99 protein-coding genes and 2 pseudogenes (1 of these 101 cut by a window edge) are annotated in these 113,034 nt (G+C 63.0%); 49 read left to right on the plus strand and 52 right to left on the minus strand.

Annotated elements, in window-relative coordinates; all coding sequences use genetic code 11:
- Both AC0L2B_RS31170 and AC0L2B_RS31175 read left to right on the plus strand, forming a co-directional pair.
- A partial coding sequence (locus AC0L2B_RS31170; RefSeq protein ID WP_473748088.1) for a molybdopterin dinucleotide binding domain-containing protein occupies positions 1-1,171 on the plus strand: 1,171 nt, incomplete at its 5' end.
- A gap of 91 nt (positions 1,172-1,262) precedes the next feature.
- Complete coding sequence (locus AC0L2B_RS31175) at positions 1,263-1,748, plus strand: hypothetical protein (protein WP_473748089.1); 486 nt, start codon at positions 1,263-1,265, stop codon at positions 1,746-1,748.
- Positions 1,749-1,777: 29 nt separating this feature from the next.
- Here the strand turns inward: AC0L2B_RS31175 and AC0L2B_RS31180 are convergent, their stop codons facing one another.
- The gene (locus tag AC0L2B_RS31180; RefSeq protein WP_473748090.1) at positions 1,778-2,809 is read right to left on the minus strand and encodes a hydroxyacid dehydrogenase; all 1,032 of its coding nucleotides are present in this window, start codon (positions 2,807-2,809) and stop codon (positions 1,778-1,780) included.
- Positions 2,810-3,071: 262 nt separating this feature from the next.
- Here AC0L2B_RS31180 and AC0L2B_RS31185 point away from each other — a divergent pair, with 262 nt between their 5' ends.
- Positions 3,072-4,508, plus strand: a complete 1,437-nt coding sequence (locus AC0L2B_RS31185) for an aldehyde dehydrogenase family protein (RefSeq protein WP_473748272.1) — start codon at positions 3,072-3,074, stop codon at positions 4,506-4,508.
- A gap of 193 nt (positions 4,509-4,701) precedes the next feature.
- On the opposite strand, the gene AC0L2B_RS31190 is transcribed toward AC0L2B_RS31185, so the two are convergent.
- The 3 genes from AC0L2B_RS31190 to AC0L2B_RS31200 all read right to left on the minus strand — a co-directional run bounded on the left by AC0L2B_RS31190 (position 4,702) and on the right by AC0L2B_RS31200 (position 7,987).
- Complete coding sequence (locus tag AC0L2B_RS31190) at positions 4,702-6,042, minus strand: glucoamylase family protein (protein WP_473748091.1); 1,341 nt, start codon at positions 6,040-6,042, stop codon at positions 4,702-4,704.
- 51 nt (positions 6,043-6,093) lie between these two features.
- On the minus strand, positions 6,094-6,846 hold the full coding sequence (locus AC0L2B_RS31195) for an SDR family NAD(P)-dependent oxidoreductase (RefSeq protein ID WP_236392132.1): 753 nt from the start codon (positions 6,844-6,846) through the stop codon (positions 6,094-6,096).
- A gap of 256 nt (positions 6,847-7,102) precedes the next feature.
- Complete coding sequence (locus AC0L2B_RS31200) at positions 7,103-7,987, minus strand: TIR domain-containing protein (RefSeq protein WP_473748092.1); 885 nt, start codon at positions 7,985-7,987, stop codon at positions 7,103-7,105.
- A gap of 457 nt (positions 7,988-8,444) precedes the next feature.
- Between AC0L2B_RS31200 and AC0L2B_RS31205 the strand changes: the two genes are divergently transcribed.
- Positions 8,445-9,707, plus strand: a complete 1,263-nt coding sequence (locus AC0L2B_RS31205; RefSeq protein ID WP_091593000.1) for an O-antigen ligase family protein — start codon at positions 8,445-8,447, stop codon at positions 9,705-9,707.
- Between the two features lie 133 nt (positions 9,708-9,840).
- Here the strand turns inward: AC0L2B_RS31205 and AC0L2B_RS31210 are convergent, their stop codons facing one another.
- From AC0L2B_RS31210 to AC0L2B_RS31220, 3 genes are all read right to left on the minus strand, one after another.
- Positions 9,841-10,629 (minus strand): class I SAM-dependent methyltransferase, encoded by a 789-nt coding sequence (locus tag AC0L2B_RS31210; protein ID WP_473586901.1) that lies wholly within the window; start codon positions 10,627-10,629, stop codon positions 9,841-9,843.
- Between the two features lie 174 nt (positions 10,630-10,803).
- Positions 10,804-12,012, minus strand: a complete 1,209-nt coding sequence (locus AC0L2B_RS31215) for a polysaccharide biosynthesis/export family protein (RefSeq protein WP_091593002.1) — start codon at positions 12,010-12,012, stop codon at positions 10,804-10,806.
- A 169-nt stretch (positions 12,013-12,181) separates the two neighbouring features.
- A complete protein-coding gene (locus AC0L2B_RS31220; protein ID WP_091592795.1) occupies positions 12,182-12,856 on the minus strand; it encodes a sugar transferase in 675 nt (224 codons plus the stop codon).
- Positions 12,857-13,311: 455 nt separating this feature from the next.
- On the opposite strand from AC0L2B_RS31220, the gene AC0L2B_RS31225 reads away from it, so the two are divergent.
- From AC0L2B_RS31225 to AC0L2B_RS31260, 8 genes are all read left to right on the plus strand, one after another.
- Positions 13,312-13,731 carry a hypothetical protein gene (locus tag AC0L2B_RS31225; protein ID WP_473748093.1) on the plus strand — a complete coding sequence of 140 codons (420 nt, stop codon included), beginning with the start codon at positions 13,312-13,314 and terminating at the stop codon, positions 13,729-13,731.
- 411 nt (positions 13,732-14,142) lie between these two features.
- Complete coding sequence (locus tag AC0L2B_RS31230; protein WP_473748094.1) at positions 14,143-15,156, plus strand: glycosyltransferase family 2 protein; 1,014 nt, start codon at positions 14,143-14,145, stop codon at positions 15,154-15,156.
- 265 nt (positions 15,157-15,421) lie between these two features.
- A complete protein-coding gene (locus tag AC0L2B_RS31235; RefSeq protein ID WP_473748095.1) occupies positions 15,422-15,820 on the plus strand; it encodes a hypothetical protein in 399 nt (132 codons plus the stop codon).
- Between the two features lie 144 nt (positions 15,821-15,964).
- Positions 15,965-16,834, plus strand: a complete 870-nt coding sequence (gene exoK / locus AC0L2B_RS31240) for an endo-1,3-1,4-beta-glycanase ExoK (protein WP_473748096.1) — start codon at positions 15,965-15,967, stop codon at positions 16,832-16,834.
- 61 nt (positions 16,835-16,895) lie between these two features.
- Positions 16,896-18,227, plus strand: a complete 1,332-nt coding sequence (locus tag AC0L2B_RS31245; RefSeq protein WP_027151552.1) for a UDP-glucose dehydrogenase family protein — start codon at positions 16,896-16,898, stop codon at positions 18,225-18,227.
- Between the two features lie 90 nt (positions 18,228-18,317).
- Positions 18,318-19,778 (plus strand): GMC oxidoreductase, encoded by a 1,461-nt coding sequence (locus tag AC0L2B_RS31250; RefSeq protein WP_473748097.1) that lies wholly within the window; start codon positions 18,318-18,320, stop codon positions 19,776-19,778.
- Complete coding sequence (locus AC0L2B_RS31255; RefSeq protein WP_473748098.1) at positions 19,775-20,224, plus strand: hypothetical protein; 450 nt, start codon at positions 19,775-19,777, stop codon at positions 20,222-20,224. The genes AC0L2B_RS31250 and AC0L2B_RS31255 overlap by 4 nt, the downstream gene beginning before the upstream one ends.
- An 80-nt stretch (positions 20,225-20,304) precedes the next feature.
- A complete protein-coding gene (locus tag AC0L2B_RS31260; protein WP_473748099.1) occupies positions 20,305-21,384 on the plus strand; it encodes a glycosyltransferase in 1,080 nt (359 codons plus the stop codon).
- A 141-nt stretch (positions 21,385-21,525) separates the two neighbouring features.
- Here the strand turns inward: AC0L2B_RS31260 and AC0L2B_RS31265 are convergent, their stop codons facing one another.
- Both AC0L2B_RS31265 and AC0L2B_RS31270 read right to left on the minus strand, forming a co-directional pair.
- Entirely contained in the window at positions 21,526-22,548 is a 1,023-nt protein-coding gene (locus tag AC0L2B_RS31265; RefSeq protein WP_473609272.1) for a phosphoribosyltransferase, read from the minus strand.
- Positions 22,549-22,586: 38 nt separating this feature from the next.
- Entirely contained in the window at positions 22,587-24,083 is a 1,497-nt protein-coding gene (locus tag AC0L2B_RS31270) for a lipopolysaccharide biosynthesis protein (RefSeq protein ID WP_091592810.1), read from the minus strand.
- Positions 24,084-24,274: 191 nt separating this feature from the next.
- Here AC0L2B_RS31270 and AC0L2B_RS31275 point away from each other — a divergent pair, with 191 nt between their 5' ends.
- The 6 genes from AC0L2B_RS31275 to AC0L2B_RS31300 all read left to right on the plus strand — a co-directional run bounded on the left by AC0L2B_RS31275 (position 24,275) and on the right by AC0L2B_RS31300 (position 31,965).
- A complete protein-coding gene (locus AC0L2B_RS31275) occupies positions 24,275-25,444 on the plus strand; it encodes a glycosyltransferase family protein (RefSeq protein WP_473748100.1) in 1,170 nt (389 codons plus the stop codon).
- A 28-nt stretch (positions 25,445-25,472) separates the two neighbouring features.
- Positions 25,473-26,465, plus strand: a complete 993-nt coding sequence (locus AC0L2B_RS31280) for a glycosyltransferase family 2 protein (protein WP_473748273.1) — start codon at positions 25,473-25,475, stop codon at positions 26,463-26,465.
- On the plus strand, positions 26,465-27,415 hold the full coding sequence (locus AC0L2B_RS31285) for a glycosyltransferase family 2 protein (protein WP_473748101.1): 951 nt from the start codon (positions 26,465-26,467) through the stop codon (positions 27,413-27,415). The genes AC0L2B_RS31280 and AC0L2B_RS31285 overlap by 1 nt, the downstream gene beginning before the upstream one ends.
- Positions 27,405-28,373: a glycosyltransferase family 2 protein gene (locus AC0L2B_RS31290; RefSeq protein WP_473748102.1), complete on the plus strand. Its 969-nt coding sequence runs from the start codon at positions 27,405-27,407 to the stop codon at positions 28,371-28,373. Before AC0L2B_RS31285 ends, AC0L2B_RS31290 begins: the two co-directional genes overlap by 11 nt.
- A 58-nt stretch (positions 28,374-28,431) precedes the next feature.
- Positions 28,432-29,328, plus strand: coding sequence for a UTP--glucose-1-phosphate uridylyltransferase (locus AC0L2B_RS31295; protein WP_023796734.1), 897 nt, complete (start codon positions 28,432-28,434; stop codon positions 29,326-29,328).
- Positions 29,329-29,583: 255 nt separating this feature from the next.
- On the plus strand, positions 29,584-31,965 hold the full coding sequence (locus tag AC0L2B_RS31300) for a polysaccharide biosynthesis tyrosine autokinase (protein ID WP_473748103.1): 2,382 nt from the start codon (positions 29,584-29,586) through the stop codon (positions 31,963-31,965).
- Positions 31,966-32,256: 291 nt separating this feature from the next.
- Here AC0L2B_RS31300 and AC0L2B_RS31305 read toward each other — a convergent pair whose 3' ends face one another.
- The 14 genes from AC0L2B_RS31305 to AC0L2B_RS31370 all read right to left on the minus strand — a co-directional run bounded on the left by AC0L2B_RS31305 (position 32,257) and on the right by AC0L2B_RS31370 (position 45,689).
- Entirely contained in the window at positions 32,257-33,339 is a 1,083-nt protein-coding gene (locus AC0L2B_RS31305; protein WP_287290275.1) for an acyltransferase family protein, read from the minus strand.
- 134 nt (positions 33,340-33,473) lie between these two features.
- Entirely contained in the window at positions 33,474-35,381 is a 1,908-nt protein-coding gene (locus tag AC0L2B_RS31310; protein ID WP_473748104.1) for a propionyl-CoA synthetase, read from the minus strand.
- A gap of 197 nt (positions 35,382-35,578) precedes the next feature.
- The gene (gene dhaK / locus AC0L2B_RS31315; protein WP_473748105.1) at positions 35,579-36,565 is read right to left on the minus strand and encodes a dihydroxyacetone kinase subunit DhaK; all 987 of its coding nucleotides are present in this window, start codon (positions 36,563-36,565) and stop codon (positions 35,579-35,581) included.
- Between the two features lie 35 nt (positions 36,566-36,600).
- Positions 36,601-37,032: a hypothetical protein gene (locus AC0L2B_RS31320; protein WP_023796729.1), complete on the minus strand. Its 432-nt coding sequence runs from the start codon at positions 37,030-37,032 to the stop codon at positions 36,601-36,603.
- An 8-nt stretch (positions 37,033-37,040) separates the two neighbouring features.
- Positions 37,041-38,627 (minus strand): phosphoenolpyruvate--protein phosphotransferase, encoded by a 1,587-nt coding sequence (gene ptsP, locus AC0L2B_RS31325; RefSeq protein ID WP_473748106.1) that lies wholly within the window; start codon positions 38,625-38,627, stop codon positions 37,041-37,043.
- Positions 38,611-38,913: an HPr family phosphocarrier protein gene (locus AC0L2B_RS31330; protein WP_473748107.1), complete on the minus strand. Its 303-nt coding sequence runs from the start codon at positions 38,911-38,913 to the stop codon at positions 38,611-38,613. Before AC0L2B_RS31330 ends, ptsP begins: the two co-directional genes overlap by 17 nt.
- Before the next feature lie 20 nt (positions 38,914-38,933).
- Positions 38,934-39,323, minus strand: coding sequence for a dihydroxyacetone kinase phosphoryl donor subunit DhaM (gene dhaM, locus AC0L2B_RS31335; protein ID WP_473748108.1), 390 nt, complete (start codon positions 39,321-39,323; stop codon positions 38,934-38,936).
- The gene (gene dhaL, locus AC0L2B_RS31340; RefSeq protein ID WP_473748274.1) at positions 39,320-39,922 is read right to left on the minus strand and encodes a dihydroxyacetone kinase subunit DhaL; all 603 of its coding nucleotides are present in this window, start codon (positions 39,920-39,922) and stop codon (positions 39,320-39,322) included. Before dhaL ends, dhaM begins: the two co-directional genes overlap by 4 nt.
- Positions 39,923-40,005: 83 nt before the next feature.
- On the minus strand, positions 40,006-41,025 hold the full coding sequence (locus AC0L2B_RS31345) for an ABC transporter ATP-binding protein (protein WP_473748109.1): 1,020 nt from the start codon (positions 41,023-41,025) through the stop codon (positions 40,006-40,008).
- Positions 41,018-42,130: an ABC transporter ATP-binding protein gene (locus AC0L2B_RS31350; protein WP_473748110.1), complete on the minus strand. Its 1,113-nt coding sequence runs from the start codon at positions 42,128-42,130 to the stop codon at positions 41,018-41,020. The genes AC0L2B_RS31345 and AC0L2B_RS31350 overlap by 8 nt, the downstream gene beginning before the upstream one ends.
- Before the next feature lie 3 nt (positions 42,131-42,133).
- Entirely contained in the window at positions 42,134-42,340 is a 207-nt protein-coding gene (locus AC0L2B_RS31355) for a hypothetical protein (protein ID WP_091592832.1), read from the minus strand.
- Positions 42,337-43,287 (minus strand): carbohydrate ABC transporter permease, encoded by a 951-nt coding sequence (locus AC0L2B_RS31360; RefSeq protein WP_128183364.1) that lies wholly within the window; start codon positions 43,285-43,287, stop codon positions 42,337-42,339. The genes AC0L2B_RS31355 and AC0L2B_RS31360 overlap by 4 nt, the downstream gene beginning before the upstream one ends.
- Positions 43,284-44,231, minus strand: coding sequence for a carbohydrate ABC transporter permease (locus tag AC0L2B_RS31365; protein WP_077377482.1), 948 nt, complete (start codon positions 44,229-44,231; stop codon positions 43,284-43,286). Before AC0L2B_RS31365 ends, AC0L2B_RS31360 begins: the two co-directional genes overlap by 4 nt.
- Before the next feature lie 126 nt (positions 44,232-44,357).
- On the minus strand, positions 44,358-45,689 hold the full coding sequence (locus AC0L2B_RS31370) for an ABC transporter substrate-binding protein (RefSeq protein ID WP_473748111.1): 1,332 nt from the start codon (positions 45,687-45,689) through the stop codon (positions 44,358-44,360).
- Positions 45,690-46,092: 403 nt separating this feature from the next.
- Between AC0L2B_RS31370 and hrpB the strand changes: the two genes are divergently transcribed.
- From hrpB to nhaA, 4 genes are all read left to right on the plus strand, one after another.
- A complete protein-coding gene (gene hrpB / locus AC0L2B_RS31375; protein ID WP_473748112.1) occupies positions 46,093-48,708 on the plus strand; it encodes an ATP-dependent helicase HrpB in 2,616 nt (871 codons plus the stop codon).
- 32 nt (positions 48,709-48,740) lie between these two features.
- The gene (locus tag AC0L2B_RS31380) at positions 48,741-50,066 is read left to right on the plus strand and encodes an ActS/PrrB/RegB family redox-sensitive histidine kinase (protein WP_023796718.1); all 1,326 of its coding nucleotides are present in this window, start codon (positions 48,741-48,743) and stop codon (positions 50,064-50,066) included.
- Between the two features lie 63 nt (positions 50,067-50,129).
- A complete protein-coding gene (locus tag AC0L2B_RS31385) occupies positions 50,130-50,693 on the plus strand; it encodes an ActR/PrrA/RegA family redox response regulator transcription factor (protein ID WP_023796717.1) in 564 nt (187 codons plus the stop codon).
- 130 nt (positions 50,694-50,823) lie between these two features.
- Positions 50,824-52,020, plus strand: coding sequence for a Na+/H+ antiporter NhaA (gene nhaA / locus AC0L2B_RS31390; protein ID WP_473748113.1), 1,197 nt, complete (start codon positions 50,824-50,826; stop codon positions 52,018-52,020).
- Between the two features lie 225 nt (positions 52,021-52,245).
- Here the strand turns inward: nhaA and AC0L2B_RS31395 are convergent, their stop codons facing one another.
- Positions 52,246-52,746, minus strand: a complete 501-nt coding sequence (locus AC0L2B_RS31395; protein ID WP_287235089.1) for an MmcB family DNA repair protein — start codon at positions 52,744-52,746, stop codon at positions 52,246-52,248.
- A gap of 226 nt (positions 52,747-52,972) precedes the next feature.
- Entirely contained in the window at positions 52,973-53,269 is a 297-nt protein-coding gene (locus AC0L2B_RS31400) for a hypothetical protein (protein WP_473748114.1), read from the minus strand.
- Positions 53,270-53,806: 537 nt separating this feature from the next.
- Here AC0L2B_RS31400 and AC0L2B_RS31405 point away from each other — a divergent pair.
- Positions 53,807-53,989, plus strand: coding sequence for a hypothetical protein (locus AC0L2B_RS31405; RefSeq protein WP_306454924.1), 183 nt, complete (start codon positions 53,807-53,809; stop codon positions 53,987-53,989).
- Between the two features lie 39 nt (positions 53,990-54,028).
- On the opposite strand, the gene cueR is transcribed toward AC0L2B_RS31405, so the two are convergent.
- The gene (gene cueR, locus AC0L2B_RS31410) at positions 54,029-54,451 is read right to left on the minus strand and encodes a Cu(I)-responsive transcriptional regulator (RefSeq protein ID WP_128168327.1); all 423 of its coding nucleotides are present in this window, start codon (positions 54,449-54,451) and stop codon (positions 54,029-54,031) included.
- A 226-nt stretch (positions 54,452-54,677) separates the two neighbouring features.
- On the opposite strand from cueR, the gene AC0L2B_RS31415 reads away from it, so the two are divergent.
- Positions 54,678-55,295, plus strand: a complete 618-nt coding sequence (locus AC0L2B_RS31415) for a L,D-transpeptidase (protein WP_473748275.1) — start codon at positions 54,678-54,680, stop codon at positions 55,293-55,295.
- Positions 55,296-55,405: 110 nt separating this feature from the next.
- Here AC0L2B_RS31415 and AC0L2B_RS31420 read toward each other — a convergent pair whose 3' ends face one another.
- The 3 genes from AC0L2B_RS31420 to trpS all read right to left on the minus strand — a co-directional run bounded on the left by AC0L2B_RS31420 (position 55,406) and on the right by trpS (position 57,772).
- Complete coding sequence (locus AC0L2B_RS31420; protein ID WP_023796710.1) at positions 55,406-55,975, minus strand: NifU family protein; 570 nt, start codon at positions 55,973-55,975, stop codon at positions 55,406-55,408.
- 134 nt (positions 55,976-56,109) lie between these two features.
- Positions 56,110-56,601: a universal stress protein gene (locus AC0L2B_RS31425; RefSeq protein WP_023796709.1), complete on the minus strand. Its 492-nt coding sequence runs from the start codon at positions 56,599-56,601 to the stop codon at positions 56,110-56,112.
- Positions 56,602-56,689: 88 nt separating this feature from the next.
- Positions 56,690-57,772, minus strand: coding sequence for a tryptophan--tRNA ligase (trpS, locus tag AC0L2B_RS31430; RefSeq protein ID WP_128168326.1), 1,083 nt, complete (start codon positions 57,770-57,772; stop codon positions 56,690-56,692).
- Between the two features lie 237 nt (positions 57,773-58,009).
- Between trpS and AC0L2B_RS31435 the strand changes: the two genes are divergently transcribed.
- Positions 58,010-58,171 carry a hypothetical protein gene (locus tag AC0L2B_RS31435; RefSeq protein ID WP_473748115.1) on the plus strand — a complete coding sequence of 54 codons (162 nt, stop codon included), beginning with the start codon at positions 58,010-58,012 and terminating at the stop codon, positions 58,169-58,171.
- A 45-nt stretch (positions 58,172-58,216) separates the two neighbouring features.
- On the opposite strand, the gene murJ is transcribed toward AC0L2B_RS31435, so the two are convergent.
- Complete coding sequence (gene murJ, locus AC0L2B_RS31440) at positions 58,217-59,800, minus strand: murein biosynthesis integral membrane protein MurJ (RefSeq protein WP_473748116.1); 1,584 nt, start codon at positions 59,798-59,800, stop codon at positions 58,217-58,219.
- Between the two features lie 46 nt (positions 59,801-59,846).
- On the minus strand, positions 59,847-62,648 hold the full coding sequence (locus tag AC0L2B_RS31445; protein ID WP_473748117.1) for a [protein-PII] uridylyltransferase: 2,802 nt from the start codon (positions 62,646-62,648) through the stop codon (positions 59,847-59,849).
- A 114-nt stretch (positions 62,649-62,762) separates the two neighbouring features.
- Here AC0L2B_RS31445 and AC0L2B_RS31450 point away from each other — a divergent pair.
- The 3 genes and pseudogenes from AC0L2B_RS31450 to AC0L2B_RS31460 form a co-directional block, all read left to right on the plus strand.
- A pseudogene (locus AC0L2B_RS31450) lies at positions 62,763-64,156 on the plus strand (HAD-IC family P-type ATPase); the annotation flags it as partial.
- Positions 64,157-64,199: 43 nt separating this feature from the next.
- Positions 64,200-64,601, plus strand: coding sequence for a CopM family metallochaperone (gene copM, locus AC0L2B_RS31455; RefSeq protein ID WP_128174105.1), 402 nt, complete (start codon positions 64,200-64,202; stop codon positions 64,599-64,601).
- 32 nt (positions 64,602-64,633) lie between these two features.
- A complete protein-coding gene (locus AC0L2B_RS31460; protein ID WP_473513980.1) occupies positions 64,634-65,479 on the plus strand; it encodes an aldo/keto reductase in 846 nt (281 codons plus the stop codon).
- A gap of 24 nt (positions 65,480-65,503) precedes the next feature.
- Here AC0L2B_RS31460 and mutS read toward each other — a convergent pair whose 3' ends face one another.
- Positions 65,504-68,191, minus strand: coding sequence for a DNA mismatch repair protein MutS (gene mutS, locus AC0L2B_RS31465; RefSeq protein WP_473748276.1), 2,688 nt, complete (start codon positions 68,189-68,191; stop codon positions 65,504-65,506).
- A 205-nt stretch (positions 68,192-68,396) separates the two neighbouring features.
- On the opposite strand from mutS, the gene AC0L2B_RS31470 reads away from it, so the two are divergent.
- On the plus strand, positions 68,397-70,676 hold the full coding sequence (locus AC0L2B_RS31470; RefSeq protein WP_473748118.1) for an NADP-dependent malic enzyme: 2,280 nt from the start codon (positions 68,397-68,399) through the stop codon (positions 70,674-70,676).
- Positions 70,677-70,693: 17 nt separating this feature from the next.
- Here AC0L2B_RS31470 and AC0L2B_RS31475 read toward each other — a convergent pair whose 3' ends face one another.
- Positions 70,694-71,686, minus strand: coding sequence for an adenosine kinase (locus AC0L2B_RS31475; RefSeq protein ID WP_473748119.1), 993 nt, complete (start codon positions 71,684-71,686; stop codon positions 70,694-70,696).
- A 201-nt stretch (positions 71,687-71,887) separates the two neighbouring features.
- Between AC0L2B_RS31475 and AC0L2B_RS31480 the strand changes: the two are divergent.
- A pseudogene (locus tag AC0L2B_RS31480) lies at positions 71,888-72,773 on the plus strand (DMT family transporter).
- A 97-nt stretch (positions 72,774-72,870) separates the two neighbouring features.
- Positions 72,871-73,566, plus strand: coding sequence for a sulfate transporter family protein (locus tag AC0L2B_RS31485; RefSeq protein ID WP_473748120.1), 696 nt, complete (start codon positions 72,871-72,873; stop codon positions 73,564-73,566).
- Between the two features lie 85 nt (positions 73,567-73,651).
- Here the strand turns inward: AC0L2B_RS31485 and AC0L2B_RS31490 are convergent, their stop codons facing one another.
- The 6 genes from AC0L2B_RS31490 to AC0L2B_RS31515 form a co-directional block, all read right to left on the minus strand.
- Positions 73,652-74,647: a proline racemase family protein gene (locus AC0L2B_RS31490; protein WP_473748121.1), complete on the minus strand. Its 996-nt coding sequence runs from the start codon at positions 74,645-74,647 to the stop codon at positions 73,652-73,654.
- Positions 74,648-74,660: 13 nt separating this feature from the next.
- Entirely contained in the window at positions 74,661-75,464 is an 804-nt protein-coding gene (locus AC0L2B_RS31495) for an isocitrate lyase/PEP mutase family protein (RefSeq protein ID WP_473748122.1), read from the minus strand.
- Positions 75,465-75,533: 69 nt separating this feature from the next.
- Positions 75,534-76,382 carry a hypothetical protein gene (locus tag AC0L2B_RS31500; RefSeq protein WP_473748123.1) on the minus strand — a complete coding sequence of 283 codons (849 nt, stop codon included), beginning with the start codon at positions 76,380-76,382 and terminating at the stop codon, positions 75,534-75,536.
- 85 nt (positions 76,383-76,467) lie between these two features.
- A complete protein-coding gene (locus AC0L2B_RS31505) occupies positions 76,468-77,136 on the minus strand; it encodes an HAD family hydrolase (RefSeq protein ID WP_473748124.1) in 669 nt (222 codons plus the stop codon).
- A gap of 150 nt (positions 77,137-77,286) precedes the next feature.
- Positions 77,287-77,772 (minus strand): dUTP diphosphatase, encoded by a 486-nt coding sequence (gene dut / locus AC0L2B_RS31510; protein ID WP_473510350.1) that lies wholly within the window; start codon positions 77,770-77,772, stop codon positions 77,287-77,289.
- 84 nt (positions 77,773-77,856) lie between these two features.
- Positions 77,857-78,327 carry an Lrp/AsnC family transcriptional regulator gene (locus tag AC0L2B_RS31515; protein WP_473748125.1) on the minus strand — a complete coding sequence of 157 codons (471 nt, stop codon included), beginning with the start codon at positions 78,325-78,327 and terminating at the stop codon, positions 77,857-77,859.
- Positions 78,328-78,442: 115 nt separating this feature from the next.
- On the opposite strand from AC0L2B_RS31515, the gene AC0L2B_RS31520 reads away from it, so the two are divergent.
- The 3 genes from AC0L2B_RS31520 to AC0L2B_RS31530 all read left to right on the plus strand — a co-directional run bounded on the left by AC0L2B_RS31520 (position 78,443) and on the right by AC0L2B_RS31530 (position 81,054).
- Positions 78,443-78,697 (plus strand): DUF6356 family protein, encoded by a 255-nt coding sequence (locus AC0L2B_RS31520; RefSeq protein WP_473510346.1) that lies wholly within the window; start codon positions 78,443-78,445, stop codon positions 78,695-78,697.
- Between the two features lie 14 nt (positions 78,698-78,711).
- Positions 78,712-79,512, plus strand: a complete 801-nt coding sequence (locus AC0L2B_RS31525; protein ID WP_473748126.1) for a class II glutamine amidotransferase — start codon at positions 78,712-78,714, stop codon at positions 79,510-79,512.
- 168 nt (positions 79,513-79,680) lie between these two features.
- Positions 79,681-81,054 (plus strand): amidase, encoded by a 1,374-nt coding sequence (locus tag AC0L2B_RS31530; protein WP_473748127.1) that lies wholly within the window; start codon positions 79,681-79,683, stop codon positions 81,052-81,054.
- Here AC0L2B_RS31530 and AC0L2B_RS31535 read toward each other — a convergent pair.
- Complete coding sequence (locus tag AC0L2B_RS31535) at positions 81,048-82,124, minus strand: NAD(P)/FAD-dependent oxidoreductase (RefSeq protein ID WP_473748128.1); 1,077 nt, start codon at positions 82,122-82,124, stop codon at positions 81,048-81,050. The two genes, AC0L2B_RS31530 and AC0L2B_RS31535, sit on opposite strands and share 7 nt — an antisense overlap.
- A gap of 121 nt (positions 82,125-82,245) precedes the next feature.
- Here AC0L2B_RS31535 and AC0L2B_RS31540 point away from each other — a divergent pair, with 121 nt between their 5' ends.
- Positions 82,246-83,853, plus strand: coding sequence for a peptide chain release factor 3 (locus tag AC0L2B_RS31540; RefSeq protein ID WP_023803735.1), 1,608 nt, complete (start codon positions 82,246-82,248; stop codon positions 83,851-83,853).
- 276 nt (positions 83,854-84,129) lie between these two features.
- Here the strand turns inward: AC0L2B_RS31540 and AC0L2B_RS31545 are convergent, their stop codons facing one another.
- Positions 84,130-84,603 (minus strand): VOC family protein, encoded by a 474-nt coding sequence (locus AC0L2B_RS31545; RefSeq protein ID WP_473748129.1) that lies wholly within the window; start codon positions 84,601-84,603, stop codon positions 84,130-84,132.
- A 276-nt stretch (positions 84,604-84,879) separates the two neighbouring features.
- On the opposite strand from AC0L2B_RS31545, the gene ilvD reads away from it, so the two are divergent.
- The 4 genes from ilvD to AC0L2B_RS31565 all read left to right on the plus strand — a co-directional run bounded on the left by ilvD (position 84,880) and on the right by AC0L2B_RS31565 (position 89,425).
- Positions 84,880-86,724 (plus strand): dihydroxy-acid dehydratase, encoded by a 1,845-nt coding sequence (ilvD, locus tag AC0L2B_RS31550; RefSeq protein ID WP_473748130.1) that lies wholly within the window; start codon positions 84,880-84,882, stop codon positions 86,722-86,724.
- Between the two features lie 28 nt (positions 86,725-86,752).
- A complete protein-coding gene (locus AC0L2B_RS31555; protein WP_473748131.1) occupies positions 86,753-88,063 on the plus strand; it encodes an amidohydrolase family protein in 1,311 nt (436 codons plus the stop codon).
- A gap of 46 nt (positions 88,064-88,109) precedes the next feature.
- Complete coding sequence (locus tag AC0L2B_RS31560) at positions 88,110-88,364, plus strand: hypothetical protein (protein WP_287296860.1); 255 nt, start codon at positions 88,110-88,112, stop codon at positions 88,362-88,364.
- Positions 88,365-88,504: 140 nt separating this feature from the next.
- Positions 88,505-89,425: a DMT family transporter gene (locus tag AC0L2B_RS31565; protein WP_287066928.1), complete on the plus strand. Its 921-nt coding sequence runs from the start codon at positions 88,505-88,507 to the stop codon at positions 89,423-89,425.
- Positions 89,426-89,465: 40 nt separating this feature from the next.
- Here the strand turns inward: AC0L2B_RS31565 and AC0L2B_RS31570 are convergent, their stop codons facing one another.
- On the minus strand, positions 89,466-90,368 hold the full coding sequence (locus AC0L2B_RS31570) for a phosphotransferase (protein ID WP_473748132.1): 903 nt from the start codon (positions 90,366-90,368) through the stop codon (positions 89,466-89,468).
- A gap of 158 nt (positions 90,369-90,526) precedes the next feature.
- Between AC0L2B_RS31570 and AC0L2B_RS31575 the strand changes: the two genes are divergently transcribed.
- Positions 90,527-91,159 carry a class I SAM-dependent DNA methyltransferase gene (locus tag AC0L2B_RS31575; RefSeq protein WP_473748133.1) on the plus strand — a complete coding sequence of 211 codons (633 nt, stop codon included), beginning with the start codon at positions 90,527-90,529 and terminating at the stop codon, positions 91,157-91,159.
- Positions 91,160-91,274: 115 nt separating this feature from the next.
- On the opposite strand, the gene AC0L2B_RS31580 is transcribed toward AC0L2B_RS31575, so the two are convergent.
- Complete coding sequence (locus AC0L2B_RS31580) at positions 91,275-93,728, minus strand: GcvT family protein (protein WP_473748134.1); 2,454 nt, start codon at positions 93,726-93,728, stop codon at positions 91,275-91,277.
- Positions 93,725-94,609: a phosphotransferase family protein gene (locus AC0L2B_RS31585; RefSeq protein WP_287174356.1), complete on the minus strand. Its 885-nt coding sequence runs from the start codon at positions 94,607-94,609 to the stop codon at positions 93,725-93,727. Before AC0L2B_RS31585 ends, AC0L2B_RS31580 begins: the two co-directional genes overlap by 4 nt.
- Before the next feature lie 426 nt (positions 94,610-95,035).
- Between AC0L2B_RS31585 and AC0L2B_RS31590 the strand changes: the two genes are divergently transcribed.
- From AC0L2B_RS31590 to AC0L2B_RS31620, 7 genes are all read left to right on the plus strand, one after another.
- Complete coding sequence (locus AC0L2B_RS31590; protein ID WP_473748135.1) at positions 95,036-95,809, plus strand: DeoR/GlpR family DNA-binding transcription regulator; 774 nt, start codon at positions 95,036-95,038, stop codon at positions 95,807-95,809.
- A gap of 76 nt (positions 95,810-95,885) precedes the next feature.
- Entirely contained in the window at positions 95,886-96,812 is a 927-nt protein-coding gene (locus AC0L2B_RS31595) for a LysR family transcriptional regulator (protein WP_473748136.1), read from the plus strand.
- A gap of 125 nt (positions 96,813-96,937) precedes the next feature.
- Positions 96,938-98,089 (plus strand): ABC transporter substrate-binding protein, encoded by a 1,152-nt coding sequence (locus tag AC0L2B_RS31600; RefSeq protein WP_473748137.1) that lies wholly within the window; start codon positions 96,938-96,940, stop codon positions 98,087-98,089.
- Between the two features lie 193 nt (positions 98,090-98,282).
- Entirely contained in the window at positions 98,283-99,281 is a 999-nt protein-coding gene (locus tag AC0L2B_RS31605; protein ID WP_473523271.1) for an ABC transporter ATP-binding protein, read from the plus strand.
- A gap of 100 nt (positions 99,282-99,381) precedes the next feature.
- On the plus strand, positions 99,382-100,347 hold the full coding sequence (locus AC0L2B_RS31610; protein ID WP_287174104.1) for an ABC transporter permease: 966 nt from the start codon (positions 99,382-99,384) through the stop codon (positions 100,345-100,347).
- On the plus strand, positions 100,337-101,152 hold the full coding sequence (locus tag AC0L2B_RS31615; protein ID WP_128168297.1) for an ABC transporter permease: 816 nt from the start codon (positions 100,337-100,339) through the stop codon (positions 101,150-101,152). The genes AC0L2B_RS31610 and AC0L2B_RS31615 overlap by 11 nt, the downstream gene beginning before the upstream one ends.
- Positions 101,153-101,181: 29 nt before the next feature.
- A complete protein-coding gene (locus AC0L2B_RS31620; RefSeq protein WP_473748138.1) occupies positions 101,182-102,609 on the plus strand; it encodes a gamma-aminobutyraldehyde dehydrogenase in 1,428 nt (475 codons plus the stop codon).
- A 69-nt stretch (positions 102,610-102,678) separates the two neighbouring features.
- On the opposite strand, the gene AC0L2B_RS31625 is transcribed toward AC0L2B_RS31620, so the two are convergent.
- The 7 genes from AC0L2B_RS31625 to AC0L2B_RS31655 all read right to left on the minus strand — a co-directional run bounded on the left by AC0L2B_RS31625 (position 102,679) and on the right by AC0L2B_RS31655 (position 110,563).
- Complete coding sequence (locus AC0L2B_RS31625) at positions 102,679-103,026, minus strand: formate dehydrogenase subunit delta (protein ID WP_287239181.1); 348 nt, start codon at positions 103,024-103,026, stop codon at positions 102,679-102,681.
- Positions 103,016-103,843: a formate dehydrogenase accessory sulfurtransferase FdhD gene (gene fdhD, locus AC0L2B_RS31630; protein ID WP_473748277.1), complete on the minus strand. Its 828-nt coding sequence runs from the start codon at positions 103,841-103,843 to the stop codon at positions 103,016-103,018. Before fdhD ends, AC0L2B_RS31625 begins: the two co-directional genes overlap by 11 nt.
- Positions 103,844-104,120: 277 nt before the next feature.
- Positions 104,121-106,997 (minus strand): formate dehydrogenase subunit alpha, encoded by a 2,877-nt coding sequence (gene fdhF / locus AC0L2B_RS31635; protein ID WP_473748139.1) that lies wholly within the window; start codon positions 106,995-106,997, stop codon positions 104,121-104,123.
- A 10-nt stretch (positions 106,998-107,007) separates the two neighbouring features.
- Entirely contained in the window at positions 107,008-108,564 is a 1,557-nt protein-coding gene (locus AC0L2B_RS31640) for a formate dehydrogenase beta subunit (protein WP_473748140.1), read from the minus strand.
- Positions 108,561-109,040, minus strand: coding sequence for a formate dehydrogenase subunit gamma (locus AC0L2B_RS31645; protein WP_091592910.1), 480 nt, complete (start codon positions 109,038-109,040; stop codon positions 108,561-108,563). The genes AC0L2B_RS31640 and AC0L2B_RS31645 overlap by 4 nt, the downstream gene beginning before the upstream one ends.
- 131 nt (positions 109,041-109,171) lie before the next feature.
- Positions 109,172-110,071 carry a LysR family transcriptional regulator gene (locus tag AC0L2B_RS31650; protein WP_473515072.1) on the minus strand — a complete coding sequence of 300 codons (900 nt, stop codon included), beginning with the start codon at positions 110,069-110,071 and terminating at the stop codon, positions 109,172-109,174.
- A gap of 114 nt (positions 110,072-110,185) precedes the next feature.
- Positions 110,186-110,563 (minus strand): VOC family protein, encoded by a 378-nt coding sequence (locus AC0L2B_RS31655; protein WP_473748141.1) that lies wholly within the window; start codon positions 110,561-110,563, stop codon positions 110,186-110,188.
- 236 nt (positions 110,564-110,799) lie between these two features.
- Between AC0L2B_RS31655 and AC0L2B_RS31660 the strand changes: the two genes are divergently transcribed.
- A complete protein-coding gene (locus AC0L2B_RS31660; protein ID WP_473748142.1) occupies positions 110,800-111,993 on the plus strand; it encodes an Mrp/NBP35 family ATP-binding protein in 1,194 nt (397 codons plus the stop codon).
- A gap of 141 nt (positions 111,994-112,134) precedes the next feature.
- On the opposite strand, the gene AC0L2B_RS31665 is transcribed toward AC0L2B_RS31660, so the two are convergent.
- The gene (locus AC0L2B_RS31665) at positions 112,135-112,596 is read right to left on the minus strand and encodes an SRPBCC family protein (protein ID WP_091592917.1); all 462 of its coding nucleotides are present in this window, start codon (positions 112,594-112,596) and stop codon (positions 112,135-112,137) included.
- 157 nt (positions 112,597-112,753) lie between these two features.
- On the opposite strand from AC0L2B_RS31665, the gene AC0L2B_RS31670 reads away from it, so the two are divergent.
- Positions 112,754-113,034, plus strand: partial view of an IlvD/Edd family dehydratase gene (locus tag AC0L2B_RS31670; protein WP_473748143.1) — the start only. 1,525 nt of this gene lie beyond the right edge of the window; only the first 281 of its 1,806 coding nucleotides appear in the window; the start codon lies at positions 112,754-112,756; its stop codon lies beyond the right edge, outside the window.

Genomic DNA, 113,034 nt, shown 5'->3' on the forward strand with positions numbered 1-113,034 from the left:
CCACTTGGGGGTTTTGGCGGGGTTGTTTCCTCACACATTTGTGTTGTGGCCCCCATCCAATGGCCGGGCCCCCCCCCCGCCCCCCCGCCCGGGCCCCGCGCCCCCCCCCCCCCCCCCCGAGGGGGGTGTTCAAGCTGGACATAGCTCAGCCAGCACCCGCTTCTTCGCCAACGGCAACTTCTACACACCCGACGGCAAGGCGCGCTTCATCCCGATCCGTCCAGTTCCGCAAACCCGCACGAACGAAAAATTCCCGCTGGTGCTCAACACCGGGCGGGTTCGCGACCACTGGCACACCATGACGCGGACGGGAAAAAGCCAGCGGCTGTCGCAGCACCTGGCCGAGCCGTTCGCCGAAATCCACCCGGCGGACGCGCAGCACTTCGGCATCGGCGATGCCGACATCGTCCGCGTCTCAACCGAGCATGGCGAGGTGCTGCTTCGTGCGCTGGTGACGGCGCGGCAGCGGCCAGGCTCGGTCTTCGTGCCGATGCATTGGACGGACCAGTTTTCCGCGCGGGCTCGTGTCGATGCGCTGGTGGCGCCCATCACCGATCCGATTTCAGGACAGCCGGCCTCGAAGAATGTTGCCGCCCGGGTGGAACGCTTCGCTGCCGTCGCGTTCGGCTTCGCGGTGCTTGCCGAACGGCCAGCCTCGATCGACGCCGACTATTGGAGCCTCGCCCGCTGCGCCGCCGGCTGGCGTCTCGAGCTTGCGCTGGAAGCCGACCGGGACTGGCCGGGTTTCGCGCTCTCGCTTTTCGGGGCGGACGCGCCAGGCGAGACGCTCGCCTATCATGATGTCGCCGGCGGGCACTATCGCTTCGCCGGCTTTGCCGGCAGCCGGCTGACTGGCGCGCTCTATCTTGCGCCCAGGCCGGTCGCGGTGTCGCGCGGCTGGGCGGTCGAGCAGTTGAGCGCGGACCATGCCGATCGGCGCGGGCGACTCGCGATCGTGGCGGGGCGGCCGGGCGGCAACAGCGTCGATCGCGGCGCCATCGTCTGCTCCTGTTTCGGGGTCGGCGCCAATCAGATCGCCGAAGCGGTGCGCGGAGGCTGCGTAAGCGTCGAAGCGATCGGCGCCAGCTTGCATGCCGGCACCAATTGCGGCTCCTGCCGCGCCGAGATCAGGACCATCATCGAGGCGCGGCGCCTTCACGCGGCGGAGTGAGGGCGTCCAAAGCGCGCCGCGACGCTTACCAGCAATTTACAAACCGTGGGCTACCAACGTCCTTATCCGATTCGTTCCGAGCAGGACCATTATGAGCAAAGCCCTCACTTCATTCGCATTGGTGGCCATATTGACGGCTTTGCTGATGGCTCTCAGCCTGGCAGTGGCCAGGCATGGCTATCCCTTTGGTGCGATCGGCGCAGAACGCCTGGACGACGTCGCCGATGCCGGGACGTTTATCCCGCTCGCGGCCGTGTACTTCTTCAGCGCGCTGCTGATGATGATCCTGCCGATCAGGGTCGCCGGCATCGTCCTGACACATGCTGCGGATGCGATCTTCTGGACAGTCATCGTGTTGTTCGCGGCCATCATTGGCGGCCTCGCCGCCAGATGGGCTTTCGATCGAAGCAATGTCTTGCCGGCACTGCTGAATTGGCGGTTCCTGTTTGTCGTGGCCGTCGTCGGCTGCCATCTCTTCATGAACGAGCTGCGCCGCAATATCCTGCTGAGAAGCCTGTTCTTTGTCGCCTTCGCCGCAGCGACTCTCGCCTGCCTGTTCTGGTCGTTCACCATCTGAGAAACCTCGCAGCCGCTGGGCCTGACGGCTCAGTTCTTGTCGACCGGCTTCGAGCGCATGCGCGAAACGGTCTCGCGTTCGGCCCGCTTCGAACGCATTGGCGGCAGGCCGCGGTCGATCAGGTCCATGTCTTCCAGCACCATGTCGCCCATGCGCTTGAAAGCGATGTCGAGCGCGCCGGCCCGGTGGGCGGAGCGCAGGAAGCCGGGCAGCGTGCGGACAGGATGGTCCTGCGCCAGCGGCTCTTGCGGAAACACATCGCTGGCGGCGACGATGTGGCCGCTGCGAACTGCATCCATCAGCGCCGGAAAATCGACCACGCCGGCACGGCTGAGCAGGATGAAGGCGGCTCTTTTGCGCATCCTGGCAAAGGCCTCAGTGCCGAGAAAACCCTGGTTTTCGCTGGTCACCGAAGCGACGACGAAAACGAAATCGCTACTCGACAAAACCGTGTCGAGGGAAGCCGGCTCGACGCCGTTCTCGATCAGGATCGAGGGCGGCAGCCACGGATCGAAGACCTTGGTCCGCGTGCGAAAGCCCGACAGCAGCCGGTTGAGCGCACGGCCGAGATCGCCGAAGCCGATGATACCGACATCCGCGCCGGAGAGAAGCCGCGCCGCCCGGTTGCCCTCGCCGCCCCACAGCTCCTTGCCCTGACGAAACGCAAGATCGGCGTCGACGATGTCGCGGGCAAGGTTGAGCGCCATGGCAAGACCGAACTCGGCCACCGGCTCGGCAAACACCATGCCGGTGGTGACGACATGGATGCCGCGCGAAAACAGCGTTTCATACGGCATGTTGTTGATGAGGTTGCTCTCGACATTGAAGACACAACGCAGCGCTGTCATCCTTTCCAGCGTCTCCGGCGCGATCGGCGGCTGGCCGACGATGTAGCGCGCCTCGGCGAGCACATCGTGTGGCAGGGCCGCGACGCCTTCTGGCGACGTTTCGACGATACGGTATCTGGCGCGGAATCTCGCCAGTGCCTCGGGCGTGAAAATCAGGTCGAGCGTGCGTGGCTCGGGCGCGCTGATCACCAGCGGCAACGCGCTGTCGGACATGGCAGCCTCCTCCTGGCGCGATCCGCGTCGCGCCGCACTAGAATCATGGTTTACCACCTCGACACCCAAGCAGGCTTGCCGGGCTTCGCCTGCCGGGTTTGTGTTTGTCGCAGGTTTTTATCGGAAAACCATCGAACACTTTTCCGAAATCTGCTTAGCACATGCCTGTCGAGGAGCAGAACTTTGCCGCTGGCGGCCTTGCGGTGTGGCGGCTGGTGGTCCAGATAGACGGCAATCGAAGGACAAGGAAGACAGCGACATGATCCCGTTTCGAAAGAACCTCATCGATGGCGAGTGGGTGGGCGATGCCGGCTCCCGCAACATCAACCCTTCCAATCTCGACGACGTGGTCGGCGAATATGCGTCGGGCGACGCCGAGCAGGCGCGGCAGGCCATCGCGGCGGCGAAAGCGGCATTTCCTGCGTGGTCCCGATCGGGCTTGCTGGCACGCCATGCGGTGCTGAGGAAGGCGTCGGACGAGATCACCGCGCGGAAAGATGAAATCGGCCGGGCGTTGGCGCGCGAGGAGGGCAAGACGCTGGTCGAGGGAATTGGCGAAACCGTGCGGGCCGCCCAGATATTCGATTTCTTTGCTGGTGAGACGCTGCGCCTGTCGGGCCAGCTGGTTCCAAGCGTGCGGCCCGGCGTCGGTGTCGAGATCACACGCGAAGCGGTCGGCGTCGTCGGCATCATCACACCGTGGAATTTCCCGATCGCCATCCCGGCGTGGAAGATCGCTCCTGCCCTGGCCTACGGCAACACCATCGTCTTCAAGCCGGCCGAGCTGGTTCCGGAGAGCGCCTGGACCATTGTCGACATATTGCACCGCGCCGGCCTGCCTAAGGGTGTGCTCAATCTCGTCATGGGCAAGGGTTCGGTAGTCGGCCAGGCCATGCTCGACAGCCCTGACCTCAATGCCATCACCTTCACCGGCTCGGTCGGCACCGGCAAGCGCGTGGCTGCCGCCAGCGTCGAGCACATGCGCAAGTACCAGCTCGAAATGGGCGGCAAGAACCCGCTCGTCGTGCTCGACGATGCAGACCTAACCGTCGCCGTCGACTGCGCGATCAATGGCGCATATTTCTCGACCGGCCAGCGCTGCACGGCGTCGTCCCGCCTGGTCGTGACGGACGGCATCCATGACCGCTTCGTCGATGCGATGAAAGATCGCCTCGCCAAGCTGGTCGTCGGCGACGCCCTCGATGCGAAAACCCAGATCGGACCCGTCGTCGACCAGAGCCAGTTGAAACAGGACGAAGACTATATCGCCATCGGCCGCCAGGAAGGCGCCGATCTCGCCTTCGGCGGCGAGCGGCTCGATCGCGAAACCCGCGGCTTCTACTTGCAACCGGCGCTGTTCACGCAAGCCACCAACGCCATGCGCATTTCACGCGAGGAGATTTTTGGTCCGGTCGCCAACGTCATCCACGTCAAGGACTATGACGAGGCGCTGGCGGTGGCCAACGACACGCCGTTCGGGCTGACGTCGGGCATCTGCACGTCAAGCCTCAAGCACGCCACGCATTTCAAGCGCAACTCGGAGGCCGGCATGGTGATGGTCAATCTGCCGACGGCGGGCGTCGACTTCCATGTGCCTTTCGGCGGACGCAAGGGATCGAGCTACGGCCCGCGCGAGCAAGGCCGCTACGCAGCGGAATTCTACACTACGGTAAAGACCGCCTACACGTTCGCCGGCTAAGTAAATCAAGCCAGACGAAATCGAACGGCCTTCCCAGCGGGCGCGAGTTGCCGGGAAGGCGAACGTCTTCGTGGCCGAAACGACAGCGACCACCACTGGGCGCTAATGCATGTCGCGCACATGCATGAAACAGCAACCTAAAGCGCGTCGCAGGAGGCCGGTCAAACGCGGCGCGTTTTAGCCGTCATTCAGCTCAGCAGGGGTCCTTGCGAGGAGGGCTCGCCGGCTGCGACAGCCAGCCGCCGGAGAACCCGGCCTTGCACAGGCCGCGACGGATATGCGGGCTCGACCGCATCAGCTCCCAGATCAGCCGCGAGCGGTGGTTTTCAATCATCAGCACGACGATGCCTTGGTCCAGTCCATAGTGCGCATCCGATATCCAGCCGCTCGGCCCGAACTTCCGCCGGTTCGCCAGCGTCGGGTTGAAGCCGCTCGGCATCCTGAAACCGTCGACCACCTCAGGGTGGCGTTCTCTGAGGTGGCGCAGCGCAGGCAGGCAGATTTCCGGCGCGAAGGGCAGCGATGCGAGATACGACCACGGCGCAATCGTTCCGTCATCGGGGCCGAACGGTGCGCCACGCGCTGCATAGCCGGAAAATTTGCGCGGCCGCCGCTCGATCCGCGCGCGGAATTTGCCGGGTCCGTCACCCGCCGAAAGGCCCCAAAGTGCTTCGCCGTAGCCGTCATAGCCAGAGGGGTTGTGCCGCGCATAGTCCCGGTGAAGGTAGGTCGCGCGGCGGCTGTTTTCGAAATAGTCCGAGTTCTTGTCCCGCATGAACGCGTCCCGGATGCCATCGAAGTCAATCCAGGCATGCGAGAATTGGTGCATGAACAGCGGGCCGCCATAGAGCACGTCGTAGCCGTAGATGTTTTCCCACTGATATGTCGCCGTCCAGCCGGCATAGCTGTCGTCCGAGGCGGGTTTGTCGGGGGCGGCCATTGCCAGGACGTAAAGGATCGTCGCTTCGTTGTAGCCTTCCCAGCCATAACGGAGAAAACCGCTCTTCGGCTTCCAGCCCTGTCGCAAGATCGGTCTGCTGCCTTGAATCCATCGCCAGTCGACGCGTCGGTAGAGCATTTCCGCCAGCCCGCGGATTTCGGTTTCGTCGTCAGTGTCGCCTGTGAAATAGGCGCCAGCCGTGAGCACGCCGGCCATCAGCAGCGCCGTGTCAACCACCGACAACTCGCATCGCCAGGCGCGCAGGCCGGTCCGCATGTCGAGGAAATGGTAGTAAAAGCCTTTGTGGCCGGTGACGTCGTCGCCATCGCCTTGCCGGCTGTTCCAGAAAAAGCGCAGTGCGGAAAGCGTCAGCTTCGCGGCTGTGTCTCGCGTCATCCAGCCGCGCTCGATCCCGACCGGATAGCAGGACAGGGCGAAGCCGACGACTGCGATGCTTGCCGGCCAATTTGGCCGCGACGTGTCGGCAACCAGTCCGTTTTCCGCATTCACGGTTTCCAGAAAATAGCCGAAGGCGGCGCGCTGGAAGCGGTCGAGCAATTCTTCGTCGGACAGTGGAGGTTCGACCCTAAGCAAACGACGTAAACTCCAGTCCGGCGTCCCAGGTTGCAAATCGTTCCAGTTGCTTCAATAGGTCGCCCGGCCGCCGGAAACGTCGAAAACGGCAGCCGTCGTGAAGGAGCATTCCTCGGAAGCGATCCACGAGATCAGCGCCGCCACCTCCTCGACCTCGCCAAACCGCGCCATTGGTATTTTCGACAGCATGAAATCGATGTGCTGCTGGCTCATCTGCTGGAAGATTGCGGTGCGCACCGCTGCCGGCGTGACGCAGTTCACCGTCACCTTGGTCTTCGCCAGTTCCTTGCCCAGCGACTTGGTCAGGCCGATCACCGCCGCCTTCGAGGTGCTGTAGGCAGAGGCATTCGGGTTTCCCTCCTTGCCGGCGATCGAAGCGATGTTGACGATCCTGCCGTAATTGCGCTCGAGCATGTGCGGAACCAGCGCCTTGTTGCAGTAGAAGACGCCGTTGATGTTGATGTCGATGACCCGGTGCCAATCCTCCACCGAATAGTCCCAGGTCGTCATGTTCGGTCCGGTGATGGCCGCGCTGGTGACCAGGATATCGACCGCGCCAAGGGCTTCGATCGTCTGCCGGGCGGCCTGTGCGACCGCTACGGGATCGGCGACGTCGACGGTCACGCCGTGCAAGTCGGCGATGACAGCCTTGGCCTGCTCGATCTGGGTGGAGTCGCGATCCCAGACGCAAACGCGCCCGCCCTCTTCAACGATTCGTTGCGCGACGGCCAGGCCGATGCCTGAGGCGCCACCGGTGACCACGGCCGATCGTCCGGCAAACCGTCCCGCAAAACTCATTGGCATATGGTCTCCCTCATTTGCCCGCCCCGACGGGCGCTGGCGACACCGCCGGCGGCGAATGTGAAGTCAACAGCGGAGAAGTTCAAGCCGGGACTGGAGCCTCGAACAGGTTCATGGCGGGCCAGGAGCAGGCGGTTGAGAGCCGCTCTTGGCTACGACCTGACCATTCGATGCTGGGGCTGCCGTCTCTGCAAGGCGACTTCCACGCGGACAGTTCAAACGTTCTTGATCGACTTCCAATGGCTCAGCCGCTCCGCGATCAACTCCACTCGTCGCTGGTTGTCGCGCCCGTCCAGGTGCTCAAGTCCTCCGGTTCGGCGCGCAAGTAGACGCCTGAGGTACGCGCGTTCAGTTTTGGCTGCGTGTCGGCGCGTGTGGTAAAGTACCCGGACGCGCGATCGGCGGACTCCAGCCGGATCTCCCCCGTCCCGTACAACTGCGACGCGTTAGCATCCAAGGGCCGTTCTCCATTCCAAAAGTAAAAGATGCCGGCAGGCTCCTTTCTCTCCTTTACCGCCTCGCTCCAGTATCTGGCTGACAGACTGCCATTCTCTTGCCATGAGCGGCCGGCCAACTCCAACGCGCCATCGCGGTCTCGCGCGATACGCAGGAGGCTCACGGCGGACGGTTCCTTTGCGGTCCGCTCCGACAGGGAAAACTGCCACCAAAGGCCCTCTATTCGGGCGACGCGGCCTTCATTTTCAACAGCTTTTCGCAGCTTTTGGTTGACCGCTCTCATCTCCGCGGCGGTCGTCGCTTCGCCATACCTCACGGACGTCAGGCCCAGGAGATCGCTTGGAAGCTTGGAACCGTTGGCATGAAGGATAAACGTTCGGCGCATTCCAAGGACTCCGCCGAAAAGGCCGGCTTCGAAGACGACATTGTCTCGCGGAGAAGCCTGAGCGGATACAGGAGCAGATGATGCTGGCAGGCTTACACTGGTCCAGTCGTCCTGGGCGAAGACGAAAGCGGCGAAGTCGACTTCACGCGTAAGCTCGAGCAGGCGCCCCAGGGTGGTTGTCCCCGGATTGAAGGACGTCGTCCAGGGTTCCACATGCGCGATGTCTTCAAGACCGCGTGTCAGCGCCTGCAGCAGTTTTTTCTGCTTCCCCGACGAGCCCAGGAAGATTCGAGGTTTGTCCATCCGTTTGCTCCAACCCAACAGATCGGGGACGACCAGCGTCTGCCAATTGTTGGTGTGGCCATCGTCTGGTTGTCCCCGAGATAGCGTACGCGGAGGGCCTCATTCATTGCAACGGATGCAACGAATGCCGGCTGCTATTTTTCGGTCCGGTGCTGAAAGCAACTGCAAAAACAGTTCCGCGCGGCGGTCATGCCGACCCTCTCGTTAGATGCGGCGGCGATGGCTTTTGACGGCGCCGATAACGATGCCCCAGCCCTGCGCCGGGAATGCTCGGGTTCTTGCCGCACGGCCTGTCGTGGCCTTTTACCGCCGCACGGGGCGCCTTATGGCTGTTTTTGCCTCATTTGGGTGACAGGCTGTGGGGGATGGGTTATATTGCACTGCACAATGAGAGCGTTCGCGCATGGCGCGGCGGCGAATCGGCATTGAACTGCATGGACGGGAATTCGCTACCGAGATGAAGATTCCAAAATCTCTGTTGGTCGACCCGGAGAAGAGCACCGTCTACGGCGCATTTGCTGTTGCCATCTCCATTTGGGCGTTCTCCTACTCCTCGGTTTTCGGGCCGATCCTGATCCTGGCCTATTATGCGGTCTGGCTTCCCCTGATTCTGGTAGACTACCGGCGGCTGTTGCGGCATGCCTCCAGCGCGTGGCTGCCGCTGGCGTTTGCATTCTATGTCTGCCTCTCGGTGTTCTGGTCGGATGCCCCCGGCATCACGTTGAGGACGTCAATCCAGTATTGCTCCCATATCGCCTGCGCCTACATCGCCGCGCGCACCGTCAGCGTCCGGACGTTGACGATAGGCTCGCTGATCGGGATTTTTGTCGTCCTGCTCTATTCGCTCAAGGTCGGGGGTTATTCCTACGATATGCTCGACGGGACGTACAATTTCGTCGGCGCATTCAGCTCCAAGAACCAGATCGGCTTTGTCGCCTCCCTTGGCATCTATTTTTGCATTGTCTTCCTGGTTTTTCTCAGGCGCGGCCGGATAAGCTTCATCCTGACGGCGCCCATCCTCGTCCTATCGGCCTATCTTCTGATCATGGCGCATTCCGCCACCTCGACGGCTTCGATACCGGCAGTTCTCGCTCTGGTGGCTCTGCTTGCCATGGCCAAAAAGCTTCCACTCCGCTACCGACGGGTGATTTTCGTGGTCGGCGCATGCGGGCTGGTCGTGGTCACCGCGGTTGCCTTTGCAGGACTTCTGGATTTCGTCCTTGGCGCCTTCGGAAAGGATTCCACGCTCACCGGACGGACCTATCTTTGGGAGCAGGGCTGGGAAGCGGCGCAGCAGGCGCCAGTCCTCGGCGTCGGCTACGCGGCCTATTGGGTGCAGGGGTTCGCCGAGGCCGAGCGGCTCTGGAACGAATTCTACATCACAACCCGAAGCGGCTTCCACTTCCACAACACCTATATCGAAGCCCTCGTCGAGCTCGGTTATGTCGGGGCGACGCTGATTTCGCTGATCATCCTGCGCACGCTATGGGGCCATATATCGGCCCTGATATTCAGGGCATGGCAAGCCGAGTCGGTGATTCTTGCCGGCGTGATGGTGCTTTTGTTCATTCGGTCCTTCGTTGAGATCGACACCTTCAACCCCTACATCACGGGCTCCTTCCTCCTGTATTACAGCTACTTCAAGCTGGTCAGGGTGCATGTCGCCCGTCCCCGATGGACCGCAGCGGACCTCGCGGAACCAGAAACCGCAGGGCGCTAAGCAAGGGCTAAAATATTACCTTGATTTTGGTGGTGCGCACAAAAACGCCGCCTGACAGCGCCAAGGCCAAGCAATCATCTCATCTCACAGGCAGCAGGCGAGCCTCGCCCGAGTTGGGTTTGCTGCCTGTTGATCAGGCCCTGAGGGTCAGGAGCGCGTACCATGCAAACCGCTTCACAAAGGGAAGCGTCAAAACCACTGAATCGACAGCTTTGCCAACCGTGTAGACGGTCTCCGAGATGGTTCGCGGCATCAGCGCGCTTCCTACGGAGCACAGGCCGAAATAGTCCACCTGGACATCGCTGAAATAGCGGCGGGCCAAAGCGAAGTCCGAAATCAGCAAGGGATGTTCATCAGCGGTGCGGATGAGGGGTGTCCGCTTTCTGTAGGCATTCAGGAGCGGATTGTGTCCCATCGGCTCGTAGAAGGACGCCACGCCGTTCGGCTTCAGGACACGGACCACATCGGAAAAACACCGGTCCAGGTCCAGGTGATGGATGATCCCGCGTCCATACACCAGGTCGAACTTGTTGTCCTCGAACGACATGGCTTCCGCATTCATGGCCAGGAATGTAGCGTTCGTGCTTCCAAGCGCGCTCGCCCGTTCGTTCGCCTTGTTTACTGCTACATCCGAAATATCGATCCCCGTCAGAGATCGGCAAAGATCGGGCAGGTGCAGGGAATGCAGGGACCACCCGCCATTGGAGCAACCGTACTCGAGCACGTCTGCGTTTTTCGAAAGCCGCTTTATCTGCTCGTCTTGACGTTCTGCGCCATGTCGAATCGTTCGATACCACTTGTCCAGGCTTCCTCTTGGATCCTCCTCCTGACTAAACCTGAGATTGTGAAATTCTCTTTCTCGACTGACGATTTCGTCCCTTGCACTGTGCATGACGAAGTCCTCCTCGGATTTGAGTTGCAACTAAAGCACAACATCTCCTTGCGCTGTAATTACTCACGTCCCGAGTTGGCGGCAGGCTGGCTTGTCGGGCAGCGAGCACAGTGTCGACGAGTTCATGGTCGAACTCGTCCGGGTCGAACTCTTTGCCGATCGAATCTTGTTCGGCTTGATCGGATCGGCCGATCGCTCGAAGGCTTACTGGCTTGCCATTGGCACCAGCTTCACCTTGATCACGTCCCCAGGCAGCACGGGTGTATCTTCGCTGGCGGCGATTTCGCTGGTCTTGCCGTCGACCATCCGGACCAGGCCAAACGACATCGTCGGTTCTTCGCCGTCGCGATAGCCTTGCAGTGCTGGGTTCCCCGACATGGCTTCGGCCATCAGGCCGGTGTGCATGTTCATCTTGAGCATTGTTTCGGCGAGATCGGCTTCTGCCTGTTGCCGGCCAGTGGCGAGGTCGGCATTCTGGGTGTTCTCCAGGTCGATGGCGTCCTGGTTGGCCTTGCTGATCGACTGCCTGGCTGTGAGGATAGCCGTTTCGTAATCCAGGATCTGTCCTTCCAGGTCGGCGATCGTTTGCTGCGAACCCAGAACCCGAGTGTTGACCACAAGGCCCTTTTGCGCCAGCGAACCGATGCCGCTGAGCTGTTCCTTTGCCAGGTCGACCTGCCGCTGCTGGTTGACGATCTTTTTCTGCAGCGAATCGATCTCGCTCTGCAGCAGCTTCTTCAAATCGTCGAGCGCCTGAAGGCGCAGTTTGAGATTCTTTTGATCGGCCGTCAGGATCGCCATCTCGTCGGCAACGATGCTTGCCAGCTTCGGATCCTCGGCCAACTCTTTCGGCACGTCAAATGTCGGCTTGTCGGCGATCTGTGCTTCGATGCGCGCGCGCCGAACGATCAGTCGGACCCGTTGGTCCTGGAGAACGTCAAACTCGCCCTTGGCGTTGATCATGTCGCGGTCGTACCGCTGTCCTTCGGGGGCCCGCCGGACACCGCCGGCGATGCTCATCGCCCTCAGGACGGTCAGGTCGGGCACGTAGGGATACTGGCCCGGCGTCTGCACCTCCCCGGAAATGTAGAACGGCCTGTACTGCGCCATTTCGACGGAGGCTTCCGGCCGGTCCGCCAGAGCGAGCTTGCGCTGGAGCGCCTGGCTGATCGCCGCCGCGATCTCGGATGTGGTCTTGCCGGATGCCGGCATTTCGCCGACGAACGGCACCGACAATGTTCCAGACGGGCCGACCGTGTATTCTCCGTTGACGGCTGTCCAGTCGCGGAACGTGCCTTCAACGGTCTGCCATTCGGCCACGCGGATGGTCAGCTTGTCCTGGGATCCAAGCCGGTACTCGTCGGCCGCGGCGAGTTGCGGAACGGCGAGCGCCAGCGCGAGGCAGGTGGTCATAAGCCGCATCGGTCGCATGCGATTGCTAACCGTGCCGGCCCAGGAGATTTCGAAGATGTCTGTTTTCAACTGTATGTTTTCCGATTCGCTTTGGGCCGGTCCGATGAAGCTTGCTGCAGAATGCCTGGCGTCTGGACAGTCACTCCGCGCACAACCGGCTGCCGGCCGGTCAATAGCAGCCCCGCGACATCCAGACGGCAGGCACGGTCTTGATGATGATGCGAATGTCCTCGAACAGCGACCAGTTTTCGACATAGTGGCGATCGAACGCGACACGGCTGTCATAGGAAACGTCATTGCGGCCGCTGACCTGCCAGAGCCCGGTCAGGCCAGGGCGCGATTTCAGGTAATAGACGGCCGAACTGCCGTAGATTTCGAGCTCGTCGCGCACCACCGGGCGAGGACCGACAAGGCTCATGTCACCCTGAAGGATGTTGATGATCTGCGGCAGTTCATCGAGGCTGAGCTTCCTCAGCACGGCCCCGACACGCGTGACGCGCGGATCGTTCTTTAGCTTGCGGGTAGCTATCCATTCGGCCTTGGCGTCCGGGTTGGCGGCAAGGTATGCCGCCAGCACCTGTTCGCCATTCTGCACCATAGTGCGAAACTTGAGGCACGGGAAAATCCGTCCGCCCCGCCCGATCCGCCTGTGACCGTAGAAAATCGGCCCGCCGTCGGAAAACTTGACAAGCAGCGCGACCATCACAAACAGCGGACTGAGAGCAACCAGCCCAATCAGTGAACCGGCGATATCGAAGCTGCGTTTGAGCAGGCCGCCGATTGGTGGAAAGTCGATACCGGCCTGTGGAAAATCCGCGTCGGCCGGCTTGGCTACGTCCCTCATGCATAAACTCCATACGTTGAACGGATGGTTTGCCGCACGATATCAAAAAAATGCTGCATCGCAACACACAATTCCTTGAGCGCCTGAAATAATCGCGTCATGCATTGATTAAATAATAAACCGATCCTGCGCAAATTTTGGCCTTTTATGGCGCGTTCGTGACAAATTATGGGCAACCTTGAAAAAGTTAGTGCCTTTTTGAGGCTGATTTTGGGCGTATCGCTCTTTGTGTCGCGTGGTTGAGAATTATCGTGCTGTAGCTTTTTAAAATATAAAGCGCTCCTAAAGTAAAATACTAATTAATATTTCGGCTCTTACTGACGTGAGTCCATACCGGGTGATTGGTTGTGATGCTGGGGTGTGCGTCGCAACATGGCAGAGTCGATCCCCAAACTTATGCAAAATAATTTGCGGCTGGCCTTGCCCGCTATTGCACACCTTAATAGAGTTGCAAATTGTTTCTGTCAGAGTATGGACAGCGTGGGAAGGCCGGAAGCAACCGGCCAAAAAAAGCGGGTGGCCTCAACAAGCTCGCATGGCGAAGGGGGCTCGGGGTGGTCAATCATCGATTTTTGCCCGAGCAGGTTGACGGGCTATCGGGTATGTCGCTACCAAAATTCATTATCGGCATGATTTTCGCGCTGGCGATCGTGGTCGCCTGGTCTTATCTCAACGGCGCTTCGCTAGGCACAACGCTTCTTCGCGCCATAGCCTGCGCCATTGTCATTCAACTGGGCTACTTTCTGCTCGTTTTCGCCATGGTTGCCAGAAATACCCCGACGTCGGCTGATAAGATTCGCGACGTCGAACGAAAGCTGAGTTCGACCGAAGCGGCCGATGGCGAGAAGTTCAGTGCCAGGAGAAGCCTCCACTGACCTGACGGCAGGTAGCGTCGGCCGGGTCCCTGGCGGACTGCTCGCCCGACAGCATCCTGGGCAACCGACTTGCGGACTTCCCCTTCAGCCTAAGATCCTCTGACTCAGCCACCATGCCTAAGCTCTGTCGATCGACTTGGTGATCAGCCACTCGAGTGCGCCGACGCCCCATCCAGAATGGGCAGGGACGGTGTGCGAAGCGGCCCGCCTATCCCTGGCATTTCACCGCCCGTCGATTTGCGCCATGACGACCCCGAAAGGAAAGACTGGACGGAGCGAGTGATTTTAACGATGCTTCGCACTCGCAGCATAAGTGCCGGCTGATGTTTCGTACAGCCGGGCAGTCAGTGAGAACGAGAGCTGCATTGGGGCAGAAATTCGGAGCTACCTGTGCAGTCGAGAGGCGAATTGATGACAGAACCGGAAGTCTGCGTGATCATTGCCGCTCGCAACGCGGCGCGGACAATTGCGGTTGCCATCGCATCGGCCTTGCGCGAGCCGGAGGTGGCCGAAGTCGTCGTCGTCGATGACGCCTCCACTGACGATACCGCGAAAGTCGTTCGAGCGGCCGACGATGGCAGCGGCAGGCTTTCCGTCATCCGGCTCGACGTCAACGGCGGTCCTTCCTTGGCCCGCAACGCCGCGATAGCCAGCTCCAAATCGCCGTTCATCAGCATTCTGGACGCCGACGATTTTTTTCTCGAGGGCAGATTTCGCGAGTTGTTCGCCAGCGCCGATTGGGATTTCGCTGCCGACAACATCATGATGATCAGGGACGATGCGGCGACCGACGTTTCGAAAATCACCGCTCCGCGGTTTGCGGCCGATCCGGAATTTCTCGATTTCGAGCGCTTCATCGAAGGCAACATCTCCAGTCGTCGTGTGCAGAGAGGTGAGTTGGGTTTCCTCAAGCCGGTGATCAGCCGCGCTTTTCTGGACCGGCATGGGCTGCGCTATGACGAAAACCTGCGGCTGGGCGAAGACTATGAACTCTACGCGCGCGCGGTTGCTTGCGGGGCGCGCTTCAAGGTCATCAGGTCCTGCGGCTACGGAGCGATCGTTCGCGCGGATTCGCTGAGCGGCCAGCACAAGACGCAGGATCTCAAGCGTCTGGCCGACGCGGATCTGGCGCTGCTGGCGATCGACAGTTTGCCGGAAGGCTACAAGGCCGTGCTCAGAAAGCACGAACGGCAGGTGCGCGACAAATATCGGTTGCGAAACTTCCTCGACGTGAAGAACGAGAGAGGGCTGACAGCGGCTGCGGCCTACGCCCTGGCCAGCCATTCCAATCTCATCCCCATCGTTCGCGGCGTGGCCGCCGACAAGCTGGATGCGCTGTTTCGCCGCGCCGGCTTTGGCTCGAAACAGCCTGTGCCGTCGCGGCGCTTTCTCATGGCCGCAACCAGCCCGGTCGGCGAGGCTTGAGCTGGTCCGCCGGCGCGCCACACCGATCATGTCAACAGGTCCTTACCCTGCCTCAAAGCGATGCGAATTTCCGATTCGCCGCACTAGGCGGTTGCCTACTCGCTTTGGGAATGGCATGTATGTTGCGGTGCAGCAATTCTGATTGGCTGTTTGAATCGGCCGAAAATGTCCGCCTGTCAGAGGAGCTGGACGATGCGACAAGAACTTTTTGGCCCGGCCGGGCACAAGGGACAGCTTAGGCCGGCTATGACAGGAAACTGAGCGCATGGCCTCGATATTTGGCTTCAGATCAAGGGATCCGGCTCGAGACAGGCAGACCGATATCTCGCGCCTTGACCGCCTGGCAAAGCTGCTTGACCAGATCGCAGCCGAGATCGAGGCGGAGAAAAACGGGCTTGAGAATCGCTACCGGACAAAGGTCACCAACGCCGCCTTCCTGGTCGAGGCGATGGAAAATGGCGCGGCCTCCTCCAGCAGATCCTCCGAGGTCAGCGAACTGACGAAGTCGATCCTGAATTACGAGCGGCGCATCGCGGCGCTCGCCCGCCAGAACGAATTGATGAAGGGTCTCCGGCATTCGCTGGATGCTATCTTCGACGAAAGCGCCCAACCTGGCTCGGCCACCAAGGCCGATTTCGCCAACCCGGCCGCCGGCGCGGGGTGAAATTTCAAAGAGCCTGGGTGGCGCCACTGGGCAAGAAGCAGGCAACCGGGGACGCTACCGGCAGAAGGTCAAGATCAGCTCGTTTCGTCATGGTTTTGAACATCGACTTGGGTTGGGGAGCGCACAGCACAAGGTGAGTTTGGTATGAACGCGGATTCGAAAAGCACGTCCACCCCAGCAACCGGCGACCGGCCGTTCACGCACATGATGAGGCAAGGGAAACTGAGGCAGCTATGTTCGGGCGGAGCGTTTCTGCTGGTCGCACTCGGCAGCCTGGTTGCGGGCCCGACCCCTTCCCGTTCGCAGGACATCCCGACTGCGCCATCGTTCGTCGATGATTTCACCAGCTTCGACCGGGCGCGTTGGTACATTGCCGACGGCTGGGCGAACGGCAAGTATCAGAACTGCATCTGGTCCAAAAGACAGGTCAAGCTTTCCAATGGCATGCTGACGCTCGGTTTCGAAAAGCAGAAGGTGAAGGATCGCGACTTTGCCTGCGGCGAGGTCCAATCCAAGCAGCGCTTCGGCTATGGCACCTATGAGGCGCGGATGAAAACCGATTCGGGCTCTGGCATCAACGCCTCCTTCTTCACCTACATCGGCCCAACCGACAAGCAGCCGTGGGATGAAATCGACTTCGAGGTGCTGACCAAGGACACCTCCAAAGTGCAGGTCAACGCCTACATCGCCGGCAAGGGCAATAACGAGAAAGTGGTCGATGTAGCTGGCGGCACCGACAAGGCTTTTAATGATTACGCCTTCGTCTGGGAGAAGGACCGGCTGCGCTGGTACGTCAATGGCGAGCTGGTGAACACGATCACCGATCCGGCAAAGCTGCCCAGCCATGCGCAAAAGATATTTTTTAGCCTCTGGGGCAGCGACACGATGAAGGAATGGCTGGGGCCGTTTTCGGATCCGGGTCGCAAGCTTACCTTGCAAGTGGATCGCATCGCATTCACGGCGCTCGGCCAGCCATGCCAGTTTCCGGAATCGCTGGCATGCAGCATTAAGTAAAGACCAATCTGAACCGGCCGGGCCGAAAGCGCTCCGAAGTCTTGAACAGGAATGAAATCAAATGAATTTGACGGTCTTTGGAATCGGCTATGTCGGTCTGGTGCAGGCGGCGGTGCTTGCCGAAGTCGGCCATCAGGTACTATGCGTCGACATCGACGTGAAAAAGGTGGAGCGGCTCAATCAGGGCCTCATTCCGATTTTCGAGCCCGGGCTCGAAAACCTCGTCAAGGAGAACCATGCGGCCGGCCGCATCAAGTTCACCACCGACGCCGCGGCCGCCGTCAAGCATGGCCAGATCCAGATGATCGCTGTCGGCACGCCTCCGGGCGAGGATGGTTCGGCCGACCTCAAATATGTGCTGGCCGTTGCCGAGGCCATCGGCCGGGAGATGGATGCGCCCAAGATCGTCGTCGGCAAGTCGACCGTGCCGGTCGGAACCTGCGAAAAGATTAAGGCCAGGATCGCCGTGACGCTGAAGGCGCGGGGCCGCGAGGATCTTACTTTCGACGTCGCCTCCAATCCGGAATTCCTCAAGGAAGGCTCCGCGGTGGCCGACTGCATGAAGCCCGACCGCATTATCGTCGGCACCGGCAGCGAGGACACCGAGGCGGTGATGCGTGAGCTTTACGCTCCATTCAACCGCAACCACGAGAAGATGATCGTGATGGATGTGCGCAGCGCCGAGTTCACCAAATACGCGGCCAATTGCATGCTGGCGACCAAGATCAGCTTCATGAACGAAATGGCCAATCTGGCCGAGGAACTCGGCGCCGACATCGAGGAGGTCCGCAAGGGCATCGGCAGCGATCCGCGCATTGGCTACCACTTCATCTATCCGGGCCTCGGTTATGGCGGCTCGTGCTTCCCCAAGGATGTGCGCGCCCTGATCAAGACCGCCGAAGGCGTCAAATTCGATGCCAAGCTGCTGCGCGCCGTCGAGGAACGCAACAACGAACAGAAATCGGTCCTGTTCGATAAGGTGAACCGCTCTTTCAACGGCAATCTGAAGGGCAAGACTTTTGCGCTGTGGGGCCTGGCGTTCAAGCCCAATACCGACGACATGCGTGAGGCGCCGGCTCGGGTCTTGATGGAAGCGCTCTGGAAGGCCGGCGCCAAAGTGCAGGCTTACGATCCCGAGGCGATGCAGGAATGCCAGGCCGTCTACGGACTGCGCGAGGATCTGCTCTTGTGCGGGACCAAGGAGGCAGCGCTGCGTGGCGCCGATGCGCTCATGATCGCCACCGAGTGGAAGAATTTTAAGGCACCCTCGTTCGACGCGATCAAGGATGCGCTGTCCACGCCGATCATCTTCGACGGTCGAAACCTCTACGACCCCAAGGTCATCGCTCGCTACGGCATCGAATATCACTCGATCGGCAGGATGGCGGCGTGAGATCAGGCGGGACAGGCCGGTGGCTAGGACATCAAGGACGATCGCGAAGGCTTCGATGAACGCGCTAGTGTCAACAAGGGGTCTTCTCTGATGGTGCTGGGCATCAGGCCGGAACAGATCGCCAACGAGCATTTCGATCTTGTCGCAGTCGGTTCCGGTTTCGGTTCGGCCTTCTTCCTGCATGCGTTCGCCAAGCAGCGAAAGGCACGCATTCTGGTTCTGGAATGGGGCGGGCACAACACGCATGAATGGCAGCTCGATCAGAACGTCAACACCGACATCGAAGACAAGACCACCTACAAGACCAACTCTGACAAGCCGTGGAATTACACCATCGGATTGGGTGGCGGAACGAATTGCTGGTTCGCCCAGACGCCGCGCTTTCACCCGAACGACTTCAGGCTGAAAAGCCTCTATGGCGTCGGTAACGACTGGCCGATCAGCTATGACGAGCTCGAGCCGTTTTACTGCGATGCAGAGGACGTCATGTCGATTTCAGGCGACCCCGACATGGCGGCGATGATGCCGCGTTCCAGGCCATTTCCCCAGCCACCGCATCACATGTCGACGCCGGACCGGATGATGAAAGCGGCGCAGCCGGACCAGCATTTTGTCATGCCGACAGCCCGCGCGCGCGTGCCGACCGCGCAACGGTCTTCTTGCTGCGCCAACTTGCGGTGCGGATTATGCCCGGTCGATGCCAAATTCACCGCCAACAATGGCCTGATGCACGTCTTCGAGCATCCCGACGTTTCGGTCTGCCTTGGCGCTGAAGTGCGCCGGCTCGACCATATCGGCGGTTCGGTCCGTTCGGTCTCATTCGTGCATGAGGGCAAGGAATATTCGGTCAGCGGCGATCTTTTCATACTGGGCGCCAATGCCATCCAGAGCCCGGCGATCATGTTGCGGTCCGGCCTGTCGGGCGAATTCGTCGGGCGCGGCCTGCACGAATCCTACGGATGGAATTTCGAAGCCTATCTCGACGGTGTCGATAATTTCGACGGAAGCACCATCACCACCGGCTTGAATTTCGGCCTTTATGACGGCGCTCACAGATCGGACCATGCGGCGGCGCTGGTCTATTTCGAAAACCGCTGGCAGCACGGGATGCGCCCTGAAAAGGGACGTGTCCGTCAGACGCTTCCCATCATCATTGTTACCGAAGACCTGCTCGACCCGGAAAATCTCGTGGTTCTCGACGAGGATGAAAACGCCTTCGTCAGTTTCGCGGAAGCATCCGACTATGCGGTCAAGGGCATGGCGCGGGCAAAGGAGAAATTGGCGGCGCTTCTGGCGCCGCTGCCGGTCGAAGAGATCTTCGATCGCGGCATCCGGCGCACCGAGTCGCATGTCCAGGGCACGTTGCGGATGGGCTCGAGCCCGGCGGATTCGGTGGTCGATCGGGACATGATCCACCATCAGCTCAGGAACCTGGTTGTCGTCGGCTCGAGCACATATCCAAGCTGTTCCTGCGCCAACCCGAGCCTGACGGCGGCAGCCCTCTCCCTGCGGGCGGCGAGCCGGATAGCAGGAAAGGAAATGGCCGGATGACCAAGGTTTCGCGACGCGCGGCACTGGCCATCATGGCTGGCGGAGTTGCTTCGACCGGCATCGCCTACACCACCGTTTCCTCGCTTTCGGACGAAGACCTGGTGCGCGTCACGCTCGAAAGATATTTCGGCAGGCTGAACATGCGCATCGAACATTTGCAGCAGTTCGTCCTGGAATTCCAGAAGCGGAACCCCTGGATATTTCCAAACACAAAGCTGGGCGATGCTGTCACTGTGCTTGAGGCGCTGAAATTGGGCGCCGCACGCCGGTTTCTGCCCGAACAGAAAAAACAGGACCTGAGGCATTTCGACCGCTGGGTCATTGCCGAGTTCCATATGCTGACCGACTACGCCCGGCGCAGTTCGCCAGCCGACCCGGTCCGGTTCACCGGATGGCAGCCGTGTACCAATCCGTTCGCCAATTTGGAGACGCAGCAGGATGCTTGAAGCGGGTCGCAAGCCAGCATCCGTAAATAAGCCGTGCGTCATTGCCCGTAAACTTGAGAATGCGACAAGGAGCCGAAACCATGAAAGTGCTTTTTGCAGGCGGTAACGGTTACACGCCCCAGTTCAGCGGCGGTGTCCAGTCCAGCACCCATCACCTTGCCGAACAGTTGCGCGAGCACGGGCATGAGGCTTCGGTGCTCGCCGCCCTGTTCGGCCAGGGCGTCTTCGGCTACAAGGCGCGCGCCAAGATGAAGCTTTTGAGGCAGCGCGCTGTCATCGACAGCTTTCCAGGCTATCCGGTCGTGCGCGCCTGGTTTCCCTGGGAGGCGGCGGGTTTCGCCGTCGAAAAGCTGAGGCCGGATGTCGCCGTGGTCCAGTGCCACAAGTCGGTTCCGATCGGCAAGGCGCTGCAGGCCGAAGGCGTGCCGCTGGTCGTCTATCTCAGGAATGTCGAGTTCCACGAATTGGGCGGCGATCTGCGCGAGCTGCATTCGGCGCTCTACATAGCCAATTCCGAGTTCACGGCGCGCACCTACAAGGCAAAATTCGATATCGATTCGACGGTTATACCGCCGACCATCAATCCCGCGCTCTACCGCACGCCGACGACGGGCGAGTTTGTCACGCTGATCAACCCCTATGAGGAAAAAGGTTTCGAGCTTGCGGTGCGCATCGCCGCCGCCTGCTCTGAAATCCCGTTCCTGTTCGTCGAAAGCTGGAAGCTTGACGATGATCATCGGGCCCGGATCGAGCAGACGATCGCGCCGCTCGGCAACGTCACCCTGGGGAGCCGGACCAACGACATGAAGACGGTCTACGGCCGCACGAAAATCCTGCTGGCTCCCAGCAAATGGGAAGAGGCCTGGGGTCGGGTGGCGTCGGAAGCCCATTGCAGCGGCATTCCAGTCGTCGGCTCGCGTCGTGGCGGCCTGCCCGAAGCGATCGGCTCCGGTGGCGTGGTGCTGGATTACGATGCCCCACTCGCCGACTGGGTGGCAGTGGTCAGGCGTCTGTGGACCGACAGCCTGGAATATGGGCGGCTTTCAGCGGCGGCGCGTGCATTCTCCGAGCGCCCGGAACTCGATCCGGCGGGTCAATTCGCGACCTTCTTCTCGATGCTGGAGAGGGCGACACAACAGCCTTCGCGGCAAGCCGCCTAACCCATGTCGCGCAAAAGCATTCCCTCGGGCCTGACCCTGGGCGGCCTGACCCGAGGGTGCGTAGCGGTTTTGCGATAACGACTGCATAAAACAAAACAAAAGCGCGCGTCGCGTGACGCGCTTTAAGTCCCGAAACCAGGTTCAAGCCGGTCGTTTGACCCGGCTTTTGAGCGTCTCGTAACCGCGTTCGCCAAGCAGCGTGCGCGCGACGGTCTTGATTGCCGTCTTGCGCCCGTCAGGCGAACTGATCTGCCTTAACCTGCCCGGAAGGTTGCGCGCCGCCTGTCCAAGTGCCGGAAGTGACAGCGTGTCAGGATAAATTACCAGATGCGTTTCAACGCACAGCACCGGCTTGCCGGAAAGCTCGGCGATCTTGAGGGCCTGCTGGTGCTCGCTTTCGATGAACAGGATGGCATCGGATTTGCGGTAGAAATCGGCTTTGAAACTGCCATGCACGCCAAGCCGTTGCCGTTCAGCCTTGCTCGGCAGGTCAAGCATGATCAGCTTGTCGTATTCTATGCCGTGCTTTGCCAGCCATGCTTCGGTAAGCGTGCGGTATTTCTCGAGCCGGCTGGTGACGAGCCAGCCGATCTTGCGGGTCGGGCCAAACAGAGGCAGCGCTTCGCCCAGGAATTTCTCATAGGCGGGGCCGTCGTCATTCTCTGCTTCGGTCGGGTCCAGGCAAAGCACACCGTCAATGTCGACGCAGCTTTGCGCGAGGAATTTGTGGTGCATGAAGTTCCATTGGAACATCCTTGGATGCGGCACGACCTCGAGGACGATGTCGGTTTCCTCGTGTTGGGGCAGCAGGCCGAACACCGCGGCAAAGGTGAAGTCCGCCTTGATGCCGGCGGCCTCTACCCGACTGCGCGCCTCTCTCATGGCAGCGCCGCCGCTGACGCTGTCGTCGATCACCAGGACCTTGCGCATATCGGTCGCCTGGCGGTCGAGCGCGGCGCGCCGTTTGGTGACGCCCGAAGTATAGATCTTACCGGCCAGGAAACTATCCAGGTCGGTCATCGGAATGTTCGCCGTCAGGCTGAGCAGGGTGGCGGCGAGAATCCCGCTTCGCGGGACCCCCACCACCAGGTCGATGTCGCGCGGCAACCGGTGAAGGTTTCTGACAATCGCATCATTCATGTCGGAGATCGATCGGTAGTGCATGGGATCAGACCTGGTCCTCGTATGGATGTCCGTGCAAGTTACTTCGCCTCGCTTGGTGCGGCCTTAGGCGCCCGCGCCGGCAGCAGTTTTAAGGCCTCCCGCAACGCCTCGCGGCCGGAAGCAAACGCCAGCGCGGTCATGACCGTGATCATGTAGGACAGCGCCACCGCGCTCGCCATCGCGAAGATGTGCTGTTGCGGCAGCAACGGCTTGGCGAACCAGATCGCGGCAAGCGCCAGATGCGCGCCAAGCACGAAGGGCGTTGCCGCGCGAAGCATATGGCTTGCCCGCAGCGGCCCGGTCTTTCCGATATACAGCCACAGAAAAGGCGTTCTGAGATACTCGCTGACCGCATAGGCGATCGCCACGCCCAGCGCGCCATAGGGCAGGCCGATCAGGAAGGCCAGCACCGACGTCAAGGCTGTTATGATGCCCCAGCGCATGAAATCGCCCGAGCGGCCCTGGCTGATGAAAAGCCATCCCGCCGGGTTGTTGAGCGGCTGCAGCAGACCGGCAAAACCGAGCGCCAGGAAGATGCTGGAACTCTGCCGCCACTGCTCGCCGAGCACGAACGGTATCAGCACGTCGGCCATGGCGATGGCGAAGGCGACACCCGGAAGTGCGACCAGCAATATCAGCGGCATGACGCGAAGATAAGCGCTGCGGTAGCGATCCGGCTCGTCCTTCAGCCTGGAAAGAGCCGGCACCATGACCTTCGACAGCGGATTGGTGATCTGGCTCAACGGAAACAGAAGCAGCTTGTAGGCGCGGTCATAGAGTCCAAGCTGCGCTTCGCCCCAGTATTTTCCGATCAGCACATTGTCGAGATTTCGGGCAAAGAAGTTGGCGAAGTTGAACCCGGTGATGCCGGCGCCGAAATTGATCAGCTCGCTAATGCCGTTGACCTTGCGCGGCAGGCTGGGGCGCCATCGCGAGTTTGCCCAGTAGCAAAGCGTGGGCAGTACGGCTGCTGTCAGGGTGCCGGCAAAAAGCGCCCAGTAGGAACGGTCGATGAAAGTCCAGGCGATCGATACGGCTAGGCCGGCAATGGCACTTGCGACGTCGATGATGGCCAAGCGGGCGAACTGCATTCGGCGTGTCAGCAGCGCCAGATGCTGGGCGCCCAGCCCATAGGCTATGATCTGCAGCCCGAGTGCTGCCACCAGACCAGACACCCGCGGTTCGCCATAGAAGGCGGCGACCAGAGGCGCCGCGCCGGCAAGCACGCAGGCGAGCAATGCGCTAACCGCGACATTGACCCAGAACAGGTAATTGACCTCTTCATGCTTGATTCCGCTTTTCTGAACCGTCGCCTGGGTCAGGCCGAAATCCTGGAACAGCGCGATGAACGCCAGCACAGGCGCGCACATCGCCACGACGCCGAAGTCCTGGGGCGAGAGCAGGCGCGACAGCACGATGACGGAGACGATCTGCGTCGCAACCCGCACCGATTGCGCCAAAGCCGTAATGATAGCGCCGCGTCCGACCGATCTGCGGAGAGAGCCCTCTGGCGGGTCGAATGCATTGGCTTGCAAATTCAGGGTCCCTGATTTTCGTGCCGGTCCCGGAGTCCCGGCCGATGCCCGATGCCACCATCAAACTACGGCAATAATATTGCAGCGCAACAAAAAACATTGATTTTTGCTACGCTGCACCAAAAATGTTGCGATGCAGCACGAGCTGTACTAGGATTCTTTCGGGCGGGCCAACAGCGGTCGAGTTTTTCATGCTGCATGTCTTGTACTTGGTGCACGACGTCTCCGATCCGGCAGTGCGCCGGCGGATCATAATGCTCAAGGCAGGCGGTGCCCAGGTCACACTGGCAGGCTTTCGCCGGTCAGCAAGCCCGATCGCCGAGGTCGAGGGCTTGCATCCGATCGATCTTGGCGCAACGCGCGATGGGCGATTCGCCCAGCGGCTGGCAGCGGTCACCAAGGCGGCGGTTTCGATCGGGTCGACACTCGGTTCGATGCCCAGACCCGACCTCATCATCGCGCGCAATCTGGAAATGCTGGCGCTTGCCCGGCGTGCCAAATCGGCATTCCAGGCAACCGTGCCGATCGTCTATGAGTGTCTCGACATCCATCGCCTGATGCTTCGCGACGATTTTCTGGGCAAGGCGATGCGCGGCGCGGAGCGCTATCTGGCCAGGGATGTAAAGCTGCTGGTCACCAGTTCGCCGGCCTTCATCGCAAACTATTTCAAGCCGTTCGGGCAGATTGCCGCGCCGGTCGAACTGCTCGAAAACAAATATTTCGAGCCTGCCGCCGTTTCGCTGAATGATCGCACGGCGGCGGAGCCCGTCGCTCCGCCTTGGCGGATCGGCTGGTTCGGCGCGCTCCGATGCCGCCGCTCCCTGGAACTGCTGGCCGAATTTTCCCGGCGACACGAGGGCCGCTTCGAAATCATCCTCAGGGGCCGTCCGGCGCTTTCCGAATTTCCGGATTTCCACGGTTTCGTCGAATCTGAGCCCTGGCTCTCGTTTGGCGGACCCTATCGGAATCCCGAAGATATGGCGACGATCTACCGTGAGGTTCATTTTTCCTGGGCCATCGATTTTTTCGAGCAGGGGCTGAATTCTGAATGGCTGCTGCCCAACCGCCTCTACGAGGGCTGCCGCTTCGGCGCCGTGCCGATCTCGATGGGCCACACCGAAACCGGCCGGTTCCTCGACCAGCAGGGAATCGGTGTTCTCTTGCCTCAAGCCACTCCCGAGGCACTCGAGGCTGCCTTGGGCGAGTTGGAGGAGCATCGTTTCGGGAAATTGCGGGCGCGTGTTCTTGCCCGCAATCCGCGAATCTGGAGCCACGATCGCAGCGATTGCCGGGCGCTCGTCGAGAAGCTTCGCGGGTTGACGGTCGCGCCCGGTTCATATGCTGCCGAGGCACTGGCTTAGGATGGCTAGGGAAGGACATGGGCCGATGATGCAGACCGAAATGCCGTCCAACCTGATCGTGATTCCGTGCCTGAACGAAGCGGCTCACATCGGTGCGCTTGTTCACGAGCTTCGACCGGCCGCCGAAAGGCTCGGCGCCCGGATCATCGTTGCCGATGGCGGTAGCACGGACGGCACCAGGGCGATCGTCGAGGAGATCGCCAGGAAGGATCCTAGGATCATCCTTCTTGACAATGAAAAGCGCCTCCAGAGCGCGGCGATCAATCTCGCCATCGCCAGGTACGGCGATGGGGCTGAATATTTCATTCGCATCGACGCGCATGGCGGCTACCCTCCGGATTATTGCGATCGGCTGATCGAAGAGGCGCTGGCCACCGGCGCCGATTCGGTCGTCGTCTCGATGCTGACCAGCGGCAGCGGCACAGTGCAGAACGCGGTTGCGGCTGCACAGAATTCCAAGCTCGGCACGGGCGGCTCCAAGCACCGGCATCTCTCGGCGGGAGAGTGGGTCGACCACGGTCACCATGCGCTGATGCGGATTTCGGCGTTCAAGGCGGTGGGCGGCTATGACGAGACGTTCAGCCACAACGAGGATGCGGAGTTCGACTACCGGCTGCGCAAGGCCGGCTACCGGATCTGGATGAGCGGCAAGACGCAAATGATCTATTACCCGCGCTCGTCGCTCGCCGGCCTCTATTTCCAGTATCTCGGCTATGGCCGCGGCCGGGCAAAGAACGTTCTCAAGCACCGCATGATACCGAAGGTCCGGCAGATGGTGCCGCTCCTGGTGTTCCCTGTCGTCCTTCTCTCTGCCTTTTTCTTCGTGCATTGGCTGGCAGTCATGCCGATTCTGGTGTGGGCGTCGGTTTGTCTCGGCTATGGCGTGTGGATTGCGATCAGCCAGCGCAATCCGGACAGCGCCCTTGCCGGGATTTCGGCGATGGTCATGCATTTCGGCTGGTCCGTCGGTTTCTGGCTGCAACTGCTTGGACCGCGATTGCAACGTAGAAGGGTGGCGTGATGGGTGTGGCCGAAAAAAACCGCAGCGTCGACGTCTGCGTCTGCACGTTTAGGCGGCCGGAGCTTGCCGACACGCTTCGCTCGGTAGCCGCCCTGGACGTGCCTTCGGGATTCGACATCCGCGTCATCGTCGCCGACAATGATGACGGGCCAACGGCCGAACTGCTGGTGGCGACGCTGGCGGAGACGCTGAAGCTGCCGATCAGCTATCGTCATTGCCCGGCACGCAACATCTCGATCGCCCGCAATGCCTGCCTCGACGCCAGCACGGCGGATTTCGTCGCCTTCCTCGACGATGACGAAACGGCATCGTCCAGATGGCTCGCCGAACTGGTTGCGACGGCGGACTTGAGTGGCGCTGCCGCCGTGCTCGGGCCAGTGCGGGCGCGCTATCGGCCGGATGCGCCCAACTGGATGCGCCGCGGCGATTTTCACTCCACCTTGCCCGTCTGGGTGGGCGGCGAGATCCGCACCGGCTACACCTGCAACGTCCTGCTCAGGATGGGCGCCGACAGCCTCCGCGGCCGGCGATTCAGCCTGGCGCGTGGTCAGACCGGTGGCGAGGACACCGAATTCTTCGACCATATGGTCAAGGCCGGCGGTCGCATCGCCTTTTCGCCGCAGGCCTGGGTCGATGAAGTGGTGCCGCGCGCCAGGGCGGCTTTCGACTGGCTCCGTCGCCGCCGGTTCCGCGTCGGGCAGACGCATGGGCACCTGCTGGGGCGCGACGCGCATGGCCTCGCGTTGGTCAGGCAAGTCGGCCTCGCCTCGGCAAAGGCGGTTTTTTGTTTCGCATCGGCAATCCCGGTCGCCATCAGTCCCGTGCGCAGGAACCGCAGCGTGCTTCGCGGCATCATGCATGTCGGCGTCGTGAGCGGTCTTGTCGGCGTGCGTGAAATCCGCCAATACGGCCTGCCCTCGCCGCAGGAAGGGGGCAAGCGTGCAGCCTGACGTCACCTTTGTCATTGCCGCCTACAATTCGGAGCTGACCATCGAGCGGGCGATCGCCAGCGCCATCGCCCAGCGCGATGTGAGCGTGGAGGTGATCGTCGTCGACGACCAGTCGCGCGACCGGACGCTCGATCTGGCGCGATCCTACCCCGAAGGCATCGTCCGCGTCGTCGCACTTGAGCAAAACCGCGGTCCAGGCGGCGCCAGGAATGTCGGCCTTGAGCTTGCCCGCGGCAGGTGGGTGGCGGTCCTCGATTCCGACGACGCGGTCTATCCCGGGCGGATCTGCACCATGATTGACCGCGCCGAGAAAGCGGGCGCCGCGATCGCAGTCGACAATCTCCAGGTGGTTCGCGAGGACGGTGTTGCCGAAGAGACGATGTTCCCGGCCGACTATCTCGAGGGTTTGAGTGAAATCTCGCTGGCGGACTATATTGCCGGCAATGTGGTCTTCGAATCCAGGTTCAATCTCGGTTATCTCAAACCGATCTTCCAGCGCCGGTTTCTGAACGAAAACGGGCTTCGCTATGACGAAAGCCTGATCATCGGCGAGGACTACATCCTGCTGGCCAGTGCTCTGGCCAAGGGCGGCAAGTGCGTGGTCGAGCCGACGACCGGCTATGTCTACCATATCCGGACCGGCTCCATTTCCCGCGTGCTCGAACTTCATCACGTCGAGTCGATGCGTAAGGCCGACCTCGTTTTCGCCAGAGCCCATTCGATGGACGCAAAGGCCGCAGCCGCTTTCGCAAGGCGCACGCGCAGCCTGCGCAAGGCGGCGTCTTTCCTTTCTCTGGTCCAGCACATCAAGGCGCGATCCCCACTCAAGGCGGTGTGGACGGCGCTCAGCGATCCGGCGGCGGTTTGGCATATGGGCATGCCGATCGCCGTTCGGCTGCGAAGGTTGGCGGCGCAATTTGCCGTGGGTGCGGGGGAGGTGAAGGGTGCAGGCAGCTGAAAAATAGTTTTCGCGGCCTGCGACAGGTTGAAGTCGATCTCCTCAGAAGGAATATGCAATGAAGAAAGTCAGGAAGGCAGTCATACCGGTAGCGGGGCTTGGAACGCGATTCCTGCCGGCGACCAAGTCGATGCCGAAGGAAATGCTGCCGGTCGTCGACAGGCCTGTCGTGCAATATGCGGTGGACGAGGCGTTCGAAGCCGGCATCGAGCACATTGTCTTCGTGACGGGCCGAAACAAGGCGGTCATCGAGGATTATTTCGACCTCCATCCAGAATTGATCGGAACTTTGGAGCAGACCGGCAAGACGGCGCAGCTTCAGGCGCTGGAAAGCCTGCTTCCCGTGGCTGGTGCGACGAGCTTCATCCGGCAGCAGTCACCGCAAGGTCTCGGCCATGCGGTATGGTGCGCCCGGGAAGTCATCGGCGATGAGCCCTTCGCATTGCTGTTACCGGACATGGTGTCCTTCGGCGGTCGCGGATGTCTCGCTGAAATTGCGGACCTCTATGCGCAGACCGGGGGAAACGTCATCGCCGTCGAGCGCTGCGACCCGACCGAGACGAGCAAATACGGCATCGTCGGCTGCGGCGCCGATGTCGGCTCGGGCTTCGAGGTCACCGCCATGGTCGAAAAGCCGGCTCCGGCGAATGCGCCGTCGAACTACTACATCAACGGCCGCTATATCCTGCAGCCTGAAATATTCGGGCTGCTCGGCAATCAGCAGCGCGGCGCCGGCAATGAGATCCAACTGACCGACGCCATGGTCCGCCTTGCGCAAAGCCAGGCTTTCTTCGCGCAGCCCTTCAACGGCCGGATGTTCGATTGTGGCTCGAAGGAAGGGTTCATCCAGGCCAATGTCGCCTTCGCGCTGGCGCGCGACGACATGAAGGGACCGATCTTCGAGATGCTTCAGGAGTTCGTCCGGTTGCATGAGCGCCGGGTGGAAGCCGCATAAAGCCCATTTTTGGGAGCAAGCATATGAATGGTGACGCAAGACATGCCGATAGGTTTGATTGCCCAGGTCCCGCGGTGGCTGGCATGAAGCTTGCGTTGGGCATATGCTGATGCTCCCGCTCTAGCGCCTGCAAACGAGAGCAGCGGACCCGAGTGGAGACAGGCTTTGGGATCCGCGGCTCAAACAAAAATAGAGCGGCGGCGCGTTCGACTTGAGAGACCGCCGCTCTAGATGCAAACTTGAATTGGACCGAAGATGAATTATGCCAATTTTCCTCTCGACAAGAGGAAACCATTGCCGAGTTCGGACCCAGTCAGCGCCGACGATTTCATCGATGTCGAGCGCCTGCTCGGCATGGCAGCAAGGCAGGCAAAGGTGGTTGCGGCATGCGCTGCCATCGGACTTTTTCTGGGCGTGCTCTATTTGCAGACCACGCCTCCCACCTACATGGCGACGAGCCGTGTGCTGATCGACGAAGGATTGAACAAGGTCGTTGACGAGGTCTCGGCGGCGTCGGTCAGCATGCAGACCGACTCCGCCATTCTGAGCCAGATCGAAATACTCCACTCGGCGAGACTGGCGGCGGTGGTCGTCGACAAGCAGAAGCTCGATCAGAACGACGCTTTCATGAACCCTCCGACGTCGGCCGTGTCGAAGGCTGCCGGTTTTGTGCGCGGCGTGGTCCGGTATTTCCGTCCCAATCCCGCCGTGGGTACGGCCGACGTTACTCAGCTTGACCCGGCGACGCGTGACGCGATGATTGCCTCGTCGCGGCGCGATTACGCAATCCTCAAACTGCAGGACGAGGTGCAAGCCGAGCGCATCGGTCGCAGCTATGTGATCTCCATCGCCTACCAGGCCACGGACCCCGCACTTGCGACCGCGGTTACTAAAGGCTATGCCGACGCCTATCTCGCCGATCAGCTCGATGCGAGCTTTGATGCGACCGAGCGGGCGGCGGTCTGGCTGCAAGGTCGGCTGACGGAGCTTCGCGAAAGCTCCCAGGCAGCGGCGCTCGCCGTCGAGAAGTTCAGGGCCGAACATGGGCTGGCCGTCGATGACGGCCAGTTGATCAGTGACAAGCAACTGTCGGACCTCAATGGCCAGCTCATTGAGGCGCAGGCCGACACCGCCCGCGCCAGCGCCCGCTACCAGCAATACAAGTCGATCGTCGAAAGCGGTTCGGACAACGCATTCAGGGACGCCGCGATATCCGCCGACCAGCCGAGCAACTCGATCATTTCAACGCTCAAGACCCGCTATCTCACTGTCGCCAAGCGGCAGCAGGATATCGAAGCCAATTTCGGGGCTGAGCATCCCCAGGCGGTCGCACTTGCCAAGGAAAGGGCCGACATATCGGCGCAGATATTCGGCGAGCTGAAGCAATTGACCGAAAGCTACCGCAACGAATACGAAGTCGCTCTCGCGCGCGAGACGGCGCTCCGTGCAAATGTCGCGTTAGCGGCTGGCAAGAGTTCCATCGATAACCAGTCGCAGGTCAAGCTGCGCGAACTGGAGCAGAAGGCAACGGCGCTCTCGACGCTCTATCAAACGTTCCTTGGCCGCTACGAGGAAGCCTCCCAGCAGCAGTCCTTCCCGGTCGGCAAGATCCGCGTCATCTCGGACGCGACGCTGCCGAAGTCCGCGGCAACCCCGCGCACGTCCATAGTGCTGGGACTTTCGCTCGTGCTTGGCGTGATGTTGGGAGCCGGGGTTGGTGGCCTGAATGAGTTCAGGGAGCGGTTCTTCAGGACCGGCGAAGACGTTCGCGATCGCGTCGGCCTCAAATTCCTTGGCTACCTGCCGATCATTGGCAGCAAGGTCGCCAAGGACGACAAGCGCGATGACGGTCAGGCGGATATCAAATCCGCCCAATCACCATCGGCGGCTGAAAGACGCGCGCGCATGCGGGTGAGCATCGACGCCCCGGCATCGATGTTTTCCGAGACGCTGCGCAGCGCCAAGATTGCCTTCGACGTGGTGATGGAAGGGCAAGGCAGCCGGGTCATCGGCGTGATCTCGGTCCTTCCCGGCGAGGGCAAGTCGACCGTGGCGGCGAATCTGGCTGGATTGCTTGCCGCCAACGGGTCGAAAACGCTGCTGGTGGACGGCGACCTGCGTAACCCCGGCCTCAGCCGCAGCCTTGGCATGGAAGCCGAGCAAGGCCTGATGGAAGCGGTGGTGAGCGGGCAGACCTGGCAGTCCGTCGGCAAGATCGACCGGCAGACCAAGCTGGCGATCGTCCCCGCCGTACCGCGCGGTCATTTCTCGCACACAAGCGAGCTTCTGTCGTCGGCCGGGATGCGGCGTTTCATCGACAATGCCAAGGAGACCTTCCAGTACATCGTCGTCGATCTGCCGCCGCTCGGCCCCGTGGTCGATGCCAAGGCCTTTGCTCCGCTTGCCGACGGCTTCGTGCTCGTGACCGAGTGGGGGCGTACGCCGCGTGCGATGGTGCAATCCATATTGAGTTCGGAATCCTATATCGCCAACAAGATCGTCGGCGTGGTCCTCAACAAGGTCGATTTGAAGAAGCTGGCGAAGTATGGATCGATCGGCGGCTCGGAAAAATTCTTCGACAGATATTCGTCATACTATCTGGAGAAGTCGGAAGCTCGGACGAAGGTGAACAGCTGAGGCCGGTCTGTAGGACCGGCAGATCGTCGTCTTCCGCCGTCAGGCCGACACCGGGCTGAGGCCGTCGTGAGCGAAGACGAATGCCCCTCGAACAGACCACGACCGGCAGCCTGTACACGAGCCGGTAGGGTCGGTGGCGAATGACGTTCCTTAGGGTGCCGGTCGATTTCCTCGCTTGATCAGGTCGCCGAGCCGCGACGGGTCGCGCAAAAGCGTCCGCACCCTGCTTTGTGCCGGACATTCCACCGTAGGACGTTTGCAGCCAGGAACCGGCGTGACAACGCTGGCGCGTTACGCCGCCTTTAGACGGTAGCGGAAGATGGTGTGGTCGAGCAGAAGCCGGATGCGCGGTTCGGCCTCGATCGCAATCAGCCAGCTCGCGGCGATCATGGTCGCCCCGACGATGACCACCGAAAGCAGGTATGGCACTCCCGCACGCATCAAGGCGCCGAGAATGGCTGCGCCGACGACATTATGGATCAGATAGAGAGGGTAGGTCATCAGGCCGATCCGGCGCCAGCCGCGCCAGGACAGGTCGAGCCGTAACGACCACGCCATCAGCGCCATGGCAGCGAGGAACAGGACGATCGGCGGCCCGTAGGGCATCGCGGCTTCGACCTTGATGCTGCGGACGTCGACAGCACTTATGATCTGCAGCACGCCGCCGGCCAGGAACAAGGCGCAGAAGACAAGGCGGGCGGGGGTCACTGCCTTGAAACGCATCAGCCAGAACAGCACACCTGTCGCGAAAAAACATCCGTGATGCACCAGGAGCAGGTCGAGCCAGCGCGCCTCGGCAAGGTCCGTCCAGTCGAATGGATAGTACAGGCACCAGAAAAGCGTGCTGATCGCGCCGAGCGCAACTGCCACCGCTTCCATCAGGTCGAAGCGGCCGAGCCGCAGCAGGATCCAGACGATGGCATAAAAGGCGATCTCGATGCCGAGCGTCCAGTAGACGCTGTCGACCCAGGGGTTGAACGGAACGAACAGGGCGGTGCGTATGAGCGTGGTGACAGCGTCCGTCGGCCAACTGAGATCGACCAGAAGCAGCACCATCGCGGTGACTGGTGCGCAGATCCAGACGGCCGGCGCCAATCGTTTCACCCTTGCCTCGAAAAACCGCAGCGGTGTCGAATGCTCGGCGCTGAAGGCGATGACGAAGCCGCTGATGACGAAGAATATCTGGACGCCGACCCATCCGAATTGGACCAGTCCGCCTATTTCCGGATGCGGCGGGATGCCGCCCGTCGCACGCGCCGAAACGCCCTCGGGGAACGCCCACACCCAGAAGCCGTAGTGGTAGAACATCACGAGGACAGCGGCGACAAAACGCAGGATGTCGACGCCGCCGAATGTTGTTTTTTGCTGAGCCATGCCGTGCCTTCGGAATGGCCCCCCACGCAAAGGTTTAAGGGCTATTGCTGCATTGCACAACAGACGATTGCAGTGCAGGATGAATTCGTGAATTCGTCCGAAGCCGCGATCCGCCTGCCGCGCGCCGAAAACAGCTAAAGCCCGATTCCGCGTCCCTTCAGCGCCGCGGTGATTTCGTCGAGAATGACCGGATCGTCGATGGTCGCCGGCATTGTCCAGTCTTCCTTGTCGGCAATCTTCTGCATGGTGCCGCGCAGGATTTTGCCGGAGCGCGTCTTGGGCAGGCGCTTGATCGTGACCACCGTCTTGAAGGCGGCGACCGGGCCGATCCGCTCGCGCACCAGCGTGACCACCTCGGTCTCAATAGTGGCGCTGTCACGCGTGACACCGGCATTCAGCACGACGAAGCCGAGCGGAACCTGGCCCTTCATCGCATCTGCGACGCCGACGACAGCGCACTCGGCAACGTCCGGATGCGCGGCCAGCACCTCCTCCATGGCGCCGGTCGACAGCCGGTGGCCGGCGACATTGATGATGTCGTCGGTGCGGGCCATCACGAACAAATAGCCGTCCTCGTCCATCATGCCGGCATCCGCCGTCTTGTAGAAGCCGGGGAATTCGTCGAGATAGGCTTGGCGAAACCGGTCATCGGCATTCCATAGCGTCGGCAGGCAGCCGGCCGGCAGCGGCAGCTTGACCACGACATTGCCCAACGTGCCGCGCGGCACTTCGTGGCCGGCATCGTCGAGCACACGGATGTCGTAGCCGGGCATCGGCACCCCGGGCGAGCCGTATTTCACCGGCAGTAGCCCTAATCCGGCTGGGTTGATCGTCATCGGCGAGCCCGTCTCGGTCTGCCACCAATGGTCGATTACCGGCACGTTCAATTTCTGCTCCGCCCATTTGATGGTTTCCGGATCGGCGCGCTCGCCGGCGAGGAACAGCGTGCGGAATTTCGACAGGTCATATTTCGGGACGAATTCGCCCTTGGGGTCCTGTCCCTTGATGGCGCGGAATGCGGTCGGCGCGGTGAACAGCGCGACCACGCCATGCTCTGATATCACCCGCCAGTAGGTGCCGGCGTCGGGAGTACCGACCGGCTTGCCCTCGAACAGGACGGTCGTGCAGCCATGCAGCAGCGGGCCGTAGACGATGTAGGAATGGCCGACCACCCAGCCGACGTCGGAAGCCGCCCAGAACACCTCACCCGGCTTGACGCCGAACTCGTTCTCCATCGACCATTTCAGCGCAACCATGTGGCCGCCATTGTCGCGCACGATGCCCTTGGGCTGGCCGGTCGTTCCGGACGTGTAGATGATGTAGAGCGGATCGGTGGCGAGCACCGGAACGCAGTCGACATTGGCGCCCGCGGCCCGCTCGCGGGCGACGGCGTCGGCATAGTCGATGTCGTGGTTCTCCTTTAGCTCGCAGCGCAGCTGATCGCGCTGCAGGATGAGGCAGGCTTCGGGCTTGTGCCGCGACATCTCGATCGCCTTGTCGAGCAGCGGCTTGTAGGCGACGACGCGCCCGGGCTCCAGGCCGCAAGAGGCGGAAATGATCAGCTTCGGCCTAGCGTCGTCGATGCGCGTGGCGAGCTCGTGCGAAGCAAAGCCGCCGAAGACGACCGAATGCACGGCGCCGATACGGGCGCAGGCAAGCATGGCAAACGCAGCTTCCGCCACCATCGGCATGTAGATGATGACCCGATCGCCTTTTTGGACGCCGCGGTTCTTCAGCACCGACGTCAGCGCGACCACCTCGCGTTTCAATTCGGCATAGGTGAATTTCCTGACCGTGCCGGAAATCGCGCTGTCATGGATCAGCGCGATCTGATCGGCGCGGCCACCCGCCACGTGGCGGTCGACGGCATTGAAGCAGGTGTTGCAGGAGGCGCCGCCAAACCAGCGCCCATAGACGCCGGCATTCGCATCGAAGACCGTTTCGAACGGCGAGAACCAGTCGATGGCCTTGGCCGCATCCGCCCAGAATTTTTCCGGATCGCGTTTCCAGCCGTCATAGACCTCGTGGTAGCGTGACGCCATCCAGCTTTCTCCCAGGAATGTTTCTGTCCTTGGAAATAGCGTATGCTGTTTTTGCAAGCACGTGCAAATTCGTCTTGGCGACCTCGCTTTGGTCGAAATGGACGTGACCGCCGCTTTATCGCCGCAACCGGCCAGGTCGTAGAAAGCGCCTGCTTGCTTAATACTGTTCCTATAGCCGTGGCGCGGTGTTGGCCGTGCTACATCCCCCGGCGCAGCGCAGCCGTATGCACCGGTGCGTCCCACAATGCGGTCGTCTCATCGTCGAGCATGGTCAGCGTGATCGAGCAGCCGGCCATGTCGAGCGATGTCACATAGGACCCGACCAGTGAGCGGGCGACCGTCACGCCGTTTTTCTCGAAGATTTTCCGGGCGCTGTTGTACATCAGGTAGAGCTCCATCAACGGCGTGCCGCCGAAGCCGTTGACGAAAAGCAGCGCCGGGCCTTTTGCCCTGTCACCGAGATCGCCAGATATCGCCGCGCAGATCTCCTCGGCGATGGCGTCGGCGCTCTTCAACGCGTCGCGGCGGCGCCCGGGTTCGCCATGGATGCCGACGCCGAATTCCATCTCGCCGTCGCCGATATCGAAGGTCGGCCTGCCGGCGGCCGGTACGGTGCAACTGGTCAGCGCAACGCCCATCGAGCGCGTCGCGCCATTGATGCGTTCGCCAAGCGCCTTCAACGGCTTCAGCGCCATGCCTTGCTCGGCCGCGGCGCCGAGGATCTTCTCGACCACCAGCGTGCCGGCAACGCCGCGTCGGCCAGTGGTGTAGGAGGAGTTCTCGACCGCGACGTCGTCATTGGTCACCACTTGCATCACACCCTCCGACATTTCAGCAGCCATGTCGAAATTCATCACGTCGCCCTCGTAGTTCTTGACGATGAACAGGCAGCCGGCACCGGTGTTGACCGCCTCCGCGGCCGCCATCATCTGGTCCGGCGTCGGTGAGGTGAACACCTGGCCGGGGCAGGCGGCATCCAGCATGCCATGCCCGACCAGCCCGCCATGCAGCGGCTCGTGGCCAGAGCCGCCCCCGGAAATCAGCGCCACCTTGCCGGGCTTGAGTGTCCTGCGGCGCACGAATTTATGCTGGTCGCCAAGCGCAAGGATGTCGGCATGGGCGGCAACGAAGCCGTCGAGGCTTTCGGTCAGCACCGTGTCCACAGAATTCAGAAACTTCTTCATGGCCGTCTCTCCCGAAATAGCTGAACGTGGCGCGACTATGTCCCGCCCTTGCCGGCGATGCTGGTGATCTTCTGGATGAAATCGTTGACCGCCCTGTCGAGCGCCGCGTTCTGTTTGTCGTCGCCGAAATCGGGAACGATGAGCGAAACATGCCGCGTCTTGCGCATGCCGGATGCCAGCGACATTTTTCCCGGATGCGCCTGATGGTAGGCGGCAAGAAAATGGTCGCGTTCGGCCGGGCTGAAATGGCAGACGGCGAAAATAGCCGGCAAATGTTTTGATGGGATCGGGATCGAGTAGGCCGGGCTGGAAATCTGGGTGACGAAGCTGCGATGCTTGCCCAACGCGTCGGCGAGGCGCTGGCGCATGCCGGACGGGCGCTGGTCGAGGACCTGCGACAGGATCGTCTTGTAGGCGCGGATCGCCTCTTCGGAGCCGGCTTCAGGCGTCTTCTTGGTTTCGGCCATGCCGGTGCCTAGATCGAGATGTCCGCAATGGCCGCCTTGGCCATTGCGAGCTGGGCGGGAACCACGGAAAGGTCGCGCAGGCCGGCCTCGATCAGCGCCGGGATCGCCGCCGGATCGCCGCCGGCATCGCCGCACAGGCTGACTGGAATCTTTTGTGCGCGGCCGAACGCTGCAACCGAGGCGATCAGCCGAAGCACGGCGGGATGCCTGATCGAATTGAGATGCGCGACCGACGCGTTGTCGCGCGCCGCCGCCATCACATACTGGGTCAGGTCGTTCGAGCCGATCGAGAAGAAGGCGACCTCGGCAAACGCCTCAGGAGCGATCGCCACCGACGGCACCTCGACCATGATGCCGAGCGGCGGCATTTTTTGCGCGACGCCGCGCGCGGCAAGCGCGGCCTGCTCTTCGGCGAAGAGCGCAACTGCTCGCTGATACTCGTCCCACACTGCGATCATCGGGAACATCACCTTGAGATTGCCATGCAAGGCGGCGCGCAGCAGCGCCCTGATCTGCACCCGAAAAACCTCCGGTCTCGCCAGCGATAGCCTGATGCCGCGCAGGCCGAGAAACGGATTGCCCTCTTCGACGGTGAAGCCCGGCACCGGCTTGTCGCCGCCGGCGTCGACGGTGCGAATGGTCACCGGTTTGTCTTCAGCCCATTCGAGCACCTTGCGGTAGGCGCGATACTGCGTTTCCTCGTCCGGCAGCGTCTTGCCGAACAGGAACTCGGTCCGCATCAGCCCGACGCCATCGCAGGTCGAGACATCGATACCGTCGACATCGGACGGATCGGCGATGTTGACCTGCACCCGCACCGCAGTGCCGGCTTTCGTCACCGCCGGCCGAGCCAAAAAAGTTTCCGCCCTATCGCGACGTGCCGCGAAAGACGACGACGATTGCCGGAACGCCTCGACCTCTGCCCTTGTTGGCCTCAACACGATGCCGCCGTGCTCGGCATCGAGCAGGGCGACGCCGGCAAGATCAGCCGGCGAAGCACCGAGCCCCACGATCATAGGCACGCCGCGCGAGCGCGCCAGCATGGCGACGTGGCTGGCGGTACTGCCCGCCTTCAGCGCAATGCCGCCGCCGGCGCTCCAGTCGGTTTCGAGAAAGCGCGTCGGCGCGATGTCCTCGCCGTAGAAGATGGCGCCTGTCGGCGCGGCAGCCGCGCTGTCCGCGGTCAGCGCGCGAAGTACCTGGTCTCTGATGTCGCGCATGTCGGCGGCGCGTGCCCGGAAATATTCCTGATCCGACCTTTCGTAGCCGACAATTTCGGCGTCAAGCGCCTGCCGCCATGCCGCATCGGCCGGCTTGCCGGCGGCAATCGCGGCAAAGGCCGGGCCGGTCAGCGCATCGTCCTCCAGCATGGCGAGCTGGAATTCGAGAATGTCGGCGGCATCGCCCTCGGTTGCCTGGATCAGCTTGGCAAGCCGGCCTGTCGCTGTGCCGATTGCCGTTTCGAGCGCGAGCCTCTCGTCAGCGGCGGCCGCTTTACTTCTATAGCGCGCGACGACCGGGTCGAGGTTGAACAGCGGCCCTTCGGCATAGCCGGCCGAAGCCGGGATCCCCTTCAGCTTAAGCGGTTCGGGCATGGTCCACGCCCTCGTCGAAGTCGCGCCGCACCAGCTCGACGAGCGCGCCGACCGCCTCGCCGGCACCGTCGCCCCTCGCTCTGATATGCAGCACCGTGCCTTTCGGCGCCTTGGCCGCCATCACCTTGACGATGCTCTTGGCGTCGAACCAAGGACCGTTGGCGGCGAGCGCAATTTCGACTTCGGCCGAAAACGTCTTGGCGAGCTTGGTGAATTTCACCGAAGGGCGCGCATGCAGGCCGACCTCATGGGTGATCAGAACGGTGGCTTCTGCGGATGCGGACATTGAGTCAAATTCCTGTTCATTCACGATGGCGACAATTCGTGTGCCGTCGCCACCACTTCCCTGAGCGAGGCGCCGCCGGACGCCTCCGTCGCCGCCATCACCGCGCCCTCGACGATCGGCGCGTTGCAGACGATGATCTTGTGCGCGCGCGGCTCGCCGATCATCTCGACCGCCATCTCGCTGTTGGTTTCGGCGCCGCCAAGATCGACAAGAATAGCGACACCTGCCTCCGACCAGGCCTTGTCGATCGCGCCCATGATCGCCTCGACATTGGTTCCCAGCCCGCCACGGCCGTTTCCGCCGCACCATGCAAGCGGCACTTCGTCGCCGACCATCTGGCGCACCATGTCGGCCGTGCCCTCGGCGACCAGCGGTGAATGCGATACGATGACGATGCCGACATTGCTCATGCTTGCCCCTCGATGGTCTCGGTGACAGCCCGCACCAGAAGCGCGGTCGAGCGTGCCCCGGCATCCATATGGCCGATGGAGCGGTCGCCGAGAAACGAGGCGCGCCCGCGCAAGGCCTTCATCGGCACGGTGGCATCGGCAGCACTGTCCGCGACATCGGCGATTTCCGATCCGGTCTTTCCCTGCAGCAGGGCGCCATGCACCGGTTGCAGCACGTCGAGCATGGTCTTCTGCCCGACCTGCGACTTGCCCCTGGCTGCCACCGCCTCGATCGCCTTGCCGAACGCTGCCATCAGGTTGACGCGATCCGGCTCTGCGGAAATTTCCTTGCCGAGCGCCATGAACAGCGTCCCGAACAAGGGGCCCGAAGCCCCGCCGACGGTCATTACCAGCTTGGTGCCGATCGCCTTCAGAGCGTCCGGCAGCGGCTTTGTCGCGAAAATGTCCGCCTCGGCGCGCACTGCCTCGAAGCCGCGCTTCATGTTCAGCCCATGGTCGCCGTCGCCAATTGCCTGGTCGAGCCTAGTCAGCTCTTCGGCGTGAGCGGCAATCGTGTCGGCGGTGACTGATATCAGCGTCTTCAGGTCAAGCTTGTCCATCGTTCCGGTCTTGTCCAGTGTCGCAGTCTTGTCCAGTGACCCGCTCTTTTCCAGTGTCCCGTTCTTTTCCAATGTCCCGGGGCTCATCGGTTTGCAATCCTGTTTCCGGCCTGGTCGAAGAACAGCGGCGCCCGGTAGCGGATAATCACCCTGTCGCCTTTTCCCAATTGGATGTCGGGGTCGGTCAGCGTCACCAGCTTTCTGCTTCCCACCGTCACATGCAGGTGGTTCTGGTCGCCCAGATGCTCGACCCAGTTAACAACGCCATCGGCGGGGCCGTTCGATGCCTTGCCGATCGACAGATGTTCTGTACGCGCGCCGATCGTTTTGGTTCCCGCCGGCATGTCGCCATCCGGCAGCAGGCCGGTCGGCAGCAGATTGATCGCCGGCTGGCCGAGCCTTGCGGCGACATGAACGTTTGCCGGCTCCGAGTAGATGGTGCGTGGCGTGCCGATCTGCGCCAGCACGCCGTCGGCGAGAATGCCGATGCGATCGGCCATCGTCATCGCTTCGATCTGGTCGTGCGTGACATAAAGCATGGTGGCGCCGACCTCGGCCTGGATGCGCTTCAGTTCGAGCCGGAGATCGGCGCGCAGCTTGGCATCGAGCGACGACAGCGGCTCGTCCATCAGATAGATCGAGGGCTTGCGCACCAACGCGCGCCCGATGGCGACGCGCTGCATCTCGCCGCCGGAAAGTTTGGTGGAGCGGTTGTTCAGCTTGTGGTGGATACGCACCATCTTGGCCACATCCTCGACGCGGCGGCGCACCGCGTCCTCGCTCAGCCGCCGCGCCGGCGAGCGCAGCGGAAAGGCCAAATTGTCGTAGACCGACAGATGCGGATAGAGCGAATATTGCTGGAAGACGAAGGCGGTGTCACGCTCGGCCGGCGACAGCATTGTCGCATCGCGGCCGCCGATATGGATCGAGCCCGTATCCGGCCGTTCCAATCCGGCGATAAGTCTGAGCGTCGTCGTCTTGCCGGCCCCGGTCGGGCCGAGCAGCACGACGAATTCGCCGTCGGCGACGTGCAGATCGAGAGTGTCCACGGCGACATGTTCGCCGAAGCTCTTGGTCACGCCTTTGATCTGCACGTCAGCCATGATGCGCTCTTCCCTGGGAAGCCCCGTCATGGATTGCGGTTCGTACCGCGCGGCCGGAGCCCTTCTCGAACAGCGACAGCCGTGCGCTGCTCAGCGCCAGGCCGACATGGTCGCCCGCATTGAGCCGGATTTCGGCCGGCACCCGCGCCTTGAGGATGCCGCCGGATGTCTCCACCGCAACGATCTGCGTGGTGCCGAGATACTCGGTGCCATAGATGGCGCCGCGCAGCTTCGAAGCGTCGTCGAAGCGGATGTGTTCCGGTCGGATGCCGAGCGCCATGTCGGCCGGCGCGATGTCCTCGCACACCTCCGGCACTGCCACTTTGGCGCCTTGCACCACAATCTCCCTGGCGCCCTTTGAAAGCCCGCCGCCAAAGCCGAGAAAATTCATCGGCGGCGAGCCGATGAAATCGGCGACAAACATCGTCGCCGGCCGGTCGTAGATTTCGCGTGGACTTCCGAACTGCTCGATGACGCCGTGGTTCATAACCGCGATCTTGTCGGCCATCGACATCGCTTCCATCTGGTCATGCGTGACATAGACCGTGGTGGCGTGGATGCGGTTGTGCAGTTCGCGCAGCTCATGCACCATGAGATCGCGGAATTCGGTGTCGAGCGTGCCGAGCGGCTCGTCCATCAGGAAGCATTTTGGCCGTCGCACGATGGCGCGGCCGAGCGCCACGCGCTGGCGATCGCCGCCGGCAAGACTGGAAACCGACTTGTTGAGCAGATGGTCGATGCGCAACAGCTTCGCCGTCTCTTCGACGCGCCGGCGGATTTCGATGCCTGGCGTGCCTTGCGCCAGCAGCGGGAAGCCGATGTTCTTGCGCACATTCATATGCGGATAGAGCGCGAACAGCTGGAAGACAAAGGCGATGTCGCGCTCGCGGGCACGCCGCATGGTAACGTCCTCGCCACCGAGCAGGATCTTGCCGCCGGTCGGCAATTCCAGGCCGGCGATCATGCGCAGCGTCGTCGTCTTGCCGCAACCCGACGGCCCCAGCATGACGAAGAACTCGCCATCCCCGACGACGAAGTTGGAATCCTGCACGGCGACGAAATCGCCGAATGCCTTTCTTAGATGCTCGACCCTGATCTCCGCCATCGTCTACTCCGGAAACTTCGAGACGATGATGAACATCGCCGTGCCGGCCAGCATGGTGATGAAGGAATAGGTGTAGAGCGGCAGCGCGAACGGCTGGAACAGCATCAGGAAGCCAATGGCAATGATCGCTGTGGCGACGTTCTCCATCAGGCCGCGCCGGAACGCACGCGGCCAGCGCGACTTGCGTTTTGCGGGTTGGGTCAGGCTCATTTGCGCACCGCGCCGAAAGTGATGCCACGCAGCAACTGCTTGCGAAGCAGGATGGTGAACACCAGGATCGGCACCAGGAAGATCGTCGTGCCCGCGGCGACCGCCGGCCAGTCCTGGCCGCCTTCGCCGATGATGGTCGGGATGAAGGGCGGTGCGGTCTGCGCCGTGCCCGAGGTCAGCAGTGCGGCGAAGGCATATTCGTTCCAGGCGAAGATCAGGCAGAAGATGGCGGTCGCGGCAATGCCGGTGGTCGCCTGCGGCAGCACGGTGCGCCAGAAGGCCTGCAGCCGCGTATATCCGTCGATCATCGCCGCTTCTTCGTACTCGCGCGGGATCTCGTCGATGAAGCCCTTCAGCAGCCACACGGCGAGCGACACATTGACCGCCGTATAGAGCAGGATCATGCCGAGCGCGGTGTCCGACAGGCCAATCTCGCGATACATCAGGTAGATGGGAATAGCGACCGCGATCGGCGGCATCATGCGCGTCGACAGGATGAAGAACAGCAGGTCGTCGGCCAGCGGCACCTTGAAGCGCGAGAAGCCATAGGCCGACAATGTGCCGAGGAATACCGCGCAAAAGGTCGAGCCGAAGGCTATGATCAGCGAATTGACGAAGCGCGGCATGAAATTGGACGGGCCGGCGATCACCATGTTGCGCTTGCGCACTGTCTCATCGCAGATTCCCGTCGCCGGTCCCAGCGCGTTGATGTATTCCGGTGTCTGCCGGGTGCGGGTCGAGAAGAGATTGCAGTAGCCCTCGAGGCTCGGCTGGAACAGGATTTTTGGCGGATAGGCGATCGAGTCCGGCGGCGTCTTGAAGCTGGTGGCGAAGATCCACAACAGCGGCACGATCGAGATCAGCGCGTAAAGCACGATAATTGTGCCGGCGACGCGCTTCGAAATCGCGGAGGGTGCGACAACAGAATGGGCTGACGTCAGGCTCATCTCTGCTTCACCTTGTTGAGCGCCTTGACATAGATGTTGGCCAGCCCGAACACCGCAACGAACAGGATTATGGCGAAGGCCGAGGAATAGCCGGTCCGCCAGCTTTCGAAGGCCTGCCGCTTCAGCGTGATCGAGGCGACCTCGGTGGTCGATCCCGGTCCGCCGCCGGTCAGGAGGTTGACCATGTCGAACATCTTGAAGTTCTCGATGCCGCGGAACAGCACCGCCAGCATGATGAAGGGCAGCGCCATCGGCAGCGTGATCGACCAGAACTGCCGCCAGTTGGAGGCGCGGTCGACCTCGGCAGCCTCATAGATGTATTCGGGGATCGAGCGCAGGCCGGCGAGACAGATCAGCATCACGTAAGGCGTCCACATCCAGGTGTCGACGATGACGATCGACCACGGCGCCAGCGACACGTTGGAGAGCATGCCGATCTGCGTTGCCGGAATGCCGGTGACGAACGAGATGGCATAGGCGAACAGGCCGATCTGCGGCTCGTAGAGGAAGCGCCAGAAATTGCCGACCACTGCCGGCGACAGCATCATCGGCACCAGAATGATGGTCGTCCAGAAGGCGTGGCCGCGAAACTTCCGGTCAATCAGCCAGGCGAGGGTAAAACCGATCAGCGTCTGCAGCAGGATGGTCCAGAACACGAAATGCGCCGTCGTCTGCATGGCGATCCAGATATCCTGGTCGCCGAGGATGCGCTTGTAGTTGGCAAGGCCCACATTCCTGACCACCTCGTTCGGACGGTTGGCGCGGTAGTTGGTGAAGGACAGATAGATCGCCCAGAACAGCGGGAAGATATTGATGGCGAGCAGCAACAGAATCGTCGGCGAGATGAACAGCCAGGCGAGGCCCTTGTCGCTGATGCCTCGGACCTTGCGGGCCAGCGGCTCAGGCGTAGCCCGGGCAACGCTGTCCGCAGTCCGATTGAGCATGGTCAGTCCCGCTTCGGTCACTTGGGTCGTCTCGACAATGGAATTTATCTGAACTGTGTCCCGTGCCAAGGGCGGCACGGGACACGCGGTCGTGGCTCGGGAGGAGCCGGTTAGGTCTTGCCCCAATTACATCTTGCCATCGTCCAGGAAGACCTCGGTCCAGTCCTTGACCAGGCCATCAAGCGCATCCTTGGCGGACCCCTGACCGGCGACGACGTAATCATGGAAGCGCTTCTGCGACGCCTGCAGCAGCGGCGCATAGCTGGGCTCTGCCCAAAAATCCTTCACGATGGCCATGGAGTCGAGGAAGGTCTGCGCATAAGGCTGGCTGGCCGGGAAGCCTGGATCCTTGACGACCGCGTTGAGGCAGGAAAAGCCGCCGAGCGACCACCATTTGGCCTGAACATCCTTGTTGGCGAACCACTTGATGTATTTGAGCGCAGCCTCCTGCTTGTCGGAGTAAGAGACCACCGAGATGCCCTGGCCGCCAAGCTGGGCGAATTGATCGCCGTCGGGCCCCTTGGGATTGGCGAAATAACCTATCTTGTCGCCGCCGACATTTTCGTCCTTCTGCAGGCCTGGCCAGGTAAAGGCGAAGTTCATGTGCATCGCCACCTGGCCGGATTTGAAGGCGTCGACGCCTTCGCCCATGTAGCTGTTCGAGGCTCCAGGAGGCGTGCAGCAGTCATAAAGCGCCTTGTAGAACTCAAGACCCTTCACCGATTTCTCGGAGTTGACGAAGCCGTCCATCTCGTATGGCTTGTCGGGATTCTCATATTTGAAACCGAAGCTGTAGAGCCCGTCCATGGCACCCATGGTGATGCCTTCGGAGCCGCGCTCGGTATAGATCGATGCGCCATAGACCGTCTTGCCGTCGATCTCGCGCTTCTGGAAAAACTCGGCGATCTGCTTCAGCTGGTCGAAGGTCGTCGGCGCTGCGAGATCCCAGCCGTACTTTTCCTTGAATTCCTTCTGCAGTTCCGGCTTGGAGAACCAGTCCTTGCGATAGGTCCAGCCGACGACGTCGCCCATGGCCGGCAGCGCCCAGTAATTCGGCGAGTTCTTCGGCCATTCGGAGTAGCCGACGACGGTCGCTGGCACGAAGTCGTCCATGCTGATCTTCTCCTTGTCGAAGAAGTCGTTCAGCTTGACGTAGTGGCCGTTCTCGGCCGAGCCGCCGATCCACTGGCTGTCGCCGATGATCAGGTCGCACAGCTTGCCCTTGGAATTCAGTTCGTTGAGGAAGCGATCGGCATAGTTGGTCCACGGCACGAATTCGAATTTCATGCCGATGCCGGTTTCCTTGGTGAAATCCTTGGACAATTCGACAAGCGCGTTGGCCGGGTCCCAGGCTGCCCAGCAAAGCGTCAGATCTTCAGCCTGCGCAACATTCGAAACGGCGGTCGACGCAAACATCGCCGATGTCAGTCCCAACGTCAGTTTCAAGGTCGATTTCATGCCTTCCTCCCATTTGCGAAACGCGCCCGGATGACGGTTTCAAATAACCTCAAACCCCCTCCTCAGGGGTCTAAACATGACGACGCGGTTAAGCGGCGGATGTTTAGTAATTTGTTTAGTGATGCAATTTTTACTAAACAACGCAAGCGAATTCGTCGCTGCGCTGCAGCATAATTCGCTTGTATCTGGGCGGTGGCCCTGGCCGCGCCGTTCTATCAGGAAATATCCCGACTTCCTGTCGCTCCTCGGCCGCGTCATCCTCGGTGGCTTCCGCCTTTGACTATGGCGAGTAGGTGGACCCGCTTTGAGTTGGTCCGTTGCCCAGTTGCGCGGCGACCGCCACCGCTGATATGCGGGGCGCGACCGACCTGCCGCGAGATTGGATGGATGCATCCCTGAAACAATGACCAGAAAACCCTTGCCAGAGCTTCCGGTCTCCGCCGTCCTGCCGGCGCTCGGTGAAGCGCTCGGCCATGGCAACAGTGCCGTGCTGGTGGCGCCGCCCGGCGCCGGCAAGACGACGCTGGTGCCGCTGGCGCTGCTCGATGCAGCATGGCTCGGCACGGGGAAGATCATTCTGCTCGAGCCGCGCCGGCTCGCTGCCCGCGCAGCCGCCCGCCGCATGGCCGAACTGCTCGGCGAGGAGCCCGGCGAAACGGTCGGCTATGCCATGCGGATGGAGAACCGCACTTCTGCGAGGACCAGGATTCTTGTCGTCACCGAAGGCGTGCTGTCGCGGATGATCCTCGACGATCCGGAGTTGCCCGGTGTCTCGGCGGTATTCTTCGACGAGTTCCACGAGCGCTCGCTCGACGGCGATTTTGGTCTGGCGCTGGCGCTCGATGTGCAAGGTGCGCTGCGGACCGATCTGCGATTGCTGGTCATGTCGGCGACGCTCGACGGCGCGCGCGTCGCTCGGCTGCTTTCCGGCGCCCCGGTGATCGAGAGCGAAGGCCGCGCCTTTCCCGTCGACATCCGCTACGACGAGCGGCCGGCCGGCATCGCCATCGAGGACGCGATGGCCAAGGCGATCCGCGCGGCCCTTGCCGAGGAGAGCGGCAGCGTGCTCGCCTTTCTGCCCGGCCAGCGCGAGATCGAGCGCACCGCCGAGCGGCTGCAAGGCCGCGTCAGTGCCGACACCGACATCGTGCCGCTCTATGGCATGCTCGACAACAAGGCGCAGGACGGCGCGATCAAGCCGGCGCCGTCCGGCCGCCGCAAGGTGGTGCTGGCGACCTCGATCGCCGAGACCTCGATTACCATCGACGGCGTGCGCGTCGTCATCGATTCCGGCTTGTCGCGCCTGCCGCGCTACGAGCCGGCCAGCGGCCTGACGCGGCTGGAGACGGTGCGGGTCAGCAAAGCCTCCGCCGACCAGCGCGCCGGCCGCGCCGGCCGCACGCAGCCCGGCGTCGCCGTCCGGTTGTGGCGGACCGAGCAGACCGCGGCACTTCCCGCCTTCACGCCGCCGGAAATCCTCGAGGCGGACCTTTCCGGACTTCTGCTCGATTGCGCCGCCTTCGGTGTCGCCGACCCGTCGAGCCTCTGCTTCCTCGATCCGCCGCCGGCCCCGGCACTCAACGAGGCAAGGGCGCTGCTTCGTGCGCTCGACGCCATTGACGAGGCAGGGCGACTGACGCAATCGGGTGCTGCGATGCGCAGGCTGGCACTGCCGGTGCGGCTGGCTCACATGGTCGCCGAGGTGGCAAACACCGGCCGGGCGTTCGAAGCGGCCATGCTCGCCGTGCTGCTCACCGAGCGTGGCCTGGGCGGCGACGGCGCCGACCTCGAACGGCGGCTGCTTCGGTTCCGATCCGAAAGATCGCCGCGCGCCACCGCCGCACGGCAGCTCGCCGAGCGGCTGGCGAAACAGGCTTCACCCTCGCCCTCGAGGGGGGCCGAAGGACGGGCCAGACCCGTGGTTCGCCCCGGTATGTCGATCCACGAAGCGGATCGGGGTGGGGTTGGGTCGGGCACGTCATCGCCGACCCCACCCCGTCTCCCTCGCCTCGCTGGGCAAGGCTCACTGGCCGACCCTCCCCTCGGGGGGGAGGGCAGCGCCGGCGCTCTCCTCATCCACGCCTGGCCGGACCGCGTCGCCAGGGCGCGCGGAGAGCGCGGCCGTTTCGTGCTGGCCAACGGTTCAGGCGCCATGCTCGACGCCGCCGACCCGCTGGCGGGCGAAACCTGGCTTGTCGTCGCCGATCTGCAGGGCAAGGCGCAGAACGCCCGCATTACGGCAGCGGCGGCGATAGACGAAGCCGACATTCGCGCTTCGCTCGCCGATAAGATCGAGACAAACCGCGAAACCAGTTTCGACCGCGACAGGCGTGCGGTGCGTGTGCGTGAAACCGTTCGCCTCGGCGCCATCACCCTGTCCGAACGCATGCTGCCGGCGCCGGCCGGCATCGCCGCCGATCGCGCCATCCTTGACGCCCTGCGCCAACACGGGCTGTCGCTTTTGCCGTGGGGCAAGGAGGCCGAAACGCTGCGCCAACGGCTCGGCTGGCTGCATCGCGGTCTTGGCGCGCCCTGGCCAGATGTTTCCGATGCGGCGCTCATCGACCGCCTCGACGACTGGCTGCTGCCCTTCCTTTCCGGCGCGGCGTCCTTTGCCGCGATCGATCCGGGCGTGCTTTCGGCCGGCCTCATGGCATTGGTGCCGCACGATCTGCAGCGCCGGATCGAGGCGCTGGCGCCGACCCATTTCGACCCTCCATCCGGCAGCCGCGTGCCGATCCGCTATGACGGTGAATGGCCGGTGCTGGCGATCCGCGTCCAGGAGCTGTTCGGTCTCGACCGGCATCCCGCGATCGCCAACGGCGCGGTGCCGCTGACGCTCGAGCTATTGTCACCGGCGCACCGACCGATCCAGACGACGCGTGACCTGCCCGGTTTCTGGCGCGGCTCCTGGGCCGATGTGCGAGCCGAGATGCGTGGCCGCTATCCCCGGCATGTCTGGCCGGAGAACCCGCTTCTCGCCACCGCCACCAGCCGCGCCAAACCGCGGGGGACCTAGCCTTTCTCCTTTTCCGGCTATAATCCTTGGCCATGATAAACATCCTGCGGGCACCCGACTTCCAGCAAAGCCAGCGGCTGCGCCTCAACACGCTGATCAGGCTGCGCTGGCTTGCCATTGTCGGCCAGAGTCTGACGGTTCTTGTCGTTGCCTACGGGCTGAAATTCCCGCTGCCGGTCAGTCTCTGCTTCGCGCTGATCGCCTGTTCGGCCTGGATGAACCTGTTGCTGACCTTCCGTTATCCGGCGGCGCATCGGCTGACCCCGCTGCAGGCTTTCGCCATCCTGACCATCGACAGCCTGCAGCTTGCCGGTCTGCTCTACCTGACTGGCGGGCTCACCAACCCGTTTTCAGTGCTGGTCACCGTGCCCGTGGTCATCTCGGCGACGTCGCTGCCGCTGCGCCTGACCGCCATCCTCGGCGCGCTGGTGATGGTGACGGCGAGCCTGCTGGTGTTCTTCCATCTGCCGCTGCCCTGGTACGAGGGCGCGCCGCTGGAGATGCCGTTCATTTACGTCGCCGGCATGTGGATGGCGGTGTTTTCCTCGATCGCCTTCACCGCGATCTACGCCTTCCGCGTGGCCGAGGAAGCCCGGCTGCTCGCCAACGCGCTTGCCGCCACCGAGCTGGTGCTGCAGCGCGAACAGCATTTGTCGGCGCTGGACGGCCTTGCCGCTGCCGCCGCGCATGAGCTCGGCACGCCGCTCGCCACCATCACGCTTGTTGCCAAGGAGATGGAGAAGGCGCTCCGCAATGACCCGAAATACGGCGAGGACGTGACGCTGCTGCGCTCGCAGAGCGAGCGTTGCCGCGAGATCCTCAAACGCCTGACCAGCCTGTCCTCCGAGGGCGAGGCGCATCTCTCCCGCCTGCCGCTGACCTCGCTGGTCGAGGAGATGACCGCCCCGCACCGCGATTTCGGCATCTCGATCAAGCTTCTCCCTGGCGAGCGCATCGGCCCCGAACCGGTGGGACGGCGCAATCCCGGCGTCATCTACGGCCTCGGCAATCTGGTCGAGAACGCCGTCGATTTTGCCCGCAAGAGCGTCACCGTGCGCTGGAGCTGGAACGAGGCAACGGTCACCTTCTCGATCACCGACGACGGGCCGGGCTTTCCTCCCGAAATCATCGACCGCATCGGCGAGCCCTATATGTCGACACGCCAGGGCACCGAGGCCGGTGGCGGCCTCGGACTGGGGCTGTTCATCGCCAAGACCCTGCTTGAACGCTCGGGCGCCACGCTCGATTTCCGCAATTCAAACGAGCCGGGCGAGGGCGCCGTCGTGCGGATATCGTGGCCGCGCAGCGTCTTCCTCAATCCTGAATCGGCTTCGGCCACCATGTTTGACACGGCTTGAATTGGACAATAGCGCTCCAAAACTATATCTGCGTAAAATTCGGGCAGCAGGAATGTCAAGACGATGAATGGCGACGAAACGATTGGCGCAATGGTTGAGGGCGAGGACACCTCGCTGCTGATCGTCGACGACGACAGGCCATTCCTCACGCGCCTTGCCCGCGCCATGGAGACCAGGGGTTTCGTGGTCGAGACGGCCGAGAGCGTCGAGGAGGCCGTGGCCAAGGCGCGCGCCAATCCGCCAGCCTACGCGGTGGTCGACATGCGGCTCGCCGACGGCAACGGCCTCGACGTCGTCGCCGCCATCCGCGAGAAGCGCGACGACGCCCGCGCCGTCATCCTCACCGGATACGGCAACATCGCCACCGCGGTTACGGCGGTGAAGCTGGGGGCCATCGACTATCTGTCGAAACCGGCAGATGCCGACGAGGTTTTCGCGGCTCTTACCCGCACTGCGGGCGAACGCGCCGCACCGCCTGAAAACCCGATGTCGGCCGACCGCGTGCGCTGGGAGCACATCCAGCGCGTCTACGAAATGTGCGACCGTAACGTCTCCGAGACGGCCCGCCGTCTCAACATGCATCGCCGCACGCTGCAGCGGATACTCGCCAAACGCGCGCCGCGCTAACGCCTGACCGCCCTTTGCGCGCGCCAAGGTCGCGTGGCACTGTAAGAACTGCCCTGCCATCGGCGGTTGCGCATCATCGCACAGGGTGATGTTGTCCCTGCCGGCGGGTAGGCGACACGACGGAGACGACATGCACGACCAGAAGCCGCGGCCGATCTCCATCTTTCGCGAATTCCTGGCCAGCGAGGCGGCAGGCGGCATCGTCCTGATGGCAGCCGCGGCATTGGCGCTGGTCGTCGCCAATTCGCCGCTGGCCGAAACCTATTTCGACGCCCTTCACGCCTATCTGGGACCGCTCAGCATATCGCACTGGATCAATGACGGCCTGATGGCGGTGTTTTTCCTGCTGGTCGGCCTGGAGATCAAGCGCGAGATGCTGGACGGCCAGCTCTCGACCTGGCCGCGCCGCGCTCTGCCCGGCATCGCCGCTGCCGGCGGCATGCTGGTGCCGGCGCTTGTCTATGTCGCCATCAACCGCGACAATCCAGCCGCCCTGTCCGGCTGGGCGATCCCGACCGCCACCGACATCGCCTTTGCGCTTGGCGTACTGTCGCTGCTCGGCAGCCGCGTGCCGGGGTCGCTGAAGGTCTTCCTCACCGCGCTCGCCATCATCGACGACCTTGGCGCCGTCATCATCATCGCGGTGTTCTACACGAGCGGCCTGTCGCTCGCCTATCTCGGCGCCGCCTTCGCCGTCATCGCTCTGCTCGTCGTGCTCAACGGCATGAAGGTGCTGACACTGCTGCCCTATCTCCTGCTTGGTGTCGTCCTGTGGGTGCTGGTGCTGAAATCGGGTGTCCATGCCACGCTCGCCGGCGTGGCGCTGGCCCTGACCATACCTTTGAAAATCACCCCCGGCATCAGCCAGGATTCAGACCATTCACCGCTGCATCGGCTTGAGCACGGCCTGCACAGAATAGTGCCGTTTGTCGTCATCCCGATCTTCGGCTTTGCCAATGCCGGTGTTTCGCTGGCCGGCCTGAGCGCAGCCGCCCTGGTCGAGCCGCTGACGCTGGGCGTCGCCGCCGGCCTCGTCGCCGGCAAGCTGGTCGGCGTGTTCGGTTCTTCTGCGCTTGCCATCCGGCTCGGCCTCGCCGATCTGCCGGTCAATGCCGGCTGGCTGCACATGGTCGGCATTTCGCTGCTCTGCGGCATCGGCTTCACCATGAGCCTGTTCATCGGCCTGCTCGCCTTCGCCAGCAATGTCGAACTCCAGGACGCGGTGAAAGTCGGCATCCTCGCCGGCTCCTTCATCGCCGCCATCCTCGGCGCCGCCGTGCTGCTGATGGCGCCGGCAGCGAATGGGATGGACCAAGAGGAAGAGTAGCCGACGAACGTTGCGCCGCCCCTCATTGCCCTGCCGGGCATTTCTCCCCGTTTAGAGACGGGGAGAAAGACGCCTTCGCAAAAGATTTCGCCAATCTCCAGCGTTGCAGAAAGGGTGCAGAGGTTGCGGCCAGCGCCCCTTCTCCCCGTTCACGGGGAGAAGATGCCGGCAGGCAGATGAGGGGCAGCGCAAACGTCGAAGGTTACAGGGGGATCCGAAAACCCTCTACTCGCTCTCGCCCTCCAGCGCCGGCACCGCCACGCCGGCAAGTTCCGCCGCGAGCAGCCGCGCTGCTCCGGCCCGCGCGATCCTCAGCATCAGCGCCTTGCGCGTCGCCGCCGCCATGCGGTGCTCGGGCGCATCGCGCAGGATTTCGGCGCCGTAGCCGTCGGAAAGGATAAAGCCGCATTCCTGCGGAAAGATCTCCGACGGCACGCCGGGATGGGTGGCGAAAAAAAATCGGTCGGAGTGCAGCCGGTAGTCCGGCCATTTGCGGTCGACCCTGAAATCCTCGATCGAGGATTTGATCTCGATGATCCAGATGTCGCCCTGGCGGGTCAGCGCGACGAGGTCGGCGCGGCGCCCGGTCGCCAGCGACAGTTCCGGCAGCACATGCGCGCCCATCTCCCTGAGCAGCCGCTGCACGCCACGCCGAACCAGCATCGCGCGCTCCGACTGGCGGCCGTCGATCAGCGGATTGAGGGGTACAGGTGAGATGATTGGCATGGCGGCATCATGTCAGACTTTGTTCACGGTTTGAACCCGTTTCTTGATGGCAGCTGTGCATTTGACAACCTGTATTGCAGAACGGGGCGGGGTTGGCGTCCTGCTGGCAGGTCGATTTCCCCGCGACTTCGTGCCCAGGTTAAGCCAGGGCGGGAATACGCAATCGCAGCTATCGTCGTGGCAATTCTAGGAGCTATCAAATGGCTCCTTTAGGAGCCATCGTTTCCTAAGCGCTACCCCTGCCATTCCCCGATGGTTGGGTCGCGCTGTTGGGTAGGGGCGTTTCAAGCTCTGCCTTAACTTTCAGAACGCCGTCAACCAGGTCATTGAACTCCTCAATGCTTAAACTGCACAGGGCCTCGGCCGCACCGTAATGGCAAAATTTGAATTCTACGAATTTCTTGTTGTCGGCTCTATCCAGCTTGATGAAGAACCTAAACGAATGGGCTCCGCGAAGCGACACATAGACATAACCCAAGTCGACGGCCATGAACTGCCGTTTGATGAACTGCCAAAGCCCCATAGTCGCCCCGCCTTTTCCTACGGGTATCTGTTGCCTCCAAGCTGCCTAGCGCGGCCAGCGGCAGTTGGTGATTTGACAGTTAGTGGGCCGCACATTATCCGCTCTACGCCCGGTGTATTTATATAATAAGCCCGCACGCAGTATTTATTTGGAGTGTCTGGCAGGCAAAGTTCACGCTTTTCACCTGTCCCTGGCTCAACATAGATTCGACAGGTTTTTTTACTCGTATCATAAGGAACGTTCGCCTGACTGGTGCATGCCGATGCACCGACGGCAACGGCTATAGCGGTGGCTATGCGGATCATGTGTTTCCCCCAAGACAACCGCACTTGAATCATGATTTGTTGCCGGTGCCAAGGCGTATTGTCGAATAAATAAGCGCCTTTCCTAAGGTGATTGTATATTTGGTCAAAGACCCGACAGTTTAGCGCGTTCGACTCAGTGAGCGGACAAAGAGAACAACGGCTCCTAATTCACATCTTCATACATTAGTAATATGAGATATTGTGCGAATGCGGGTGGGTTTAGGGAGTTTGGATGATGAACGCGGATGAGATGCAGGCGGTGGCCGACGCCTATCCGGTCGTGACGCCTGACATGGCACCCAGGCAATTGATCAAAGCGGCCAGGAACCCGAACGCGTCAAAGAAGGAAATCGCCCGTGCGGCGTTCTTCTCGATTGTCGCCTTGAGCGTATCGATGGTGCCGATTGATCGCTGAAACCTAACCTGGAAAACGGCTGGCGACGCCACGCAACCTTCACACCTGTGCGGGAACGACTTTGCCAGATGGCAAAACCGCCCCCGCGATATCGTCCAGGATCGGGCAGTCCGGCCGGTCATCGCCGTGGCAGGCATGGATCAGCTTCTGCAGGGTCGAGCGCATCGACTGCAATTCGCGCACCTTCTCCTCGATCGCACTCACATGCGCGGCGGCGATCTCGCGCACGTCATGGCTGGCGCGGCTGCGGTCCTGGTAGAGCGCCATCAGCTGGCGGCAGTCGTCGATGGAAAAGCCGAGATTGCGCGCGCGGCGCAGAAACGTCAGCCGGTGGATGTCGTCGCCCGAATAATCGCGGTAGCCGTTGCCGGCCCGCGCCGGACGGATCAGGCCGATCTCCTCATAGTAGCGAATGGTCTTGGCCGGTAGGCCGGAACGCTGGGCGGCATCTCCGACATTCATGATTGGTTCCCTAACTTCGGGCGGCCTGGCGGACCGCCCCATTGAATTTCCTAGATAATCTTATGAGAGCCGTTGCCGAAAAGCCACAGCTGTGGACTTACCGGCATGTAAGCCCCTGCATATAGGCATCGCCCGCTTGGCAAGCAAAGCAAATGCCAGCATGAATGATAGCGACAAGGCGGCCGTCTCGTGCCGCTACCTTTCGGGCGGGGCATCGGACCTTTTCATGCGCATGAAGTCATTCGCAATCGTCGCGGCACTTGCGCTGTCGACGGCAATTGCCGGTTGCAGCACCATCGGCTCGCAGATCTTCACCAACAACTATGGCCCGATGACCGACGCAGGCTATCAACTGCCGCGCATTCCGATTGAAAAGGTGCCGTTCAAGTACCGCCGGCAGATCGTTAGCTACGACACCGATGAAAAGCCGGGCACCATCGTCGTCGATACCCAGAACAAGTTTCTCTATTATGTCATGGGCGGCGGCGAGGCGATGCGTTACGGCATCGGCGTCGGCCGCGAGGGTTTTGAATGGCGCGGCACCGCCCGCATCGCCGCGAAGCGCGAATGGCCGACCTGGACGCCGCCATCGGCGATGATCAAGCGCCAGCCGGAACTCGCCAAATTTGCCGGGGGCATGGACCCCGGATTGACCAACCCGCTCGGCGCGCGCGCCCTGTATCTGTTCAACAAGGGCGGCGATTCAGGCTACCGCCTGCATGGCAGCCCGGAGTGGAACTCGATCGGCAAAGCGATGTCGTCGGGCTGCATTCGGCTGATGAACCAGGACATCATCGACCTTTACGACCGCACCTCCGTCGGCGCCAAGGTCATCGTTCTCTAGAGCTCATACGCGGACCGTCTAGGCAACAACTGACGTCCCAAAACAAAAAACCGGGCAATTTGGCCCGGTTTTTTGTGTCGCGCGAAGGGGCGAATTGACGTCCTTTGATCTTAAGAGACCTGTTCGACCTGCTGCACCTCGGGCACAAAATGCCGGAGCAGGTTCTGGATGCCATGCTTGAGCGTCGCCGTCGACGACGGGCAGCCGGCGCAGGCACCCTTCATGTGCAGGAACACGGTGCCGTTCTCGAAGCCGCGGAAGGTGATGTCGCCACCGTCCTGGGCGACGGCCGGACGCACCCGCGTGTCGAGCAGTTCCTTGATGGTGATGACCAGTTCCTCGTCGGCCTTGTCGTAGAATTCGCCGGTCTGGCTGGTCTCGGCGGCGGGGCCGGCCCTGGCCATGACCGGCGCGCCGGACATGAAGTGCTCCATGATGGCGCCGAGGATCGCCGGCTTCAGATGCTGCCAGTCGGGGCCGTCCTTGGTCACGGTGACGAAATCATAGCCGAAGAAGACGCCGGTCACGCCGGGGATCTCGAACAGCCGGCCGGCCAGCGGCGAAGCCGCGGCAGCGCTGTCGGCATCGCGGAAATCGGCGGTGCCTTCGACAAGCACTTCCTTGCCGGGCAGGAACTTCAATGTCGCCGGATTTGGCGTCGATTCGGTCTGGATAAACATGGACGTCTCCGAGCCCGTTCGGGCATATAGTTTGGAATAATTCTAAATAGGCCCTATCGGCAGGACATTCAAGCGAAAGCCATCGCCGGAACGGCTGGCTGGGAGAATGTTTTTGCGGTCTTCTGCAACACACCTTAGGCCAGGCTGTCGATTTCTTCGTCTGACAGGTTCTGCGGCACCACTGTCACCGGGATCGGGAAGGCGGCGCCCTTGCCGGCGACCGCGCCGACCAGCGGGCCCGGCCCCTCCTTGCCGGCGCCGGCGGCCAGCACGAGGATGGCGATATCCTGGTCCTCCTCGATCAATTTGTGGATCTCTTCCGTCGGCTTGCCTTCGCGCACCACCAGTTCCGGCTCGATGCCGAGCTTCTGGCGCACCTTGTTGGCATAGCTGTCCAGTGCGGCGCGCGCGGTGGCGGTGGCCTCCTCGCGCATGATCTTCTCGACACCCAGCCAATGCTGGAAATCGTCCGGCTCGATCACATAGAGCAGCACCAGCACGCCGCTGGTGCTCTGCGCGCGCTTCGAGGCGTAGACGACGGCCCGTTCGCATTCGGGCGTGTCGTCGATAATCGCCAAAAACTTGCGGCGATGGCCGGCTTCGCGGCTGAGGCGTTTGGAGACCATATTCTACCTCAAATGGTTTCGGTCGCAATCTGCCACCGCCACGGCCCGGCCGCAAGCGACCGGCGGATGTAGCGATATTGGCTGCAGATTAACCCTGCAGCAGGCCGATGATGTCGCGCACGGTCTTCATCGTCGCCTCGGCCAGCAGGCCGGCCCGCTCGCCGCCATCCCTGAGCACCGCGTCGACATAGGCGCGGTCGTCGGAAATGCGGCGCATTTCGCCGGCGACCGGCGCCAGCTTTTCCACGGCAAGGTCGGCCAGCGCCGGCTTGAACACCGAAAACTGCTGGCCGCCGAACTCTTTCAGCACCGCCTCCTTCGATATCTCGGCGAGACCCGCATAGATGCCGACCAGGTTTTCGGCTTCCGGCCGGCCGGCCAGGCCGTCCAATTCGCCAGGCAACGCCTCCGGGTCGGTCTTGGCCTTGCGGATCTTCTTCGAGATGCTGTCGGCATCGTCGGTCAGATTGATGCGCGACAGGTCCGACGGATCCGACTTCGACATTTTCTTCGAGCCGTCGCGTAGCGACATGATGCGCGCCGCCGGTCCGCCGATGATCGGTTCGGTCAGCGGGAAATAACCGTTCACGGTCTCCTCGCCGACCTTCATCTCGACGCCGACGCCAAGGCCGGCGATGCGGTCCGAAAAGTCGTTGTTGAATTTTTGCGCGATGTCGCGTGTCAGCTCCAGATGCTGCTTCTGGTCGTCGCCGACCGGCACATGGGTGGCGCGGTAGACGAGGATGTCGGCCGCCATCAGGCTCGGATAGGCAAGCAGCCCAAGAGAGGCGTTCTCGCGATCCTTGCCGGCCTTGTCCTTGAACTGCGTCATCCGGTTCATCCAGCCGATGCGGGCCACGCAGTTGAAGATCCAGGCAAGCTCGGCGTGCTGCATGACCCGCGACTGGTTGAAGACGATGTGCTTCTTCGGGTCGATGCCGGAGGCGAGAAACGCCGCGGTGATCGCGCGCGTCTGGTCCTTGAGATCCTCATGGACAAGCTGCGCGGTCAGCGAATGCAGGTCGACGACGCAATAGATGCAATCGGAGGTGTCCTGCAGGGCAACGAATTTCTTGATGGCGCCGAGATAGTTGCCGAGGTGCAGATTGCCGGTCGGCTGGACGCCGGAAAAAACGAGGGGCTTGAAGGCAGGCTGATTGGCGTCAGTCATGGTGTTTCCCTGGCTTGTGGAGGGCCGTTTCGCGCGCGGCGAAAGTCTTGCGACGGCGCGCTTATGGACGAGAGCGAGTAGACGATCAAGGGGCTGCAGGCGATCGCAGCAGAGCGATTGCTTCAGGTCGGATTGCTTGTTCGATGTTGTTGGCGCTGCGCCTATAGCGCCTGTCTCGGCTTAACATCGATATGGCATGATAGGAGCATATTCTCCAAACCATCTGACGAGAAATGGATGACCATCTCAAACGAGAAAGCTTTGGAGCACCGACATGGCCGCGAGACGCCGCTGGAGACAGCGGCGCGGCTTCGGGCCGAATTCGGGATCGAACTTACCAAGCAGGCGCGTAAGCCGCTGCCGCGCCCGGTCTATGACGAATTGTCCGGCGAAGACTGATGCTTGTCGACGGGGTCGCTACGGTCAGGTTTACGGATCTGGAGACTATTCCCTGGTCGAAGGGGAGCCCTTCCGCCTGATATTGCGCCGGATCATGCCGAAAACCGCCCCCCCGATGGCGAAGGCGGTGACGAAATAAAGCAGCGCCCCGCCGGCGACGAGCCCAAGCAGCGTTGCAGTCTTGACCACCAGCGGCGAGCCGGAAGCGAGGCTGGCGGCAAACCAGTGTTCGGCAAAATACAGCGCCGCCGCCATCACCGCGGCCGACAGCACCAGCCGTGGGATGCGTCTCATGAGCGGCACGTCGCGGCCCCAATGGCCGCGCCGGATCAGCACGCCGAGCAGCATCAGCGCATTGACCCAGCCGGCGACGGCCGAGGCGACGGCGATGCCCGGCGCGCCCATCTGCGGAAACAGCGTCAGCGCGGTGGTGATGTTCACCGCCACCGAGATCGCGGCGAAGATCATCGGCGTGCGTGTGTCCTCGCGAGCGAAATAGCCGGGGGTGAACGCCTTGATCAGCACGAAGGCCGGCAGCCCCAAGCCGAAGATCGCCAGGATCGCCGCCACGATCGGCGTCGAGTTGTTTGCGGCAAATGCTCCGCGTTCGTAGACCAGCCCGACGATCGGCTCCGCCAGGACCAGCAGTGCCGCCGCCGCCGGCAAGGTCAGGAACAGCGTGAACTCCACCGACCGGTTTTGCAGATTGGCCGCCTCGATCAGATTGCCCGACTTCAGCGCCCGCGACAGTTCGGGCAGAAGCACGATTGCGACGGCGATGCCGACGACGCCGAGCGGCAGCTGGTAGATGCGATCGGCATAGGCGAGCGACGACACCGCACTGTCCTGCGCCGAGGCGATCGCGGTGCCGATCAGCTGGTTGATCTGGGTGATGCCGCCGGTGATCGCCGCTGGCAGCGCCAGGATCAGCAGCCGCTTGACATTGGGCGTCATCCTTGGCCGGCGGAAACCGATCGAGATGCCGGCATGGCGCACCGCCACCCAGACGATCGCCAGTTGCACCAGCCCCGCCGCCAGCACGCCCCAAGCCAGTGCGAAGCCAACGGTGCGCGCGTCCGATCCCTTGTGCCAGGCATAGGCGAGCACGCCGATCAGGATGACGTTGAGGAACACCGGCGCCACCGCGGCGGCGAAATAGCGGCGCAGCGAATTCAGCATGCCGGCCATCATGGCGCCGAGCGACATGCAGATCAGATAGGGAAACATGATGGTCGCGAGCCCGACCGTCATCTCGAACTTTTCCGGCGAGTCGGCAAAGCCCGGCGCCACCAGGTAGCGCACGATCAGCGGCATCGCCAGTTCCATGGCGATGGTCAGCGCCAGCAGCGCCGTGAACAGCACGCCGAACACCTCTTCGGAAAAGCGCTTGGCGCCATCGGTGCCGTGGGTTTCGATCTCCTTGGCGAAGAGCGGCACGAAGGCGGCGTTGAAGGCGCCTTCGGCAAACAGCCGCCGGAAGGTGTTGGGAAACTGGAAGGCGGCGTTGAAGGCGTCGGCGATCGGCCCGGTGCCGAGCGCGGCCGCCATCAGCATCTCACGGCCAAAACCGAGGGCGCGGCTCATCAGCGTGCCGGAAGCGACCGTCGCGAACTTTTTGACAAGGCTCATGCGTCTGGAGACTGCCTGCAGGATTGGGACAAATGAATGGTGGCTGTCACTCGGCCGCGGCCTTGGCCTTGCCGCCGCGCTCGGGCACGGTGCCTTCGAGGACCTTGATCAGCCTGTTTTGGATGGCGGCCATCCGCGTCGGGCTGTCGATCTTCTGGCCGGTGAGATCGGTGACATAGAAGGTGTCGATGACCTTTTCGCCGAAGGTGGTGATGTGGGCCGAGGCGATGTCGAGCGACAGGTCGGACAACGCCCCGGTGATCTCGGACAGCAGGCCCGGCCGATCCAGCCCCTCGACCTCGATCACCGAGAACCGGTTCGACAGCGTGTTGCGGATTTCGGCGCGCGGCTGGATGCGGAAGACCTTGGCGCCGCGCCGCGGCTTGGTGCGTTTCTCGATCATCTCCGGCAGCCAGCTCTTGCCCGACAGCACGTCCTCGATCAGACGGCCGACGCGCTCGGCGCGGCGGCGCTCGTCCTCGTCGCGGTCGAATTCCCTCGAGATCAGGATGGTGTCCAGCGCGCGGCCATCGGAGGTGGTGAAGATCTGCGCGTCGACAATGTTGCCGCCGGCCGCCACACAGGCGCCGGCAATGACCGACAGCAGGCGGGGATGGTCCTGCGCCAGCACGGTGATCTCGGTCACCGCCTCGAACTGATGGGTCTTGATCATCGTGGCGAGCTTCTTGCCCGCCGCATCCGCCTCGCGGATGAATTCGGCGTGGCGAAGCTGGTCGGCGAGATCGACCGCCAGCAGATAATTCTCATAGTGCTTGGCGACATAGCGCTTGCGGGCCTTTTCCGGCCAATCGGCGAGCGCCTCGGCCAGCTTTTCGCGGGCGGCCGCGGTGCGCATCGCACGCGACACCTCCGAAAACCCGCCGGTCAACAGCAATTCGGTCTCGTAGTAGAGCGTGCGCAGCAACTGCCCCTTCCAGCCGTTCCAGACGCCAGGCCCGACGCCTCTGATATCGCAGACGGTCAGGACGAGCAGCAGCTTCAGCCGTTCGACCGACTGCACGATCGCGGAAAAGTCCTCGATCGTCTTGCGGTCGTTGAGGTCGCGGGTCTGCGCGGTCATTGACATGACGAGATGATTCTCGACCAGCCAGGCGACCGTTTCGGTGTCGGCCGCCGACAGCCCCATATGCGGGCAGATCCGCCGCGCGATCCGGGCGCCCGCTTCGGAATGGTCCTCCGGCCGGCCCTTGGCGATATCGTGCAGCAGGACCGCGACATAGAGCGCCTCGCGACTTTTCTTCAGCCCCGGCATCAGCGAGTGGGCAAGCGGGTGGATCTTTTCACCGTCGCCGCGCTCGATCTCGGCTAGCACGCCGATACAGCGGATCAGGTGCTCGTCCACCGTATAGTGGTGGTACAGCGAGAACTGCATCATGGCGACGATCTTGCCGAAATCCGGGATCAGCTTTGCCAGCAGTCCCGCCTCGTTCATGCGCCTGAGATTGAGTTCGGCATTGCGGTCCGACGTCAATATGTCGAGGAACAGCCGGTTGGCTTCCTCGTCGCGCCTGAGCGCCTTGCCGACGAGGCCGAGCGAACGGGTCAGCAGCTTCAGCGCATCGGGGTGAAATTCCAGCCCGTGCTTGTCGGCGAACCAGAACAGCCGCAGGAGATTGACCGGATCGCGCTCGAACACCAGGTCGTCGGCGATGTTGATGCGATGGTTGTCGACAATGAAATCGGACGTGCCGGCAAGCTTGCGCTTGCGGCGCGAGAAGGTGAGAAAGATGCGGTTGAAGCCCGGCACATGCTTGGCCTGCTCTTCCTCGAGCGCCGCGCAGAAGATGCGGGTCAGATCGCCGACGTCCTTGGCGACGAGGAAGTAATGCTTCATGAAGCGCTCGACCGCCGACAGGCCCGGATGTGTGGTGTAGCCCAGCCGCTCGGCGATCTCGCGCTGGATGTCGAAATGCAGCCGCTCCTCGGCCTTGCCGGTGAGGAAATGCATGTGGCAGCGCACCGCCCACAGGAAGTCCTCGGCCTTCTGGAATTCCCGGTATTCGGTGCCGGTGAAGACGCCCTTGTCGACCAGTTCCTCGCCGGTGCGGACCCGGTAGAAATACTTGCCGATCCAGAACAGCGTCTGCAGGTCGCGCAGGCCGCCCTTGCCGTCCTTGACGTTGGGTTCGACCAGATAGCGGCTTTCGCCGGCCTTGGCATGACGCTCGTCGCGTTCGGCAAGCTTGGCCTGCACATATTCGGGTCCGGTCGTGCGCACCACCTCGCGGTCGAAGCGCTGCAAGAGCTCGTCATAGAGCTTCTGCTCGCCCCACAGGAAACGCGCCTCCAGGATCGAGGTGCGGATGGTGATGTCGGTGCGCGACTGCCGCAGGCATTCGTCGATGTTGCGGGTGGCGTGACCGACCTTCAGTCCCAGGTCCCACAGCACGTAGAGCATGTATTCGACGATCTGCTCGCCCCATGGGGTCTGCTTGTAGGGCAGCAGGAAGAGCAGATCGATATCAGATCCCGGCGCCAGCGTGCCGCGACCATAGCCGCCGACCGCGACGACGGCCATGCGTTCGGCCGATGACGGGTTCTTGACGCGATAGACGTGGGTGGCGGCGAACTCGTAGAGCGCGCGGATGATTTCGTCCATGAGATGCGACAGCCGGGCGGCGCAGGCAGTGCCGCTGCCGTCGTCCATCAGCATGCGTTCGGCGATGCTGCGGCCGGCGGCCAGCCTGCCCTTGAGAAGCTGGAGAACACCGGCACGCGCAGCCTCGCCGGAGCCGTCGCCTGCCGTGGCCGCAGTCAGCGCGGTCATCTCGCGGCGCAAGGCTTCGCCGTCGATCAGTTCGTCGAGCTTTAGAGAGATTCTTGCCATAAGTGCCGTTCGGCCTCGCCGTTTTGGCGGCGTCTATAGCGCGTTTTCGCGGCGCTGGGTATGGGGCGGACAGACAGGCTCTCCACGGCAGTCGAAACCGGATGATCGCCTCCTGCCGCACTTGAGGCGGAGCCGGCAAAGTATCTTGGCGACAGGCCGGAGCAGCAGGCGATGCCGAAAGGCACGCAATACACCTGTCCGATGCATCCAGAAATCGTCCGCGACAAGTCAGGCGCCTGCCCGATCTGCGGGATGGCGCTGGAACCGATGGCGTGCCGACCGGCGCCGAGGGCCCGAACCCGGAACTGGTCGATTTCACCAGGCGCTTCTGGGTGAGCGCCGTGTTGTCGGTGCGATTGCTGATCTTCGCCATGGCGCCGATGCTCGGCCTGACGTTTAGCGCCTTCATCGAGGATTCGACCAAGATCTGGGTGGAATTGGCGCTGGCCAGCCCGGTTGTGCTGTGGGCGGCTTTTCCTTTCTTCCATCGCGGCTGGGAATCGGTTCTCAACCGCAGCCCCAACATGTGGACGCTGATTTCGCTCGGCGTTGGTGCCGCCTATCTCTACAGCGTCGCCGCCGCGCTGTTCCCCGATATATTTCCGCATCAGTTCCGCGGTCATGAGGGCACGGTCCCGGTCTATTTCGAGGCAGCCGCCGTCATCGTGGCGCTGGTTTTCCTCGGCCAGGTGCTGGAATTGCGCGCCCGTGAAAAAACCGGCTCGGCGATTCGCGCGCTGCTCGACCTCGCGCCGAAGACCGCGCGGCTGATCGGCGAGGACGGTTCCGAAAACGACGTGCCGCTCGACACGGTCAAGGCCGGCGACCGCCTGCGCATCCACCCCGGCGATGCCGTGCCGGTCGACGGCATGGTGCTGGACGGCCGCTCTTCCGTCGACGAATCGATGCTGTCCGGCGAGCCTCTGCCGGTCGAAAAGACTGAAGGCGATTCCGTCACCGGCGGCACGCTCAACAAGAACGGTTCGCTGATCATGCGCGCCGAGAGGATCGGCGCCGAAACCACGCTGGCGCGGATCGTCGACCTCGTCGAAAGCCATCGCAAGCAAACTCGGCATTGACGAGGTGCGTGCCGGCCTGCTGCCGCAACAGAAGAGCGCGCTGGTCGAAGAGTTGCGCGCCAGCGGCGGCGGCGTCGCCATGGCCGGCGACGGCGTCAACGACGCGCCGGCGCTGGCCGCCGCCGATGTCGGCATCGCCATGGGCACCGGCGCCGATGTCGCGGTCGAAAGCGCCGGGATCACGCTGGTCAAGGCGATCTCAACGGCATCGTTCTGGCCCGCACGCTCGCCCAGGCGACGATCCGCAACATCCGCCAGAACCTGTTCTTCGCCTTCCTCTACAACGTGCTTGGCGTGCCGGTCGCCGCCGGCGTGCTCTATCCGCTCACCGGCACGCTGTTGTCGCCGATGATTGCGGCAGCGGCGATGAGCCTGTCCTCGGTGTCGGTGATCACCAACGCGTTGCGGCTCAGGATGTTGAAACTCTGAGCCAAGTCCCCAGATAGGAACTCGTTCAAAAAGGAGATCATGAATGACGTTGGCCAAGAAGATCGTGCTGCTGCTGATGGCGGCCGGAATGCTGCTTGCGGTTTTCCTGGAAAGCATTCCGTCGCAAGCCCAGGAGACGAAACACGACATGGGGGCGCACGACATGGGGGCGATGGGCGCGCAGGGTGCCTCGACCGACAGCTACAAGGCGGCGATGGACAAAATGCACACCGCGATGACGGCGATCGAATATTCCGGCAATGCCGATGTCGATTTCGCCCGCGGCATGATCCCGCATCACCAGGCGGCTATCGACATGGCCAAGGTCGAGCTTGCCAATGGCAAGGATCCGGAAATGCGCAAGCTGGCCGAAGCGGTGATCGCGGCGCAGGAAGCCGAGATCAAGCGGATGCAGGATTGGCTGGCCGCCCATCCGGTGAAGTAGCATCAGCCATCGGGCCTCGACTGGAGCACGCCATGCCGTCAACGATAAGAACCACAACATTGCCCTCGGGCGAAGCCGTTCCCGTGCTGGGTCAAGGCACCTGGAAAATGGGCGAGGACGCCCGCCGCCATGCCGATGAGGTCAATGCCCTGAAGCTTGGGCTGGATCTCGGCATGACGCTGATCGACACCGCCGAAATGTATGCCAGCGGTGGCGCCGAGGAAGTGGTGGCGGATGCTATAGCCGGGCGCCGCGACGAGGTGTTCCTGGTCTCCAAGGTGCTGCCATCCAACGCCTCGCGCACCGGCGTGCCGGCTGCCTGCGAGGCAAGCCTCAGGCATCTGCGCACCGACCGCATCGATCTCTATCTGCTGCACTGGCCCGGCAGCGTGCCGCTGGCGGAAACGGTCGAGGCCTTCGAAGCGTTGAAAAAAGCCGGCAAGATCCGCCATTGGGGCGTCAGCAATTTTGACACTCATGAGATGGAGGAACTGGTCAGCCTGCCGGCCGGCGACGGCGTCCAGACCAACCAGATCCTCTACAATCTGTCCCAGCGCGGCCCCGAATTCGACCTTGCGCCCTGGAGCCGGCAGCGCGGCATTCCGCTGATGGCCTATTCGCCGGTCGACCAGGGCGTATTGGCGCGCAACGCCAGCCTCGAAGCCATCGCCGCCCGCCACGATGCGACGCCGGCTCAGCTGGCGCTGGCCTGGGTGATGGCACAGGACGGCGTCATCGCCATTCCAAAGGCCAGCAAGCAGGAGCATATCCGCCAGAATGTCGCGGCGCTCGACATCGAGCTTACGCGTGAGGATTTCACCGAAATCGACCGCGCCTTCCCACCGCCGCGGCGCAAGCAGGGCCTGCAGATGATTTGAGGGATGGGAGCGGACGAGGCCCAGCTATTTCCCCGCCATTCCCTTCAGCCGATACAGCGCCTCCAGCGCCTCCCGCGGCGTCATCTCGTCGGGGTTGATCGCGCCGAGCGCGGCGCCCAGTGCGTCGTCCTTCACCGGCTTCGGCGTTTCCCGTTTCACCGCCACCGAAAACAGCGGCAGATCGTCGACCAGCCGGTTGGCCTTGCCCGAAACCTCGCCAGCTTCCAGTTGGTGCAGCACTTCCCTGGCCCGCCCGACCACCGCCTCCGGCAAGCCGGCCAGACGCGCCACCTGCACGCCGTAGGAGCGGTCGGCGGCACCCTTGCCGACCTCGTGCAGGAAGACCACGTCGCCTTCCCATTCCTTGACCCGCATGGTGACATTGTGCAGTCGAGCGAGCTTGCTGGCCAGCGCAGTCATTTCGTGGAAATGGGTGGCGAAGATCGCCCGGCAGCGGTTTTTTTCGTGCAGATACTCGACCGCCGCCCAGGCGATCGACAGGCCGTCGAAGGTGGCGGTGCCGCGGCCGATCTCGTCGAGGATCACCAGCGCGCGTTCGCCGGCCTGGTTGAGGATCGCCGCCGTTTCGACCATCTCGACCATGAAGGTCGAGCGGCCGCGCGCCAGGTCGTCCGAGGCGCCGACACGTGAAAACAGCCGGTCGACAACGCCGATATGGGCTGAGGCCGCCGGCACGAAGGAGCCGGTCTGGGCGAGGATGGCGATCAGCGCGTTCTGCCTGAGGAAGGTCGATTTGCCGCCCATATTGGGGCCGGTCAGCAGCCAGATCGCGCCGTTTTTGGCATTGCCTTCCGGCGACAGATCGCAATCATTGGCGACGAACGGTCCTTCGCCCGAACGCCGCAGCGACTGTTCCACCACCGGATGCCGCCCGCCCGAAATGGCGAAGGCGAGGCTCGCGTCCACCACCGGCCGGCACCAGGCGTCGCTTTCGGAAAGCAGCGCCAGTGCCGCCGACACGTCGAGCACGGCGAGTGCTTCGGCGCCGGCGCGGATCTTGTCCGCCTCGCCAACGGCTTCCGCCGTCAGCCTGTCGAAGGCGGCAAGCTCGATCGCCAGCGCCCGGTCGGCGGCATTGGCGATCTTCGATTCCAGCTCGGCCAGTTCGGTCGTGGTGAAGCGCATGGCGTTGGCCATGGTCTGGCGATGGATGAAGCGCGCCTTCGCCCCGTCGCTGCTCGTCATGATCGCATGGTTGTTGGCGGTGACTTCGATGTAGTAGCCAAGCACATTGTTGTGCCGGATTTTCAGCGAGCGGATGCCGGTTTCGTCGATCAGCGAGCGCTCCAGCCCGGCGATCACCTTGCGCGATTCATCGCGCAGCGCCCGCATCTCGTCGAGCTCGGCGTTGTAGCTGGAACGGACGAAGCCGCCGTCGCGCTTGAGCAGCGGCAGCTCGTCGGCGAGCGCCCGTGTCAGATGCTCGGCCAGCGGGCGCGGCAGCGCTTCGATCGCCGCCAGCGCCGCCGCCAATTCTGGCGGCAGGGCGGTCGCCGCAAACAGTTCGGCAATAGCGCCGGCTGCCTCGAACCCGGCACGCAGCACGCCGAGATCGCGCGGGCCGCCGCGGTTGAGCGCCAGCCGCGACAGCGCGCGTGGCATGTCGGCGACGCTCTTCAGGCTCGCCCGCACCGCCTGGCACAGCCGTGTCTCGGACCGGAAGAACGACACCGAATCCAGCCTTGCGCCAATTGCCGCCGGATCGGTCAGCGGCGCCATCAGCCGATCGGCGAGCAGCCGCGCGCCGCCGCCGGTCACCGTGCGGTCGATCGCCTTCAACAGCGAACCCTCGCGGCTGCCGGACAGCGTGCGCAGCAGTTCCAGATTGGCGCGTGTCGCCGGATCGATGAACAGCGTCGAACCCTGCTCCTCGCGCTCGGGCCGCGACAGCGGCGGCCGCTCGGCCTTCTGCGTCTTCTCGACATAGGCGATTGCGCCTGAGATCGCCGACAGCTCGGCGCGGGAAAACGTGCCGAAACTGTCCGGCGTCGCCACCTCGAAGAAACGGGCGATGCGGCCCGCGGCCGACGCCGAGTCGAACAGGCTCGGCGGCTGCGGACTGGCGATGCGGCCGAGCACATCGAACACCGGTTTCAGCTCTGGATCGTAAAACACCGGTTCGGCGACGATCAGTTCGCGTGGCTCGACGCGAAAGACATCGGCGAGCAGCCGGTCGGCGCTGGTCTCGGCAACGCGGAAGGCGCCGGTCGAGATCTCGATCCAGGCCAGCGCAAAACTTCCTTGGTTCCCTGTCGAGCTGCCGCGCTCCCCGCTTCTTTGTTCGGCTCCGCCCTTGACCCGGCCAAGTGCCATCAAGAAACTCGATTCCGACGGCGCCAGCAATTTGTCCTCGGTGATGGTGCCGGGCGTTACCAGCCGCACCACGTCGCGGCGCACCACCGATTTGCCGCCGCGTTTCTTCGCCTCTGCCGGATCCTCGATCTGCTCGCAGACGGCGACGCGGAACCCTTGTCCAATCAGCTTCTGCAGATAATCGTCGGCGGCATGCACCGGTACGCCGCACATCGGGATGTCGAGGCCCTGGTGCTTGCCACGCTTGGTCAGGACGATGCCGAGCGCCCGGCTCGCCTTCTCGGCGTCGTCGAAGAACAGCTCGTAGAAATCGCCCATGCGGTAGAACAGCAGCGAATCCGGGTTCGCCGCCTTGATCTCGATATACTGCTCCATCATCGGCGTTGCCGGCGCAAAGGCCGGCGTAGCGCTGTCGCTGCGAATGGGCGTTTCGTCGTTCAAGAAGTTGCTTCCAAAATTTCCCAAGCCATCTGCTTGGCGGTTTACAGCGGCGAAGTGTAGCCTTAATCCCGAACGTTCCACAAAAGAAAGCACCGCGCCCGTCTCAACGAGGTGCTGCACGGGTGAGGAAATCGAAAGCATCATGGCCAAGAAAACCGAAAGCAACGGCCCCTCCGTCAGTGCGCAGGAGGCGCTGGAATTCCACGCCATGGGCCGCCCGGGCAAGCTGGAGATCGTCGCCACCAAGCCGATGGCCACCCAGCGTGACCTAAGCCTCGCCTATTCGCCGGGCGTCGCGGTTCCGGTGCTTGCCATTGCCGAGGATCCCAGCCGCGCCTTCGACTACACGGCGCGCGGCAACATGGTCGCCGTCATCTCAAACGGCACCGCCATCCTCGGCCTCGGCAATCTCGGCGCGCTGGCCGCCAAGCCGGTGATGGAAGGCAAGGCGGTGCTGTTCAAGCGCTTCGCCGATGTCGATTCGATCGATCTCGAGGTCGACACCGAGGATGCCGAAGAGTTCATCAATTGCGTGCGTTTCCTTGGGCCGTCGTTCGGCGGTATCAATCTGGAAGACATCAAGGCGCCGGAGTGCTTCATCATCGAGCAGCGGCTGCGCGAACTTATGGACATACCGGTCTTTCATGACGACCAGCACGGCACCGCCATCATTTCGGCGGCCGGCCTGATCAACGCGCTGGAAATCACCGGTCGCGACATGAAGACCACCAAAATGGTCTGCAATGGCGCCGGTGCCGCCGGCGTCGCCTGCATCGAGCTGATGAAGGCGATGGGCTTTGCGCCCGAAAACATCATCCTGTGCGACACCAAAGGTGTCGTCTTCCAGGGCCGCACCGAAGGCATGAACCAGTGGAAGTCGGCGCATGCCGTCAAGACCGACGCACGCTCGCTGGCCGAGGCGATCGACGGTGCCGACGTGTTCCTCGGCCTCTCAGCCAAGGGCGCGCTGACCACCAAGATGGTGCAGTCCATGGCCGAGAAGCCGATCATCTTCGCCATGGCCAACCCCGATCCGGAGATCACGCCGGAGGAAGTCGCCGAAATCCGCGCCGATGCCATCATGGCCACCGGCCGTTCGGACTATCCGAACCAGGTCAACAACGTGCTCGGCTTCCCTTACATCTTCCGCGGCGCGCTGGACGTGCGGGCGACCACCATCAATGACGACATGAAGATCGCCGCGGCGCGTGCGCTCGCCGAACTGGCGCGCCAGGATGTACCCGACGACGTCGCCGCCGCCTACCAGGGCATGCGGCCGAAATTCGGCCCCAACTACATCATCCCGGTGCCGTTCGACCCGCGCCTGATCTCGGCCATTCCGATCGCGGTTGCCAAGGCCGCGATGGAATCCGGCGTCGCGCGCAAGCCGATCCTCGACCTCGACCGCTACGCGCAGGAGCTTTCCGCCCGCCGCGATCCGATCGCCTCGACCCTTCAGCGCATCTACGACCGCGTGCGCCGCCAGCCCAAGCGCATCGTTTTCGCCGAGGGCGAGGAGGAGCAGGTGATGCGCGCCGCCGTCTCCTATGTGAACCAGCGGCTCGGCACCGCCATCCTGCTGGGCCGCGACGACATCATCAAGGAGAACGCCAGGAACGCCGGCATCGAACTGAACAAGCAAGGCATCGAGATCATCAATGCCAGGCTGTCGCGCCGCAACGGCGTCTACACCGACTATCTGTACGAGCGTATGCAGCGCAAGGGCTTCCTGTTTCGCGACTGCCAGCGCCTGATCAACACCGACCGCAACCATTTCGCCGCCTGCATGGTGGCGCTGGGCGATGCCGATGGCATCGTCACCGGCGTCACCCGCAACTACTCGACGGCGCTCGACGACATCCGCCGCATCATCGACGCCAAGCCCGGCCACCGCGTGATCGGCGCCTCGATCGTGCTGGCGCGGGGCCGAACCGTGATCGTCGCCGACACCGCCGTGCACGATATGCCGAATGCCGAACAGATCGCCGACATCGCCGAGGAGGCCGCCGGCTTTGCCCGCCGCATGGGTTATGAGCCGCGGCTGGCCATGCTTGCCTATTCCACCTTCGGCCATCCGCAGGGCGAGCGCTCCGAACGCATCCAGGAAGCGGTGCGCATCCTCGACAAGCGGCGCGTCGATTTCGAGTATGACGGCGAGATGGCAGCCGACGTGGCGCTCAGCGCACGCGCCATGGCGCAATACCCGTTCATCCGGCTGACCGGCCCAGCCAATGTGCTGATCATGCCGGCATTCCACTCGGCCTCGATCTCGACCAAGATGCTGCAGGAGCTCGGCGGCTCGACCGTCATCGGCCCGCTGCTGGTCGGCCTGGACAAGCCGGTTCAGATCGTCTCGCTCAACGCCAAGGACAGCGACATCGTCAACATGGCGGCAATTGCCGCTTATACGGCGGGGGCCTGAGGAGCGAGCGCCTCTTCCTAAATCAAGCCCGCCTGCTCAGCCTCGTGGCGCAGATTCTGCCGCGGCCTTGGCCCGATCTGCTGGATCACCAGCCCGGCCGCCAGCGAGCCGAGATCGCCGCAATGCTTCAGGCTGCGGCCTTGTGTGTAGCCGTAGAGGAAGCCGGCGGCATAGAGGTCGCCGGCGCCGGTGGTGTCGACCAGTTCGCGGATTTCCGTCGCATTGATGGTGACGGTCTCGTCGCCGCGCACGATGACCGAGCCCTTTTCGGAGCGGGTGACGGCGGCGATCTTGCAATCCTTGCGGATCTGGGCCAGCGCCTCGTCGAAGGAGGCGGTCTGGTACAGCGACTTGATCTCGTGGCTATTGGCAAAAACGATATCGACAGTGCCCGAGCGCATCAGCTCCAGAAACTCCTCGCGGTAGCGGTCGACGCAGAACGAATCCGACAAGGTCATCGACACTTCGCGCCCGGCTGCGTGGGCGAGCTTCGCCGTCTGCCGGAACGCTTCCTTGGCGCGCGGCGGGTCCCACAGATAGCCCTCGAAATAGGTGACGGCGGCGCCCGACGCCTTGTCCGCCTCGACATCCTCCGGACCGAGCTCGACGCAAGCGCCGAGATAGGTATTCATCGAGCGCTCGCCGTCCGGCGTGACGAAGATCATCGAGCGTGCCGTCGGCGGTTCGCCATTGAGCGGCCTGGTGTCGAAGGCCACGCCCTGGGCGTGCATGTCATGGGCGTAGATTTCGCCGAGCGTGTCATTCGAGACCTTGCCGAAGAAGGCGGCGCGGCCGCCGAAGCTGGCGACGCCCGCCGCCGTGTTGCCGGCGCTGCCGCCGGAGGCTTCGATGGCCGGGCCCATGCGGCTGTAGAGCAGCTCGGCGCGCCTCATGTCGATCAAATTCATCGCGCCCTTGATGATGCCGTTCGTCTCAAGGAATGCCTCGTCGCACTGGGCGATGATGTCGACAATGGCATTACCGATACAAAGCACGTCATAGTTCGGCATCAATGATGTCTCCGCGAAAACCACCGGCTTTCTGGCACGCCGGCCGCGGGCGGGTCTAGCGATTTGATGCGGCTTTGCCTAGCCAACAATCACGGTTGGATAATGATCGAAGCATTTCTTTCGTGCCTCGCTTACAAGGATGGCGTCGCCGATCAATGTTCCCCCGAAGGTTGCGAACCCGCCATGCCTGCAAAAACCGACATGAAGACCGAGCTGGCGCTCCTCATTGCGCTCGCGGTGCTGTGGGGTGCTTCCTATACCTTCATCAAGATCGGCGTCGAGACGATCCCGCCGGTAACGCTGATCGCAGCCCGAACGTTGATTGCGGGTGGAATTCTTCTCGCCCTCATCCGCTGGCGTGGCCTGACCCTGCCGCGCGATACCGCCAGCTGGCGTCGGTTCGCGTTCCAGGCATGCCTCAACAGCGTTGTGCCGTTCACGTTGATAGCCTCGGCCGAGCGCTCGCTAGACGCCGGCCTGGCCACGATCCTGAATGCGACGTCCCCAATCTTCACCTTCTTGCTGACCGCGCTCATCACGCGCCACGAACCAGTGACCATGCGCAAACTGTTCGGCGTCGGTGCGGGAAATAGCTGGAATATGCCTCATCGTCGGCACCCAGGCGCTTGGCGGCCTTGGTCACCAGTTGTGGGCGCAGCTTGCCGTCGTCGCGGCGACGGTCTGCTACGCAGGTGCCGCCATTTTCGGTCGCGGCTTCAAGGGCCTCGATCCGATGATTCCAGCCGCCGGTTCGATGCTTTGCGGCGCCGCGATACTCGTCCCCCTCAGCCTTGTGTTCGACCGCCCTTGGGCGTTGGCGCCATCAACGGCCTCGATCCTTGCTCTGCTCGGACTTTCGGTTTTTTCAACTGCGCTGGCCTTCTGCATTTATTTCCGCCTCATCCATACGTTGGGCTCCGTCGGCACCACCTCGCAGGCCTATCTGCGCGTGCCGATCGGCGTCGGTATCGGGGCCGTATTCCTCGGCGAGAGCCTTGGCCCGACGGCGTGGTGGGGAATGGCCCTTGTTGTCGCCGGCGTGGCTGCGATGACCATTCCTGTCCGCAAGCCGGTGTTTGCGCGGTAACTGCGTTATCAGCAGCAGTTGCGCTGATGATTTCCCTTTCCTATCTCGGGGGGCGTCCTGCCCAAAACGGGCGCGTTGCATATGGGTTTGAAACGCGATGATACTCGACGCCGCCCGCGCCGCCCTGAGCCGGCTGTTCTCGCCCGAATTCCGCTCGGTTTTCATCAAGACGCTGGGGCTCACCTTGCTGGCGCTGGTGGCCTTGTGGTTCGGGTTGACGAGCCTTGTCGAGTGGCTGGCCTTGCCGTGGTTGGAGTCCCTGATACCCGGCCTGCCGTCCTGGGCCGGCTGGTTGGGCGGCATCATCGCCGCCATCGCCCTTGCCTTCGGTCTGGCCCTGCTGATCGCGCCGGTGACGGCGATCATCGCCGGCCTGTTCCTCGACGCCGCCGCCGAACTGGTCGAGCGCACCGACTATCCCGATGACCCACCCGGCCGCGCGATGCCGGCACTGCGCTCGCTGGTGCTGGCGATCAAATTCTTTGGCGTCGTCATCGTCGGCAACCTTTTGGCCTTGCTGCTTCTGCTGGTGCCGGGCATCAACATCGCCGCCTTCTTCATCGTCAACGGCTATCTGCTGGGACGTGAATTCTTCGAATTCGCCGCGATGCGCTTTCGCCCGGAGGCCGACGCCCGGGCGTTGCGCAAAAAACATGCCGTCACGGTGTTACTCGCCGGGCTGGTTGTCGCTGCCTTCCTCGCAGTGCCGCTGCTCAACCTTTTGACGCCGCTGTTCGCCGCCGCCATGATGGTACATCTGCACAAGGCGATCTCGGCGCGGGAAGCGGCTTAGGAGTGCTGATGTTCTGGTGATGCAGGCTTGCGAATGGCGGTTGTAGCCAAACGTTACGCTCCGTTTCGTTTTGTTGGGTTCGGCGCTAACGCAAAAGAAAACCGTGTCCCAGTTCGTCGTCGGGTTCGACGATGAATTCGGCCCGGCCGCTGTAGAAGGCGCGGCCGCCGACGCGGGCGATGATGGCATCATGCGGCCCGGCTTTCGCGGTCCTCGCCACGCTGCCGGAAAAGCGCGAGCCGGCGATACTCTCGAACAGCCGCGTCTGGCCGGCGATTTCGCCCCTGGCATGCATCGCCGCCAGCCGCGCGGCGACGCCCGATCCGGTCGGCGAGCGGTCGACCTGGGCCTCGGCGAAGACGCAGATGTTCTTGGTTGGGCTATCTGAATATGCGTCCTGTCCGTCGGTCAGGATGGTGCCGTAGAGAAAGGCAAGCTCGGCATGGTCGGGGTGCGACAGCGGGAATCCCTTCTTCAGCTTCTCCGTCAGTGCCGTCGCCGCATCGACGAAATCGCGCACGCGGTTCTTGCCGAACTCCAGCCCGAACTGCCGGCAATCGGCGAGCGCATAGAAGGCGCCACCATAGGCGATGTCGAATCCGATCGCCCCGTAACCCGGCAATTCGACCTGCTGGTCGCGGGCGAACAGAAAGGCCGGCACGCTTTCGAATGACACAGCACCGGCCTTGCCGTCCTGCACCTCGACCGAGGCGACGACCAGTCCGCACGGCGCCTCGATGTTGACTGTCGTCAGCGGCTCCTGCCGCGCCACCAGTCCCTCGTCGACGGCGTAGCGGCCGAGCGCGACGATGGCGTGGCCGCACATCGTCGAATAGCCCTCATTGTGCATGAACAGCACGGCGAGGTCGGCGCCGGGCAGATCGGGTTCCACCAGCAGCGCGCCATACATGTCGTGATGGCCGCGCGGCTCGAACATCAGGATCTTCCTGAGATGATCGAGGTGATCGCGCACATAGGCGCGTTTTTCCAGGATCGTTTCTGCAGGAATCCTAGGATAACCACCGGTGACGATCCGCAGCGGCTCGCCGCCGGTGTGCATGTCGACGACGCTGAGCTTCATGCGTTGGGCCAATCTAAGCTGAAGATTTGGCAAACAACGCCTGCAGCTTGCCGAACGGCATGGCGGTGCGGGTGAAGCCGAAGGTGCCGTCCTGCTGGATCTCGCGCGCCGCCGTTTCCAGCATGCCGAAGGCGTAATTGGTCAGCCAGGGCCCGAGCGAAATGCGCTTGACCCCTGCCTGGGCAAGATCGGCGATGGTGAAGCCGGGCCTCACCATGACGTTGACCGGCTTGGTCAGCGCCGAGCAGACGGTTTGCACCGTCTCGATATCGCCGAGGCCTGGCGCGTAGAGCACGTCGGCGCCGGCCTTCTCGAAGGCCTGCAGCCGCTTGATCGTGTCGTCGATGTCTGGCCTGCCCCACAGAAAATTCTCGGCCCGCGCGGTGAAGACGAAGTCATGCTTCAGCGCCCGTGCCGCCTCCGCTGCAGCGGCGACGCGCTCGACGGCATGCGAAAATTCATAAATCGGCTTGTCGGGCTCGCCGGTGTGGTCCTCGATCGAGCAGCCGGCGAGGCCTGCCGCTTCGGCTGCGAAGACAGTTTCCGCGGCACTTGTCGCGCTGTCGCCCTTGCCCTTCTCGAGGTCGGCCGAGACCGGCAGGCCGGTCGCCGCGGTCACCTCGCGGCAGTGGTGGATCATCGCCTCGAAGGTCACCGCGCCATCGGGCAGGCCGCGCGAAAAGGCAAAGCCGGCGCTGGTCGTCGCCAACGCCTTGAAACCGAAGGAGGCCAGCAGTTTCGTCGTGCCGACGTCCCAGGGGTTGGGCATGACGAAGATCGAACTGTGCAGGTCGCGAAAGATTTTGCCCTTGTCCATGGATGCTCCCCAGAGTGCGAAGCGCATTTTATCCCGCCACTGCCCGCCGGGCAAACGAATGCGATTGGGTCAGAAGCGATTGGCGTTCTCTCCTGCCAATTTGTCCAGTGCGTCGGACCCCTTGACGTATGCGGTCCCGTCCCAATGGTAGGTGACGGAGATATCGCGCGAGGCAGCCTCAGGCGCCGCATCGTCGCAGCTTTCGCCATTCGGCAAGGTGGCATCGGTCACCGTCGCCTTGATGGCCGCATAGGGCTGGCCTTCCGCAACGGTCTGGAACGCCAACTCCTGGGTGCGCCTGTAGGCGCACAGGGACCCGTCGAACGTAGAGATCATGTCGATCAGCTCGAATCTGTCGTCGCGGACCAGGATCAGCGGCGTGCTCACATAGCCCTGGCTCGAATTGAAATGCGTGCTCAGGGTGATGATGACGTCATCGCCTGGCCCGATCGGAAGCTTGCCCGGATCGCGGAAATAGGTGCTCCGGTCGACGGCGACATTGACAGCGTCGAGCAGTCTCGGGTTGCCGGCAAGTTCGTAGAGCGCCAGCACCGCAAAGCCCTCAGCGCTGTCGGAGGAACTGCCGAGGTCGAACAGCATGGACAGCCGCTCCTTGCCGCCGGCCCTGATCTGGAGCACGCCAGCATCGGAAAAGCCCGACGTTTCGGGTGGCAGGCCACCGCTATCCCCACCTTCGATATGGCGCATCTCGATCGGCATGGAACCACGGTAGAAGCCGTCCTTGTCCGCCGCCAGATCGGGAATGACCATCCTGGCGAGGTCGAGATAGGTCGTGTCCTTGTGGCCGGGAACGGCGCTGCCAAGGTCCGGGAAGCTGACGCCCTGCGCGCCGGCCGCGGCCCACAGACACGGCAGCAGCAAGCAGGCGAGGGTGAAGCGAAACAGGATCGAGTTCATAGGCTGGGCGCCTCCCACTGTCGAACATTGGCAAGCTAGCATGGGCGCCTGGCGCGTCCAGCCGGATAAAAACCTGAAGACCAGATCAGGGGATCGGCACCAGCCCGGCCAGCTCGCGCATGTCGTGAAACAGGATGCCGCCGGCCTCGGTCAGGCCGTCGCGGTCGGAATGCGGGTCGCCGTAGTAGGAAAATACGCGCATGCCGGCGGCAATGCCGGCTAATGTCCCGGCGACGCTGTCCTCGATGACGATGCAGTCGGCTGGCGCGAAGCCCATCGTGCTTGCGGCATGCAGGAACAGGTCGGGAAAAGGCTTGCCGCGCGAAACCATGGTCGAGCTGAACAGTGCATGCTCGAACAGCGGCAGCAGCCCGGTCTGGCCGAGCGTGATGTGCATTTTACTCACCCGCGCCGACGAAGCGACGCAAGTTGCGATGCCGGCAGCGTGCACGGCTTCGATGAACTGCCTGACATAGGGGACGGCTTCGACGCCATGCGCGAACAGGTCCGGCAGTCCGGCATTCCAACGGTCGACGAAATCGGCGCCGAGGCTGGCGCCGGTCGCCTCGACTTCCTTCTGCACCGGGACCATGGCGCGACCGGAGAAGTTCTTGCGGCAATATTCGAAGCTTGCCGGGTATCCGGCGGCGCTGAGCCATTCGGCAAGGCGCCGATTGGCTAGGTTTTCGGTGTCGACCAGAACCCCGTCGCAATCGAAGATGACGAGTTTGGGAAGGGATCGTGTTTCACTCATATTGAACCATTCTGCAGGGTTAATTCGAGCCAAATCCTTCGGCCTTCGGACTTGGCCGTGCCACCAGCACGGCCCACGCCGAAGGCCTCGACCTTGACCCGAATTCCCTCCGGCAGAATGGTTCAATATGAGTGAAATACGACCCAGACATCAGGCCGTGCCGGTCGATCCGAAGCCGCCGGAGCCGCGCGTCGTTCCGCCGGCCAAGCTGCGCTCATCGACCATCGCCTGCGTCACCGGGGCGAAGACGATCTGCGCGATCCGCATGCCGCGCGTCACCGCGAAATCCTCGTCGCCAAGATTGATCAGCAGCACCTTGACCTCGCCGCGATAGTCGCTGTCGATGGTGCCCGGCGTGTTGAGGCAGGTAAGCCCGTGCTTGAAGGCGAGGCCCGAGCGTGGCCGGACCTGGCCTTCCACCCCCTCAGGGATCTCCAGGATCAGTCCGGTCGGCACCAGCGCGCGTTTTCCCGGCAGGATCAGCAGCGGCCGGTCGTCCGGCACCGCGGCGCGCAGATCCATGCCGGCGGCGCCCGGGCTTTCATAGGCGGGAAGCGGCAGGCCTTCACCGTGCGGCAGCCTGATGAAGCCGACGGCCGGACCGATGACGGAGGAAGTGTAGAGGGCTGCGCGCATGAGGCTGATCCTATCGCTATCAACGCCGATTCAGTCAACTCGGCGGCCAGACTATCAACGGCTTTCTTTCAGCGCAGTTCCGTTTCAGCGCAGTTCTACGGGGACGATGGTCGTCTCCTTGATCTCCTCCATGACGAAGGAGGCCGAAACATCCGACAGCGCCACCTTGGCGATAAGCCGCTGATAGAGCCGGTCATACGCCTTCACGTCGGCGACGCGGGCGCGCAAGACATAGTCGAGGTCGCCGGACATGCGGTAGACGCCGGTGATCTCGGGAAAGCCGCCCACTGCCGCCCGGAATTTTTGCAGCCAGTCGGGATCATGATTGGAGGTCCGGACCAGGATGAACACCGAAAGGCCAAGGCCAAGCTTGTCGGCATCGACCAGCGCCACCCGGCCGGTGATGACGCCGTCTTCCTCGAGCCGCTTGACCCGGCGCCAGCAGGCGTTGCGCGACAGCGACACTCTTTCCGACAATTGGTCGACCGACAGCGTGCCGTCGCGTTGCAGTTCGGCCAGCAATCTTCGGTCGATCTCATCGATTTCCAGCGACATGTGGGATGTTTGTCCCAATAATTGACCAGACACAAGGATATTTTGGGACTAATCAATCAAAACCTCGTGCCAGAATACTCAGCATCGGGGGCTTACCCAGCCAGGAGGGATCACCATGACGACACGGCTTGCAAGGCTCTTTACCTCTCACCCGGCCAAGGTGGGCGAGACCTATTTCAGCCATATGGCCTTCGCGGCGTGGTTCTGCTCGCGTCTGTTCATGGCAGCGTTCGCCGCACTCATTCACGCTTTCTTGCCATTTCTGTGTGAGACTACGGCCAGCCGAATCGTCCGCGAGCTCTATGAGCGCACGCACAACAGAGGCACACACGCGATCAAGGAGCCTGCGGCTCGCATGGATCGCGCCTGAGGGAAGATTGAGCGATGTGCCGGTGGGCGGCCTACCTTGGCGAAGCGGTTTTCCTGGAAGACATCGTCACGGCGCCCTGCCATTCGCTGATCGCCCAGAGTCATTGCGCTCAGGAAGCCAAGTCGCCGACCAATGGCGATGGCTTTGGTCTCGCCTGGTACGGCGACCGGCCCGAACCGGGTCTCTATCGCGACATCCTGCCGGCCTGGTCCGATCCCAATCTGAAGAGCCTGTGCCGGCAGATCAGGTCCAGCCTGTTCCTTGCCCATGTGCGCGCCTCGACCGGCGGCGCCACCAGCCGCATGAACTGTCATCCCTTCACTGCCGGCCGCTGGTCGTTCATGCACAACGGCCAGATCGGCGGCTTCGAAAGAATCCGCCGCGCGCTGGAAAACGCGCTCTCCGACGATGTCTTCGATCGCCGCGAGGGCACCACCGATTCCGAACTTTTCTTTCTCCTGATGATCGACGAGGGTCTGGCGGGCGATCCGCAAGGCGCGGTGTCGCGCGCTACGGCGCGGGTGATCGACGCCTCGCGCCGCGCCGGCTTCGAACCGGCGCTGAGACTTACCGCCGCCTTGTCGGACGGCGAATCGCTCCATGCGGTGCGCTATGCGACCGATGCCCACGCGCCGACGCTCTACACCTCCGTCTTCCGCAACGGCGGCGGGCGATGCCTGATGTCGGAGCCTTTCGACCGTGATGGCGGCGACTGGCAGCCGATCCCGCCGTCTAGCTTCGTCACCATTACCAGAGACGGCATGACCACTCGTCCATTTGCGCCGGAACCGGCAAGACTGGCGCTGGCCGTGTAGCTCCCTCGCTATCGCGGCAACATCGCGGGACAGCGCTCCCTCAACAGACCCTCGCAGCGCAATTCCGATCAAGCACCACCTGTCCTCGAATGCTGAACTCGGCTTGAAGACGCGCCGTAGCCCGCCATTTGGTGAGGCTGGCGCCGCTAGCAAGTCGGAGCATTGGTCATGGACCTCGTCTTTTCCTCCACCAGAGAATTGGCTGCCGCGATCCGCGACCGCAAGATTTCCGCCGTGGAAGCGCTGGACGCGCATTTGGCTGCGATCGACAAGCAAAATGAGGCGGTCAACGCGGTCGTCACGCTCGACAGGGAAGGGGCTCGCGCTCGCGCGAAGAAGGCCGACGAAGCGCAGGCGCGCGGCGACGCTCTCGGGCCGCTGCACGGCGTGCCGTTCACGCTGAAGGACACTCACGAAACACTGGGGATGAAGACGACGGTCGGCTTCCCGCCTTTTGCCGACTATGTGGCGAGAAAAGACAGCCCGGTCGTTCTCAGGTTGAAGGCGGCCGGCGGCGTGCTCGTCGGCAAGACAAATGTCGCAACGATGCTCGGCGACTGGCAGTCGAACAACCCACTGTTCGGCCGCACCAGTAATCCGTGGGATCTATCGCGCACCGCCGGCGGTTCCAGCGGGGGAGCTGCGGCAGCACTTTGCGCGGGCATGACGCCATTCGAACTCGGCAGCGACATGCAGGATTCGATCCGCCTGCCGGCAGCCTTCTGCGGCGTCTACGGCCTCAAGCCGACCGAGCATCGCGTCTCCTTGGCCGGCGCCTTTCCCGATCCCGGTGGCGTACCGCGCGGCGTACGGCTGATGTCCTGCATCGGTCCGCTGGCCCGCAACGTCGAAGATCTGGCGCTGATCCTGAGGATCATTGCAGGACCGGATGGCAGCGACACCGACCTTGCCCCGGTGCCTGTCGAGGGCACGCCGGAGGTTGATCCCAAGACCCTGCGCATCGCTTTCGCGCCGGCCTTTCCGGGTTTTCCGGTAGCCGGCGAGATCAGGGCCGCGGTCGAAAGTCTGGCCGAGCAACTCAAGTCCGCGGGGGCAGCCGTCGAGGAAGCAAGACTGCCGACGCTCGACCTGCATGACGATCTGACGCAAGGCGGCGCGCTGATCGGCATGATGCTGGAGGCTGCGCAGCCGGAGCCGTTAGAAGAACCGACACCGGTCTCGCGCTGGTTCGATGCGCTCGCCCGCCGCGACCAGTCAATCCTTGCCTGGGACCGGTTTTTCGAAGGTTGCGATGCCTTGCTTTGCCCCGTCGCCATGGCCACGGCCTTTCCGCATTGCGAGCCGGGAACACCAATCAAGGTCGATGACAGGGAGCAGAGCTATTGGCTGCTGCCGGCCTATGGCGCGGTGTTCAACTATAGCGGCCACCCCGCACTTTCGCTGCCCTGCGGGCAGGACCGCGACGGCCTGCCCATCGGCCTGCAACTGGTCGGCCGTCGCTGGTCCGAATCGCGGCTGCTTGGCATCGCCAAGGCGATGGCGCCGCTGACCGGCGGCTTTCGCCGTCCGCCCGGCTATTGAGCAAACCGCGTCAGCCCATAAGGCTCAAGCAGCGGATCGCGCGCGTGGTCGAGGATTTCCCGGGCGGCGAACAGACCGACCGCAGGCGCCAGCGTGATCCCCGAATGCATGACCGCGACATAGAGGCCGCCGATGCCTTCAGCCCGTCCGATGATCGGAAAGCCGTCGACGGGCGTCGGCCGGTAGCCGACCGTGTGGAAATCCAGTTCCAGCCGGTCGGTACCGCGCAACATGCTCTTCATCGCAGCAAACAGCTCACGGGCGGTGGCTTCGGCATCCATGCCCGGATCGGCGCCGCCGAAATCCGAACCGGCAATGATGCGGCCCTCGGCAGTCTGGCGCATGTGCAGCCGGTCGCCGATCACCAGGCCGTTGAGCAGCTTTTCGTACGGGCGTGAATGGACGATCAGGCCGGGCGGTGTCTCGATCGGCAGTTTTAGCCGGGCCGTCGCCGCAATTGCCGGAGAGCCGGCGCCGGCCGCGATCACCACCTCGTCGGCCACAATCCGTCCGCCTGACGTATCGACGCCGCCAATCCTGCCATTGGTCTGTATCAGCGCGGTGACTGTCGTGCCGGTAATCACCCGCGCACCAAGCCGCTCGGCGTCGGCCAGCAGCGTCTGCGTGGCCGCGACCGGTTCGGCCACTCCCTCCTCAGCGACGTGAAGGGCGAAGTCGGGAAGCTCGGTCAAATTGGGCTCTATACGTGCGGCTCTCACGCGGTCGACGCGCTCGATCCCGTAGCCCCAGGCGGAATGCTCGGCGGCATAGGCCTCAAGCTCGGCCGGCGGCAGGTCCCAGCACAGGCCGCCGCACCAGGCGAGTGGAATGCCGGGCACGTCATGGGCAAGCCGCGTCCATTCGGCCATCGAACGGGTACGCAGCCGGAAATACGGCTCTGGATTGCCCCAACTGGCATTGATCCAGGCAAAGGAATTCGGCGTGGCGACGCCGCCCGCACCGCTGTCGGCAACGATCGTCACGTTCGCGCCAGCCTTCGCCAGATGCCAGGCGATGGACGCACCGATGATGCCGGCGCCGACGACGATGACGTGCTTGGCTGCGCTCATGGATGGACCTTTATCGAACCGCCTCTGTTGATGCCATTGCGGCGGACCTATCTCAAGGCCGGGCAACCGCCCAAAATTGTTCGACAGGCTGCAAAAGCGCTGCTAGAAGCCCGCGCACCACATGGGATTCCATAAATTGGCTGAAGACATCACGAACGCGGTGGCGCGCCGCCGCACTTTCGCGATCATCGCGCATCCGGACGCCGGCAAGACGACGCTGACCGAAAAGCTGCTTTTGTTCGGCGGTGCCATCCAGCTTGCCGGCGAGGTCAAGGCCAAGAAGGATCGCATCCAGACCCGGTCGGACTGGATGAAGATCGAGCGCGAGCGCGGCATTTCGGTCGTCACCTCGGTGATGACCTTCGAGTATGAGGATAATGTCTTCAACCTGCTCGATACGCCCGGTCACGAGGATTTCGCCGACGATACCTATCGCACGCTGTCGGCGGTCGATGCGGCGGTCATGGTCATCGACGCCGCCAAGGGTATCGAGCCGCGCACGCTAAAACTGTTCGAGGTCTGCCGGCTTCGCGACATCCCGATCATCACCTTCGTCAACAAGATGGACCGCGAAAGCCGCGACCCGTTCGAGATCCTCGATGAGATCGAGCAGAAGCTGGCGCTGGACACCGCACCGATCACCTGGCCGATCGGCCGCGGCAAGACCTTTTCCGGCACCTATCATCTGGCGCTGAACGCGGTGCGCAAGGGCGACGCCGAGAAAGAACGCACGCCGGTCAATGGTCCCGACTCCAATCGCGTCGCCGGCCTGTTGCCGGAGAACGAGCGCGAGGCTTTCATCGAGGAGCTGGAGCTGGCGCGCGAAGCCTGCCGCCCGCTCGACATCGGTGCGTTTCGCGAGGGCCATCTGACGCCGGTCTATTTCGGTTCGGCGCTGCGCAATTACGGCGTCCGCGACCTGATCGAGGCGCTTGGTGCCTACGGGCCGCCGCCACGCGCGCAGGAAGCCGATACCCGCAAAGTCGAGGCGACCGAGGATAGGATGACCTCCTTCGTCTTCAAGATCCAGGCCAACATGGATCCCAACCACCGCGACCGCATCGCCTTCGTCCGCGTCTGCTCGGGCAAGCTCGAGCGCGGCATGAAAGCCAAGCTGGTGCGCACGGGAAAACCGATGAGCCTGTCGGCGCCGCAATTCTTCTTCGCCCGCACCCGCGTCACCGCCGACGAGGCCTTTGCCGGCGACGTCGTCGGCATCCCCAACCACGGCACGCTGCGCATCGGCGATACGCTGACCGAGGGCGAGGAGATCCTGTTCCGCGGCGTGCCGAATTTCGCGCCGGAAATCCTGCGCCGCGTCCGGCTCGGCGACGCGATGAAGGCCAAGAAGCTGAAGGAGGCGCTGCACCAGATGGCCGAGGAAGGCGTCGTGCAACTGTTCTCGCCAGAAGACGGCTCGCCGGCAATCGTCGGCGTCGTCGGTGCGCTGCAGCTCGACGTGCTGAAGGAGCGGCTGAATATCGAATACACGCTGCCGGTCGATTTCGAGATGTCGCGCTTTTCCGTCTGCCGCTGGATATCGGCCGACGACAAGGCCGAGGTGCATCGCTTCATCGAGGCGCATCGCGGCGACATTGCCCGCGACCTCGACCACGATCCGGTGTTCCTTGCCCAGCACGCCTTTTCGCTCAACTACGAGGCCGAGCGCTGGAAGGCGATCCGCTTCGCCGCGGTCAAGGATTACCAGGTCCGCGACAAGGCGGCTTGACCGTTGCCGTATGGCCGCCAAGAACACTCGCGCGTCGCGCCGCCCCTCATCCGCCTGCCGGCACCTTCTCCCCGTATAGTGACGGGGAGAAGGGGGGCTGGCCGCAACGCCAACGCCCTTCCTGCAACGTGGTAATTGGCGAAATCATGTATGAGAGCGCCCCTCTCCCCGTCACTATACGGGGAGAGGATGCCGGCAGGCAGGTGAGGGGCGGCGCCGACTTCGGCAGTTGATATTCCCAAAATCGGGCAAAGATCCCTGTCGGGAGCGTCTCACTCACCCCCTGGCGGCCTCTTCGATCTTGGCGATGTCGATCTTGGTCATTTGCATCATCGCCTGCATGACGCGGCCGGCCTTTTCCGTGTCGGGGTCCTGCAGCAGCCTCGGCAATTGCTCCGGCACGACCTGCCAGGAGACGCCGAATTTGTCCTTCAGCCAGCTGCACTGGCTGGGCTCGCCACCGCCCTCGATCAGCCTGTCCCAGAAATAGTCGACCTCCTCCTGCGTCTTGCAGTCGATGGACAGCGAGACTGCCTCGGTGAACTTGAATTGCGGCCCGCCGTTGAGCGCCTGGAACTGCACGCCGTCGAGCTCGAAATTGGTCACCAGCACCTTGCCCTCATTATCGCCGCTGCCCTTGGGCCAGCGCATCACGCTCAGCACCTTCGAGTTCTTGAAGATGGAGATGTAATGGTTCATGGCCTCCTCGGCCTGGTCGTCGAACCACAGGCAGGGGGTGATCTTTTGCATTTTCTTGCTCCTCGGGCTGTTTTGGCTTGTTTTCACGGGTCCAACGGCCGGCTGGCGATAGATGCCGGTCGTCGCCGTCTGCCCAAGGACGCTCAAACAAAACACGATCCGACAGCACCTCTGACTTTTTTTACTGCCTGGACCGGCTTGCCGTCTTTGGCTCAAGATCCCGGCGCATCGCAAAACCGTGGCCAGACCAGACGGTGGCGTATATAACGCCGCTCAATTCCGGTTTTCCGCCCCTGTTCGGACGACGCAAACAGCAAGGACAGTATAATGCCCGCCTACCGTTCCCGCACCACCACCCATGGCCGTAACATGGCCGGCGCCCGCGGCCTGTGGCGCGCCACCGGCATGAAGGATTCCGATTTCGGCAAGCCGATTATCGCTGTCGTCAATTCCTTCACCCAGTTCGTTCCGGGCCACGTCCATCTCAAGGATCTCGGCCAACTGGTCGCCCGCGAGATCGAGAAGGCCGGCGGCGTCGCCAAGGAGTTCAACACCATCGCTGTCGACGACGGCATCGCCATGGGTCATGACGGCATGCTCTATTCGCTGCCTTCGCGCGAGCTGATCGCCGACTCGGTCGAATATATGGTCAACGCCCACTGCGCCGACGCCATGGTCTGCATCTCGAATTGCGACAAGATCACGCCGGGCATGCTGATGGCGTCGCTGCGTCTCAACATCCCGACCGTCTTCGTCTCCGGCGGCCCGATGGAGGCCGGCAAGGTGGTGCTTGCCGGCAAGACGCAGGCGCTCGATCTGGTCGACGCCATGGTCGCGGCTGCCGACGACAAGATCTCCGACGAGGACGTCAAGACCATCGAGCGCTCGGCCTGCCCGACCTGCGGCTCCTGCTCGGGCATGTTCACCGCCAATTCGATGAATTGCCTGACCGAGGCGCTCGGCCTTTCGCTGCCCGGCAACGGTTCGACGTTGGCGACGCACGTCGACCGCAGGCGGCTGTTCGTCGAGGCCGGCCACCTGATCGTCGATCTCGCGCAGCGCTACTACGAGCAGGACGACGACACCGCGCTGCCGCGCAGCATCGCCTCGAAGGGCGCCTTCGAGAACGCCATGACGCTCGACATCGCCATGGGCGGCTCGACCAACACCGTGCTGCACATCCTGGCTGCCGCGCATGAGGGCGAGATCGATTTCGGTCAAGACGACATTGACGCGCTGTCACGCAAGGTGCCGGTGCTATGCAAGGTTGCCCCCGCCAAGGCGGATGTGCACATGGAAGACGTCCACCGCGCCGGCGGCATCATGGCGATCCTCGGCCAGCTCGATAACGCCAGACTGATCAACCGCGACCTGCCGACCGTGCACACCGCAAGCCTCGGCGAAGCGCTCGACCATTGGGATATCTCGCGCACGTCAAGCCAGAATGTCCGCGACTTCTTTCTGGCGGCCCCGGGCGGCGTGCCGACGCAGGTCGCCTTCAGCCAGGATCGCCGCTGGGACGAACTCGATCTCGACCGGGAGAAGGGTGTCATCCGCTCGGCCCAATATCCTTTTTCCAAGGATGGTGGCCTTGCCGTGCTGAAAGGCAACCTGGCGCTCGACGGCTGTATCGTGAAGACCGCGGGCGTCGATGAATCGATCCTGAAATTCACCGGCCCGGCCAGGGTGTTCGAAAGCCAGGACGCCAGCGTCAAGGCGATCCTGTCCAACGAGATCAAGGCCGGCGATGTCGTCGTCATCCGCTACGAAGGGCCGCGTGGCGGCCCCGGCATGCAGGAAATGCTCTATCCGACCAGCTATTTGAAGTCGAAGGGCCTCGGCAAGGCCTGCGCGCTGGTCACCGATGGCCGCTTCTCCGGCGGCACCTCCGGCCTGTCGATAGGCCATGCTTCTCCCGAGGCGGCGGAAGGCGGGCTGATCGGGCTGGTGCATGAGGGCGATACGATCGAGATCGATATCCCGAATCGCACCATCCGGCTTGCCGTCGACGATGCCGAACTGGCCGCCCGCCGCGCCGCGATGGAGGCCAAGGGAGCCACCGCCTGGAAGCCCGAGGAAAAGCGCAAGCGCAAGGTGACGATGGCCTTGCGCGCCTACGCCTCGATGGCGACCAGTGCTGCAAAGGGTGCGGTAAGGTATGTGCCGGAATAGGTTCGCTTCTTCAAAGGGATGACGGTAGATGGATTTCGACCTTATCGTCGGCGGCGGCACGCTGCCCGACGGCAGGATCGCCGATATCGGCATCATCGGCGAGACGATCGCGGCCATCGAGCCGGAGCTGAACGCTGGCGCGGGCACGGCGATTGACGCCCATGGCAATCTGATCTCGCCGCCCTTCGTCGATCCGCATTTTCACATGGACGCCACGCTCTCGCTAGGCATCCCGCGCATCAACGTGTCGGGCACGCTGCTCGAAGGCATCTCGCTGTGGGGCGAACTGAAGCCGCTGTTGACGCACGAAGCGGTGCGCGACCGCGCGCTCGCCTATTGCGACTGGGCAGTATCCATGGGCCTGCTCGCCATCCGCAGCCATGTCGATGTCTGCGATACCAGGCTGCTGGCGGTCGAAGCCCTGCTCGATGTGAAGAAGACCGTCGCGCCCTATATCGACCTGCAACTGGTCGCCTTCCCGCAGGATGGGTTTTATCGCTCACCGACGGCGCGTGATAACACCATCCGCGCGCTCGACATGGGTGTCGACATCGTCGGCGGTATTCCGCATTTCGAGCGCACCATGGCCGACGGCACGCGTTCGGTGACGGAACTGTGCGAAATCGCGGCAGAACGCGGCCTCATGGTCGACCTGCATTGCGACGAGACCGATGATCCGCTGTCGCGCCATATCGAACAACTGGCCTATGAGACGCAACGCCTCGGCCTGCAGGGCAGGGTCGCCGGCTCGCATCTTACGTCGATGCACTCGATGGACAATTACTATGTCTCGAAGCTGTTGCCGCTGATATCAGAGGCAGGCGTCTCGGCAATCCCCAATCCGCTGATCAACATCATGCTGCAGGGCCGCCACGACACATTCCCCAAACGCCGCGGCCTGACGCGGGTCAAGGAAATGCTTGCCCACGGCATCCGCGTCGGCTGGGGCCAGGATTGCGTGCTCGACCCCTGGTATTCGCTGGGCACCGCCGACATGCTCGACGTCGCCTTCATGGGCCTTCACGTCGCCCAGATGTCGAGCCCGGCCGACATGGCGCGCTGCTTTGACATGGTCACCAACGTCAACGCCGCCATCATGGGCCTCGACCATCTCGGCCTGGCGGTCGGCAAGCGCGCAAGCCTCGTCGTCCTCGATGCCGGCGATCCGGTCGAGGCCTTGCGCCTGCGTCCCGAGCGACTCTGTGTCATCGCCAGGGGCAAGGTGGTGGCCGAGAGGGCCAGGCAGGAAACACGGCTCTCGATCGCCGGACGGCCGGCAACAGTGAACCGCAGGCACCGCCCGTCTCAAAACTCCATCGCTCAGATTGATAGGTCCTGACCGCAAGTCTACAATCAACCTCCAGTTTTATGCCGAGGAGGATACCATGTGGCACAAGACGGCGATGGTGGTCGTGTTGGCGGCGACTTGTGCAGGCTGCATGACGGCCGAAGACCGTCGTGCCGCGGATGAGGCGAAATGCCGTTCCTACGGCTTCGTCAGGAAGAATGATGCCTTCGCCGAATGTCTGCAGCGCATCGATCTGGCGCGCCGCGCCGAGTTCAGAAGTGCGTCGGTCTTCGATCCCTGGGATCGGCCGGTGATCTATCGTCCGGTTATCATTCGGCCACGGCCAATGTAGGCCGTTGCGATCGTCCGTACAGGCCCAGCCGATTTCCGGTCCCTGGTCTGGCCGGCTTCGAGATTTCCGCTCGTCAAAGCGGCTGCTTGCGTCTACGACGCTGCTCACCGGGCTTTCATGCGGGAGGAAGCGACATCGGCATGGCACAGCCAACTGTCCAGAATTCGACGATCAGGAACGTGCTTTTGGCTGGCATTCTGCTGATGCTGGCCGGCGATTTCCTGTTTGCTTTGAATGACGCGATGGGCAAATGGCTGGTCGCCAGCTTTTCCGTCGGCCAGGTCGTGCTGATCCGTTCCATCGGCGCCTTTTTCGTGCTCGGTCCGATGATCGCGCGTCAAGGCGCGGCCAGGCTGTTCCGCATGGAGCGCCTGGAACTGCAGGTTTTGCGCGTCGTGATGACGACGCTCGACACGGCGCTGTTCTACGCCGCTGTTGTCTATCTGCCGCTCGCCGACGTCATGAGCTTCTACATGGCAGGGCCGATCTACGTGGCGGCGCTGTCCCACCTGTTGCTTGGTGAAAAGGTCGGCTGGCGCCGCTGGATGGCGATTCTGGTCGGGTTCTGCGGTGTGCTGATCATGCTCGAACCGTCCTCGGCCGCGTTTTCGCTGTCGTCGACCTTCGCGCTGGCCGGAAGCATTTCATTCGCCTTCGCGATCATTCTCAACCGGCGGTTGCGTGGCACCAGCGACACCTCGCTCGTTACCTGGCAAACCATCGGCACGCTGCTGGTCGGCGGGTTTCTCACCATCGGCAACTGGCAGACGCCGTCCTCGCTCGATTTCGGCGCCATGCTGCTTCTTGGCATCGTCTCCTGCGGCGCGCATCTGATGATCACCAGGGCGCTGAAGCTGGCGCCGGCGTCGACGCTGGCGCCGCTGCATTACAGCCTGCTGCTGTGGGCCGTCATCTTCGGGCTGGCCTTCTTCGGCGACATGCCCGGCCCGCGCATCCTGATCGGCTCGGGCATCATCGTGCTGGCCGGCCTGTTCATCTTCCATCGCCAGAAAGTGGTCGACACGGTGCCGCCCGAAAACGTGCCGAAAGGTGTCAACTAGGGTCCAGATTTCTGTGCCTTAAGGTTCGGAGTTTTGGCACTTAACCGGCGCGCACCGCCGCCAGATGCGTTGAGAAGTCGGCCGTCTCCATCAGCGCCCTGCAGCGTGAAAAGCGACCGTCGGCATAGGCGCGGAAATCGTCGGCCGGATTGCTGTTGGCAAGCTGGATCAGTCCCCACAGCGTCCACAAGAGATCGCACATCGCCTTGTAGATGACGATGCGGCTGCGCTCCGCCGGCGTCGGCTCGCCACCGAAATAGGCGCCCATCATCTCGTCCTCCTGCGCCGTATCAAACTGGCCTTCGACGCTGAGGTCGCCGAGATCCCAGAGCGGATCGTTCATGCCGGAATATTCCCAGTCGACGATCCACATCCTGTCGCCGGTATCGAGAAAATTTTCGCACAGCGGATCGCAGTGGCAGGCGACGAGAGGCAGGGGATGCGCGGCAAGCGCCGAGCGCACGGTTTCCGCCTCGATAACGACGTCGTGGTAACCGGCAGGCAGGGCGACGTCCTTGGTCGACAGCACCTTCAGGTAGTCGTCGATCATCGCAAACAGCTCGAAGCGGAAGGGAAACACCGCGCCGGATGTATGCAATCTGCGGAAGGCTTTGCCGGCACGCGCCGGACTGCCCGGCCGGGTCTTGAATTTATCCGGCGACATCGTCTCGGCGCCCGCGATGAAGCGCGTCAACATCACGCCTGTCTCGCCGTCGACATGCAGCAGCTCGGGGCTGACGCCGGCCATCGCTGCCTCCCGCGCCGCCACCGCCTCGTTGGCGCGGTTGATATACTCCTGCGTGCCCTTGCCGGGAATCCGCAGGCAGGCATCTCCAGCCCTGAAGACGAGGTTGGTGAGGCCACCCAGCCGCTCCAGCGGTCCCTCGTAGCCGGCCAGCGCCGGAATGGCTGCAAGCGCCGCGCGTGCTTCCTCGTCCACCATCGCTTCTGCCCTCTTTTCGCGTCTATTTGTGGTGACGACGGTTCCACAAATTTCGCCGTTTGGCTATCATCGCTTGCATGCGGTTCACTCCAGCGCCGTGCGTTCCTGCAGGACGCGCTAAGAACGCTGCGGCGCTTTGATTTGCGGACGAGACTGTAATGGCGGACAGGAAAAACAAAGGCGCGCTCGCCGCGGCCTATGCAGCGAAGCGGCCAGAGGAGGTGGCGGCGCTCTACGACCGCTGGTCCGACACCTACGACGCCGACATGTCGGCGGCCGGTTATCGCCATCCGACCATCTGCCTTGCCCTGCTTGCCCGCCACCTGCCGCGCGGCGCGGCACCGCTCCTCGATGCCGGTGCCGGCACCGGGCTCATCGGCGAGTGGCTGAAGATCGCGGGCTATCCGCAGGTCGAGGCGCTCGACATTTCCGAAGGCATGCTGGCCCAGGCAGCGCGCAAGGGCGTCTATTCGGCGCTTCACTGCTTGGCGCTCAACGGCCCGCTGCCCTTCGCGGATGATGCCTATGCCGGCATCATATCGGCCGGCGTCTTCACCTCGGGCCATGTCGGCGCTGAGGGGCTGGACGAACTGATCCGCATCTGCCGGCCGGGCGGGATAATCGTGCTGACGGTCAAGAACACCCTGTGGGACGCCGGCTTTTCCGCAGGGATAGCCGACCTCGAGGCGAAGGGCGTCGTCACGCGCGCCGAGGAGACATCGCCCTATGTCTCCATGCCGGGCGAGGCCGACACCGTGCCCAGCCGCGGTCTCGTACTGCGCGTGAACTGACCATCCCCGCTCTTATACATGTCGCGCAAAAGTGCGCAGCGGTTTTGCGATAACGACATGCATAGAAACAAGAACTTAAAGCGCCTCCCATGAATCCGTTCAGACGCGACGCGCTTTAGGCTCTGATCCTTTCTCCGGCCGGGTCGTAAAGCGGCTCGAGATGGATTTTTGCCGGCGTCCGCTGCATAGCCACCACCAGCTCGTAGTCGCCGCAGGTGAGGAAATCGTCGCTGACGCCGTCGGCGTTGCGCACATAGCCGTAGCCGATGTTCTTGCCGACCGTGTAGCCATAGCCGCCGCTGGTCAGGTAGCCGACCGGCTCGCTGTTGCGCAGGATCGTTTCGCGCCCGAGCAGCACGATCTCGCAATCGTCGACGGTGAAGCCGGCGAAGCGTTTTTTCAGAACCGCGCCGCCGATCTCTTCCAGCGCCCGCCGCCCGAGAAAATCTGTGTTCTTGCGAAGCTTCACCGCCCAGCCAAGGCCGGCCTCCTGCGGCGTGTCGTTGGGCGTGATGTCGGAGCCCCAGGCGCGGTAGCCTTTTTCCAGCCGCAGCGATTCCAGCGCCCTGTAGCCGACCGGGCGGATGCTGTGCTCCTCGCCCGCCGCCATCAGGGCGTCGAAGATTTCGCCCGTCGCCGCGATCGGCACATGCAGCTCCCAGCCGAGCTCGCCGACATAGGTGACGCGCAGCGCCCTAACTGTGGTGCCGGCGATGGAGATTTCCCGCACGTGTCCGAACGGGAAAGCGGTGTTCGACACGTCCGCATCGGTCACCGCAGCCAGCACGTCGCGGGCCCGCGGTCCCATCAGCGACAGCGTGCCGAAATCCTCGGTGACATCGGTGAGCGTCACGTCGAGCTCGTTGCCGACATGGTCGCCGATCCACGAGAAGTCATGCGTCCTAAAGCCGGTGCCGGTGACGACGTAGAATCGGTCTTCGCCGAGCCGCGCCACGGTCAGGTCGGCCTCGATGCCGCCGCGCGTGTTGAGAAGCTGCGTGTAGGTCAGCCGGCCGACCGGCTTGGCGACGTCGTTGGCGCAGATCCAGTCGAGCGCCTTCAGCGCATCCGCACCGGTCATTTCGTATTTGGCGAAGGACGATTGGTCGAAGATGCCCACGTGTTCGCGCACGTGCCGGTGCTCGTCGCCGACCGGCGAAAACCAGTTCTGCCGGCCCATCGAATAGATGTCCTTCGGCTCGACGCCTTCGGGCGCAAACCAGTTCGGCCGCTCCCAACCAAGCTTGGAGCCGAACACGGCGCGGTGCTTTTGCAGCCGTTCATAGAGTGGCGACACGATCCGTGGCCGGCCCGTGGCATACTCTTCATGCGGGAAGCCGATCGTATAGTGCTTGCCATAGGCTTCCAGCGTGCGGTCGCGGACCCATTGCCGGTCGCGGTGAAGGTCGGAAAAGCGCCTGATATCGACCACCCACAGGTCGAGTGGCGCCTCGCCGTCGACCACCCACTGCGCCAGCACCCAGCCGGCGCCGCCGCCTGCCGCGATGCCGAAGGCGTTGAAGCCGGCGCCGACGAACATGTTGGCGCATTCGGGTGCCACGCCAAGAATGAAATTGCCGTCCGGCGTGAAGCTCTCCGGCCCGTTGATCATCTGCTTGACGCCGACGGTTTCGAGCGCCGGAACCCGCGTGATCGCCTGGTTCATATGCTGCTCGAAATGATCGTAATCGTCGTCGAACAGCCGGAACTGCCAGTCGTCAGGGACATCGCCGCCAGGAAGATCGGTCGTCCAGGCTTGCGGGTTCGGCTCATAGCCGCCCATCACCAGCCCGCCGACCTCCTCCTTGAAATAAATGCGGCGGTCGGGGTCGCGGATCGTCGGCGCATCGGTCGCCAACCCGTCTATTCTTTCGGTGACGATGTACTGGTGCTTCACCGGCTGCAGCGGCACGTTGATGCCGGCTAGCGCTCCCACCTGCCGCGCCCATTGCCCGGCACAGTTCACCACCTTGTCGCAGGCGATATCGCCCCTGTTGGTCTTTACCGTTGTGATACGGCCCTCCTGCATGTCGAAGCCGGTGACGCGGACATCCTCGAACAGCCTGGCGCCATGCATGCGCGCGCCTTTGGCCAGCGACTGCGTGATGTCGGAAGGGTTTGCCTGGCCGTCGGTCGGCAGCCAGTTGGCGCCGACGAGATCGCCGGTTGCCAGCAGCGGCCACATCGCCTTGACCTCGGCCGGTGACAGCAACTGCATGTCCATGCCGAAGCTCTTCGCCGTCGTCGCCAGCCTCTTGTACTCGATCCAGCGGTCGGCATTGGTGGCGAGCCTGAGGCATCCGGTCATCTTCCAGCCGGTGGCCAGCCCGGTTTCGGCTTCCAGTCCCTTGTAGAGATCGACCGAATATTTGAGCACGCGGGTGATCGAGGCCGAAGACCGCAATTGACCGACCAGCCCCGCCGCATGCCATGTCGAGCCCGAAGTCAGTTTGCCCTGTTCCAGGAGCACGACATCGGCCTTGTGGTCACGCGCCAGATGATAAGCCGTCGAACAGCCGATTATGCCGCCGCCGATGACGACGATCTCGGCGTGGGCGGGCAAGGTCATGATATCTGTCCGTATTTTGTTCTGTAATTTTCCAGCGCGGCATCGAGCCGCGTCAGGTTTTCGTCGGTATAGGCAACGTAGTCGATGCCGGGCGCGTCGAGATAAAGTTCGGAAACCATGCTCCACATTGCCTCGCGCAGCAGCGATGCGCATTGCATGGCCGCATGCGAGCGGCGGATCGCCTCGTCCGGCTCCTTCATGAAATAGGCGGTCAGGAAGGCGAAGGACTCCTCGTCGTTCATGGTGGCGTTCGAGGCAACGCCGGCGAGGTCGAACATTGCCGTGTTGAAGCCGGCATATTCGAAATCGATCAGCCACAGCCGGTGGCCGTCATCGAGAATATTAGCCGGCAGAAGGTCATTATGACCAAAGACGATCGGCAGCAATTTCTGCGCCCGTTCGAGCTCGTCTGCAAGCGTCAGCAGCCGCGGCAACTCGCTTCGCATGCGGCTGTCGGCTTCCTCCAGCGTGCGCGCATAGTCGCGGATGACATGGAATACCCAGAACATGAAGCCGGCGCCGGAGACATGATTGGGCATCTCGCGATGGAAGCCGCGCATCAGGGCGGCGACGCGGTCGATGTTGGCGCGGACGTCTTCCGCGACATAGGTCTTGGCGCCGAGAAATTCCGTTACCAGGATGCCGGGCTCGGAATGGCGGACGGCAGGCGCGAAGCCGGCGGCATGCGCCGCGCGCGCGGTCATCACCTCGCGCTCGCGAAAGACGTGATGGAATGGAAAGTCCTGGCCAAAGCGCACGACATGCCGCCCGGCGGCGTCCTTGACCAGATAGTTGGCGTTGCTCAGGCCGCCCGGCAGCGGCGCGATCTCGACGCTGCCGGTCCAGCAGGGCAGGGCGCGGATGCGGTCCTCGGTGGTCACAGGTGAAGCCCTCGTTGCGCGGGGTTCAAGGCGTCGCGGGCGACGCAAAGAGGGCGGCCGGCAGGAGGGAGCAATGCGAAGTCCTCGTCGGTGCGGGATCCCGGGATCGGTATCCCGCACCGCACCGACGAGCCCCAGTGCCGGGTTCTTTGACTCCGGCATCCGCCCCCGCGGATTCAAAAAAGTCCTTTTCCCTTACGTCAGACGATTTCCCGGACGTTCGGGCAGGCGAATTTTGGTGCGGCTCTGCCATCGTTCTCCCGTGGCAGTTCCGAAGCCTGTCACAAGCCAGTGTCGCGCCATGTGATCCGGCTTGTCAACGACAACTTGTGGCTTTTTGCCCGAAATCACAAGGTTTTCTTGTAAACTGTGGCCGATTTGCCTTAGAAGCGGTCAGTAGCGCAACAAACCGATTGGGTGAGACCGATGCCCTCGAAGCGGCATGGCGAGATCCTGCGTCTCCTCCATGAGGAAGGCACCGTCACCATCGCCAGCCTGGCCGACCGGCTGGGCGTCTCGCTGGAGACCGTGCGCCGCGACGTCAAGCCGCTGACCAGTGACGGTTCGATCCTGAAGATGCATGGCGCCGTCGGCCTGCCGTCGATGGCCGGCGAGGCGCCGTTCGAGCGGCGTATGCGCGAGAATGCCGATGCCAAGCGCGCCATCGCCCGCATGGTTGCCGCCACCATCCGCGACGGCGAAGCGATCATGCTCGACACCGGCACCACGACCTCTTTCCTGGCCCGCGAACTGCTCGGTCACCGACGGTTGACGGTGGTCACCAACTCCTCCGACATCGCCCGCACGCTGGCCACCGTCAACGGCAACAAGGTCTATATGGCCGGCGGCGAACTGCGCAGCGATTCGGGCGCTGCCTTCGGCGTCTCGGCCATTGCATTCGTCAGCCGCTTTTCCGTCAGCCACGCTGTGATCTCCACCGGCGCGGTCGATGCCATCACCGGCGTGATGGACTATGATCTGGACGAGGCGGAATTCGCCCGCATGGTGCTGTCGCGCGGCCAGCGCTCGCTCGTGATCACCGACCACACCAAGTTCGGCCGCCAGGGCCTGGTCCAGGTCTGCGGCCTCGACGGTTTTTCCGAACTCGTCACCGATCGGCCCCCGCCGCACGCCATCGCCGCAGCCCTTGCCCAGGCTGGCGCACGGCTCAGCATTGCCGGCAGCGAAAGCGGGACCTGACCTGGCCAGAGCAGTAATGCGGTGAGCCTGGGATCGGCGGCTTTTCTTCCTTGCCGTCCCGGTGTTTAGTCCGGCGATGGCCTTCACCATCCGCCAATTGCAGTTCTTCATCGCCGTCGCCGAGCAAGGCACCGTGTCTGGCGCCGCCCAAAACCTGTCCATCTCGCAATCGTCGGTCACCGAGGCGATCAAGGAGCTCGAAGGCGATCTCGGCGTCGAACTGTTCGAGCGCCATCCGCGCGGCCTCAACATCACCCACAAGGGCCACCAGTTCCTGCGCCACGCGACAAAGATCCTTGCCGATGTTTCCGATGCGCGCCGCGCCTTCTCCGGCGAGCAAGCGGCGGCTGGCGGCCGGCTGCAACTCGGCGTCACCTCGCTGGTTGCCGGCTATGTGCTGTCCGACCTTCTCGCCCGCTATCGCCGCGCCTATCCGGGCGTCGAGATCTCGGCCATCGAGGACAATGGTGACTACCTCGAACATCTGCTGATCGGCGGCAAGCTCGACATCGCCGTCATGGTCACCTCGAACCTGCGCGACCGCACCGCCCTGCAATCGGAAATTCTAGAAGTCTCGCCCTACCGGCTATGGCTGCCGCTTGGCCATCCGCTGTCCAGCGCCGACATCATCGGCATCAGCGATATCGCCTCGGAGCCGCTGATCATGCTGACCGTCGACGAGATCGAAGAGAATACCGGAAAATTGCTGGCGGCGATCGCCGCCAAGCCGCATGTCGCCTTCCGCACCCGCTCGGTCGAAGCGGTGCGCAGCCTCGTCGCCACCGGCGCCGGCGTGGCGCTGCTGCCCGACCTCGTCTACCGGCCATGGTCGCTGGAAGGCGACCGCATCGAATCGCGCGACATTTCGGGCTCGTTGCCGGTTGTCCAGGTCGGCACGGTCTGGCGGCGCGGCTCCGGCCTGTCGCAGGCGGCGCGCGACTTCATCGGGCTTGCCCAGTCGCAGCGCATGGTTCGGCAGCGGCTGGACAAGAACGGCCGCTGACCTATCGGAAAAACCGATATCGCCTTTCTGACAAATGAATTTGCGAAACCGGAAATTTCACAGCACTTTGACAATCAGGGACCAAGCCGCCGCGAGAGTGCGGCCCCTCAGATGGGAGATCGACGATGAATTCATTCCTGAAGTCATGCACTGCATTGACGGTCGCGCTGGCCTTCTCCGGCCAGGCGATCGCCCAGGTTAAGGAACTTGGCAAGGGCGAAGGCCAGGTCAATATTGTCGCCTGGCCCGGCTACATCGAACGCGGCGAAACCGACAAGAACTATGATTGGGTCACGTCTTTCGAGAAGACCACAGGCTGCAAGGTCAATATCAAGACCGCCAACACCTCCGACGAGATGGTCGCGCTGATGAATGAGGGCGGCTTCGACCTTGTTACTGCCTCGGGCGACGCGTCGTTGCGCCTTGTCGCCGGCAAGCGGGTCCAGCCGATCAACACTGATCTCATCCCGAGCTGGAACACGGTCGACGACCGGCTGAAGGATGCGCCGTGGTTCACGGTCGGCGGCGTCCACTACGGCGCCCCCTACCAGTGGGGGCCGAACGTGCTGATGTACAACACCGAGGTGTTCAAGGAAGCGCCGAAGAGCTGGAACGTCGTCTTCGAGGAGATGACCTTGCCCGACGGCAAGTCGAACAAGGGCCGCGTCCAGGCCTATGACGGGCCGATCCACATCGCCGATGCGGCCAACTATCTGATGTCCCACAAGCCGGAGCTCGGCATCAAGGATCCCTACGAGCTGACCGAAGATCAGTACAAGGCCGCCCTCGATCTGCTGCGCGTCCAGCGCACGCTGGTCGGACGCTACTGGCATGACGCCGCCATCCAGGTCGACGACTTCCAGAACGAAGGCGTCGTTGCCTCCGGTTCATGGCCCTATCAGGTCAACACACTGGTTGCTGCCAAGAAGCCGGTCGCTTCGACCATCCCCCAGGAAGGCGTGACCGGCTGGGCCGACACGACCATGCTGGCAGCCGACGCAGCCCACCCGAACTGCGCCTATATGTGGATGGAGCACTCGCTGTCACCGAAAGTGCAGGGCGATGTCTCCGCCTGGTTCGGTTCGCTGCCGGTGGTGCCGGCTGCCTGCAAGGGCAACGAATTGCTCGGCGACGAAGGCTGCAAGACCAACGGCTACGACAATTTCGAAAAGATCAAGTTCTGGAAGACGCCGGTATCGAAATGCGCCACCCAGGACCAGTGCGTGCCTTACTATCGCTGGGTGTCGGACTATATCGGCGTCATCGGCGGACGGTGAGTTCGTTTCGCATTGCTCGCAAGTTGGCGCTGCCCCTCACCCTTACCCTCTCCCCGTGAACAACGGGGAGAGGGGATCGCGAGCGTTGCGGCTAGCCCCTTCTCCCCGTCTCTATACGGGGAGAAGGTGCCGGCAGGCGGATGAGGGGCAGCGCTGTCGTCTGAATTGACGAGCCTGGCAGATCAGGACAGCCATGACATCAGCCGTTTCGTTCCAAAAAGTCTCGCGCCATTTCGGCAGCGTGCGCGCCGTCGACATGGTCGATCTCGACATCGTGCCGGGCGAGTTCTTCGCCATGCTTGGACCTTCGGGTTCCGGCAAGACGACCTGCCTGCGCTTGATCGCCGGCTTCGAGCAGCCGACATCGGGCTCGATCTCCATCTTCGGAGAACGCGCCGAAGGCGTTCCGCCCTATCGCCGAAACGTCAACACCGTGTTTCAGGACTACGCGCTGTTCCCGCATCTGAACGTGCTCGAAAACGTCGCCTACGGGCTGATGGTCAAGGGTGTCGGCAAGCCCGAACGGCAGAAGGCGGCCGAGGAAGCATTGTCGCTGGTCCGGCTTCCCGGCTACGGCGCCCGCCGCCCGAGCCAGCTTTCCGGCGGACAGCGCCAGCGCGTCGCGCTCGCCCGCGCGCTGGTCAACCAGCCGAAGGTGCTTCTGCTCGACGAGCCGCTTGGCGCGCTCGACCTCAAGCTCCGCGAAAACATGCAGGAGGAGCTGAAGTCGCTGCAGAAGGCGCTCGGCATCACCTTCATCTTCGTCACCCACGACCAGGGCGAGGCGCTGTCGATGGCCGACCGCGTCGCCGTCTTCAACGACGGCAAGATCATGCAGATCGGCACGCCGGAGGACATCTACCAGCGGCCGAGGACGCGCTTCGTCGCCGATTTCGTCGGCTCGTCCAATGTGCTGCCGCCGGATTTCGTTCAGCGCTATTCCGGCCAGCATCGCTGGGGCAGCCTGCGCCCTGAATCCATTCGCATCGGCCAGGCAGCCAAGGGCGACGGCGTTGCCGCTCGCCTCGTCTCGACCAATTATCTCGGCGCCACGACCAGACTGGCGCTCGACGCCGACGGGTTGAGATTGCATGCCATTGTGCCGGCCGGTGCGAAATTGCCCAGCGAAGGCGAGGCTGTCGTGCTCACCTTCAACCGCGAGCATTTGCATCTGATGGACGAGCCGGGATGATGAAGGTTTCGGCAATTGTGGCTAATAGCCGAGGCAAGGCGCTTCACGGCGCGAAGGATCGCGGTCTCTCATATATCCTCCGCCAAGACAGAGCGGCGTCATGACAATCGCCGTGCTCAATTCCAATCCCGCTCCCGCCATCCTGCCGGGAAGCGGCGGCGTGCACGGCGCCCTGTCCGACTTGTTCTGGCGCAAGCCGAAGCTGCTGCTGCTGTTGATGCTGCTGCCGCCGGTGCTGTGGCTCGGCATCGTCTATGTCGGCTCGCTGTTCGCGCTGCTCTTGCAGAGTTTTTTCTCGATCGACGAATTCTCCGGCCTCATCAACCGGCAGTTCACGCTGAAGACCTATGGCGACCTGCTGCAGGCCGCCAATCTCGACATCATCCTGCGCACGGTGACGATGGCGGCCCTGGTCACGCTCGCCTCGGCGACCATCGCCTTTCCCATCGCCTATTACGCGGCCCGCTATGCGCGCGGCCGCTGGAAGGCGCTGTTCTATCTCGGCGTGATGCTGCCGCTGTGGTCGAGCTATCTGGTCAAGATCTACGCCTGGAAGCTCATTCTCGCCAAGGAAGGCATTCTCACCTGGCTGCTCGCCAAGCTGCATCTGCTATGGCTGCTCGATGGCTGGCTGTCGCTGCCGGTCGTCGGCGGCAACTCGCTGTCGGTGTCGTCCACCGGCACCTTCATCGTCTTCGTCTACGTCTGGCTGCCGTTCATGATCCTGCCGGTGCAGGCGGCGCTTGAGCGCGTGCCGGGCAATCTGGTCGAGGCCTCGTCCGATCTCGGCGCCTCGCCCGGCCAGACCTTCCGCAACGTGCTGTTCCCGCTGGCGCTGCCGGGTATCGTCGCCGGCTCGATCTTCACCTTCTCACTGACGCTGGGCGACTACATCATCCCGCAGATCATCGGCACCTCGCGGCTGTTCATCGGCCAGGCCGTCTATTCGCAGCAGGGCACCGCCGGCAACATCCCGCTCGCCGCCGCCTTCACCGTGGTGCCGATCGTCATCATGGGCTTCTACCTCTGGGGCGCCAAGCGCATGGGGGCCTTCGATGCGCTCTGATGGTTCACCAACCGCCCCTCTCGGCTTGAAGGTCGCCGCCGCCTGCGGCCTGCTGTTCCTGCATCTGCCGATCTTCCTGATCTTCGTCTATGCCTTCACGACCGAGGAAAAGAGCTTCGCCTGGCCGCCGCCGGGGCTGACCATGCAATGGTTCGCCGTCACCTGGAACCGCCCGGACGTGTGGGAAGCGCTGTCGCTATCGGTCCGTGTCGCCGCTATCTCGACACTCGTCGCCCTGGTGCTCGGCACGCTCTGCGCGGCCGCCGTTTCGCGAACACGGTTCTTTGGCCGCGAAACCATCTCGCTGCTGGTCATCCTGCCGATCGCGCTGCCCGGCATCATCACCGGCATCGCGCTGCGTTCGGCCTTTTCGCTGGCCGAGGTTCCGTTCTCGTTCTGGACGATCGTGCTCGGCCACGCCACCTTCTGTGTCGTCGTCGTCTACAACAACGCCGTCGCCCGCTTTCGCCGCACCTCCGGCTCGATGATCGAGGCGTCGATGGACCTCGGCGCCGACGGCTTCCAGACGTTTCGGCATGTCGTGCTGCCCAACATCGCCACCGCGCTGCTTGCCGGCGGCATGCTTGCCTTTGCGCTGTCGTTTGACGAGGTCATCGTCACCACCTTCACCGCCGGCCAGCAGCAGACGCTGCCGATCTGGATGCTGGAAGAGCTGATCCGTCCGCGCCAGCGCCCGGTCACCAACGTCGTGGCCATGGTCGTCGTGCTGGTGACGCTGCTGCCCATCCTCGTCGCCTATTACCTGACCCGCGACGGCGACCAGATCGCTGGTTCGGGCAAATGACGTCCAGAATCCATAAGGGAGAGACTGCCATGGACACAAAGATGCTGATCGGCTCGAAATTCGAGAAGGGCACCGAGACCGAGGAGCCGATCCTCAATCCGAAGACCGGGGCGACTATCCTCAACCTGCCTGAAGCCAGCCAGGCGCAGATCGAGGCGGCGGTGCTGGCGGCCGAAAAAGCCTTCGTCACCTGGTCGCGCACGACGCCGGCGCAGCGCTCCGGTTATCTCCTGAAGATCGCCGATCGCATCGAGGCCGCGGCACAAGATTTCGCCGCCCTCGAGGCGCTCAATTGCGGCAAGCCGATCAATGCCGTGCTCAACGACGAAATCCCGGCGATCGTCGACTGCTACCGCTTCTTTGCCGGCGCTGTCCGCTCGATGCCCGGCCAGGTCGCCGGTGAATACATTCCCGGCCACACTTCGATGGTCCGCCGCGACGCCATCGGCGTCGTCGCCTCGATCGCGCCGTGGAACTACCCACTGATGATGATGGCCTGGAAGCTGGCGCCGGCGATTGCCGGCGGCAACACGGTCGTCTTCAAGCCGTCCGAGCAGACGCCGCTGACAGCGCTGAAGCTGGCAAAAATCCTTGCCGAGATACTGCCCGAGGGCGTCGTCAACGTCGTGCTCGGCAGAGGCGACAGCGTCGGCAACACGCTGATCAACCACCCGAAAATCAATATGATCTCGATCACCGGCGATGTCGCCACCGGCAAGAAGGTGCTGCAGGCCGCCGCCAAATCGGTCAAGCGCACGCATCTCGAACTAGGCGGCAAGGCTCCGGTCATCGTCTTCGACGACGCCGATCTCGGCGCGGTGGTCAATGGCCTGCGCGCCTTCGGCTATTACAATGCCGGCCAGGACTGCACCGCCGCCTGCCGCATTTATGCCGGCAAGAAGGTCTACGACAAGCTCGTCGCCGACCTTTCCTCCGCCGTCTCGACCATCAAATACAACCGCCCCGACGACACCGAAAACGAGATCGGACCGTTGATCTCACGGCGCCAGCGCGACCGCGTCTCGAGTTTCGTCGAGCGCGCCTCGGAGCTTAAGCACATCGAGATCACCACCGGCGGCAAGCCGGGCGAGGGCACTGGCTTCTTCTATCAGCCGACCGTCGTCGCCGGCGCGCTGCAGGAGGACGAGATCGTGCGTCGCGAAGTGTTCGGGCCGGTTGTCTCCGTCACCCGCTTTGCCGAGGTCGACGAGGCGGTGAACTGGGCCAATGACAGCGACTATGGCCTTGCGTCCTCGGTGTGGACCAAGGATGTCTCGCGCGCCATGGCGACGGCCGCCCGGCTGCAATATGGCTGCACCTGGATCAACACCCACTTCATGCTGACCAACGAGATGCCGCATGGCGGGCTGAAGCAGTCCGGCTACGGCAAGGACATGTCGCTCTATGCGCTGGAGGATTATACCGCCGTGCGCCATGTGATGGTGGCGCACGGGTAGCGCCTTTTTCTTCTCCCCGTTGACGGGGAGAAGGTGGCCCGAAGGGCCGGATGAGGGGCAGCACCGGGCCTACTTCTGCGAAGCGGCGATCCCGGTATTCGACTCACCGGCCCCAAGGCCCTTGCCGCTTGGAACGACGCCCCCGGCATTGGCGCCGAAGCCCGCTGCTTCCGATGCGGCCGGCCGCTTGATCCTTGCCGAGGCGGCCACGACAAGCTCGTTGAAGCCTTCGCCACCATCGTCCAGCATCTCGAACAGTTGCCGCCGCATCCTCGGCTCCCAGAATTTGTTGATGTGCTCGGCGACGCCGGCAACGCCTTCCTCGCGCGGCTTGGAGTGAAAAAAGGTGGCAATCTGGTTGGCCATGCGGACCAGCTTTTCGCTGGTGCTCATGATGTGGCCTTCGTCATGCGACATGCTTGGCAACTCCGGTAGCCACCCGGTCGGGGTGGGAAAAAATATCGAAATCATCGCCGCGCACCAAAGCCACCAGCGTCATGCCGGCGTCCCCGGCGGTACGGATGGCAAGTGCCGTCGGCGCCGAAACGGCAATGATGAACGCAGCGCCGATCGCCGCCGTCTTCTGCACCATCTCGACCGAAACGCGCGATGTCACCACGACAGCACCCGAGGAGCCATCGATGCCGGCTTTGGCGAGCGCCCCGGCCAGCTTGTCGAGCGCATTGTGGCGGCCGACATCCTCGCGCGCCATGACGATGCCCTTGCCTGGGATATAAAAACCGGCGGCATGGACCGCACCGGTCTCGGCATGAAGCGGCTGCGCTTTCGACAAAAGCCTGACCGAACGGACGATGTCGTCGGTGTCAAGTGTAAGTCTTGACGAACCAACCGCCTCGACCGAGCGCATCGCCTCCTCGATCGACTCGATGCCGCACAGCCCGCAGCCGACCGGGCCGGCCAGCCGTCGGCGCCGCGCCTCGAAGCGCGTATTGGCCTGGTCCTTCAGCCTGATCTGGATGTCGATGCCGGCGCCGTGATCCTCGACCTCGACCGCCTCGATTTCCCGGCCGTCGGCGATGATGCCTTCGGTCAGCGAGAAGCCGAGCGCGAAATCCTCGAAATCGGCCGGACTTGCCATCATCACCGCGTGAGTGGTGCCGGCAAAGGAGAACGCCACCGGCGTCTCTTCCGGCACCATCCGGTTGGCGGCCGCACTGCCGCCGGCGCGGTGGGCGAGGCGGGAGATCTGGGTCGTACCGCAACGTTTGGGCATCACGCGGCACCCCCCTCTGGCCTGCCGGCCATTTTACTTAGGAAGCGTCGAAGGTTTCTTCCTTCAATTGACAGTTGCTCTCCTAGGCCATCCCCCACTCCGTCGCTGCTTCGCAGCGCCACCTCTCCCCCCTCCGGAGGGAGAGGAAGGGAGCCTGGAGTTCGCGCGCTTTCCTCTCCCCCGTCGATCGGGGGAGAGGTGTCGAGCGAAGCTCGACGGAGTGGGGGTCGACCAACCGTCAAGATTGAAGCGCTTTCGGTCGAATGCCTCGGCACGATTACTCCGCTGCTTCCAAGGTCGCGATGCGACGGCTGTTGCGGGCCTGCTCGTCATAGTCGCGCTGCCATTCCGACGGCCCGTTGGAGGCGCCGACCTGCACCGCCGTCACCTTGTATTCCGGGCAGTTGGTCGCCCAGTCGGAGAAGTCGGTGGTGATCACGTTGGCCTGCGTGTCGGGGTGGTGGAACGTCGTATAGACCACGCCAGGCGACACCTTGTCGGTGATCAGCGCGCGCAGCGTCGTCTCGCCGGAGCGGCTGGTCAGGCGGACCCAGTCGCCGTCGCGCAAACCGCGGTTTTCGGCGTCATGCGGGTGGATCTCGAGACGGTCCTCGCTGTGCCACATGACATTGTCGGTACGCCTGGTCTGCGCGCCGACATTGTACTGCGACAGGATGCGGCCGGTGGTCAGCAGCAGCGGGAAGCGCGGTCCCGTCCTCTCGTCGGTCGCCACATATTCGGTGCGGATGAACTTGCCCTTGCCGCGCACGAAGCCGCTGATATGCATGATCGGCGTGCCTTCCGGTGCCTGCTCGTTGCACGGCCACTGCACCGAGCCCATCTTTTCCAGATAGTCGTAGGAGACCTTGGCGAAGCTCGGCGTCGTCCTGGCGATCTCGTCCATGATTTCGGACGGATGCTGGTAATTCCAGGCAAGCCCCATCGCCTGCGCGAGCTTCTGCGTCACTTCCCAGTCGGCCAGCCCGTTCTTCGGCGCCATCACCTTGCGCACGCGGTTGATGCGGCGCTCGGCATTGGTGAAGGTGCCGTCCTTTTCGAGGAATGTCGAGCCGGGCAGGAAGACATGCGCGTAGTTGGCGGTCTCGTTGAGGAAGAGATCGTGCACGACCACGCATTCCATCGCCGCAAGGCCTGCGGCGACATGCTTGGTGTCGGGGTCGGACTGCAGGATGTCCTCGCCCTGCACATAGAGGCCCTTGAACGAGCCGTCGACGGCGGCGTCCAGCATGTTGGGGATGCGCAGGCCGGGCTCGTCGTCGAGTTTGACCCCCCACAGGCTTTCATAGATATCGCGCACCGCGTCGCCGGAGACGTGGCGATAGCCGGGCAGCTCATGCGGGAACGAGCCCATGTCGCAGGAGCCCTGGACATTGTTCTGGCCGCGCAGCGGGTTCACGCCGACGCCCGGCCGGCCGATATTGCCGGTCGCCATGGCAAGATTGGCGATGGCGATGACGGTGGTCGAGCCCTGGCTGTGCTCGGTCACGCCGAGGCCGTAATAGATCGCGCCATTGCCGCCGGTGGCAAACAGCCGCGCGGCGCTGCGGATCTCTTCTGGATCGACATTGGCAAGCTGGCCGACCACCTCAGGGCTGTTTTCCGGCAGCGCCACGAACGACGCCCAATCCTGGAACTCGTCCCAGTCGCAGCGTTCGCGGATGAAGGCTTCGTCGAACAGGCCTTCGGTGACGATGACATGGGCAAGCGCGGTGACCACGGCGACATTGGTGCCCGGCTTCAGCGGCAGATGATGCTGCGCCTCGATATGAGCCGAGCGCACGATGTCGGTGCGGCGCGGGTCGAGCACGATCAGCTTTGCGCCCTTGCGCAACCGCTTCTTCATGCGCGAAGCAAACACCGGATGTGCGTCGGTCGGATTGGCGCCGATGATCATCACCACATCGGTCTGCTCGATCGAGTCGAAATCCTGGGTGCCGGCCGAAGTGCCGAAAGTCTGGCCAAGGCCATAGCCGGTCGGCGAATGGCAGACGCGGGCGCAGGTATCGACATTGTTGTTGCGGAAACCCTGGCGGATCAGCTTCTGCACCAGATAGGTTTCCTCATTCGTGCAGCGCGACGAGGTGATGCCGCCGATCGAGGTGCGGCCATACTGGTACTGGATGCGGCGGAACTCGTTGGCGGTGTGGGTCAGCGCTTCCTCCCACGACACCTCGCGCCATGGATCGGTGACCTTTTCGCGGATCATCGGATTGAGGATGCGCTCCTTGTGGGTCGAGTAGCCGTAGGCAAAACGGCCCTTGACGCAGCTATGGCCACGGTTCGCCTTGCCGTCCTTGTAGGGCACCATGCGCACCAGCTCGTCGCCGCGCATTTCGGCCTTGAACGAGCAGCCGACGCCGCAATAGGCGCAGGTGGTGACGACCGAATGCTCGGGCTGGCCGATCTTGATCACCGATTTCTCGGAAAGCGTCGCCGTCGGGCAGGCCTGCACACAGGCGCCGCAGGACACGCACTCGCTGTCGATGAAAAGCTGGTGCATGCCGGGCGACACACGGCTTTCGAAGCCGCGGCCCTCGATGGTCAGCGCGAATGTGCCTTGCACCTCCTCGCAGGCGCGCACACAGCGCGAGCAGACGATGCATTTCGATGGATCATAGGTGAAGTATGGGTTGGACTCGTCCTTCGCCATCCATTTGAAGTTTTCGGCGCCGTCGTTCTTCTTGAAGACGTGGTTGTCGCCCTCATAGCCGTAGCGCACGTCGCGCAGGCCGACGACGCCGGCCTGCGTCTGCAATTCGCAGTCGCCATTGGCCGCACAGGTCAGGCAGTCGAGCGGATGGTCGGAAATGTAGAGCTCCATCACGCCGCGGCGGATGTCCTTCAGCCGACCGGTCTGGGTGTGCACGACCATGCCCGGCGCCACCGGCGTCGTGCAGGAGGAGGGCGTGCCGTTGCGGCCGTCGATCTCGACCAGGCAGAGCCGGCAGGAGCCGAAGGCGTCGACCATATCGGTGGCGCAAAGTTTCGGGATGGCAATGCCGGCCTCCATCGAGGCGCGCATGATCGATGTGCCTTCCGGCACGGTGACGGTGAAGCCGTCGACGGTCAGCGTCACCTGCTTCTCGGACGTCGAGGCCGGCGTGCCGTAGTCGATTTCCTGAATGAGACCCATCGCGAGGTTCCTATTCTGCTGCTTCGGCGACTGGCGCCGGCTTGAAATCTTCGCGGAAGTGGTTGATTGCGCTCATCACCGGATAAGGCGTGAAGCCACCCAGCGCGCAGAGCGAACCGAACTTCATCGTGTTGCAGAGGTCCGTCACCAGCTCGATCTGCTTTTCCGGCTCGATACCCCTGGCGATCTTGTCGATCGTCTCGACGCCGCGTGTCGAGCCGATGCGGCAGGGCGTGCACTTGCCGCAGCTCTCGATGGCGCAGAACTCCATGGCGAAGCGCGCCTGCTTCAGCATGTCGGCGGTGTCGTCGAAGACGGTGATGCCGGCGTGGCCGATCAGCCCGTCCTTGGCGGCGAAGGCTTCGTAGTCGAACGGCGTGTCGAACAGGGAGCGTGGGAAGTAGGCACCCAGAGGGCCGCCGACCTGCACCGCCTTGACCGGCCGTCCAGTCGCGGTGCCGCCGCCGATGTCGTCGACGATCTCGCCAAGCGTCATGCCGAACGCCGCCTCGAACAGGCCGCCATATCTGACATTGCCGGCGATCTGGATCGGAATAGTGCCGCGCGAGCGGCCCATGCCGAAATCCTTGTAGAAGGCAGCACCCTTGTCCATGATCACAGGCACCGAGGCCAGCGAGATGACGTTGTTGATCACCGTCGGCTTGCCGAACAGGCCCTGGATGGCCGGCAGTGGCGGCTTGGCGCGAACAACGCCGCGCTTGCCTTCGAGGCTGTTGAGCAACGAGGTTTCCTCGCCGCAGACATAGGCGCCGGCGCCAACGCGGATTTCCATGTCGAAGGCGTTGGGCGAGCCCAGCACGTTGAGGCCGAGCAGGCCGGCCTTGCGGGCGGCCTCGACCGCCTTTTGCATCATCGCCACCGCATGCGGATATTCCGAGCGGATATAGACAAAGCCCTTGGTTGCGCCGGTGGCGACACCGGCGATCGCCATGCCTTCGATCAGCACGAAGGGGTCGCCCTCCATGATCATGCGGTCGGCGAAGGTGGCGCTGTCGCCCTCGTCGGCATTGCAGACGATGTACTTTTTGTCGGCGCTCGTATCGAGCACCGTCTTCCACTTGATGCCGGTCGGGAAGCCGGCGCCACCGCGACCGCGCAGGCCTGATTCCGTCACCTGTTTGACGATTTCGGCCGGCGCCATAGCCACGGCGTTCTGCAGGCCCTTCAGCCCGCCATGCGCCTTGTAGTGATCGAGCGACAGTGGATTGATGACGCCGCAGCGCGCGAAGGTCAGCCGCGTCTGCCTGGCCAGGAACGGGATCTTGTCGGGCGCGCCCAGCCAGCGTTTGTGATGACCGCCGGTGAGGAAGCCGCTGTCGAACAGGCTTTTGACCTCAGACGGCTTCACCGGCCCATAGGCGACGCGACCATTTTCTGTCGCCACCTCGACCAACGGCTCGAGGAAATAGGCGCCGCGCGAGCCGTTGCGCGCGATCTTGGCCTCGATGCCGCGATCGGCCAATTCTTTCTCAATCGCCTTGGCGACCTTTTCCGCACCGAGCGCCAGCGCGCCGGAATCGCCGGGAACGTAGATACGCGGGATCATGAGCGCACCTCGGCAACGATCTCGTCGAGCTTTTCGTCATCGAGCCGGCCGATCACCTCGCCGTCCAGCATCGCCGATGGCGCGCAGGCGCAAAGGCCGAGGCAATAGACCGGCTCCAGCGTCACCGAACCGTCGCGGGCCGTCTCGTGGAAGCCGATGCCCAGCAATTGCTTGAGCTTGGCGGCAATCGCGTCCGAGCCCATCGACTGGCAGGCTTCGGCCTGGCAGAGCTTCAGCACATGCCGGCCGGCCGGCCGGCTGCGGTAATCGTGGTAGAAGGTGACGACGCCGTGCACCTCCGCCTTGGAGATGTTCAGCGCTTCGGCGATGACCGGCAGTGCGTCCTGCGGCACATGGCCGAACTCTTCCTGGATGCCGTGGAGGATCGGCAACAGCGGGCCTTCGAGGCCCTTCAGCTCCTGGACGATCGCCGCCGTGCGCGACGCGATCTCGGTACTTGCAGGCTGCATGATCATGCAGCGCCCTCCCTGGTCGTAGTAATCCGCTAAGTGCCTAGGAAATCGGAGGAAACCCGCTAAATCAATAAAGCTGATCCGTTGCTCGATAGAAATCTTCTATCGCTGCCGCCCAGCCTGCAATCTCTAGCTCAGTGGCGGGCGCGGAAATCGTCTGCCAGCGCCATTGCCTCGTCCAGCAGCGCCGAGACCAGCGGGGTGTGTGGCTCGCGCAGCGTCGCCACCAGCCCGACGGTGTGGCTGGCGTCCGGCTCGACGATCGGAATGGCCCGGATCGGCTCGGAAAAGCCGAATGTTTCCGAGAGGTTGAGCGGCATGATCGACGACCATTTCCCGGTACGGATATGCGAGAACAGCACGATCATCGAATTGGATTCGAGTGTCGGCCGCACCTGCGTGCCGGCTTCGGCCAAATGCTGGTCGATGATGCGGCGGTTCTGCATGTCCGGCGTCAACAGGCAGAGCGGCAGCTGGCTGAGCTCCGCCCATGTCACTTTGTCGCGGTCGGAATAGGGGTTTCCGATCGCGGTGATCAGCTGGTAGCGCTCGTCATAGAGCGGCACGCTGGTCACCCGCCCCAGCGGCTCGTTGTCGAGATAGGTGATGCCGGCGTCGATGTCGAAATTGCCGAGCAGCGACAGCACCTCGATCGACGTGCGCGACAGCACCGAGAAGGTGACGCCGGGATGTTTTGTCCGAAAGGGTGTCGTCAGCCGCGCCACCATGGCCAGCGCCGTTGGGATGGCGGCGATGCGGATGCGCCCCGAAAGGCCGTGACGCGCCGCCCGCATCTCCTCGCGCATGGTGCGGGTATCGCCGACGATGCGGCGCGCCCACGCCAGCACCTGTTCTCCCTCCGGCGTCAGCCCCTGGAAGCGCGAGCCGCGCAGAACCAGCATCACGCCGAGCTGGCCTTCCAGCTGCTTGATGCCGGCCGAAAGCGTCGGCTGGGTGACGCCGCACACCTCCGCTGCCCGGCCGAAATGCTCCTCCCTGGCCAGCGCGATGAAGAATTCCAGCTTGTCGATCATGAGCGGACGCTACCCGGCCGAGTGAGGCTGCGCCAGATGCGTGCTGTTTTTGCCTGGCGAATCCTCATTGCGGCCGAAGCTTCGCCGCCGTCCAGTCTAACGGTCCAAAAGGTTCTACCTGTCCACAAGGTTCAGGATGTTGCCGTCGGGATCCTTGAACCAGGCGACCTTCATGCCGTGACCGACGTGGATGTCGCCCTCGATCGTCGTGTGAGGCATATCGTAATGTTCGAAAACAACACCTTTCGACCTTAGCGCGCCGACAATCTTTTCGATCTCGTCGCCGACCATCCAGGTCACCGCCGTCGCCTTGTTGGTTCCGGCGAAGTTCGAGCGATAGACATTGATGCTGGTGTCGCCGCATTTGTAGACGATCAGTTCGCCACCCTCGTTGTGAACCTCCGTCAGCCCCAGAACGTCTTCATAGAAGGCCTTGGCCCTGGCCAGGTCCTTCACCGCGAGATTGGCCGTTGCGTTGCTGTTTGCGAGCATGATTGGTCTCCTTTGCTTGCGGGCGAGCACGTCCGAAGCCTGCAAAGATAGGGCTGCTTCGTTTTCCGGCGACCGCAGCCTGTGCGATCGGCGTGCCTCTTCCCTAAAGACGTTTCGTCCTCTGCAAGACCGACAAACGGACGCAAGTCTTTGCAGCCACGCCCGTGCGTGTCGTTCCGCCGCTTGGTTCTGTTCGGGAACTGCACTATCTCAGGCGAAAAGCAGAGGAAAAGCTGATGCCCGCCGTCCAGGAAAACGTCACCAAGGAAATCGTCATCGAGCGCCTGAAGACGGTCAATGGACCGGACTTCACCGGCAACATCGTCGACCTCGGCATGGTCTCCGAGATTTTCATTGCCGATGCCAAGGTTTTCTTTTCGATCACCGTGCCGGCTGCCCGGGCCAAGGAGATGGAGCCGCTGCGTGCCGCCGCCGAGCGTGTCGTCAAGGCGATCCCGGGTGTCGCCGGAGCCGTGGTCGCGCTGACGGCGGAAAAGAAGGGTGGCGGCATGGAAGCTCCGGTGCCGCAAAGGCCTGCCCCCAGGCCCGTACCGCCGGCCGCACCCGCTGCCGCGCCACGTCCGGCTCCGCACGCTCCAGCCTCGCACAGTCAGGGCAAGCGCGGCGTGCCCGGCATCGAGGCGATCATCGCTGTCGCTTCCGGCAAGGGCGGCGTCGGCAAGTCGACCACTGCCGTCAACATCGCGCTTGGCCTCGCCGCCAACGGCCTGAGGGTCGGCGTGCTCGACGCCGACATCTACGGCCCGTCGATGCCGCGGCTGCTCAACATCCATGGCCGGCCGCAGACCGTCGACGGCAAGGTCCTGAGACCGATGGAGAACTACGGCCTGAAGGTGATGTCGATGGGCTTCCTCGTCGACGAGGAAACGCCAATGATCTGGCGCGGGCCGATGGTGATGTCGGCATTGACGCAAATGCTGCGCGAGGTCGAATGGGGTCCGCTCGACGTGCTCGTCGTCGACATGCCGCCCGGCACCGGCGACGCGCAGCTGACCATGGCCCAGCAGGTGCCGCTGGCCGGCGCCGTCATCGTCTCGACGCCGCAGGATCTGGCCCTGATCGATGCGCGAAAAGGCCTCAACATGTTCAGGAAGGTCGACGTGCCGGTGTTGGGCATCGTCGAGAATATGAGCTATTTCCTCGCCCCCGACACCGGCAAGCGCTACGACATCTTCGGCCATGGCGGCGCGCGCCGCGAGGCCGAGCGTCTCGGCGTCTCCTTCCTCGGTGAAGTGCCGCTCGAAATGGGCATCCGCGAAAGCTCGGATGCCGGCACGCCGGTGGTGGTCTCCAAGCCCGACAGCGCCGAGGCCAAGATCTACCGCGACATCGCCGCGAACGTCTGGGGCCGGGTCAAAGAAGAACGCGGCGCGGCCGAAGCCGCCGTGCCGAACATCGTGTTTGAGTGATCCTCCCCCTTGAGGGGAGGGTGGCCCGCAGGGTCGGGTGGGGTCGGTGGCGACGCACTCCACCTTTCTTGGTCAACGCCAGTTGTAGGTCGAGGCGGTTGAGGCGACCCCTCTCGCCGCGCTTCGCGCGGCACCCTTCCCTCAAGGGGGAGGGGAGCCGCCAACTTTCTCGCCAAAACTCGAAAAAAACTGTCCGGCCAGTTTCTTCGATGTCGATTCGATCAGCCGGCTGCCGAGTTGGGCGATCTTGCCGCCGACATCGGCCTTGGCCGCATATCTGAGGATCGTCGCCTCCGGGCCATCGGCGGTCAGCGTCACATCGGCGCCGCCCTTGGCGAAGCCGGCGATGCCGCCCTTGCCCTCGCCCTGGATGGTGTAGGAATGCGGCGGGTTGAGATTCCTGAGCGTCACCTCGCCGTTGAATGTCGCCTTGATCGGGCCGATCTTGACCACCACGGTCGCCGCCATCTCGGTGTCCGACTTCTTTTCAAGGCTCTGGCAGCCCGGAATGGTCTGCCTCAGAACGTCCGGGTCGTTCAGCGCCTCCCACACCTTTTGCAGGGGTGCGGCGATGCGTTCCTCGCCTTCGATAACCAAAGCCATCAAAATCTCCCGGATACGAATTGACAAGCCCCGATGCGGTCTAGCGTGGGGGTAAACGCATGTCTATCGCACCAAAGTCCGGAATCGGATGGCGCGTGCCTCTTGCCTGCTCTCGCGCGTTGTCATATCGATTTGTCATACAAATACGGAGACCATGATGGCCGGCGCCCCCACGCAGAAAAAGAAATTTCGCTCGCAGGAGTGGTTCGACAATCCCGACAATCCGGGGATGACGGCGCTTTACCTCGAGCGCTACCTGAATTACGGGCTGACGCGTGCCGAACTGATGTCGGGCAAGCCGCTGATCGGCATCGCCCAGACCGGCTCGGATCTTTCGCCCTGCAACCGCCATCATCTCGAACTGGCCAAGCGCGTGCGCGAGGGCATCGTCTCGATGGGCGGCATCCCTTTCGAGTTCCCGTGCCACCCGATCCAGGA

This window comes from Mesorhizobium sp. WSM4815, assembly GCF_055811575.1.

What these genes read in the sequence shown, in the direction of transcription:
- hrpB (WP_473748112.1), top strand. Translation starts at nt 46,093, where the DNA reads ATGACCAGAAAACCCTTGCCAGAGCTTCCGGTCTCCGCCGTCCTGCCG.
- nhaA (WP_473748113.1), top strand. Translation starts at nt 50,824, where the DNA reads ATGCACGACCAGAAGCCGCGGCCGATCTCCATCTTTCGCGAATTCCTG.
- fdhF (WP_473748139.1), bottom strand. Translation starts at nt 106,997, where the DNA reads ATGGGTCTCATTCAGGAAATCGACTACGGCACGCCGGCCTCGACGTCC.
- AC0L2B_RS31665 (WP_091592917.1), bottom strand. Translation starts at nt 112,596, where the DNA reads ATGGCTTTGGTTATCGAAGGCGAGGAACGCATCGCCGCACCCCTGCAA.
- AC0L2B_RS31245 (WP_027151552.1), top strand. Translation starts at nt 16,896, where the DNA reads ATGAATTTGACGGTCTTTGGAATCGGCTATGTCGGTCTGGTGCAGGCG.
- AC0L2B_RS31560 (WP_287296860.1), top strand. Translation starts at nt 88,110, where the DNA reads ATGTGGCACAAGACGGCGATGGTGGTCGTGTTGGCGGCGACTTGTGCA.
- AC0L2B_RS31215 (WP_091593002.1), bottom strand. Translation starts at nt 12,012, where the DNA reads ATGACCACCTGCCTCGCGCTGGCGCTCGCCGTTCCGCAACTCGCCGCG.
- cueR (WP_128168327.1), bottom strand. Translation starts at nt 54,451, where the DNA reads ATGAATGTCGGAGATGCCGCCCAGCGTTCCGGCCTACCGGCCAAGACC.
- AC0L2B_RS31660 (WP_473748142.1), top strand. Translation starts at nt 110,800, where the DNA reads ATGCCCGCCGTCCAGGAAAACGTCACCAAGGAAATCGTCATCGAGCGC.
- AC0L2B_RS31475 (WP_473748119.1), bottom strand. Translation starts at nt 71,686, where the DNA reads ATGCCGAACTATGACGTGCTTTGTATCGGTAATGCCATTGTCGACATC.
- AC0L2B_RS31445 (WP_473748117.1), bottom strand. Translation starts at nt 62,648, where the DNA reads ATGGCAAGAATCTCTCTAAAGCTCGACGAACTGATCGACGGCGAAGCC.
- AC0L2B_RS31350 (WP_473748110.1), bottom strand. Translation starts at nt 42,130, where the DNA reads ATGGCGGAGATCAGGGTCGAGCATCTAAGAAAGGCATTCGGCGATTTC.
- AC0L2B_RS31395 (WP_287235089.1), bottom strand. Translation starts at nt 52,746, where the DNA reads ATGCCAATCATCTCACCTGTACCCCTCAATCCGCTGATCGACGGCCGC.
- AC0L2B_RS31310 (WP_473748104.1), bottom strand. Translation starts at nt 35,381, where the DNA reads ATGGCGTCACGCTACCACGAGGTCTATGACGGCTGGAAACGCGATCCG.
- AC0L2B_RS31365 (WP_077377482.1), bottom strand. Translation starts at nt 44,231, where the DNA reads ATGCTCAATCGGACTGCGGACAGCGTTGCCCGGGCTACGCCTGAGCCG.
- AC0L2B_RS31565 (WP_287066928.1), top strand. Translation starts at nt 88,505, where the DNA reads ATGGCACAGCCAACTGTCCAGAATTCGACGATCAGGAACGTGCTTTTG.
- AC0L2B_RS31345 (WP_473748109.1), bottom strand. Translation starts at nt 41,025, where the DNA reads ATGGCTGACGTGCAGATCAAAGGCGTGACCAAGAGCTTCGGCGAACAT.
- ptsP (WP_473748106.1), bottom strand. Translation starts at nt 38,627, where the DNA reads ATGCCCGAACCGCTTAAGCTGAAGGGGATCCCGGCTTCGGCCGGCTAT.
- AC0L2B_RS31175 (WP_473748089.1), top strand. Translation starts at nt 1,263, where the DNA reads ATGAGCAAAGCCCTCACTTCATTCGCATTGGTGGCCATATTGACGGCT.
- AC0L2B_RS31620 (WP_473748138.1), top strand. Translation starts at nt 101,182, where the DNA reads ATGGACACAAAGATGCTGATCGGCTCGAAATTCGAGAAGGGCACCGAG.
- AC0L2B_RS31580 (WP_473748134.1), bottom strand. Translation starts at nt 93,728, where the DNA reads ATGACCTTGCCCGCCCACGCCGAGATCGTCGTCATCGGCGGCGGCATA.
- AC0L2B_RS31230 (WP_473748094.1), top strand. Translation starts at nt 14,143, where the DNA reads ATGACAGAACCGGAAGTCTGCGTGATCATTGCCGCTCGCAACGCGGCG.
- AC0L2B_RS31590 (WP_473748135.1), top strand. Translation starts at nt 95,036, where the DNA reads ATGCCCTCGAAGCGGCATGGCGAGATCCTGCGTCTCCTCCATGAGGAA.
- AC0L2B_RS31300 (WP_473748103.1), top strand. Translation starts at nt 29,584, where the DNA reads ATGAATTATGCCAATTTTCCTCTCGACAAGAGGAAACCATTGCCGAGT.
- AC0L2B_RS31250 (WP_473748097.1), top strand. Translation starts at nt 18,318, where the DNA reads ATGGTGCTGGGCATCAGGCCGGAACAGATCGCCAACGAGCATTTCGAT.
- AC0L2B_RS31355 (WP_091592832.1), bottom strand. Translation starts at nt 42,340, where the DNA reads ATGAGCCTGACCCAACCCGCAAAACGCAAGTCGCGCTGGCCGCGTGCG.
- AC0L2B_RS31545 (WP_473748129.1), bottom strand. Translation starts at nt 84,603, where the DNA reads ATGCAAAAGATCACCCCCTGCCTGTGGTTCGACGACCAGGCCGAGGAG.
- AC0L2B_RS31640 (WP_473748140.1), bottom strand. Translation starts at nt 108,564, where the DNA reads ATGATCCCGCGTATCTACGTTCCCGGCGATTCCGGCGCGCTGGCGCTC.
- AC0L2B_RS31470 (WP_473748118.1), top strand. Translation starts at nt 68,397, where the DNA reads ATGGCCAAGAAAACCGAAAGCAACGGCCCCTCCGTCAGTGCGCAGGAG.
- exoK (WP_473748096.1), top strand. Translation starts at nt 15,965, where the DNA reads ATGAACGCGGATTCGAAAAGCACGTCCACCCCAGCAACCGGCGACCGG.
- AC0L2B_RS31500 (WP_473748123.1), bottom strand. Translation starts at nt 76,382, where the DNA reads ATGAACTCGATCCTGTTTCGCTTCACCCTCGCCTGCTTGCTGCTGCCG.
- AC0L2B_RS31650 (WP_473515072.1), bottom strand. Translation starts at nt 110,071, where the DNA reads ATGATCGACAAGCTGGAATTCTTCATCGCGCTGGCCAGGGAGGAGCAT.
- dut (WP_473510350.1), bottom strand. Translation starts at nt 77,772, where the DNA reads ATGCGCGCAGCCCTCTACACTTCCTCCGTCATCGGTCCGGCCGTCGGC.
- AC0L2B_RS31330 (WP_473748107.1), bottom strand. Translation starts at nt 38,913, where the DNA reads ATGTCCGCATCCGCAGAAGCCACCGTTCTGATCACCCATGAGGTCGGC.
- AC0L2B_RS31520 (WP_473510346.1), top strand. Translation starts at nt 78,443, where the DNA reads ATGACGACACGGCTTGCAAGGCTCTTTACCTCTCACCCGGCCAAGGTG.
- AC0L2B_RS31265 (WP_473609272.1), bottom strand. Translation starts at nt 22,548, where the DNA reads ATGCACTACCGATCGATCTCCGACATGAATGATGCGATTGTCAGAAAC.
- AC0L2B_RS31605 (WP_473523271.1), top strand. Translation starts at nt 98,283, where the DNA reads ATGACATCAGCCGTTTCGTTCCAAAAAGTCTCGCGCCATTTCGGCAGC.
- fdhD (WP_473748277.1), bottom strand. Translation starts at nt 103,843, where the DNA reads ATGCCCAAACGTTGCGGTACGACCCAGATCTCCCGCCTCGCCCACCGC.
- AC0L2B_RS31515 (WP_473748125.1), bottom strand. Translation starts at nt 78,327, where the DNA reads ATGTCGCTGGAAATCGATGAGATCGACCGAAGATTGCTGGCCGAACTG.
- dhaM (WP_473748108.1), bottom strand. Translation starts at nt 39,323, where the DNA reads ATGAGCAATGTCGGCATCGTCATCGTATCGCATTCACCGCTGGTCGCC.
- AC0L2B_RS31460 (WP_473513980.1), top strand. Translation starts at nt 64,634, where the DNA reads ATGCCGTCAACGATAAGAACCACAACATTGCCCTCGGGCGAAGCCGTT.
- mutS (WP_473748276.1), bottom strand. Translation starts at nt 68,191, where the DNA reads ATGATGGAGCAGTATATCGAGATCAAGGCGGCGAACCCGGATTCGCTG.
- AC0L2B_RS31435 (WP_473748115.1), top strand. Translation starts at nt 58,010, where the DNA reads ATGACCATCTCAAACGAGAAAGCTTTGGAGCACCGACATGGCCGCGAG.
- AC0L2B_RS31360 (WP_128183364.1), bottom strand. Translation starts at nt 43,287, where the DNA reads ATGAGCCTGACGTCAGCCCATTCTGTTGTCGCACCCTCCGCGATTTCG.
- AC0L2B_RS31260 (WP_473748099.1), top strand. Translation starts at nt 20,305, where the DNA reads ATGAAAGTGCTTTTTGCAGGCGGTAACGGTTACACGCCCCAGTTCAGC.
- AC0L2B_RS31275 (WP_473748100.1), top strand. Translation starts at nt 24,275, where the DNA reads ATGCTGCATGTCTTGTACTTGGTGCACGACGTCTCCGATCCGGCAGTG.
- AC0L2B_RS31540 (WP_023803735.1), top strand. Translation starts at nt 82,246, where the DNA reads ATGGGATTCCATAAATTGGCTGAAGACATCACGAACGCGGTGGCGCGC.
- AC0L2B_RS31380 (WP_023796718.1), top strand. Translation starts at nt 48,741, where the DNA reads ATGATAAACATCCTGCGGGCACCCGACTTCCAGCAAAGCCAGCGGCTG.
- AC0L2B_RS31425 (WP_023796709.1), bottom strand. Translation starts at nt 56,601, where the DNA reads ATGGTCTCCAAACGCCTCAGCCGCGAAGCCGGCCATCGCCGCAAGTTT.
- AC0L2B_RS31320 (WP_023796729.1), bottom strand. Translation starts at nt 37,032, where the DNA reads ATGGCCGAAACCAAGAAGACGCCTGAAGCCGGCTCCGAAGAGGCGATC.
- AC0L2B_RS31295 (WP_023796734.1), top strand. Translation starts at nt 28,432, where the DNA reads ATGAAGAAAGTCAGGAAGGCAGTCATACCGGTAGCGGGGCTTGGAACG.
- AC0L2B_RS31405 (WP_306454924.1), top strand. Translation starts at nt 53,807, where the DNA reads ATGATGAACGCGGATGAGATGCAGGCGGTGGCCGACGCCTATCCGGTC.
- dhaK (WP_473748105.1), bottom strand. Translation starts at nt 36,565, where the DNA reads ATGAAGAAGTTTCTGAATTCTGTGGACACGGTGCTGACCGAAAGCCTC.
- AC0L2B_RS31495 (WP_473748122.1), bottom strand. Translation starts at nt 75,464, where the DNA reads ATGGACAAGGGCAAAATCTTTCGCGACCTGCACAGTTCGATCTTCGTC.
- copM (WP_128174105.1), top strand. Translation starts at nt 64,200, where the DNA reads ATGACGTTGGCCAAGAAGATCGTGCTGCTGCTGATGGCGGCCGGAATG.
- AC0L2B_RS31600 (WP_473748137.1), top strand. Translation starts at nt 96,938, where the DNA reads ATGAATTCATTCCTGAAGTCATGCACTGCATTGACGGTCGCGCTGGCC.
- AC0L2B_RS31220 (WP_091592795.1), bottom strand. Translation starts at nt 12,856, where the DNA reads ATGAGGGACGTAGCCAAGCCGGCCGACGCGGATTTTCCACAGGCCGGT.
- AC0L2B_RS31530 (WP_473748127.1), top strand. Translation starts at nt 79,681, where the DNA reads ATGGACCTCGTCTTTTCCTCCACCAGAGAATTGGCTGCCGCGATCCGC.
- AC0L2B_RS31490 (WP_473748121.1), bottom strand. Translation starts at nt 74,647, where the DNA reads ATGAAGCTCAGCGTCGTCGACATGCACACCGGCGGCGAGCCGCTGCGG.
- AC0L2B_RS31280 (WP_473748273.1), top strand. Translation starts at nt 25,473, where the DNA reads ATGCAGACCGAAATGCCGTCCAACCTGATCGTGATTCCGTGCCTGAAC.
- AC0L2B_RS31420 (WP_023796710.1), bottom strand. Translation starts at nt 55,975, where the DNA reads ATGTTTATCCAGACCGAATCGACGCCAAATCCGGCGACATTGAAGTTC.
- AC0L2B_RS31525 (WP_473748126.1), top strand. Translation starts at nt 78,712, where the DNA reads ATGTGCCGGTGGGCGGCCTACCTTGGCGAAGCGGTTTTCCTGGAAGAC.
- AC0L2B_RS31535 (WP_473748128.1), bottom strand. Translation starts at nt 82,124, where the DNA reads ATGAGCGCAGCCAAGCACGTCATCGTCGTCGGCGCCGGCATCATCGGT.
- AC0L2B_RS31180 (WP_473748090.1), bottom strand. Translation starts at nt 2,809, where the DNA reads ATGTCCGACAGCGCGTTGCCGCTGGTGATCAGCGCGCCCGAGCCACGC.
- AC0L2B_RS31570 (WP_473748132.1), bottom strand. Translation starts at nt 90,368, where the DNA reads ATGGTGGACGAGGAAGCACGCGCGGCGCTTGCAGCCATTCCGGCGCTG.
- AC0L2B_RS31370 (WP_473748111.1), bottom strand. Translation starts at nt 45,689, where the DNA reads ATGAAATCGACCTTGAAACTGACGTTGGGACTGACATCGGCGATGTTT.
- AC0L2B_RS31615 (WP_128168297.1), top strand. Translation starts at nt 100,337, where the DNA reads ATGCGCTCTGATGGTTCACCAACCGCCCCTCTCGGCTTGAAGGTCGCC.
- AC0L2B_RS31195 (WP_236392132.1), bottom strand. Translation starts at nt 6,846, where the DNA reads ATGCCAATGAGTTTTGCGGGACGGTTTGCCGGACGATCGGCCGTGGTC.
- AC0L2B_RS31655 (WP_473748141.1), bottom strand. Translation starts at nt 110,563, where the DNA reads ATGCTCGCAAACAGCAACGCAACGGCCAATCTCGCGGTGAAGGACCTG.
- AC0L2B_RS31200 (WP_473748092.1), bottom strand. Translation starts at nt 7,987, where the DNA reads ATGGACAAACCTCGAATCTTCCTGGGCTCGTCGGGGAAGCAGAAAAAA.
- AC0L2B_RS31285 (WP_473748101.1), top strand. Translation starts at nt 26,465, where the DNA reads ATGGGTGTGGCCGAAAAAAACCGCAGCGTCGACGTCTGCGTCTGCACG.
- AC0L2B_RS31385 (WP_023796717.1), top strand. Translation starts at nt 50,130, where the DNA reads ATGAATGGCGACGAAACGATTGGCGCAATGGTTGAGGGCGAGGACACC.
- AC0L2B_RS31305 (WP_287290275.1), bottom strand. Translation starts at nt 33,339, where the DNA reads ATGGCTCAGCAAAAAACAACATTCGGCGGCGTCGACATCCTGCGTTTT.
- AC0L2B_RS31610 (WP_287174104.1), top strand. Translation starts at nt 99,382, where the DNA reads ATGACAATCGCCGTGCTCAATTCCAATCCCGCTCCCGCCATCCTGCCG.
- AC0L2B_RS31575 (WP_473748133.1), top strand. Translation starts at nt 90,527, where the DNA reads ATGGCGGACAGGAAAAACAAAGGCGCGCTCGCCGCGGCCTATGCAGCG.
- AC0L2B_RS31235 (WP_473748095.1), top strand. Translation starts at nt 15,422, where the DNA reads ATGGCCTCGATATTTGGCTTCAGATCAAGGGATCCGGCTCGAGACAGG.
- trpS (WP_128168326.1), bottom strand. Translation starts at nt 57,772, where the DNA reads ATGACTGACGCCAATCAGCCTGCCTTCAAGCCCCTCGTTTTTTCCGGC.
- AC0L2B_RS31400 (WP_473748114.1), bottom strand. Translation starts at nt 53,269, where the DNA reads ATGGGGCTTTGGCAGTTCATCAAACGGCAGTTCATGGCCGTCGACTTG.
- AC0L2B_RS31505 (WP_473748124.1), bottom strand. Translation starts at nt 77,136, where the DNA reads ATGAGTGAAACACGATCCCTTCCCAAACTCGTCATCTTCGATTGCGAC.
- ilvD (WP_473748130.1), top strand. Translation starts at nt 84,880, where the DNA reads ATGCCCGCCTACCGTTCCCGCACCACCACCCATGGCCGTAACATGGCC.
- AC0L2B_RS31205 (WP_091593000.1), top strand. Translation starts at nt 8,445, where the DNA reads ATGAAGATTCCAAAATCTCTGTTGGTCGACCCGGAGAAGAGCACCGTC.
- AC0L2B_RS31255 (WP_473748098.1), top strand. Translation starts at nt 19,775, where the DNA reads ATGACCAAGGTTTCGCGACGCGCGGCACTGGCCATCATGGCTGGCGGA.
- AC0L2B_RS31555 (WP_473748131.1), top strand. Translation starts at nt 86,753, where the DNA reads ATGGATTTCGACCTTATCGTCGGCGGCGGCACGCTGCCCGACGGCAGG.
- AC0L2B_RS31625 (WP_287239181.1), bottom strand. Translation starts at nt 103,026, where the DNA reads ATGTCGCATGACGAAGGCCACATCATGAGCACCAGCGAAAAGCTGGTC.
- dhaL (WP_473748274.1), bottom strand. Translation starts at nt 39,922, where the DNA reads ATGGACAAGCTTGACCTGAAGACGCTGATATCAGTCACCGCCGACACG.
- AC0L2B_RS31595 (WP_473748136.1), top strand. Translation starts at nt 95,886, where the DNA reads ATGGCCTTCACCATCCGCCAATTGCAGTTCTTCATCGCCGTCGCCGAG.
- AC0L2B_RS31415 (WP_473748275.1), top strand. Translation starts at nt 54,678, where the DNA reads ATGCGCATGAAGTCATTCGCAATCGTCGCGGCACTTGCGCTGTCGACG.
- AC0L2B_RS31645 (WP_091592910.1), bottom strand. Translation starts at nt 109,040, where the DNA reads ATGATCATGCAGCCTGCAAGTACCGAGATCGCGTCGCGCACGGCGGCG.
- AC0L2B_RS31485 (WP_473748120.1), top strand. Translation starts at nt 72,871, where the DNA reads ATGATACTCGACGCCGCCCGCGCCGCCCTGAGCCGGCTGTTCTCGCCC.
- murJ (WP_473748116.1), bottom strand. Translation starts at nt 59,800, where the DNA reads ATGAGCCTTGTCAAAAAGTTCGCGACGGTCGCTTCCGGCACGCTGATG.